Below are 115,343 nucleotides of genomic sequence, written 5' to 3'. Positions count from 1 at the left end.
AAGCCCTTGTGGATCAGTTGCCGGAACACCGATAGCCAGTGTTCGTGGCTGCGCTCCTTGCCAATGGCAAAGGTCGATAGCTTGTCATGACCCTGTTCGCGGATCCGCTGATTCAGGGAGCCGCGCAACACCTCGATGACATAGCCGATGCCAAAACGCTGGCCGACCCGATAGACGCAGGAGAGCGCCTTGCGGGCATCCTCGCTGCCATCATAGGTTCGCGGCGGATCCAGGCAGACGTCGCAGTTACCGCAAGGCTGGCTCTGGTACTCGCCAAAGTAGTTGAGCAACACCTGACGGCGACAGGTCTGGGCTTCGGCAAAAGCCGCCATCAGGTTGAGCTTGTACTGCTCCACTTTCTGCTGCTCGGGATTGGCGTGTTCGCCGCTTTCCAGCATGCGCCGCAGGCGCTCGGTATCGGCCGGGTCGAACAGCAGCAAGGCTTCGGCAGGCAAACCGTCGCGCCCGGCCCGTCCGGTCTCCTGATAGTAGGATTCGATATTCTTCGGCGTGTCATAGTGCACCACGAAGCGCACATTGGGCTTGTCGATGCCCATGCCGAACGCCACGGTCGCCACTACGACCTCGATATCGTCACGCAGGAAGGCCTCCTGCACACTGGCTCGCTCCTGCACCGGTAACCCGGCGTGATAGCAGGCCGCGCGCACGCCGCGACCACGCAGAAACTTGGCCACTTCCTCGGTCCGGCTGCGGCTGGTGCAATAGACGATGCCGCACTGGCCGCTCTGCTTGTCGATATAACTGGCCAGTTGCTCGTTCGGCTTGTACTTGTCCAGCAGGCTGTAGCGAATGTTCGGCCGATCGAAGCTGGCCAGATGCACCAGCGGATCACTCTGCCCCAATCGCGCCAGAATATCCTGCCGCGTCGCCTCATCGGCGGTCGCGGTCAGGGCCAGCAGTGGAATATGGGGGAACCGCTGTTTCAGACACCCGAGCTGGGCATATTCCGGACGGAAGTCATGGCCCCACTGCGAGATGCAGTGCGCCTCGTCGATGGCAAACAGCGACAGCCGCAACTCGGCGAGCTGATCGAGAAAATCAGGCAGCATCAGGCGCTCTGGCGCCACATACAACAACTTGAGTTCGCCCTGACGCAAGGCGGAGTAGATGCCGAGCAGCTCCTCCCGAGGCACCGAGGAGTTGAGACAGGCCGCGGCCACGCCGTTGGCGCGCAGAGTATCGACCTGATCCTTCATTAAGGCGATCAACGGGGAAACTATTACCGCCAGACCCGGTCTAACTAGTGCGGGGATCTGAAAGCAGAGCGACTTGCCACCGCCGGTTGGCATGATGACCAGCGCATCGCGGCCTGCCACCACTTGCTCGACAATCTGCGCCTGGCCGGGACGAAATTCCTGATAGCCAAACACCTCCCGTAGCACCTGCAGCGGTGAGGGTGTCGAGGGAGGCAGAACGCCGGAAGCGAGTTCGAGAGATGGCAGTTGCATAGGGCCGCCATTGTAGAACAGCCGGGAGCTGGGGAAAACCGCTGTCGCATGCCGCGACGCAACGAATCGAAGAAGGGATGTCGAATGGTCTAGATTGCGACCCATTGCCGTGCCAATGCGGAAAATAACACCGTCGTTCCCCACCGACGGTGTCTATTTCTGGCTAGAATTTGACCACTATCAATGGGCCTCAACACCTCACTCAGGATGAAGAGCCATACTTGTATCAACAGGAGGATCGAACTCATGGGTACTGTGTCGACTGTTCAATGTAGTGGCCTGGTGGAACGTCTCAAATGCCTCCATCAAACCACCGATGAGATGGGCCTGAAGCAATGGCTGCAACGGGAGCTGGAAGGCTATGAGGACGCGTCGGCCCTGCCCTGGTATCGCATCATCGAATGTCGGCAACGGGGTCTGTTCCAGCATGCCCACAGTGGTCGCCAACAGACTTGCCAAATCAATGAACAAGCCCTGAGCCAGCGGGACTTGGCGCAGGTACGTTTCCTGTTATTGCGCGGACCTCTGGTGGCCTATCTGGATTGTCACGCTCTGGTGCTGGAGCGCTGGCCGAACGAGCTGCTGCAGGAGTATCGGCAGATCCTGATCCCGGAACACACCTGCATGCACGCCTGGAAAGAACCCGTGGTCTCCATCAAGGACAAACTGGTTCTCGGCGTCGATCAGATGCTGCAAGAGTATGTCCCCACCATGAGTCGGGAGATGGACTGCTGTAACTTGTCATTACGGGCCATTCAGCATCGCCGCTGGCAGATCTGAGTGATGCAGGCACCACGGGCATCCCGGCGATGCCCACTTTTATGCTGTTGTCCCCCACACCCTGACCAGGCTTTACTATTTACCACCGCAATCATGACCATCTAGTGTGCTGATCCACTATTTTTCCTGTCACCCTCAGAAGATGCGTTTTGCTCGCTCGACGGTCGCGTTACACTGCTCTGCTGCCAATTTGTGAGATCTATCATGCCTGCACACACCAAAGGGGTCATTTACGCCCTCTGCGCCTTTCTGATTTGGGGCATCTGCCCGCTCTACTTCAAATTACTGACCGAAGTCCCGGCCAGCGAGATCCTCACCCACCGCATCATCTGGTCCTGTGTCTTGCTGCTGGCCCTGCTACTGGGTAGCCGCCAACTCTATCGGGTGCAGGCGGTGCTCCGCTCGCCACGACAATTGCTCAACCTGACGCTATCGGCGCTCCTGGTCGCCGGTAACTGGCTGCTGTTTATCTGGGCGGTGAACCATAACCACCTGCTGGAAGCCAGCCTCGGCTACTACATCAATCCGCTGTTCAATATCCTGCTGGGGATGCTGTTCCTCGGTGAACGCCTGCGGCGTTTGCAGTGGACGGCGGTGCTCTTGGCGGCGATCGGGGTGGTGATCCAGGTGGTTCTGATCGGCCATCTGCCGTGGATTGCGCTGACCTTGGCCAGCAGCTTCGGCATCTATGGCCTGATCCGCAAGAAGATCCCGGTGGATGCCCAGACGGGATTGTTCGTCGAGACCCTGCTACTGCTGCCGCTGGCACTCATCTATCTATTCGGCATCGCCGATTCAGCCACCAGTGACCTGAGCCACAATGCCGCCTCGCTCAACCTGTTGCTGCTGGCGGCGGGCGTGGTCACCACGGTGCCGCTGCTGCTGTTTACCGCCGGCGCCCGTCTGATCCCGCTGTCGACCCTGGGTTTCATTCAATACTTAGGCCCCAGCATCATGTTCCTGCTGGCGCTGTTTTATTACGGCGAACCGGTACAGATGGCCAAGCTGGTGACCTTCGGCTTCATCTGGTCGGCACTGGCGCTGTTCAGCTGGGACGGCTGGCGACGCAGTAAGCAGCAGCGTGCCGCCTCCGTCTGAACAACTATTCCTATTAGCGGTCGGATAGCGAGCCCCGACCGCAGCTTAAGCCGGGCCCAGAGCCCAGTTCACCGCGGCCTGGGCATGCAGCACTGTGGTATCGAACACCGGAACCTCGCTATCCTGCGGCGACACCAGCAGGCCGATCTCGGTACAGCCAAAGATGATGCCCTCGGCGCCGCGAGCCACAAGGTCGGTCATAATGTCGCGATAGATCTGGCGTGAGCCGGCGTGGATCCGTCCCAGGCAAAGCTCGTCATAAATGATGCGGTGCACCTGCTCCCGCCCGGCCTCTTCCGGCGTCAGCACCTGCAAGCCATAGCGGGCCAGACGGCCGGCATAAAAGCTCTGCTCCATGGTAAAACGGGTGCCGAGCAGGCCAATGCGCTGGATACCCTGGGCCTTCACCACCTGGGCGGTGGCATCGGCAATATGGATCAGCGGCAGGCCGACCCCCTCGATGGCGGACGCCACCTTGTGCATGGTATTGGTACAGAGCACCAATCCTTCGGCTCCCGCCGCCTTGAGGGAGCGAGCGGCATCGCTCAGGATCATGCCGGCACGCACCCAGTCCCCTTGCGCCTGCAAGGCCTCGATTTCGGCAAAATCCACCGAGAACAGAATAAGCCGCGCCGAATGCAGGCCGCCCAAGCGGGCTTTTACCCCTTCATTGATCAGCCGGTAGTAACTCTGTGTCGACTCCCAACTCATGCCGCCGATGAGTCCCAAGGTGCGCATAGCTCTCTCCATCCTCTTGCTGCCTGATACCTGTCACCATGGCAACTTCCTGCGATGAAGACAAGGGGCTCGGAAACCAATACCAGTCAGCCAGCGAAGGCGAGATAGCCTATTGAGCTAACCGTTGGCGGCAGGGATGCCGCCATCGAGCCCCCACGGATGGGTTTACGGCGAGTTGGCGAGAGAGGTTGTCTCGCCTGAACCTCTTAACTGACAAACATTAGGGCTGAGCCACTCTTGTGCCCGGGTTTTGCTATCCGAATTGGCAGCAAACCCTGGCTCATCTCCGGCGCACCCGTCGACCGCTGCAGTTCGAAATGGAAACCGATTTCCAATTTTCAGTGCAAGGTGGATAACTAATCCGCCGTTACAGGTTCAGATTCCTGCTGCAACAACATCTTCTCGTGGATGACAAAGAAGGGACGGTAGATCATCCAGCTGTTGAAGATACAGAACAGGCTCATCAGCAGGTTATGCCAACTGCCATTCGCCGCCCAGGAGGCTCCCAGCGGGGCCGGAACCGACCAGGGCAGCAAGGCCACAAACCGATCCAGAAACCCCCACTGGGTCAACTGCCAGGCCAGGATGGCGTTCAGCAGCGGCACGGCGATAAACGGCAAAAAGAACAGGGGATTCATGATGATCGGGAAACCGAACAATATGGGTTCGTTGATATTGAACAGCGATGGCATCAGCCCCAACTTACCCACCGATTTCAGCGTCCGGCTGCGGCTGCGCAGCGCCATCCACACCAGAGGCAGGGTGCTACCAATGCCGCCAATCAGCAGGAAATAGTCCCAGAAGCCTTGCAGGAAAATATGTGGCAGCGGCTCTCCGACCACCAGGGACGACTGGTTGGCGGCCAGGTTAGCCATCCAGAAGGGCGAGAGCACACCAGACATAATCAGCGCACCGTGAATGCCCATGAACCACAGCAGATGGGCAATCAACAACGCCAGCAGTAGTGCAGGCAGAGTATCGGCTCCGCTGATCAGCGGGCGAAACAGCTCGGCCATCAAGTGCGGCAGCGTGATATCAAATTGCGTCTGCAACCAGACCTTCAACAGGCTCAGGGAGAGCATGATAAACAGCAGCGGCATGATGAGCTGGAACCCGCGCCGGGTCATCAGCGGCACCTCTTCGGGCATATGGATGCACCAGCCACGCCGATAGAAGAGTCGTATGATTTCAACGGCGTAAATTGCGGTACATAAGGCCGTGAAGATGCCGAGCCCACCGAGATAGCCAAAAATACCCGGTTGCAACGAGCTGAAATCGATGAGCATCAGGAAGGCCAGACAGCCGGTGAGTCCGGATAGCCGCTCCGGTAACTGATATGCCTTGGCCAGACTGGCCGCCGTGCCGTAGGCGATGATCAGTGAAATCAGCCCCAGGGTGTGGGCATACACGGGATAGAGCAGCGGCGATACCAGACGGGAAACCGCCAGCAGCCACTGCGCCAGCGGGTGGACGCTATCCGCCAGCACCGGCGGATACAAAAATGGCACCAGCAGGCTACCGATGATGATGAAGGGAATCGCCAACTGAAAGCCATCCCGCAGCGCCAGCACATGCTGGCTGCGCGTCAACCAGTTGGCCACGGGCACCATGCGTTGTTCGATGATGCTGACCAAAATGCCCATGGCCTGCAGGTTCATCCCACTCTGTTTGCTCACCCTGCCACTCCTGTGCTGTGGTTATCCAATCCACGCCGATCCCGTCCAGGAGACGGGAAACTATTTTTCGCCCCTATTCTCGCCATTTCAGCGCTTTGTTTCCGTCATTTCCCGAGCCGACTTTGTCATTTTTTCGTCACGATCACACTTTTGAGAGCGGTTTCATCGTGACTGGCGATCCGGATCACAAACAGGGACAAATCGAACGGAAACCGGTTTCCATTTATTATCCAAACGATCAAGAATCTGCGCCATCAGCTTATTGAAACCGGAGAAATGGAAATGAAAAAAATCATGCTGTGCTGCTCGTCAGGCATGTCCACCAGCTTGCTGGTGAAGAAGATGCAGGAAGAAGCGCTCAAGCGCGGACTGGAAACCGAGATCCGTGCCTATGGGGCTTCGGAGTTTGATGTCCAGATGCCGAACTACCAGGTGGTCCTGCTCGGACCCCAGGTCAAGTACATGCAGCAGGATCTGCAGCACAAGGCCTCCCAGCACGGCGTTCCGGTCGATGTGATCAACATGATGGATTACGGCATGCAGCGGGGAGATCGGGTCCTGGACCACGCCCTCTCCCTGATCCGTTAACTGTCAGTCGCCAACACTGTGTCAGTGACTACCACAAGGAAATGCCATGAGTACCCTATATAACCAGTTTGTCAGCGTCATCGAGCGCCAGATCAGCCCGCTGGCCGGACGTCTCGGCCAGCAAAAGTATGTGCAAGCCATCCGGGACGGTTTCATCGCCGCCCTGCCCTTCATGATCATCGGCAGCTTCATGCTGGTGTTCATCTTCCCGCCCTTCTCGCCGGAGACCCAGTGGGGCTTCGCCCGCGCCTGGCTCGACTTTTCAGCCAAGTACCAACCGCAACTGCTGCTGCCCTTCCAGCTCAGCATGGGCCTGATGACCCTGTTTATCTCGGTGGGGATCGGCGCCAGTCTGGCGCGCCAGAATAATCTGGACCCGGTGACCACAGGCCTGCTCTGCCTGATGTCCTTCCTGCTGGTCGCGGCTCCGCTCAAGGATGGCGCCATCTCGATGCAGTATCTCTCCGGTCAGGGGATCTTCACCGCCCTGCTGACGGCGATTTATGCCGCCGAGGTCTATGCCTGGCTCAAACGCAACAACATCACCATCAAGTTGCCGCCCCAGGTGCCGACCGGCGTTGCCCGCTCCTTCGAGGTGCTGATCCCGGTACTGGTCATCATCCTGACCCTGCACCCGCTGAACCTGCTGATTGAGAGCGCCACCGGTATGATTCTGCCGGAAGCCATCATGTCACTGGTCAAGCCGCTGGTCGCCGCCTCGGACTCCTTACCGGCCATGCTGCTGGCGGTTTTGCTGTGCCAGGTGCTGTGGTTTGCCGGTATTCACGGTGCCCTCATCGTTACCGGGATCATGAACCCGTTCTGGATGGCCAACCTGGCTGCCAACCAGGCCGCCATGGCCGCCGGTCAACCCTTACCCCATATCTTCCTGCAGGGTTTCTGGGATCACTACCTGCTCATCGGTGGCGTCGGCTCGACCCTGCCGCTGGCCTTCCTGCTGCTGCGCAGTAAAGCCGCCCACCTGCGCTCCATCGGCAAGATGGGCATAGTCCCCGGCCTGTTCAACATCAACGAACCTATCCTGTTCGGCGCGCCGATTGTCATGAACCCGGTGTTCTTCCTGCCCTTCCTGCTGGTGCCGATGATCAACGCCACTCTGGCCTGGTTCGCCGTGGATATGGGTCTGGTGGCACGCGTCATGTCACTGACCCCCTGGACCACCCCGGGCCCCATCGGTGCCTCCTGGGCCGCCAACTGGGCGATCAGCCCGCTGTTACTGAGCCTGTTCTGCATGTTCACCGCCGCGGCCATGTATTACCCCTTCCTCAAGGCCTATGAACGCACCCTGCTGAAGCAGGAAGTGGCCGACGAGCAAGAAAGCCCGACTCTGGCCGCCGTACCGGCGCGCTGATCCCGACTGACGTTGCAACCCGGGCTGCTGTACCCAGCGGCCCTCATTGGAGAGTTCATCATGCAGTACCGTTTTCCGGACCATTTCTGGTGGGGTAGCGCCTCCTCTGCGGCGCAAGCCGAAGGGGCCAGCCTGCAGGGCGGCAAGGCCGCGACCATCTGGGATCACTGGTTTGCCACCCAGCCCCACCGTTTCCACCAGCAGGTCGGCCCGGAGCACACCTCAGGGTTTTACCAGCATTTTCGTGACGATATCGCTCTGATGCAGCAGCTGGGCCACAACAGCTTCCGCACCTCCATCGCCTGGGCCCGACTGATCCCCCAGGGCCGTGGCGCGGTCAATCCGGAGGCCGTTGCCTTCTACCATGCCATGATCGACGAGCTGCTGGCCAAGGGCATACAGCCGTTTATCTGCCTGTTCCACTTCGACATGCCGCTGGCGATGCAGGAGCTGGGCGGCTGGGAGAGTCGCGAGGTCATCGACGCCTATGCCGAATTTGCCGACACCTGCTTCCGCTTGTTCGGCCACAAGGTCAAACACTGGTTCACCTTCAATGAGCCGATAGTGCCGGTGGAAGGTGGCTATCTGTACGACTTCCACTACCCGAACGTGGTGGATTTCCGCCGCGCCGCCACGGTCGCCTACCACACCATGCTGGCCCATGCCCAGGCGGTGGTGCGCTACCGGGCCCGGCAGCTGGAGGGCCAGATTGGCATCATCCTCAACCTGACCCCCTCCTATCCGCGCTCCCAGCATCCGGCGGATCTGAAGGCGTCACAGATCGCCGACCTGTTCTTCAATCGCAGCTTCCTCGACCCGGCAGTCAAGGGCAGCTATCCGGCGGAACTGGTGGCGCTGCTGCAGGAGTATGACCAGCTCCCCGCCTGCGAACCCGGGGATCGGGAACTGCTGGCCGCCGGCACCATCGATCTGCTGGGCGTCAACTACTACCAGCCGCGCCGGGTCAAGGCGCTCAGCCATGCCATCAACCCCGCCAGCCCCTTCATGCCGGAGTGGTTCTTCGACTACTACGAGATGCCGGGTCGCAAGATGAACCCGCACCGCGGCTGGGAGATCTACGAGCAGGGCATCTACGACATCCTGACCAACCTGCGGGACAACTACGGCAACCTGCCCAGTTACATCTCGGAAAATGGCATGGGCGTCGAGGGCGAGGAGAAGTTCAAGGGCGGCGATGGCCAGATCCAGGACGAGTACCGGATCGGCTTCATCCGCGACCACCTGACCTGGCTGCACAAGGCACTGCAAGAAGGCTGCGCCTGTCAGGGCTATCACCTCTGGACCTTCATCGATAACTGGTCCTGGAGCAACGCCTACAAGAATCGCTATGGCTTCATTCGCCTGGAGCTGGCAACCGGTGAGCGGCGCATCAAAAAGAGTGGCGAATGGTTCGCCGATGTATCACGACGCGGCGGTTTCTAACCCCGGCGCCAATCCGGAGGTGGCCCCTTAGGTCGCCTCCTCAGGAAGAGGAACACAGCATGTTTGATTTAGAAGAAACCGTGATGGGCATCATCATCAACGCCGGACAATCCCGCAGCCTCTGTTACGAGGCGTTGCGCCAGGCCAAGCAAGGGCAATTTGCCGAGGCCGACGATCTGCTGCGCCAGGCGACCGAGTCCGCCAATGCCGCCCATGCGGTACAGACCCGGCTCATCGAGGCCGATCAGGGCGAGGGCAAGATCCCGGTGACCTTGGTGCTGGTGCACGCCCAGGACCATCTGATGACCTCGATGCTGGCCAAGGAGCTGGTCACCGAACTCATCGAACTCTATCGCCGTCAGGCCGCCTGAGCCCTGGCCCTCGAGGAATTGCAGATGTTACGACTGGGACTGGACATTGGCGGCACCAAGATTGAAGGCCTGCTGCTGGATGGGCAGGGCGAAGTCCTGTGCCGACGCCGCATCGCCACACCGACACAGAGCTATCCGGAGTTCCTGCACGCGCTGCTGGACTTCATTGTCAGCTTTGGCGAGGAGGCGACGCCGCCGTTTTCCATCGGTATCGGCTTGCCCGGTGCCGTGCGCGCCGATAATGGCCGCATCAAGAACTCCAACTGTCTGATCCTCAATGACCAGCCGCTGCGTGACGATCTGCAGGCGGCGCTGGGCCACCCGATCTGGCTGGCCAACGATGCCGACTGCTTCACCCTGTCGGAGGCCATCGACGGTGCCGCCCAGGGCAGTGCCGTGGTGTTCGGCGTCATTCTCGGCACCGGCTGTGGCGGCGGTCTGGTGGTGCACCAGCAACTGCTGGTCGGCCCCAACGCCATCACCGGCGAGTGGGGCCACAACCCGCTGCCCGGCTATCTGCCGGAGTGGGATGGCCCGGGCCAACCCTGCTACTGCGGGCGCAACAACTGCATCGAGCGCTTTGTCTCCGGCACCGGCTTTGCCGCCCGCTTTGCCCAGAACCATGGCCAGCCGCTGAGCGCCCCGGAAATCCTCGGCGCCGCCGCCGGTGGCCTGCAAGCCGCCCGGGATCACTACCGTCACTTCATCGATGCCCTGGCGCGCAGCCTGGGCAGCGTCATCAATCTGCTGGATCCGGACGTCATCGTCTTCGGCGGTGGCCTGTCGAATGTGCTGAGCCTGTATCAGGATCTGCCCACCGCCCTGCTGCCCTACCTGTTTACCGACAGCTGTCGCACCCGGCTGGTTCCGGCGCGCCATGGCGATAGCAGCGGCGTGCGCGGCGCGGCCTGGTTACCTGCCCTGAACGGAGGAGTCGCGTCATGATGCCTGCCGCACTGCGCACGCCGCAGATCCTGCGCGGCCACGTCCAGCACTACGCCTGGGGTGGACGCCATCTGATCCCCTCGCTGCTGCAGCAACCCGGGGGCGATCAGCCCTGGGCCGAGCTGTGGTTTGGCAGCCATGAACAGGGGCCGACCCGGGTACCCGGTCTGCAGACCACGTTGCGCCAGTTGCTGGCGGACCAGCCGCTGCCTTACCTGCTCAAGGTGCTGGAAGTCGCCGAGTGCCTGTCGATCCAGGTACATCCCGATCGCCAGCAGGCCATCGAAGGCTTTGCCCGCGAGGAGGCCGCCGGCATTCCCCGTGAGGCGGCAGAGCGCAACTACCGGGATGCGAACCACAAACCGGAGGTGATGGTGGCGCTGACCCATTGCCATCTACTGTATGGCTTCAGTGAGCCGGCGCGGATCCTGGCGCGGCTGGCCCCTTACCCCAGCCTCGCCTCCCTGGCCCACCTGCTGCGGCGCACGGGTCTGGAGACCCTCTACCGGCGGGTGCTGCAACTGAGCCTGGCCGAGCGCGATACCCTGCTCGGGCCGCTGCTGGCCCAGGTGATCCCCGCCTACGAGCAGGATTTCTGGGGTCAGGAGAGCCACGAATTCTGGCTGGCCAAGGCGGCGCAGCAGCAGGGTGGCCGCGAGTGCCGGGATCCCGGACTGCTGCTGATGCTGCTGATGGAGCTGCTCGAAGTCGCGCCCGGCGAGGCGATCTTTCAACCGGCACGGCTGCCCCATGCCTATCTCCATGGCTGCAACCTGGAGTTGATGGCCAATTCGGACAATGTGCTGCGGGCGGGATTGACCGGCAAACACGTCGACAGCCAGGCGCTGCTGGAGGTAGTCGATATCGCGGTGCGGCCAGCGTTACGCATCCAGCCGTTGCAGCTGGAAGCCGGATGCACCAGCTACCCGCTGCCCAGCGCCGAGTTTCACCTATTCCATCTCCACGGCCAGCAGTCGCAATGGTTACCGGTACATACCGGCCCCGGACTGTTGCTCAATCTGGGAGATGCCATCCATCTGGCCTGGCCTGGCGGCGAGATCCGCTGCGCCCGGGGCGAAGCCCTGCTGATCCCGCCCGACTGCCGATGTCGGCTCGATGGCAGCGGCGAGCGGCACCTCTACTTCGCCTGCTGACATCGTAGACCCGGTTTTAACGCACCCGATCCAGACCTCACCATCCTGAACCGATGGCGGTCAGTTTCACCCTTGAAACGTCAAAAAGGCGTCAAAGGAAACCGACTTGTTCGCAAGTCACTTCAACATCACAAGGAATGATAACAATGAACCTCAAGACCCCTACACGTCTGATCCCCACCCTGCTGGCACTCACCATGGCCTCGGCGGCCCATGCCGTCGTCGAGACCAATGGCGACTTTGGCAAGTTGAGCCTGGGCGGTGACGCCGAACTCAACCTCAATGCGGCCAACACCAGCCCGGGCACCCTGATGGGCCAGAGCCATCAGCAGGATCGCTGGGATATGGACGGCCGCCTGCTGCTGAACTTTGCCGCCATCAAGGAGTTGCCCAGCGGCGCCTATGGGCAGGTGGTGATCCAGCCCACCGTCTCGGTCAACGCCGGTGCCAGTGCCGATGATGCCTGGCTGGGCTTTGGCAAGAAGGCCGGTTGGGGCATGAAGGTCGGTCGTTTCGAAGCCTACGACCTGTTCCCGCTCGGGCAGGACATCTTCGTCGAACACTCCGGGGATAGCGCCAATGACCTCTACAACGATGGCCACGGCTACATCTATATGCTCAAAGAGGGCCGTGGTCGTGCCGGTAAGGGCGGTCAGGTGCTGCTGAATCAGCAAGCCGGCAACTGGTATCTGGAACTCTCCACCCTGATTGGCGACCGCACCAACCTGTTCGCCAACCAGCAATACCATGGTTACCAGGTGACCAAGGAGAAGGATTCGCTGATCGCCCGGCCGGTGGTGGCCTGGAAGAACGAGAACTTCAAGCTGGCCCTCGGTGCGGAGAGCAACCTGATCTCCGATGCCATGCTGGCCAACGGCGAATCCGTCTCCAAGCGCAATGGTTACGGCCTCACCTCGACCTGGAGCCAGGAGAACCTGACGGTGAATGCCAACCTGGCGCAGATGTCGGCGGTGGAAGAAACCGACAGCACCGCTGGCGTCAACCTGGTATGGCAACAACTGGGTCTGGGCTACATCTATGCCATCAACGACATCGAGAGTGCCAATACCGCCAGCAATGCCGATTATGGCGATCTGGTCGGCAAGCATAAGATCCACACCACCTATGCCTCCTACAAGATCCCCAGCGTGCTGGAGCTGCAGAACTTTGACATCTACCTGGGTGCCTACTGGTCACAGCTGCAACCGGATTCCGAAACCGTGTCCAATATGGACCGTTACGGTGGCCGCGTGCGCTTCAAATACTTCTTCTAAGACCCGACCTCAGGGTGGCGAAAGCCACCCTGTTCTCTTTGCTATGCCGCCAAAACCGCCATTTCACGGTAGTTTTTGCGGATTTTTTCTGCCAATAGGCTAACAGTTTGGCCATTGGCGCTGCCGGGAAGCAGCAGGTTATGGTATGCTTTATGGACTAAAAACCGGTTACCGAGTATGCAGCCATGGCCAATATCACCGATGTCTCCCGACTTGCGAATGTCTCCAAGGCGACCGTCTCGCGGGTATTGAGTGGTACCCGCGGCGTGCGTGAAGAGAGCCGGCTGGCGGTGTTGCAGGCGGTGGAGCAACTCAACTACCGGCCCAACGCCATGGCCCGCTCGTTGGCCAACCAGAGTACCGACTGCATCGGCGTGATCCTCTCGGCCCGGGAAACCGGCCGCATCACCAGCCTGCTGCCATTACTGGAGCGCGAGCTGAGCCAGGTCAACCGCCACCTGCTGATCCGCTTCGCCGAAGGGCAAGCCCAGCAACAAGCCGCCGCCGATGAACTGCTCGGTGGCCGTTGCGATGCCATTGTGGTGATCGGGGCCAGCGCGCCGCTGGAACGGGACGAACGGCTGATCCAGCTCGATGGCGTCGCCGAAGCCAGTGATATCAACCTCAGTTACGATTTCGTATTTGCCTGTGAAAGCGCCTGCCGCTTTCTGCTCGGCAAGTCCCACCGCCAGATCGCCCTGCTGGTCGAAAGCCTGACCACACCGAGCGGCCTGCAGATGGTGCAGGGCTATCAGCAAGCGCTGCAGCATCAATCCCTGCCCTATAACCGCCAGTTGGTGATCGAAGCCGGTGACAATCAGCAGGCGCTGCTCGGCCTGTTGAACCGTTATCTGCCCTTTACCGCCCTGGTGGTGCAGCACGATGCCCAGGCCGCCGAAGCCATGCGCCTGCTGCGGGAGTTCAATTTGCAGGTGCCGCAGGATGTCTCCATCGTCAGTCTGGAAGGCTCGACCCTGGCCAGCCAGCTCAATCCGGCCCTCACCTGTATCGAGTACCCCAGCGAACGTCTGGCCCAGGAGGCAGTGCGTCTGACCCTGCAAGTCCTCGGCGGCCACGCCCTGCCCTCGGCGGAGCAGCAGAAGTTCACCGGCCGTCTGGTGACCCGGGATTCGGTGCAGAATCGCTGAGGGTGTTGGCGTACACCCGTTGCCCGCGCTCGCTCATCCTGAGCGGCCATGGTCACGGCTCTCAGCGAGCCTGAGCCTCGGCCTATGCGTTTGAGCCGACGCCAACTGGCTCTACTGTAGGAGCAAGCAAAGCTCGCGATGCTGTTGCTTTGCTCCCTCCCCTTTTTTTCCAAGGGGAGGGTCGGGGTGGGGTTTGCTCTGGCTGATTCCGATGATTGCTGATCTTGGCTAGTCCGTTTCCGCCCTGGTCGGCCATGGCGATTTGCCAACCTGCCGTTGGCGGGGGCGGACCAAGGGGGAAAAGGCCTCCCCCTTGGCAATCCCGGGCCCAGGTTTATGCCGACTGTCGGGAAAGCCCCTCGCTCCGGGCCGCTCTCCACCGGCCGGGAGCCACACGCCATCCCTGGCGTGACGCTCCCTCTCCCGGTCATCCTGACCGCTCACCGCCTCCGATCCCCCTCCCCTCGGCCCGACAGACGGCGCCAGGTTTTGGTGAGCTGGTCAAGGCAGCCTCTTATATAGCCACGGTCGAGATATTAAAACTGGCGCGAATATTCAAATCAAAATTCATATTAATCAGTTTAATTAGCAATTGATTAACCATAATGGCGATATCGTCATCAATAATTCTCTTATCGTTATGCGCAATATCATTCCGCTCTTTGCGACATTTACCGAGACAGTCAAAATCATACTTTTCTAATAGACCAACCGCATGTAGTCCATTTATCTTATTAAAAACAGTGTACCTGTCCAAATCCTTTAGCTCACCTTTTTGGTTTTTATTTGAATTTAGGATATCTGTTTTTCTTTTTTCATATAAAGGCGAACCTTTGAGTGAACTCCACATTCTATTGATGATTTTTTCTATACCGAACCAGGCCATTATTAATGATGATATATTGTTAAATTGTTTGAATTCGGACAGGCTTTTGGCTAGCTCGGATAAAAGCTGGATCAATTCTTCGTTGCCGGACACCTGTTCAAATTGCTCAGCTGCACATGCCAATATATCTTCATGCAAACCTAGACTAGAAAACAATAAGGGGTGATTGGATGCGCTTATCTTCCGGTATATCTCTCTTCTTGAAACCCCAGCATGATAGACACTTGAAAGTCCAGGATTAGACTCTCGGTCATTCATTTGGAATGCGTCATTTCTTGTTATCTCACAAAAGTCGAGTATATCTACTGACTTATCTTCCCCCCATTTAAAGTGAAGAGTATATGAATATAAGATCACATGGAAGGCATTCAAAAAGTTAAGGTATTTACCCCACTTTTCCTGCCACTTAACTGACATGGTAAAGACCTTGGTTGAATCAATCGGATGATCAATCTCAATATTAGGGGCGTGAATCTTTATCAAGCCATCGCGACAAACTTGCAATATGAAGTTGGCGGATTGTTTTTCAAAAACCACTTGATCAAGTTTTTCCAAGAATGACTGTATGTCGGCCCGACTCTGAGGGAAATCATCTTCCGTAATAGGATACATAGCAGCCACCGGCTTACTAGTATAAAAACACATGAACTGCATATATATCTCCAGAACATCACAACCACTTGGGAAATAATAAGTTATCTACTCAGACCAAGATCGGCTCTATCAATAATCAACCCATATAAATCATCCAACAGTGTTACATTTTTCCCTGTCGCCAGGAGTGTTTCGTATTGCTGATACAAGTCGGGATCTTGCTCTTTGATGCGGCGAAGTGTTTTTACCGGCCCATCATAATAAATACCGGATAGATTGGCATATAGTTCGGGGACCTCATGGAGTAGCCAATTATATCGATAGTTCGCTTCTACGGTATTTTGCGTGGCTCGGTTAAGCATTTTCTTGATCCAGGATACTAACTGCTGATATTCGGCAGCCGAAAGGATCTTGGTGGCTTTTATTCGTTGTTCAAGAATACTTGCTTCGAGCTTTTCAGCAACACCCAGTTCATCCATCAGGATCCTGAAGGGGGAAATATGAGTAAAGGTTGATGGATCTTCCCAACGGTTGATTGGATAGATCCATGCATCCAGGATGTGGTTATCAATCTGGCTTGAATCATGGCCTTCAGCATCGGTATCAGCCAACACGATGAGATCAATATCGCTCTGATTATTCGCCGCCTGACTGGCAAAGGAACCATATAGCAGTATGGTTTTAGCCTTGTATTTGGACGTTAAGTAATCAACCGCTTTTTCGATTATATCCTGCATCTTCACCGCCCACCTTAATCCAATAAATGATTGCCTCGCTATTGCTGTGCAACGACCATTTCATAGTGTTCAACGGTGGGGAATGGATCATAGAAATGGTGCAGTAATTGTCGCCATTGCTGGTATTGGGTCGAACCGCGAAAACCCTGGGTGTGATGTTCAAGGGTTTGCCAATTCACCAGCAAAATATAACGGGATGGAGTTTCGAGACAACGCTGCAGTTGGTGTGACACATAACCGGGCATCGACGAAATAATCGAAGAGGCCACGGCAAACGCCTTTTCAAACTCGGGTTCTTGCCCGGAAATTACATTCAATACCGCCACTTCAAGAATCATCATTCAACCCCGCTCTTTCCCACTTACGGTTAAAACATCATCTTGCCCACGCTACCGCAAAGCAGCAGCCAAGGAAACGGCAAGGATCAGGCCGCACAGCCCCAATCACCCAAAGCCCGCAGCCGTCTGCCGGGCCGAGTGAAGGGATGAACGGAACCGGTGAACGGTCAGGATGACCGGGAGAGGGAGCTTCACGCCAGGGATGGCGTGTGGCTCCCGGCCGGTGGAGGGCAGCCCGCAGCTCGGGGCTTTCCCGGCAGCCGGCAAAAACCCGGGCCCGGGATTGCCAAGGGGGAGGCCTTTTCCCCCTTGGCCCGCCGCCGTCCACCGCAGGTGGGCAGATCGCCAGCGTCTGCAAGGCGGAACCGGATCAAGCCAAATCTATATGTGAATTCCGACCATCAACCCAATGGGCATGGGCCCAACGCCCCTATTCACCCAAGGCCCGAAGCCGTCTGCCGGGCCGAGATGAGGGGTGAATGAAGCCGGTGAACGGTCAGGATGACCGGGAGAGGGGCGTCAGCTCATCAAGCCCTGTGCCGCCCCGAGCGGGAGGCAGGGTGGAGGGAATGAGCCGCATGGATGCGGCGAGAGTCAGCGCTGGCACAGGGATGTGCCATCGCTGATGGTCACGGAAGCCTGCCGGTAAGCGAGGATCAGGCGGCAGTGGGCGCAAAGGCCCGGGATTGCCAAGGGGGAGGCCTTTTCCCCCTTGGCCCGCCGCCGTCCGCCGCAGGTGGACAGATCGCCAGCGTCGGCAAGGCGGAACCGGCACGACCGTTCCAGACCCCGGACGGCAAGCCGGGGCATCGGCTCACCCAGCGGGGGCCGCTGTCTTACAGCGGCTCCAGCCGGGCGTACGCCACTACCAGCCACTTGCTACCCTGATCATCGAAGTTGACCTGGATCCGGCTCTGCGGACCTATTCCCTCGTAGTTGAGGACTGTGCCTTCGCCGAACTTGCTGTGCCGCACCCGCTGGCCGAGACGGAAGCCGGTGCTGTCGAAGCTCTCCTGGGCAAACTCGTTGTTGAAGCGGTTGCTGGAGGCCACCGGTTGCGCCCAGCTCACCTGGGTGCGCAGCCGCACCTCCTCCAGACACTCGCTCGGCAGCTCCTTGAGGAAGCGGCTCGGTCTGTGGTGCATCTCCTGACCATACAGACGGCGGTTTTCGGCGTGGGTCATATACAGCTTCTGCATCGCCCGGGTCATGCCGACATAACAGAGTCGCCGCTCCTCCTGCAGCCGCCCACTCTCCTCGCTGGATTGCTGGCTGGGGAACATCCCCTCCTCGACACCGACCATGCACACCAGCGGGAACTCCAGCCCCTTGGCACTGTGCAGCGTCATCAACTGCACCGCCACCTCGAACTCATCGGCCTGAGATTCCCCCGCTTCCAGCGCGGCATGGGCGACGAAGGCGGTCAGCGGCGCCATGTCGCTCATCTCGTCGGAGGGCTGGAACACCCGGGTGGCGTTGACCAGCTCCTCGAGGTTTTCGATGCGCGACTGTCCCTTCTCGCTCTTCTCCGCCTGATACAGGCTCCAGAGGCCACTCTCGCGGATCACCCGATCGGTCTGCAGATGCAGCGGCAGCTCGCTGGTGTCGGTTTCCAGCCGGTTGATCAGTGCCAAAAACTGGCTGACCGCACTGGCGGCGCGTCCGGCCAGCACCCGCTCTTCACACAGCTGCCAGGCGGCCTGCCACAGGTTCAGCCCGCGATCCCGCGCCGCCTCGCGGATGAGGCCGAGAGTGCGATCGCCGATGCCGCGAGTCGGGGTGTTGACCACCCGCTCGAAGGAGGCGTCATCACCGCGGTTGCCCAGCAGGCGCAGATAGGCCATGGCATCCTTGATCTCCTGGCGCTCGAAGAAGCGCAAACCGCCGTAGATGCGATAGGGCAGGCGCTCCTGCAGCAACGCCTCTTCCAGCACCCGGGACTGGGCGTTGTTGCGATACAAGATGGCGCAATCGGAGAGCACACCGCCCTGCTCGCGCCAGGCCTTCAGGCGGCCGACCACGAAGCGCGCCTCATCGATTTCGTTATAGGCGGCATAGATGGAGATGGGTTCGCCCTCGCCGCCCTCGGTCCACAGCTCCTTGCCCAGCCGCTCGGCGTTGTTGGCAATCAGCTGGTTCGACGCCTTGAGGATGGTGGCGGTGGAGCGGTAGTTCTGCTCCAGGCGGATGGTACGCGCCCCCGGGTAGTCGCTGAGGAAACGGCTGATATTCTCCACCTTGGCGCCGCGCCAGCCGTAGATGGACTGGTCATCGTCGCCGACGATCATCACCTTGCTACGGTTACCCGCCAGAATGCGGATCCAGGCGTACTGGATGGCGTTGGTGTCCTGAAACTCGTCGACCAGAATATGCGCGAAGCGCTGCTGGTAGTGGTCGAGGATGTGCGGCTTGTGCAGCCACAACTCGTGGGCCCGCAGCAGCAGCTCGGCAAAATCGACGAGACCCGCACGATCACAGGTCTCCTGATAGACCTGATACAGCTTGTGGTAGGTACGCGAGGCAACATCACCAAACGGCTCTATATCCTTGGGGCGCAGGCCGTCGTCCTTCTTGCCGTTGATGTAGCCCATCACGGCGCGCGGCACCCACTGCTTCTCGTCCAGATTCAGCGAGCGCACCACCCGCTTGATGAGGCGCAGCTGATCGTCACTGTCGAGGATCTGGAAATCTTGCGGCAGACCGGCATCCAGATGATGGGCGCGCAACAGGCGGTGGGCGATGCCGTGGAAGGTGCCGACCCACATGCCGTGATGGCTGTGAGTACCGCCGATCCCGCCACCAAGCAGCTTCTCGATGCGGCCGCGCATCTCGGCGGCCGCCTTGTTGGTGAAGGTCACCGCCAGAATGGAAAAGGGGGAAGCCCGCTCGACGCCGAGCAGCCAGGCAATGCGATGGACCAGTACCCGGGTCTTGCCCGAACCGGCACCCGCCAGCACCAGCAGGTTCTCCAGCGGGGCGGCTACCGCCTCCCGTTGTCGGTCATTGAGACCATCGAGCAGGGTTTCTACGTCCATCACCACTCCTGAGAATTTGTACAGTAGTGGCGATTATACACAGACCCTTTGCCAGAGCCGAGCGGAAAGAGCCGCAGGCTAGGAGACCTTGCTGGCGGCGGTTTCCCCCCCCTCCAGCTGCAGATGATTCACCGCAAAGCTGTGAAACTTATCGATGGTCAGGGGACGGGCATAGAAATAACCCTGGATCTCATCCACCTCCATGGCGGTGACCATCTCCAGTTCAACCTGGGTCTCCACCCCTTCGGCCACCACGCTGACCCCCAATTTATGGGCCAGGGCGGTGATGGTTTCCACAAACACCGGCAATCGCGGATCCTCATCCATCTTCTGGATAAAGGATTTGTCGATCTTCAGCTTGTCGAAATCGAGCTCCTTGAGGTAGGCAAACGAGGACCAACCGGTACCGAAATCATCCAGTGCAATCCGGATCCCGGCCGCCCGCAGCTCGGCAAAGATGCGTTGGCTCAGAGTGAAATCATCCAGGGCTATGGTTTCGGTCAGCTCGAGCACCAACTGACCCGGCAGTATGGGGCCATCCAGTAACCAGCTCAGGGCATGTTCGGTCAGCTGCTTGTTGAACAGCGAGGCCGACAGATTGATCGCCAGATCCAGCCGCCGCACCAGCGGCTGGGGCAAACGATCCATATCCTGATTCATGCGCTGGAATACCCACTCGCCGAGACGCTCGCCGAGGCCGTTTTCCTCGGCCACTTCGACAATATCCAGCGGGTTGATAAACCCCAATTCGGCATGATTCCAGCGGATCAGTACTTCGGCGCCCAGCCGCTGCTGGTCATGGCGTTTGACGACTGGTTGATAGCACAAATAGAGCTGGCTATCGGCAATCCGTCCCAGTTGGTCACGCAATTCACCCGCCAGCTGCCGCTTGCGCTGGTAATGACTGAGCATCTTCAGGTTAAAGAGCTGATAGTGATGGACCTCATCATGGCGCGCCGCAGTCAGTGCCAGATCCGCAAACAGCAGCAACTCATCGGCGGTACGGGCATGTTGCGGAAATTGGCTGATGCCCATGCTGACGCTGACCCGGTGCGCCGGATCGGCCTTGTACAGCAGACTCCCCAGCCGGGCGCGCACCCGCTTGGTAAAACTGAACCAGCTGGAATCGGCCATGTTGCCACTCAACACCATGGCAAACTCGTCACCACCGATATGCGCCAGATAGACGCCTTCATCAGCCGATTTTCGTAAATTGTCGGCGACCGTCAGCAAGAGCTGATCCCCGGCGGCGTGACCCAGACTGTCATTCACCTCTTTGAAACGGTTCAAATCGAACAGGCAGAGCACCACCTGCTGCTGATTGGCACGCAACAGCTGACGCAGATGGAGTAAAAAAGCGGCCCGATTGGGCAGGCGGGTCAGCGGATTATTCCAGGCCAGATATTGCTGGCCACGGGCCTCGAGAAACAACACGACCAGCATCACCAGACCCACCAGCAACAGCACGCCGAGTACCGCATAGTTCTGGATGCTGGAGCGGGCCAGTTCAGCGTTCTCCCGCATCGCGGTCGGACCGGTAAAATTCAGCACCATCAGATTGCGAATAGCAGGCATCGCATCATGCAGATCCTGATCCAGCGGCTCCAGGTCGGATGGCTGCAAATGGGGTGAGGTCATCAGTGCCTCATAGCTCTGCAGTCGAACAAAAAATGGCCGCAAAATGCTCTCGGCATTAAAACGTTCGCGGACGTTTTTGGCTTCGCGGCCAGTGAGAAAGACATCCAGCCGGTTCCAGGCCAGATCATAGGCCTCATTGAGCTTTTCCTGACTCAGACGCCCGGCACGGTAATAATCCACAGCCCCTTCGAACTGATGAAGCTCCAATTCCAGCTGCGCCAGCGCCCAAGCCGAAAGATGGGTATGTCGGGTCACCTGAGTGAAGGCGCGGTCGTAATTCCAGGTCGACCAGATGGTCACCCCGAGAAAGGTGCACATGATAAGGGCGAGCAGCAGGAACTTGGCCCGGACCATAGCGATCACTCGACGCTCAGGGCATTCAGTTGCCAGACCATCTCGCTATGGGTCTTCTCCTGATCCAGACTCGGGTAGTCACTCAGCGGATAGACGATAAAGATCGGCCCCTTGTTACGCCGGGTCAGTACCTTGTCATCCTGGCGGGTTGCCAGGATCACCGGATATTGGCTGGCCTCGGCCGTGGGAACTGTCGCCCAGTAATCATTCAGGGCATGAGCCTTGATCTGACCGGCCTGAATGCCCAGATGCTTGAGCAATTCGCTGAGCCGTACCCCCTGGTAACTGTGCTTGCCCTCGGTCCAGGGCGTGGTAGTCACCACTGTGGTTTGCGGCAAGGCATCCAGTTGCGCCAGGGTAAAGGTCTGGCTCCCCGCCCCCGCACAACACCCCTTGGCCGTCACCGTCAGAATCACCCCATCCGCCGCACTCGCAGCCGACAAACCCGCCAGACAGAGTAGCGCCAGCACCACACGAAATAGTCCCATGATCCGCTCCTGAGAAGATGTACCGACAAGACACCATCTGAGCATAGCCAAGAGAGAACAGAACGCGACCAGGAGCTAGGGTTGGTGATCAGCACTGGGCGCCAATTAAAAAAACGGCCCGGAAAATCCGGGCCTAAGTCACGACAACAACTGGATATCAGATCGGGTTGCCAATAATGGCGAGCAGATCCTGATAAGCGGTTCCGTTCAACACTACTTCTACATCTGACGAGCCATCCTGCTCCAGCACGCCCTGAGCATTGGCCACCATCAGAGAGTGTGAATCGTCAGAGCGTTTGCATTTGTTGAGAAAAAACGGGCCCCGCTATCCGCGGGGCCCGGTTTTGATTTAGGCCATCAGCTTTTGCATGGCGCGGTTAAGGTCGACCGCGGTCTGATGCAGTTGCTCGCTGGCACCCTGGGTGCGGTGGGCGTTCTCTTCGTTCTCGGTGGCGATGGTTTTGATATCCACCAGGTTGCGGGCGATATCTTCCACCACCAGCGTCTGTTCTTCGGCGGCGGTGGCGATCTGCTGGTTCATGCCGTGGATCTGGCTGATGGAGCTCGTGATGCTCTGCAACTTGCGACCCGCGACCGTCACCTGTTCGATACTCTGCTGGCTGAGTTGCTGGCTACTACCAATCGCCTGTACCGCATCCTGGGTGCCACGCTGTACCTTGGCGATGATCTGGTTGATCTCCGCCGTAGAGTCCGCCGTGCGCTTGGCCAGGGTACGAACCTCGTCCGCGACCACGGCGAAGCCGCGTCCCTGCTCACCGGCCCGCGCCGCTTCAATCGCCGCATTCAAGGCCAGCAGGTTGGTCTGCTCGGCAATGGAGCGGATCACCTCCAGCACGGTACTGATGCGGCGGCTGTCTTCATCCAGTTGTTTGATAACGCCGGCCGTGTTGTCAATCTCTTTACCCATCTGGGCAATGCCGCCTATGGTGTCCTGCATCACTTGCTCGCCTTCGTGAGCCGTATGGTCCGCCTGATCCGCCGCCTGGGCGGCCGACGCGGCATTCTCCGCGACATTCTGCGCCGTCGCCGACATCTCGTGCATCGCGGTAGCCACCATATCGGTGCGGGAGAACTGATCCCGGGTGCCCTTGGTCATCAACCCGGAGATTTCCTTGAGTTCATGGCTGGCACTATCCAGCTGCTCGCCACTCAACTTGAGCTGGGAAAAGGTCGCCCCCAAGAAATCGCGCAGAGTATTGGCGGCCTTGGCCAGGGCACCCAGTTCATCCTGCCGTTGCAGCGCAAAGGGTCGATCAAACTTGCCATGGCTCAACTGGATAATGAAGTCGGTGAGCGCCTTGATCGGCACCAGCAGTTGGCGATTCACCAACCAGAGACTGAGCAAACCAACCAGAAAGGAAGCCACCAACAAACCAACCACCCCGACAATGGCATCGGAATGCGTATCCTCACTGATGGCTTGGGCCTGACGATTGCCTTCTTCATGCAGATGCTTGACCAGAGCCGCCATCTGCTCGCTGGTTGCCCGATCGATACCCTTCACCGCCTGATCCCCCGCAGTCGGGTCGCCCTGAGCGGCAACAAACTTCTCTTTGCCCTGACGATAGGCCTGCCCGAGTTTCTGATGTTCATCACTCAGGCTCCGCACCTGGGCAACCAACTCCTGATCCTGCCACTGCCCGGCCAACTGGCTCAGTTGTGCCAGCGTCTGATTGACCGCACGCTCCTGCTCTTCAAACTGGGTCCAATACTTGCTCAGAGCCTCCGGATCCTTGCCGCGCAGCAGGACATTTTTCCACTCCTGAACCTGGCTCTTGAACTCCAGATTGGCCCGATCAACCAGCGCCGACTCTTGCAGCGTGCTGTTAACCAGGGATTGATAATCTTCGACCCCTTGCGCCAACAGACGGAAACAGAACAACGAGATGATGACGAGGAGAAGAATACTTCCGCCCAACAACGCCAGTAACTGTGCTCTCAACGAACCTTGTATGGACATACTTTCCCCTTCATGACCTGAATCTGTACCTATATAGCGACCCATGGAGCCTGACACCGTAATGGTGTCGTCACATGAGTAGCATACACCGCCACCACCATTTTCAACGCATCTAGAGTTTAGCCGCCCTGACTCGCATATACCCCCTTCCCGGTGAAAGATGGATAGAAGGGGGACGAACAGCAATTGATTGCCGAAGAGAAGCCTCAACTTCACTGTGCTACGGCTCGGATCTTGGGTCTTGGGTCTTGGGTCTTGGGTCTTGGGTCTTGGGTCTTGGGTCTTGGGTCTTGGGTCTTGGGTCTTGGCACCCAGGGAACTGGAACAGAGCCATAAAAAAACAGGGCTGAGTCAGACTCAGCCCTGTCGCTTGGTGGATACCGGAACTTAGTGGGTCAGCGCTGGGGTGGTGAGCGGTGCCTGACGGGGATGCACGGCTTGTTGATAGCCATAGGCCAGCTTAATCAGCGTCGGCTCGGCAAATTCGCGGGCCATCAGCTCCATCCCCACTGGCAATGCGGGTGTGGTATTGGCCATTCCGGCGGGCAAGGTCAGCGCCGGAAAGCCGGAGAAGGGGCTCAGGCGGTTGTTGGTACCGGCGGTCGGAGATTGCCCCAGCTCGGGAGCCAGACCCAGGATGCTCGGGTAGAGGATGGCATCGTAGGGTGCTCCCAGCGGAATTCCATTGCTGTCCAGATTCTCCAGCGTCTGCTGCAGGGCTGCCCGGACCACGATCGGGCGTTCAATCAGGTTCAGCTGATAATCGACGTTAGCGCTTTGATCACCACAATAACTGCCGTAGAAGGTGAAGGTGCTCTGGTTGCGGGTCTCGTATTGCAGGCTGGCCGCCAGTGCCTGAAAACTGGTGTAGTGGTTATCCCCGGCATTCGACCAGGAGCTCAGATAGGCATCCAGGTTGTTACAGAACTCGTAGCGCGACACGCTCTTGTAACGGCTCATGATGAGCGCGAGGTTCGGGATTTCCACATCCTCGACGACAGCACCGGCAGCTTTCATCTTGGCCAGGGCCGCATCAATCACCGCCTGAACCTGCTGGTTCTCTTCCGTGCTGGCATCCCCGAACATGGCGCGCACCACCCCAATCCGAGCACCCTTCAGACCATCGGCCTGCAAGGCGGCGGTATAAGTGGCTGGAACCGATGTGACTTGTTGATAGGCATAGGCCGAGTTCACCAGGCTGGCGTTATGTTCATAGCTGCTGCGTTGGCCGCTATCATCATCCGGGTCATAACCGACCATGGCATCCAGCACCCGAGCACAATCCTCGACGGTTCGGCACATGGGGCCCGCGGTATCCTGAGTGTGGGCCAGCGGAACTATGCCGTCCTGACTGATGAGGCGCAGGCTGGGACGGATGCCGACCAGACCTTCCAGGGAGGAAGGCACGCGGATCGAGCCACCGGTATCGGTGCCCAGTCCGACCATGGCAAAGCTGGCCGCAATGGCCGCACCGGTCCCGGCAGAAGAGCCACCCGGTCCCTTGGTCGGGTCATAGGCATTCTTCACCTGCCCACCGACCGAGCTACTGCCTTGATAGCCAAAGGCAAATTCATCCAGATTCGCCTTGCCCAGGATCACGGCGCCCTGAGCGCGCAGACGAGCCACCGTAAAAGCATCATCATCCGGCTGGCTGAATTGCAGAGCCAGGCCACCGGCGGTTGTCGGCATATCGGCGGTATCAAAATTGTCCTTGAGCAGCACGGTCACACAGTGCAGCGGCTCCATGGTGCCACTGGCCGCGTAGTTGGCATCCAGGGTGCGCGCATAATCGAGCGCCTTGGCGTTCACCGCAATCACACTATGCAATGCCGGGCCCGTCGCATCATAGGCGTTGATCCGATCGATATAGCTCTGCACCACTTGCTCACAGGTGGTGGTTCCGGCGGCCAGTGCGGCGTGCAGTTCACTGATGGTTCCTTCTACCGGTTCGAAGGTCGGCTTGGCCGTCTCCGTGGTGTCACTGGATGAGTCGTTACAGGCGCTGAGCAGTGATGCCATCAGTAGCGTGGTCGCCACCGTTTTAGTCCGATCAAACATGCTGTTTCTCCAAAATTCAGGCAAAGGCCGTCCTTGGCTGGCGATCAACACCAACCCTGAGGGGCAACATCGAGGAAAAAACTACGGGTTCAGATCCCGTTCGTGACCTGCTGCCGCGGGCTTACTGGCTTTGGAAGCAAGCGGGGGGCTCGCAGGTACGGAACCTCAACAGCAAGAGGCAGGCCAAGATGACCGGAATTTAGAATAAACACTCTGAGTGCCGATGATTTGTACAAACAGCCCGGCCATCACTCCCCAATAGAGGACATGATGCAGATCTCATTGCATCGTTCACCGCATCAAATGTCTGACCCCGAGTTACATGGTCCCCAAGACGGATCGGCCGCGCCAATAACTGGCCCAGATAAAGCGCCCCCATTGTGTAGGGAATTAACCGGAGGGCCGTGACCGTTCGCCGGATGCCGAACCGCTCGACAAGCCAGGCGCAGCGCAGATCCACACAAGAGGCACAGCATGCAGGTGCAACCCTCGACTCGTTTAGCTTTCGTTTAGGTTATCAGCCTTTATTTTTATTGTTTAATTTCAATTATTTAATTCAATTATGTCGATGAGTTCGCTTTTCTCGAATTCAAACACTGGAATAACCATCGGCAGGCATACGTCCGAGCCGTTACAACTGTCGCTGCGTGGAGGGCACTTCCGCAGCAAGCTACAGTTTTTCCGTCGGGCCTTGAGCCCGACTTTTTTTTATTCATCTACCTCTGTTATCCTTAGCCGCCTTATCCCTGATTCCACGACCGTGATGCCAGCCCGCGCCCTGCCGCAGGCGGCGTCCGTTATGACATAGGTTCTGATATGGCGCATCTTGGCACCCTATATATCGTCTCCTCGCCCAGCGGCGCAGGAAAATCCAGCCTGCTCTCGGCCCTGCTGGCCCGGCACAACGACGATCAGCGGATGCAGATCTCCGTGTCCCATACCACCCGCGCCATGCGTCCAGGCGAAGCCGATGGTGTGCACTACCACTTTGTCGACGTGGCTGAATTCCAGCGCCAGATCGACCGCGGGGCCTTCTTCGAATGGGCTCAGGTGTTTGGCAATTTTTATGGCACCTCCCGCGAAACCATAGAGCGCTGCCTGGAACAGGGTATCGACGTGTTCCTGGATATCGATTGGCAGGGTGCCCGTCAGGTGCGGGATCAACTACCCGAGGCTCGATCCATCTTCATTCTGCCGCCCAGTCTGCCGATCCTCGAGCAACGTCTCCGTGGACGCGGCCAGGACAGCGACGACGTGATCCGGGGCCGGATGGCGGAGGCAGTGGCCGAAATGAGTCACTATGCCGAATATGATTATCTGATCGTCAATGATGACTTCGAGACCTCATTGCAACAGCTGGCCAGTATCATCCAGGCCGAACGGGCCCGTCTGCCCGCCCAACGCTTGCGGCACGCCGACTTGCTGGATCGCCTACTGGCGGGATGAGCTAAAAACAAGTACAATTTCGCGTCATTTTTTATCTCTGGAGTTCCCATGGCACGCGTTACCGTTGAAGATGCAGTAAAACAGGTTGGCAACCGCTTTGATCTGGTATTGATCGCCGCTCGCCGTGCGCGTCAGATTGCCGTTCAAGGCCGTGATCCCCTGGTCGATGAAGAAAATGACAAGCCGACTGTGATCGCGCTGCGCGAGATCGAAGAGGGACTGATCTCTACCGCCTTTATGGATGCCCAGGATCGTCAGGATCTGCAAGAGCAGGAAGCCGCCGAAATGGCCGCCGTCTCCGCCCTGACCGAAGGCCGTGGTCTGAGCCTCTGATCCCCTCGAGAACGGCACCTTTAGGTGCCGTCTCCCCTTCGCCCCGATTTACAATCACTACATTTGGCAGCAAACTCAGGATCACATCCCGATCGGGAGCATCTGCTGTATCTCGCAGTCGTTGAAGTGAGCCGGAGTTAGGCCTTGTATCTGTTTCAAAGTCTTAAAGATCTGATTAGTACCTATCTGCCTGCAGAGCAGGTCGCACTGGTACAACACGCCTATCTGACGGCTCGAGATGCCCACGAGGGGCAATCCCGTTCCAGTGGCGAACCCTACATCACCCATCCGGTGGCGGTCGCCCGCATTCTGGCGGATATGCACCTCGATCATGAAACCCTGATGGCCGCCCTGCTGCACGATGTCATTGAAGACACACCGGTCACCAAGGATCAGTTGGCAGAGATGTATGGCTCCGCCGTGGCCGAGCTGGTGTCCGGCGTCTCCAAGCTCGACAAGCTGAAATTCCGCGATCATAAAGAGGCTCAGGCCGAGAACTTCCGCAAGATGGTGATGGCCATGGTGCAGGATATCCGCGTCATCCTGATCAAGCTGGCCGACCGCACGCACAACATGCGCACTCTGGGCTCACTGCGCCCGGACAAGCGCCGTCGCATCGCCCGGGAAACCCTGGAAATCTTCGCCCCGATCGCCAACCGCCTGGGTATTCACAGCATCAAGACCGAGCTGGAAGAACTGGGCTTCGAAGCCCTCTACCCCATGCGCTCACGGGTGCTGCGTGAATCGGTCAAACGCGCCCGCGGCAATCGCAAGGAGATCATCGACTCCATCAAGGAGGAAATCGGCGGCCGGCTGGAAGAGGTGCAGATCGGCGCCGAAATCAAGGGCCGGGAAAAGCACCTCTACTCCATCTATACCAAGATGGTGAAGAAAGAGGTGCAGTTTCACGAGGTGATGGATATCTATGCCTTCCGGGTCATAGTCCGGGACATCGACACCTGCTACCGGGTGCTGGGTCAGATGCACAGCCTGTATAAACCGCGTCCCGGTCGCTTCAAGGATTACATCGCCATCCCGAAGACCAACGGCTACCAGTCGTTGCACACCTCGCTGGTTGGCCCCCATGGCGTGCCGGTCGAAGTGCAGATCCGCACCGAATATATGGATCAGATGGCCGATAAGGGCGTCGCGGCGCACTGGGCCTATAAACAGGATGGCGACACCTCGGGTACCACGGCACAACGACGTGCCCAACGCTGGATGAAGAGTCTGCTCGAGCTACAACAGAGCGCGGGCAGCTCGTTCGAGTTTATCGAAAGCGTCAAGACCGACCTGTTTCCCGACGAGATTTACGTCTTCACCCCCGAGGGGCGCATTCTCGAATTGCCCGCCGGCGCTACGCCAGTGGATTTTGCCTATGCCGTGCATACCGATATCGGTCACGCCTGCGTCGGCGCCCGGGTGGATCGCCAACCCTATCCGCTGAGCCGACCGCTCAACTCTGGCCAGACCATCGAGATCATCACGGCGCCGAGTGCGCGCCCCAACGCCGCCTGGTTGAACTTCGTGGTCACCTCCCGGGCGCGGACCAAGATCCGCCAGTTCCTGAAAAATCTGCGCAGCGAGGAATCCATCGTGCTCGGGCGCCGCCTGCTCGGCCATGCCTTAGGCGGCAAGCGGCTGGAGGAGATAGCGCCGGACAACATCAAGAAGGTGTTGCTGGATACCAAACACGAAACCCTCGACGGCTTGCTGGCCGACATTGGTCTGGGTAACGCCATGAGCGTGGTGATCGCCCGCCGCCTGCTGGGCAACGTGGAAGAGTTGAACCTGGAACACACACTGCCGCAGCATGTGCGCAAGCTACCGATCAAGGGCGCCGATGGTATGCTGGTCACCTTCGCCAACTGTTGTCGCCCCATTCCGGGAGACCCGATCATCGCCCATATCAGCCCGGGTAAGGGGCTGGTGATCCATCTGGAGAGTTGTCGCAACATTCGCGGCTACAGCAAAGAGCCGGATAAGTACCTGCCGGTACAGTGGGATCCGGAAGTCACGGGGGATCACGAGTTCCGCACCGGTATCCAGATCGAGGTGATCAACCACCAGGGCGTGTTGGCCCAGTTGGCCAATACCATAGCCGCTACCGGCGCCAACATTCAGGGCATCAGCACCGAAGAGAAGGATGCCCGGGTCTATCAGGTCAACCTGCTGATCACCACCAAGAGCCGGATCCATCTGGCCGATGTGATGCGCAAGATCCGGGTGATGCCGGATGTGCTGCGGGTCAGCCGTAGCCGCCAGTAAATCCAAACGAGAATCTCATGAATCCTGAACGTTTTGCGCGTATTCGCCGCATGCTGGCCATGCGCCAGCCCGACCTGACCGTCTGTCTGGAAGAGGTGCATAAACCCCATAACCTGGCGGCCATGATCCGCACCTGCGATGCGGTGGGCATCCATGATGTGCATGCGGTCTGGCCCGAGAGTATGCGCATGAATAACCATGCCGCCAAAGGTAGTCATTACTGGGTCAAGGTGAATCGCCACGAGACGATCGCCGAGGCAGTCACCACTCTGCGCGACCAAGGCATGCAGGTACTGGCCACCCATCTGTCGGACCGGGCGGTCGATTTTCGCGCCATTGACTACACGCGCCCGACTGCCATCCTGTTTGGCGCCGAGAAGCGCGGCATCACCCCTGAAGCGCTGGCGCTGGCCGATCAGGACATCATCATCCCCATGGTGGGCATGGCCCAATCGCTGAATGTCTCGGTCGCCAGCGCCCTCATCCTCTACGAGGCCCAGCGTCAGCGACAAAACGCCGACCTCTATCAGCAGGAGTGCCGCCTGCCGCGCAGCGAGCAGGATCGTCTGTTATTCGAGCGCGGATTTCCCTTGCTGGCTCGCGTCTGTCGGCAAAAACAGCTGCCCTATCCCGCCATCAGCGATGAGGGCGAGGTGATCGCCGACGAAAGCTGGTGGCAGCGGATGCAATTGAGCAAACGCGGATGGCAAGCGCTGGAGCAACGGGAGCAGGAGGAATTCGATCAGGATGAATCCTGATCGTGACCCTTGCGGCTGGTGAGAACGGTTTCATTTGGCTAAACTGATTTCAGCCGGGAAAATTGCCGCCGACAGGACAAGAATTCTGATCTGGCTCGCAATTTTCTTTTATACTCGACAGCCTCTCTCTGTCCCTCTCGAGACATATTGCATGCTAGTTCGCGCCCTGATGGGCTTGCTGTTTCTCTTCTCACTGACCGGTAGTGCCCAGGCCATGGATAACCCGTATCGATTGCTGACTTCAGCCGAATTGCCCGCGTTCTTCACCTCGACGCTGCCGGCGTTCTGGCAGCAACATGCCCAGCCCGGTGAGTTCAGTGGCGTCGATGACGTACCGATCCGCTACGTGGCGCTGCGCAACCCGGCGAGCCACAGAGCCATACTGTTGGTGAATGGTCGTCTCGAGAGTTACATCAAATATCAGGAACTGGCCTTCAATCTGTACCAGCAGGGGTACAGCGTCTATCTCTACGACCATAGAGGACAAGGCTTCTCTGGGCGTATGCTCAGCGATCCGCACAAGGGATATGTGCAGCACTTTGCCGACTACGTCACCGACCTCAAGACCTTCCACGATCGGGTGGTGCTGGCCGATCAGCCGAACCAGCTCTATCTGCTGTCCCACTCCATGGGGGGCGCCATTGCCGCCCACTATCTGCAGCAATACCCGCAGGATTTCAAAGCCGCCGTACTGGCCTCGCCGATGTTCGGCATCGAGCTGGGCGCCCTGCCAACCTGGTTGGCGCGGTTCATTACCTGGCTGATGGAGTGGACCACCCAGTTGCTGGGTATCGAGTCCCCCTATGCACCGAGTCAGGGTCCTTACGAGGCTCGTCCCTTCGTGGACAACGAGCTGACTCATGACGCCACCCGCTATGGCCAATTCCGTGCCGTCTACCAGAGCTACCCCGAAGTGCAGCTCGGTGGCCCCACCAGCAGCTGGATCCACCAGGCACTGGATTTTGCCGAGCAGGCCGTCGTGGCGGGCAGCGATATCCGCACGCCGGTACTGATCCTGCAATCCGGTGCCGATACCGTGGTGCGCAACGACCAGCAGGAGCTGTTTTGCCAGCAGATGAGCGCAGCGAACCACCCATGTGCCGGCGAGCGTCCGCTGATCATCGCCGGTGCCCGGCATGAATTGTTCAACGAGAGTGACGAATACCGGATCCCGGCGCTGAATGCCGCCCTGGATTTCTTCAAACAAAACCCGTAACTTCCGAATGAAGAATGCGTTTTCAGATGGCGGCCCGATTAGGTAAACTGTCCGCCCATCCCGCTCCCCAGAGGTCCGTATGTTTAAAGTGGTCGTTTCCGATCTCGATGGCACCCTGCTGAATAACCAGCACCAGATTTCCCCCCATACCCGCCGCACCCTGCATCGCCTGACCGAACGAGGCATTCGCTTCATCGTCGCCACCGGCCGCCATCACATCGATGTGCAGAGCATTCGTGACACCCTGGGGTTGGACATTTTCCTCATCACCGCCAATGGCGCCGTGGTCCATGACAAGCAGGACAACTGCATCTACAACCAGACCATACCGCCACAACTGGCGCAGGAGTTGGTGGAGATCGAACGGCTGCCAGATATCGATCTGCATCTGTATCAGGGCGATGAATGGCTGGTCGAGGCGGAGAGCCCGGAACTGCTGGCCTACCACAAGGACTCCGGTTTTACCTACCGGGTGGTGGATCCCGTCGCCCTGGATAAACAGGGGATCAACAAGATTTTCTACACCGGCGAGCACCCGGATCTGGTGGAGCTGGAAAACCGCCTGCTGACCTACTTTGGGGATCGCCTCAGCATCGCTTTTTCAACTCCAACCTGTCTGGAAGCCATGCCCAAAGGCGTCAACAAGGGCAATGCGGTCAAGGCCGTGCTGGAGCTCAACGGTTACCGGCTGCAGGATGCCATCGCCTTCGGTGACGGCATGAACGACTTCGAGATGCTCTCCATGGCCGGTCGTGGTGTGGTGATGGGCAATGCTCACTCCCGACTCAAGGATGCGCTACCCGGCCATCCACAAGCGCTGACCAATGATGAAGACGGCGTCGCCGAATACCTGACCCAACTCTTCTCCTGATCCAGGCGCTTGACCCCGTTATCCCAACGCCACCCATCGGGGTGGCGTTTTCTTAGGCATCAGGCAGACTATCCTGACTGGAGTGCCTCCTCCCGAGGTCCGAATCGACTCACAGCAAGGACATGTCATGACTGCACGTCTCTTTATCCTGTTTTTGATGCTAACGGGTTCCCTGCTCCTCACAGCCTGCAGCCAAAGCACCCCACCTGCCCCCGAGGGGAGTGACGCCACCACAGCACCTCCGCTACCGACTGCTGCCCTGTTCCGCGGTCAGCTAAGCCGACTGGGTAACGGCGAAGCCACCTTTACCCCGTGCAGCAGCCAACAACAGTGGCGCTTCAACGCCGACCCGGCCTTTTGGCAACGCTGGCAGCAGATGGGCAATCCGACCGAGCTGTATACCGAACTCGAAGGCACACTGGCATTGAGCACCCAGCGCGGGGGAGCCATTGAATTGACCCTGCAGCGCGTCGACCACTTGAGCCCCGACACCCAAGGCTGCCAGCGGGATACCGACTTTGCCTTCCATGCCGTCGGTCAGCAACCGGCCTGGACCCTGACACTGCAGGGCAGCTCCGGATTATTCAGCTCACCATCCGGCAGCAGCAGTTATCGCTTTACCGGCAGCCAACTGCAGGAGTCCGGGGAGTTGATCCTGCAATTGAGTACGCTAGATGGCGAAGCCGCCAGTCTCAGCTATGTGCCGACCCTGTGCCAACAACCGGAGATCAACCAAATCTGGGGCTACAAGGTCACGCTCGTGCAAGGAGAAACCCGGCTGGAAGGCTGCGGCGAACGGGGACGCCCGCTAGCAGCGGTCTTGCCTGCGCCCAGCTGGTATGGCCTCGCCAGCAGCATGAAGGCCCAGGTGGGGCTGACGTTGAGCCCGGAGCATCTGGCCGAGCTGAATTACTACCGGGATAGCGGCCCGCAGATTACCTATCAGGGCGCTTGGGAGTACACGGAGCAGGGCATCATCTTGCTGTTCAACGCGCGCAATGGCCGTGCCGCCAGCGAAAGCATCCCTCTGCAACGTCACGGTGAGACCCTGAGCGCCGACTACCGGTTGCTCAATGGCGGCAAAGCCTACTTCGACGAGCCGCTGGTACTGCAACCCGGGACTCCGGCGCTGCCCCTGCCGCCCCAGGCCCAAACCAGTGCCCATGGCGATCTTCCGACCCCGACTCAGGCGGCATTCACGCCCGTGGTGCTGCAGCCCATGTCGCAGCCGGATAGCGCTATCCAGCTCGCACTGCAGGAGTACTTCCGCATCAACCAGAGCAGTGCTACCGGCGTGCAATATCGCCCGCTGAGTTACGATTTGAATGCCGATGGCTATCCGGATGCCATCCTGCAGATGAACTGGTGCGACAAGACCGGCTGTGTCTGGCTGCTGTTTCAAGGCTCACTGGACGGCTATCGCTTCCTGAGTCGACTGGAGGGGATCCAGAGTCCATTGCTGATCGCCCCCGAGCGCAGTCAGGGCTGGCACGATCTGGTCGTCCAGTCCGGCTTCCAGCAATGGGCGACCCTCGCCTTTGATGGCGTCAGCTACCCCACCACACTGGCCGCCGCCAAGCCGGTCGACCCACCAGCCAGCAACAGCCACAGCGAATTACGCTTCGACGGCAGCAACTGGCTGACCCTGCCCTAACCCGCAAGAGGGGAACGAAATGGGCGTCGCGAGCGGCTAGAACATGGTTCGGAAAAGGCGAGGAGTCAGGCTAATGCTTGTCAGTTAAAAGGTTCGGGAGCGACACCCTCTCTCGCCAACTCGCCGTGAACCCATCCGTGGGGGCTCGATGGCGGCATCCCTGCCGCCAACGGTTGGCTCAAAAGGCTATCTCTCCTTCGCTAACGGAACTGACATTCCGGGGTCCGGGCCTCCTCGATCCTCACCCAGGCCACCGATTCATGCTTAACCGGGCAGGCCCACCTCGCTACTTGGCAGGGTGGGCTCCTCCTGGGCGGCGACCGCCCAATCCAGCAACGCCGGATCGGACAAGGCTGTCACCAGATACTCGGCTGCCAGCACCGGCAGCGACACGCCATAGGTGCGAAAACGCGCCGCGACCGGCGCATACATGGCATCGGCAATACTCCAGCGTCCAAACAACCAGGGGCCCTGACGCAGATGCTCGCGACGGCAAGTCTCCCAGATGTCCACGATGCGGGCGATGTCGGCCTCCAGCGCCGGGGTGGAGGGCACAGTGCGCCCCACAGCGCGCACATTCATCGGCATCTGCTGACGCAGCGCCTGAAATCCCGAATGCATCTCGGCACTGATGGCGCGCGCCTTGGCCCGATCCAGCAGCGAGCTGGGCCACAGTCCGGGCTCCAGCTCGGCCAGATATTCCGCTATGGCCAGCGAATCCCAGATTGCCGTTTCGCCCACCAGCAGCACGGGAACCCGCCCGGCTGGCGAGAAACGCGCGACCTGTTGTTTGAAATCCGCCGCCTGCAAGGCCAGCTGCTGTTCATTGAACGCCAGGCCGCTGTGGCTGGCCACCAGCCAACCGCGCAGAGACCAGGATGAGTAATTTTTATTGCCTATCACCAGCGTGAGTGCCGACATCCGTATTCCCTCGAGCAAGATGAATCGATCCCATCCAGAACAGGCCGCTGATGACGAGGAGTCCGCGCGATCGAGTCACACCCGACATCCTCACTCCAACACCTATCCGAAAAAAACAGGGCAACGCGATGCGTTGCCCTGGCAGCATGGATCAAGCGCCGCATCTGCGCAATATCAGACCGGATCAACCCGCACCTGCACGCCGGTGCTGGGCGCATCCCGGGTCAACACGTCATAGCGTTCGGTGCTGATAAACAGCAAGGTGTCGCCGAGCAGAATTTTGGCCTGCAGGGCATAGCTATGAGCGGGCTGGATCTGCGCCGCATCGTAGTGCAGGGTAAAGGCGATGGGGACTTGCGTGGTCGGCACTATCTGCGTCTGCGCCAACACAGTGGCAGGAGCATCCGCCCGCGAGACATCCAGCAAACGGACCTCCACCACAGCGCCTTCCGGCAAGGCGCTGCGCTGGCGATACCAAACGGAGCCCTCCAGCGTGGCCTGCCCCGCAGGCGCAACCGCCGCCGAGGCAACCGCAGCGGGGTCAGCCGCCTGCTGGCTGGCATCCAGAGGCGGGATCGCCTCAGGTGTTGCCGCGGGCTGACAAGCGGTCAGCAGCCCGATGCTCAGGGCCGCGAGCAAGATCCACAATCGAGTAGCCATGTGACCTCCTTATGGGTCAGTCGAATCAGATGAAGCAACCCATAGCATAACCCCAAGCCACTGAACCTCGCCTCAACCAGTGTCTGGTTCGGAACATAGTCCTCCTCGACGTCAGTGGCTCAGCTGCACTCGGGCTGCCGGGCCCACTGCGTCAACAGCGTCACCACCTCATCCAGTGAGTCCACGCTGTACGGCACAAACCCCTGCACCGCCTGGTACTGTACTTGGTCAAAAATGGCGTTGCGCACATGCAGGGTGCGGATCCCCAGCTGCTGCGCGGTCAGCAAGGCCAACGGGCAATCATCCAGATACAGCACCTCATCCGCCGCAACCCCCAGCCGACTCAGCAGATCGGCAAAGTCCAGAGGATTGACCTTGGAGAAGCGCCCATCGGCCAGTAGCCGCTCACCGCCGAGTTCAGCGCGCAGGGCGGCGAACTTGGGATCCTCTCCATAGGAGGAAGAGAGCACCCGAAAATCAATCCCCTGCTGCTGGCAATGTCGCAGCAATGGCTGATGGACCAGAGGTCCATGCCCCACCCCCAATAGAGCATGCAACAGCTCTGCGCGGTGGGTTCCCAGCCCCATAGACTCCAGCAGAAAATGCAGGGAGTGCTGCAGCGGGAACGGCACCAGAGTCCGGAACAGCTGCCGGAACACAGGCTCCGGCAGCGGCCGGTACTGACGGATGACCCGATAACAGGCATCGCACAGCGCTTCGGTACTGCCGGGGCTGATCACGCCATCGAAATCACACAGCAGCAGACGGATCTCAGAGTGCGGCATGGGCCACCTCGATAAAACTGCTGCGCACATCCTGATCCAGCTGCTGCAACATCGGTAGGTCAATGTTCTTGACGCCGTCGACCAGAAAGCGGACGCCGGTCAGCTGCATATCCAGATATTGCCAGCCCCAGGCATTGCGCGCCGGCACACCGATAAACGGGCAACCCAACCGTTTCGCCTCTTCGGCCACCGTATTGACATCATCGATGAACAACACCTGCTCGAACTGCAGATGCGCATGGTCGCGCACTATCTCCCGCAGGCCAGGACGGAAGTCGTTGGTGCAGACATAGCGGGAAAAATAGGGCCGACACAGGGCGTAATCGGGATGGATCTGCTGCTCTTGCAAGCCGCCGTAGCAGATCAGCTGGACGGGTAACCCGGCCATGCGCTGCAAGAAATTCAGTGCCCCCGGGATCAGGCCGCCCTCGTGATGCTGCAGATACTGTTCCCGCAAGCGGAAATAGTCGTCGATGATGTCACGGGGCGACAAGGTCAAACCCAGCTCGCTCTGGACATAGGCAGCGGCACTGAGTTGATTGCGAGAAAATACATTTCGCTCCAACTCGCGCGTATATTCACCGCCATACAGGGTGACCAGTTGATGTAACACCGGGCTGAAGGTGTCTTGCAATAAGACCCCATCAATATCCACTGCAATCAGCTTAATGGTATTCATGTTATTCCTCATGATTCAGATCGGCATCAATGCAGGGTCTGGGAGACAATGGTGCCGCCATCCTGCGGAAAATAAGGCCCGAAGTAGGGCTCACGCGCCAATCGCACCACATACAACATGCTGAAGGTATTCGGAGCTATCCAGCGACACAGACCCTTGCGGTACGGTTGCTCATTATTCAAGAAGCCACCGATCAGTCGGACCGTGCCACCGAATAAGGCAGCTTTCTGGTGAAACAACTGCCCGACTTGGGCAAACTCTTCCGGCGTCGTGGTGCTGGGAATTACATCCTTGTCGGTATGCCACAGGATCACTTCTTGGTAGGCGTTCATCTGGATCGGATATTTGTTCTGATAACTGCGGAATGCCGCGGCGACATCCTGCTCGCTGAAGTTGTAATCCAGCCAGAGCTGATCCAGATCCTTGACCTCTTCCTGATTAAAACTCTCCTTGGCAAACAAGCTGAATAAAATCTTCTTGGCGGGTTTTCCTGACAACTCATCGTACAGCTCACCGGCATAGAGGCCATGACAAAAAGACAGGATCAGCACACACCACAGACCACGAATATAATTACGCATATTTCACTCCTTGAGGGTTTAAAGATCCGGATTCCATCAGCTCGGAAAAATAACGATTGACGCACTGGGCGCTGGTTTCAGTTTCCAGATCCAGATCCCGAATCGAGGCCGAAACATCAAAGTTCTCTTTGCATTGATAATAAAAATGGACCTGGCTGCGCAGCAGTTGCGGTTCGATGCCGAACCCCTTGGCCAACCATTCGCTCATCAGCCCCACCGCCAACAGCACCGACTTGCCGACGCGCAGGGGTTTGCGCACCTTGTGGTTATACTGGTGGGCGATGGCGGCAATATCCCGGATCGCGATGCCGTGGGGGTTGGCGAGAATGTAGCGCTGCCCGGCCTGCCCCCGCTGCGCGGCGGCGACCATGGCGCGCGCCACGCGACGGACATCGACCAGATTGATCTCGAAATCCAGATCCAGCGGCAATTCACCGCGCACAATGGCTTCCATAAACGTCAGGGTTGGGGTATGCCAGAACTGGCCGCTGCCGATCATGGCGGCAGGGAGCAAGCAAATCAGCTCCAGCCCCAACTCGTGCGCCAACTGGTGCGCCCGCTGCTCCGCCGCCAGTTTCGAGGCAAAATAGGGGTTACCGCAGGTATCCTGACACCAAGTGTCCGGCCCCTGAGCACAGCCGCTCTGGTCCCGACCTAGCGTGCCGGTGGAACTGACATACACCACCCGTCGCACCCCGGCCTGATGGGCCGCGCGCAGGATATTTTCCGTCATCTGCACGTTGGCTTGCTCGATATCCCGCTCCGGCGCCCGGCTCCAGTGGGCAAAATGCGCCGCCGCGTGGTACAGCACGCCGACGCCGGATAAGGCCTGTACCAGCCCCTCCGGCTGCAGCAAGTCCACCTCGATCAACTCGCCGGAGATGGCGCCCAGGGAGCGGGCCTTGCCCAGATCCCGAACCCCGGCCCTAACCTGATACCCGGCGGCAACCAGTGCCTGGGTCAAATGGCTACCTAAATGACCGGTTGCACCGGTAACGAACACGGTTTGTTGCATCTGCTGCTCCTGTTGTGCTGGCATGGTTAGCCCCCGACCACAGAGCTTAATACCGGTGCCGGTTGCAGTTTTTTCTGCAGGGTACGGATACTTTTCTGGATGGTGATATGGGCCAGTCGTTGCTCTTTTTGAATAATTTTCTGTTTATCGGTTGCGGTAAAACTGCCACCCGTAACCACTATTTTTTTACCGTTCTGCATAAACTCGACACTGACGACAAATATTTCCTCGCCCTCGTCGTTGAATCGATTTTCCGTAATCTTTAATACGACCCGCGTTTCAATCGGAAAGGCGAAATTATGATATTCAGCATAGATATCATGCATAACATAATATTTACCAATCGAGGGGCGAATCATATCGGTTACGGCAGAAGCTATTTGCCGGGTGGCTTCGAGAAACACCATACCCTGAATATGATATCCGGTAGTATGGTCCAGTAATAATTCATTATCGGCGTGTAATAACAAATCAGACTGATAGGTGTTATGGGCTATTTCTTTCGGGGTAGTGATAAGGATATTCTCACAACGATATTTATGGGTTTGTTTATTGGTGGCTAATTTTTTTTCATCACTCCACTGCTCACTCACATCGATATATTGATGATTTATTTTATCGATATAGGCCTGTTGCTCGAAGGTCAATCCCTGACCAGGGCACGCCACTACCGGATAAGCGTAATTATTCTTGCGAACTGAATCGGCCCACTCCGAATAATGCACGGCACCTTCAATCTCTTTGAAGTTCTCAAATACATCACCTATAACGTAAATAAATTTATTCATAACAATCTCCTGTTTTGAAAAAATACGCTTGGCAAAATTAGCCAGAGGAATGTATGAGCCGACGTTTTATATGATTCAACCAACTAACTTGCCAGGCGCTCACTCGCGGCACCGGTTAATTAAACACTTTAATTACCATTGGTAAATTAACTTTTTATTAACCTGTCTCATCTGACAAGTGCTATGAATTTAATGAAAACTTGGCACGAAAATAAAATACAGACCAAGAAAGTCCGCGAAGGGATTAACAATGAAATGATGTTCTGTCGTGGGTGCTTAATATTTCAGGAAAAAGACACAGCGACCGCAAAAGACGCCGTTGCCCAAGGCAAAATTTCAGCCAGGTGATAGGCAATAGCGCGGCAGATGGCGCTGAATATGCTGCGAGCAGAGAAAGATAAAGGCGCTAGCATCAGACGCAAACAGACGATAGTCGCCATGAAATAGTGACTATCGAATGAGCCATTGGGGCTGGAATTATGGCAGTGAACAGCTCGCTGGGGCTTGCTACAACAGGGTCAGCAGTTGCTCCAGGCGGGTGAGCATGACATCGGGGAGGATGCGCAGGGTGCGCCAATCCTGGCCGACATCGTTGAGCCAGGCGCTGCGGTAGCCGTTGTGCACGGCGCCGGCGACGTCTGTGGTCACATCGTCACCGACATGCAGGATCTGTTGGGGAGCAAGTTGCAGACGGCGGGCCATATCGGTGAACAGATCCGGCGCCGGTTTCATGCGGAAGCCGCCACCGGCCTTGAGCACGTGCTGGAACTGGCCTTCCAGACCCAGACGTTCCAGCAGCACATTGCCATTGGTGATCACCACCAGCGGATACTTCTGCGCCAGCGCCGACAGGATGCGGCGGGTGGTATCCGGCACCGCAATCTGCGAGCGCACCTCGAGGAACTGGGCAAACACCGACTCCGCCTCCTGACGCGCCAGGGCCTCGGCCATGCCGCCCTCCATCAAGCCGCGCTGCAACAGCACGCGGCGACAGAGAGAGACATCATCGACCAGCGCCGGTTGCTGCCGTTGCAGATCCAGCTTCAGACGATACCACCAACTGCGATCGTACATGGCCGTTTCCAGATAGCGATCCCGCATATGGGCCACCATCCACTGCTCGGCATGCTCGATCACCGGCCGGTTGTCATACAGGGTGTCATCGAGATCAAAACTGATGGCGCGCACCGCCCCAAGACGACGAAAAAACTCCATAACCACTCCTGATGATCACAACACAGCACCACCATGCTAGCGCGTTTACTTCGTGAGGTCACATGCCGGATCGACGGAGGAGCGGCAGCGAGACCCGGTTCGCAGGGGACAGATCGGCATCGGGTGCGTTAGCATACCGCTCCGTTCCCTTGCTCAGGTTGCGATACTCTCTGCCATGTTCCAACGCTCGTTGTTCTGGTTGCTCTGTCTTTCACTCTGGCTCGCGCTGCTGATCTGGCGGCTGGTCGACTTCTTCGATGAGGAGAACCGCAGCGACTACCACGTGACGCGGGTGGGTCTGAACATTGGCGGGGGATATGCCGAGATCCTGCAATTGGTGCTGATTGCACTGTGCGCTCTGTTCAGCGGTTACTGCCTGTGGCGGTTATGGCGAGTCGTAAAGCGAGCTATCTAAATAGCCGTGCGCCATCGACAAGGAAGCACAGGCTAACACACCGTAAACTCTTCCATGGGGGCTCCACCGCGCCAACCGTTGGCGGCGAAACAGTTGATGGGGTTAATCGGCCTTGTGGCGTTTTTTGGCCCGGGGATGGGACTGGTCATAGACATCCGCCAGCCGTTGAAAATCCAGATGGGTGTAGATCTGGGTGGTGGCCAGATTGGCGTGCCCCAGCAGCTCCTGCACCGCGCGCAAGTCGGCAGAGGATTCCAGCAGATGGGTGGCAAAGCTGTGACGCAACTTGTGCGGATTGACGTGAGGAGCCAGATCCTGCTTGATGCCCCACTGCTCCAGCCGTAGCTGCACCGAGCGGGTGGAGATGCGCCGCTTCTGCTTACTCAGGAACAGCGCCGGCTCATCGGCGACCGCAAAGAGCGGGCGCACGGCCAGCCACTTGTTCAACCACTCCAGCGCCATGCGGCCGAAGGGCACGATCCGCTCCTTGTTGCCCTTGCCCAACACGCGCAGCTGGCGATCATCCCGTCCCAGATCGGCGACGTTCAGCGCCACCAGTTCGGCCAGTCGCAAACCAGCCGAATAAAACAGCTCCATCATGGCCCGATCGCGAATCGCCAGCGGATCCCCTTCATCGGTGATGTTCAGCAGTTGATAGACCTGATCCACATCCAGGTTCTTCGGCAGTGGCCGCCCCTGTTTCGGCGTCACCACTCCCCGCGCCGGATTGGCCTTGAGCTCTTGCTTGCGCACCAGATAGTCACAGAAGCTTCGCAGCGATGACATCTTGGTGGCGATGCTGCGCGCCGAGAGCTGGCCGCAGCGGTGCAAGCGCACCACCAGGCCACGCACCAGTGGTGCCTTGAGTTCAGACCAATGGGCCAGGCCCAGTTGATGGGCCAGATCCCCCAGTTCGGTCAGATGCAGACGGTAGTTGTTGAGGGTGTGGGGGCTTAACTGTCGCTCGACCCGCATGTCTTCGAGGAAACGGTCAATCCAGTCGCGGAGGGCGGCGGACATACCACAACCCGCCTCTGGCCGCCGGGTCCCGGAAGCGCCCGCTTTAGCCACGCAGGGTCACCAGAGTCGGCACCAGTAGGCTGATAAAGCGGCCGAGCTGCTCCAGCAGCAGGCTGTCCATGCCGGGGTGATAGTACTCGGGATTGGCGTGGCCAAAGGCGAGAAAACCCAGCTCGCCCTGTTCACCCAGCCGCAGGATCGCCGCCGAATGCACGAGCGCCTCTTCCCCGAACAGGGACTGACGTTCACTGTCGTACAGGCGGCCAAAGTAGATCCCCTGCCCGGCCATCGGTTGCACGCACAGCTGATTGAAGCGGGCAGGCTCCAGCACAAAGCCCTGATCGCTGCGCTTGGCCTTCACCGCCCCGGCATTCAGCCACAGGGCACTGACGGGAATGCGCAACCGATCGCGGAAGGTGGTGTGCAGTCGCTTCCACAGCTGACGCAGTGTGGTGCAGGCAAACAGCTCGGGATAGACATCGGCATAGACCCGGAAGATATGCTCGTTGCGGCTGGCGGTGGCCATCAAGGCTCGCAGCTCCTGCTCCTGCGCTTCGATACGCTCGCGCTGGCGCTCCTGCTGCAACTCCACCAGCGACACAGCCCCGCGGACCGGGTGCGGGATCTGTAGCTGATCGAGCAGCGCCTTGTGGCGCAGGAAAAACTCTGGGTGTTTGCCCAGATAGGCCACCACTTGCTCTTCCCGCAACAGGCCTTCCAGCAGCGAGGTCTCACTCACAGATCCATCTCTCCATCAAAGACATGCTCGGCAGGCCCGGTCATGAAGACCGGCGTCCCCGGCCCTTTCCAGGCGATCTGCAGGGTACCGCCCGGCAGGTGCACCTTGACCCGATCCCGCAGCTTGCCCTGATAGATACCGACCACGGCGGCGGCACAGGCTCCGGTGCCACAGGCCATGGTCTCACCGGCGCCGCGCTCGAAGACCCGCAGGCGGATTTCGTTGGCCGACACCAGTTCCATAAAGCCGACATTCACCCGCTCGGGGAAGCGGTCAAAGCTCTCCAGCTGGGCACCCAGCGTCTCGACCGGCGCCGTCTTGATATTGTCGACTTCCAGCACGCAGTGCGGATTGCCCATGGAGACCACGCCGCACATCACCGTCTGTTCAGCCACCCGCAGCAGATAGGTCTTTTCGGCCTTCTGGGCGCGGAACGGCACCTTGGCCGGCTCGAACTCGGGCACGCCCATGTTCACCGTCACTAGGTTGTCATGCTCCAATTGCAGCACGATACGGCCACTCATGGTGCTGACCGCGATGCGATCCTTGTTGGTCAGCCCCTTGAGGCGCACGAAGCGGGCGAAGCAACGCGCCCCATTGCCACACTGCTGCACTTCGGAGCCGTCGGCATTGAAGATGCGGTAATGAAAATCCTGCTCCGGATCATAGGGCGGCTCCACCAGCAGCAACTGGTCGAAGCCGACACCGAAATGACGATCCGCCAGGCGGCGGATCATCTCGGGACTGAAAAAAATCTTCTGGGTGATGCCGTCCACCACCATGAAGTCATTCCCCAGACCGTGCATCTTGGAAAATTGAATCAGCATGCTCTCGCCTCAGGGCAGGGTGTTTTCAAGACGCCACAGCTCGGCCAGCGGTTCCCGCTGCCGCACCAGATGGGCATCCGCGCCATCCACCAGCACTTCGGCTGCGCGGGGACGGGTGTTGTAATTGGAGGACATGGCAAAGCCATAGGCGCCAGCCGAGCGCACCACCAGCAGATCGCCGGATGCCAGTCCCAGCTCCCGATCCTTGCCTAGGAAGTCGCCGGTTTCGCACACCGGGCCCACCACGTCATAACGACGGGCCGGGCGCTCGAGGCTGCGATCGGCGGGGATGATGTTCATCCAGGCGCCATACAGGGAGGGACGGATCAGATCGTTCATGGCGGCATCGACGATGGCGAAGTGGCGGTCTTCCCCTTCTTTCAGATATTCGACCCGTGTCAGCAGCACACCGGCGTTGGCGACGATGGCACGACCCGGTTCGAAAATCAGCTGCAGGTCGCGCTCGGCCAACTTGGCCTTCAGAGCCGCAGCATATTGCTCCGGATGGGGCGGGTTCTCGTCACTGTAGTTAACGCCCAGACCACCACCGACATCCAGGTGATGGACATGGATACCTTCGGACGCCAGACGGTCAATCAAGGCCAGCAGACGATCCATGGCCTCGAGGAAGGGCTCCAGCTCGGTGAGTTGGGAGCCGATATGGCAGTCGATACCAACGATCTCGATATTCGGCAGTTGGGCCGCCTGACGATACAACAGCAGGGCGCGCTCGATCGGCACACCGAACTTGTTCTCTTTGAGCCCGGTGGAGATATAGGGATGGGTGCCGGCATCGATATCCGGATTCACCCGCACGGAAATACGTGCCCTCTTGCCCATCTCGCCCGCCACCCGGTTCAGTCGTTCCAGCTCGGGTTCGGACTCCAGGTTGAAGCAGAGGATCTCCTGACGCAAGGCTTCCTGCATCTCGGCTTCGGTCTTGGCCACACCGGAAAACACCACCTTGGCCGGATCACCGCCTGCTGCTATGACGCGCGCCAGTTCACCACCAGAAACGATGTCAAAACCGGAGCCCAGACGCGCCAGCAGGTTCAGCACCGCCAGATTGCTGTTGGCTTTCACCGCATAGCAGATCAGATGGGGCACATCTCCGGCCGCCTTGTCGAAGGCGTGCCAATGGCGCTCTATGGTCGCCCGTGAATAGACATACAGCGGAGTGCCATGTTCGGCCGCCAGTTCACTGAGGTTGCACTCTTCGGCGAAGAGCTGGCCATTTTCCCGGTAGTTAAAATAATCCATTTATCCTGGTGTTCCTTACGTTTGGTACGGCATCCGCAGCCTTGAGCCGCGCCGATCAGGGCTGGGTGGCAGCCGGTTGTTCCGTGTCCGGTTGCGCCGCAGGTTGCGATGATTGCTGGGAAGAAGCCGCTTTTGACTCCTCTTCTGGCATTTTTAGGGGCCCTTTGAGGCCGCAAGCCGTCAACTGAGTCAACGCCAACAGCACCCCTGTCCAGACAAGCATGGGTTTCTTCATGGATCTCGTGCTAAAAATCAAATTGGGCCCCTATAATCGCACTCATCTTCTTAAATGCAATAGGACCGACCCAGATGAAAGAAAGCGATTTTCACGCCCTGGCGGAACAGCAGTTTCAAGCCATTGAAGAGGCTATCGAAGCCAGCGGGGTCGATATCGATGCCGATACCAGCGGTGGCATTCTGACGCTGACCTTCGAAGATAAATCGAAGATCATCATCAACAAGCAGGCGCCGTTATGCCAAATCTGGGTGGCAACCCGTTTCAACGGCTACCACTTCGAGTACCGGGATGAGCAGTGGATCGACAACCGGGAAGGTCATGAACTGATGGCGCTGCTGTCGGCCGCCAGCTCGGCTCAGTCCGGCCAGGAAGTGGAACTCGGCTAGTGTTCCCCCCAGCGAGCGCTCACTCTCCCCATCGGGCGCACAGGCGCCCGATTTGCCATGCATTCAGCCATAACCTCAAGGAGCCAACGTGTCCAAACCGGTGATCGACATCTACTACTGCCGTCAGTGCAACTGGCTGTTACGCTCGGCCTGGATGGCCCAGGAGCTGCTCTCCACCTTCAGCGAGGAGCTGGGCTCGGTGAATCTGCATCCGGATACCGGCGGCCATTTTGAAATTCTGATCGATGGCGTGACTATCTGGGAACGCAAACGCGATGGCGGCTTCCCCGAGATCAAGATCCTCAAGCAGAAGGTGCGCGATGTTATCGATCCCGAGCGGGATCTAGGGCATGTGGATCGGCAGATGCCATCGGAGTAACAACCTCAAGCCCGGGTAATGGCTTAGCCGTTATCCCGGCTATTGGAGCGGTAGGGGTGGACCTGTTGCTGGCCGTCTTGCCAGACCAGCTCGTAGAATTGCGGCAGGTTGAAGTTGATAAACTGGTTGTCGTAATTGAAGCGTTCGTGGGTCAGGGTGTAGTAGCGATTGACGCTCTGCACCAAATCATCCCGACTGCCGGAGTAGTCGCGATAGATTTCGATCTGGTTGTTCTCATCCAGCACATAGACGTTAAAGCCGGTGTCGTTCTCCTCGAAGAAGAACTGGATCAGGCCATCGCTGGCGTAAGAGTCCACCACCGACGGCACGCACTGGCTCAGGTCATCCCCTTCCGGTAGCGGCTGGCGCTCCAGCTTGTTGCTGGATACCTGGCGATAGAAATCGATGGCGCTCTCCAGTTTCTTCACCGAAACCCCGCGCCGCTCCAGGAACAGCGCGTAGCGATCGTGTCCCAGATAGAGCATTTTCACCAAACGCTGCTTATCGCGAGCCAGGCGCAGATCGATGCACTCCTGCACCAACTGGCTGAACTGGTTGCGGATCAGGCCGCGGAAGTGGCGGCTGTAACAGAACACATCCACCGCCTCCGGTGCCAGCGCATCCTGATGCATCTTGCCCAGAATGGTCGACAAGGCCTCCACCACAGCTTCGGGGCCATTGAAGTGCAGGGTACGGATCTCGTTCCACGAGTTGCGGTACACCAGATCCACGGTACCGACCAGACACTCCTGTTCGCGGCCAAAACTCAGCACATCGGAGTTGTCGGCATCGAACTCCAACTCGCGATCATCCCAGTGCGAGGTCGGATCCAGCTCCAGATTGAGGAAGATCCCCAGATGGCGGATCTCGCACGGACGGCTGAGCGCCAGATTGCTGACGGCATTGAGCCGCACCGGGAAGGTGGCGGCCAGATCGCGACTGAACTGTCGCAGATTCTCCAGATCCAGATCCGCGCCCTTGGTACGCAGGTGCAGTGCGGTTCCCGTCGTCAAAAGGCCATTGAAATAAGCCCAGGCCACCAGCTTGCTCAGATAGCCGTTGTAGTCGAGAGGGGCCTGACCAATGATATCCACTGGCTTGAGCGAGCGGTTGTAGAGATACCAGCCCGCACGGTTCAGCCGTCCCGGCGGCACCTGGATCAGGCTCAAATCCGCTTCGTGCAGATCCGGCGCTATCTTCAGATTGATGCGCTGCACCTTGCCCGGCAGGGCTTCAAACGCCGCATAAAGCTTGCGCGACAGTATGCCGATATCTTCCGGGTTGATGGATTCACTGATGTTGTTGCGGCGGGCAAACTGGATCAGCTGGCTGTAGCTCTGCATCAAGGCTTCCAGCAGTTCGCCGTAGGCCTGTTTGACCTCGGCTACTTTCCAGTCGTTGCGGTTATCCAGATGACGGAGCTGCTGGGCATCCCAGCCCCACTCGGTCACCAGGGCGGTGATCACATCCCGCCGCCACTGGCCATGTCGCGGCTCATGGTCCCGGCTCAGATCATCACACACCTTGAGATAGAAGCAGCGACGCGCCAGATCCAGCCGCTTGTGATCGCCCTGGGCGCTCAGATACTGGGTCACCTTGTCGAGCATCAGGTAATAGGTATCCAGCCGCAGACTGTAGTCGTCATGATGCTGGAACCAGTCACGGGTCTCGACCGACAACAGACGGGTATGGGGAAATTCGGCGGAATAGGCCTCCATCAGCAGGATCTTCAGTACCGCCTTGTAAGGAGAGTCGAGACCCTTATACAGCAGCCAAAGGGCTGAGCCGAAATACTCCTCGGCCGGGATCCGCTGCAAGCTGCCCAGATCCAGCCACTCGTGCTGCTGCAGTTGGCCAGAGCGGAATAGCGCGGCGACCTGCTCGTCGTAGGTCTCATCCCAATCACCGGGCAGGATCGGCCACAGCAGACGTTGGCCGGCGATGCGCAAGGCACTGCGGTAGAACTCGTCCAGCAACAACAGATGCTGGGCACTGCCGCAGTTATCACCGCCCAGTTCGGCGCGATTATGCAGACGGAATTTGTTATCCGGGATCAGGAAGAAGTTGAGCTCGACGCCGCGATTTTCGGCCAGTTTGGAGATCAGCAGGCACTTGTGTTCCAGCAGTTCGAGACGCTCGGCTTCCAGTTCGTGAGAATGGCAGACCCAGATGTCCAGATCGGAGCGGCAACACTGACCGATGGATGAGGTACTGCCCATGGAATAGAGGCCCAGAATCGAGCGCTCATGAGCCTGGATGCCGGCGTGGCAGTTGGTGGCGATACAGATGTCTTCGATGAAGTCGCGCTGACTGGCGGACAGCTCGAAGCTGGCGATGCCGTGCGGCACTTCGCCGGAGACATAGCCTGGCAGGAGCGGATGGTTGAAATGAAACAAGACCGGCAACAACTCGAAGAGCTGCTGGCCATGTTGACTCATTGCTTCCAATGCACGCTCAGTCCTGGTCTGATTCATCGCATCATAGCGGGCTATGAGCGTTGCGAATTCATGTGGCAACCGACTGACCTTAATCCCACGAACATCCAGACCCGAATCGCACCGAATTCGGGCAAAAGTGTGAGCATGGTAACAACAGGTAACAGCCCGGTAAACCTTTTCTCCTCACCTAAAACCACCCCTCGTTAGTGAATCGATTAATCATGATATGGGCCGCAAATGTAACCGCCCTCAAGGAACCATTGCACGGATTCATGCGAACCAGATCACGTTATGCATCCCAAGCCAGCCACTCGGTCAGCATCCGCTGCACGCAGCTCTGTAGCCCCCCATGCAGCTGACTGGCAAGAGTGGTACTATTCGGCCACTCCTCCCCCTGCCATTGTGACCATGAGAACAAGCATTCGCATCGCCACCCGCAAGAGCCCGCTGGCTCTGTGGCAAGCCAACCATGTCAAATCACGCCTCGAAGCCCTCTATCCGGCATTACGGATCGAACTGGTGCCGATGAGCACCAAGGGCGACAAGATCCTGGATAGTCCGCTGGCCAAAGTCGGCGGCAAGGGACTGTTCGTCAAGGAGCTGGAGCAGTCCATCCTGGCCGGGGAAGCCGATATCGCCGTGCATTCGATGAAGGATGTGCCGGTGGAATTTCCAACCGGTTTGGGGTTATGCATCATCTGCGAGCGGGAAGATCCCCGCGATGCCTTCGTCAGCACCCGCTTCGCCTCTCTCGCCGAACTGCCTGCCGGCAGTCGGGTCGGCACCTCCAGCCTGCGACGGCAATGCCAGCTGCGCGCCCAGCGCCCGGATCTGCAGATCCTGGATCTGCGCGGCAACGTCAACAGTCGGTTGGCCAAACTCGATGCCGGCGATTACGACGCCATCATTCTGGCGGCGGCCGGCCTCAAACGCCTCGGTATGCCGGAGCGCATCACAGCCCTGCTGTCCCCGGAGCAGAGTCTGCCCGCCAACGGCCAGGGGGCGGTCGGCATCGAGTGCCGACTGGATGACCAGGAGCTGCTGGCGCTGCTGGCGCCGCTGGAGCACGCGCCAACCCGGCAACGGGTGCTGGCCGAGCGTGCCATGAACCGCGCCTTGCAAGGTGGCTGCCAGGTTCCTATCGGCGCCTATGCCGAACAGGAGGGCGACGAGCTGTGGTTACGGGGACTGGTGGGACGCCCCGACGGCAGCCTGGTGCTGCGCGCCGAACAACGGGGACCGGCCGCTGCAGCCGAAGCCTTGGGCTCCGCTCTGGCGGAGCAGTTGCTCGCTATGGGTGCGGCCGAAATCCTGAGTGGAGTCTATGGTTCATGACCCCGCTCATCCTGCGCCCGGAACCTCAGGCCAGTGAGTTAGCCCGCTTGTTGCGGCAGGCGGGTCACCAGCCCCAGCTCTGCCCCTTGTTGCAGATTGTGCCCGGCCGTGACTTGCCCGCCTTGCCGGAATTACTGCGCAGCCATGACCTGCTGATTGCCATCAGTGCCCATGCGGTGGAACAAGCCGATCTCTGGCTGCAACAACAGGCCAAGTCCTGGCCCCGGATCCCCACCTTTGCCGTCGGCAGTGCCACTGCGGCCAGCTGGCAGGCCTGCCACATCGACGCCATAACCCCGGTCGATGCCCGCAGTGAAGGCTTGCTGGCACTGCCCGAGTTGATGACGGTGCAGGGCCAACGGGTGCTGATCCTGCGCGGCGATGGCGGACGGGAGTTCCTGGCCGAGCAGTTACGGCAGCGTGGCGCCGAGGTTCACTATGGCGAATGCTACCAGCGACAATGGCCCGAACTCGATGGCCCGGCGCTGTGCACACAGTGGCGTACAGTCGGAGTCGACAGTGTTATCATCAGTAGCGGCGAAATATTGCGCCGCCTTTTACAGCTGATCCCCGACCAGGACCGCCACTGGCTCGACAGCTTGCAGATCATTGTACCCAGCCACCGGGTTGCCACCTTGGTGGCTGAAGCCGGTCTACCTGCAGCCCGCGTGGCGCAGGGGGCTACTCATGCTGCCATGGTGGCGGCTCTCGGCAAGAGGAATTAAGGCATGACAGAACAAGTACCAGCCACCCAGCTTCCGGACAACGACGCCTCGGTGAACCCACCCGTAGCCGCTGCGGTTGCTCCGGCACAGCCGAATCACAGTGGCGGCTGGCGCAACCACTGGCTGGGCGCTCTGGCGATCGTGCTGCTCCTTGCCGCCTGCGCGGCTGCCTACCTGTACGACACCTGGCGCAGCCAGCAACAGACGGCGGCCCTGCACCAGTTGGAACTGCAATTGGTGGCGTTGCAACAGCAGCAACCGGCGCTGCAAGAAAATGACCTGCAGCGCCAACAACAGCTGCAAAACCTGAGCACCAGCCAGCAGCAGCTGAGTGACAAACAGACCCAGCTGGAAAAACAACTGCTGCGTCTGGAGAGCCGTCGCCCCAACGACTGGTTGCTGGCCGAAGCCGACTATCTGGTGCGCATGGCCGGACGCAAACTGTGGCTGGAGCGGGACGCCACCGCCGCCCAGATGTTGTTGGTCGAGGCCGATAACCGCTTGCGGGATCTCAACGATGCCAGCCTGTTGCCGTTGCGGCAGGCGCTGACCAGCGATCTGGTCAAACTCAAGGAGCTGCCGTTACTCGATCGGGAAGGTCTGGTACTGCGTCTCGGCGCCCTCATCGACAACGTGGATCAGCTGACGTTGCTCGGCATCAATCCACCACCGGCCCCCGAAGGGGAAGCGGATGCCGCACTCAGTAATGACCCGGGAGACTGGCAGAGCAATCTGAAGAAGAGCTGGACCGCCTTCACCGAGAATTTCATCACCATACGGCGTCGCAATGGCGATACCGAAGCGCTGATCTCCCCGCAACAAACCTGGTATCTGAAGGAGAATCTGAAGACTCGCTTGCTGCAGGCTCAGCTGGCCATCTACCGCGAACAGCAAGCCGTCTACGAAGACAATCTGACCAAGGCGGATAGCTGGCTGGAGCAGTACTTCGACCCCAATGACAGCACCAGCCAATACATGCATGGCGAGATTGCCAAACTGCTGGAACAACCCGTGGTGCTGGATTATCCCAAGCAATTCCAGAGTCAGCACCAGCTCGAGGAGTTGGTCCATCAACGGCTGCAACACCTGATGGCCCAGTGAGGAGACGACCATGATTCGGATACTGTTACTGCTCGGGATCCTGGGCGCGGCCTTGTTGTGCGGTCCGTTACTGGCGGGCAACAAAGGTTATGTCCTGATTGCCATCGGCGAGTACACCATCGAGATGACGGTGATCAGCGCTGCCATTCTGGCCTTTATCCTCTACGGGACCCTATTGCTGCTGGAGCGGGTGGCGGTGCGACTGTTTGGCATCAAGGGCTCGACTCGGCTCTGGCTGGGGAATCGCCGTCGCCGGAAAGCCCGGGAGCGCACCCTCGCGGGCACCCTGGCCCTGGCCGAAGGTCAATTTCGGCAGGCTGAAACTCTGATGCGCAAGAGCGCCCCGGACAGTGAACAAGCCTTGCTGAACTATCTCAGTGCCGCAGAGGCGGCTCAGGCTCAGGGCGAACATGCCCGTCGCGACGAATATCTGGAACAGGCGGCCGCCCAGCATCCTCGCGCCTCGCTGGCCGTCAGCCTGATCCGGGCCCGGCTGTTGCTGCGCCAGCAGCAATATGCCGAGGCCGAAACCCTGCTGGAAAACCTCAATCAGGCCCACCCGCAACATGCCGTGATCCAGCAACTGCTCAAGGAGTGCTATCAGGCGCTGGGACACTGGGCCCCCCTGTTGGCCCTGCTGCCACAGTTGCAAAAGCGCAAACAGCTGAGCGGCGAAGAGCAGCGGCAGTTGCAGCAGCAGATCTATCCGGCACTGTTCGAGGAGCAGGCCCGTACCGGTGGCGCCAGCGGTGTACAAACCTTGTGGCGCGAGTTGCCGAAGAGTCTGAAGCAGGATCCGGCGCTGCAGGCCGCCGCGGCAGGAGCCCTGATCCGCCAGGGCGAAGAGGCTCAAGCCCTCGAGCTGCTGCAAGAGGGTCTGAAACGGCATGCTGAGCCGGCACTGTTGCTGGTAATCCCGTTGCTGAGGCAGTCCGCCCCCCGTCTGCTCGCCCAACTGCAAAAATGGGAACAGCAGGAGTCACAACCATCCGCCTCACTGCTGCAGGCCATCGGCTCCTTGCTGTTGCGGCAGCGGGATTTTGAAGCGGCCCAGGCGTATCTGGAACGCGCCCTGGCTCTGGAGCCTGATGCGACCACCTACCGCGCACTCGCCGAGCTGATGGAGCAACTACGGCTGTTCGAGAAAGCCAGTACCTACTATCGCCTCAGCCTAGCCGCCACCGCATAGGCCTCGAGTTTGTTATTGCCCGACCGTATTTGCGCTGGTCGAACCTCGACTTCTGTCGACCAGCGCCGGATATTGCACTGCCGGAATTGACAGGTCAGCGATAGCTCTCCACCATCGGTCGATCCGGCAAGAGACTTGCTTAGCAATCTATTGCCTCCCGCGACCGGCTTGAGAGAAACCGCACATGCGTCACCGTTTCATATTCCGTCATCCTGATGCCAGAACGGCCTCTCCGCTCGAGCGTATGCTGCTCGGTCTACTGGGGCTCTTGCTGTTGCTGGTCTTATTGCTGCCGGTGGTTCGGGACGAGGGACTGCTCTATCCGGCCTATCATCTGCAATTCGGCGACGTCGCCGAACTGCAGAATATGGGCATGATCTACAAGAATGATGATCGCGGCACCTATGCGGTGCTGGATGCCAATTGGCGTTTCACCCAGCCCCTGAAACCGGGGGATCACATCGTCTACCGCTTGAGTCGGCCCGATAGCCAGGAAGCCAGCCATATTGATCTGGCGGTCGGTCCCCGCGAAGGACTGAGCTCCGAGTGTCTGCATCAAGGTGGTTGTGAAGTGTCGCTCGCAGCCAGCATCCGGGTGTTGAAAGAATCGCTCGCCGAACAGTATCAATTGACGGTAGAAATCGCCCGCTCCGGGGTCGAGCCCTCAGCCGCATTCAATACGCCCCAGCTGATCCGCTCTTTGCCCCAGAGCGGTTTTAGTCTGCAGCGCATGCTGCTGAGCCTGAGCGCAACCCTGCTACTGTGCTGGGGATTACTGCGAGTATTGGCGCCCGTGCTGCGCCAGGGACTGCGCTGGCGGATCACCGGCACCATCTTGCTGGCCAACCTCTGTTTTCTACTGCTCCATGCCACCTTCTGTTTCCGCGTCAGTGAGTTTCTGGTCTGGTCCGAATACCGGATCAACCACTATTACCTCTCCTGGAGCCTGATGACCCTCGGCTGGCTCGTCAGTGTGCTGGTCGGTCGTCATCTGTATATGGGTCTGATCTTCACCCTGCTGTTCGCCATCGGCCTACTCGCCAACTTTGCAAAAATCAGCATCTATGGTACCTCGCTGGGTGGGGATGACCTGAACAATCTGGTCAGCCTGTTGCAGATCCTGATCGGCGACCACGGGCTTTGGGTCGGCGGGATCGGTGCTTCGTTGCTGATCCTGCTCTGGCGCCTGCGCTGGTTCAACTGGCTGCTGCGTTTCGTCGCCGTCCTCGTCACCTTCTTCGGCTTCAGTGTGTTCGCCATTCAGGCCAGCAATACGGTGCTCGGCCCGAATATCAACTATTTCAATAACGAAACCAGTTACCACAGGGATATGGTGCGCCGAGGCCCATCCCTCTATCTGTTCGATCTGATCAACGGCCTGGTCTCCGGCAGCTCCATCTATAGCTACCCGGCTGCAGCCTCCCCGTTGCAACAACCCTTGATGAGCCCTGATACCAACGCCACAGACCAACCGGCCTGGGATCTGGTCATCGTCATGCAATATGAGGCGCTCTGGCTGGGCTGGGAAGGCGGCATCTGCAAACCGGCACCGGTGCTCAGGCTGCCGGCAACGGTGCAGGCGGTGCAGCAACAGATCCACTCCCCGACCACGGGCGGCATGACAGTGCTGGCCGAGTTCGAGATGAATACCGGTTTACCGGTAGGTCTGCTGAAACAGGGCATAGTGCCCTACTACTATCTGGCCGATCAGGCGGCGGGTTTGGCTCGCAGTGCGGGAGCCATGGGATACAGCACTCACTTCTATCATCCCTACAAACAGAATTTCTGGGGACGGGATAAGGCTATACCGGCGCTGGGTTACCAGCACGGTCATTTCGACAGCGAATTCAATACCCTGGATCAGAAAGGTTTTTATACCAGCGACCGGGCGCTGGTGCAGCGGATTCTGGAACAGAGCCAAGCCGACTCGGCTCCTCAACTCCTCTATGCCGTCACCATGCAGGGACATGGCCCATTCAACCAGAGTCGTTACGGTCAGCAAGAGCTGGAGGCGGCTTGCCCTGGCGAAAGTGAAAGTGACCGCCAGACTCTGAATACCTACTACACCGGTGTGGTAGATGCCATGGCCTCGCTGCAAAGTCTGATCGATGGCCTGGATGCCAGTGGCAAACGCTATCTGTTGCTGGCATTTGGTGATCACCAACCCTATCTGATGAGCGCCGGAACCCGGGTATTACCCCCTCATGCCAAGACGGAGCTGACGTTCCGGATCCCGTTCATGGCCTTCAGCCGTGCAGGCAGCGGTCCGCTGAACCAGCAATACCGGAACGTACGCCAGCTATTCCAGGCCGGGCAAGTTACGCGGGCACTGCTCGGGAACAGCCAGTTTATTCCCGATCTGCCACAGCCAGTGCTGCACCCCCTGCTGGGCAAGGAGCCCACATTCGAGCCTGCCAGCTACCAGCAAGCCCTCGAGGCGACCTTTCGCGCCGATACCTTCTCTCATTAATGCGGGCCCTGCGGCATCCAGCCGCAGGACTCACTCTCCTACTGTTGGTGCTTTGCACTGTTTTGATGCTCCATTTTAGTGCTTGATGCTGGCGAACACCGGAGGGGAAGTCGCCGTGGTTCTGTCTCTATTTATCCTTTTTCATCATAAGGTTATCCATAAAGCCTCCGACCGCTGATCCAGTTGGTACGCTTTGTGTATATGCACTGCGCCGCGCACCAGAAGAACTCCCCCAGTTGGTTCGATTGCGCGAAAAATGTGCTTAACAAAAACAATACAACCCGGAACAAGGCGAACCCAGGATGCCGGTTGCGCCATTTTGTAGCGATGGAGGTCAGTTGTGGTGGATGTAAACAATGCAGTGGCAACACTGGTTACCAGCTCGGATACCCTGTTTATTTTGCTGGGTGCCATCATGGTGCTGGCCATGCATGCAGGTTTTGCGTTTCTGGAGCTCGGCACCGTCCGCGGCAAGAACCAGGTCAACGCCCTGGTCAAGATCATCACCGATTTCGCCGTGTCCACGCTGGCCTACTTCTTCTTCGGCTATTGTCTGGCTTACGGCCAAACCTTTATGAGCGGCGCCCACACCCTGGTTGCCAACCATGGTTTTGATCTGACTAAGTTCTTCTTCCTGCTGACCTTTGCGGCGGCAATCCCGGCGATTGTCAGCGGTGGTATTGCCGAGCGAGCTCGTTTCTATCCCATGCTCACCTGCTCCTTCCTGATTGTCGGCCTGGTCTATCCGCTGTTCGAAGGGATCGCCTGGAACGGCCGGTTCGGGGTGCAGGAGTGGCTGCAGGGCCAGTTCGGCGCGGCGTTCCATGACTTTGCCGGCTCCGTGGTGGTTCACGCGGTGGGCGGCTGGATTGGTCTGGTCGCCGTGATCCTGCTCGGCACCCGACGTGGACGAGTCCGCAATGGCCAGACTGTCGGCTTCGCTCCGTCCAATATTCCCATGCTGGCGCTGGGCGCCTGGATCCTGATCGTCGGCTGGTTTGGTTTCAATGTGATGTCGGCGCAGAAGCTGTCGGCGATCAGTGGTCTGGTGGCGGTGAACTCGCTGATGGCCATGGTCGGTGGCACCCTGGTCGCGCTGCTGCTGGGCCGTAATGATCCCGGCTTCATCCATAACGGCCCACTCGCCGGTCTGGTCGCGGTCTGTGCCGGTTCCGACCTGATGCATCCGGTGGGCGCTCTGGTGGTCGGTGGTGTTGCCAGCGCCATCTTCATCCTGGTGTTCACCTGGTTGCAACGCAAACCGAAGATCGACGATGTACTCGGGGTCTGGCCGCTGCATGGCCTGTGTGGTGCCTGGGGTGGTATCGCTGCCGGTATCTTCGGCAGCGAAGCCCTGGGCGGTATGGGCGGCGTCAGCTTCATGAGCCAGCTGATCGGCACCCTGATGGGCGTTGCCATTGCGGTGATCGGGGCCCTGGTGATCTACGGCATCATGGCCAAGGTCGTCGGCCTGCGGTTGAGCCAGGAAGAAGAACACGAAGGGGCTGACTTGGCGATCCACAAGATCAGCGCCACCGCTCACGAGGTACAACTGTAAATCCCGTGCTGGATATCAGAGATAAACACGGCTCCCGATGGGAGCCGTTTTGTTGTGAGGCCCCAGAGAAAGTCCAGGGCAATGCTGGAACAACCGCTTATTGCGTGACGCTCTGATTCACCCGGGCCCAGGCTAACTTGCCCTTGCCACTCAAGGTGTAGCCCGCACCACCGGCAGGCAGCAGCAACGCATCGGCGGGTCCCAACGACCAGGTTTCACCCTCGGCCGAGGTGAGCGTCATCTGGCCGCGTAACCCGTACAACAATTCAATCTCTCCCTGTCCGCCAACCGGGAAGGGCGTCGGACCATCCGGCCGCAAAAAGCTGAGCCGGAAGTCGTCCACCGGTATCGGAATAACCTGCTCGATACCCACATAGTCCGGTCGCAATACTTCCGGATACATGATGCTGAACTCGACCGTAGCCAGCAGCTCAGGTTTGTCCACATGCTTGTCGGTCAGGCCGGCGCGCAGCACGTTATCCGAGCAGGCCATCACCTCCACTCCGGTCCCGCGCAAGTAGGCATGAGGCGTCCGCGCCGGCAGGAACAGCGACTCGCCCGGATTGAGATAGACCAGGTTCAGCAACAGGGGCGCAAAGGCACCGCTGTCACCGGGATAAGCACGGGCCAGACGGGCCATCTCCAGCAAGGCCGGTTGCTTGTGGTACTTGATGCTGGGGGCAGCCGCAGCCAGGGTGCGGCGCACCTCCTCGGCCGGGAGCTCCAGGACCCATTGGTAAAAAGGCTCCAGAGCCTCGACGCCCTTGGCCTCCAGTTCCAGGATCCAGTTGTTGAACAACTTGACGCCCAGCAGTTGCAGCAGGTGAATCATCTCGGGGATCGGCCGAAAGCCGACCATGGCGGCAAACGGCGTCAAGGCCGAGATCAACTCGGGCTTGTGATTCGGGTCCTTGTAGTTGCGATGCCCGGCGGCCAGCGGAATACCGGCCAGCTCCTCGCGCAAAAATCCCTGTTGCGCCTGCTGTTTGTTCGGATGCACCTGGATCGACAGGGGGGAGCCGGCCGAGAGGATCTTGAACAGGAAGGGCAGCTCATGACCAAAATGCGCCACCACCGATTGCCCCAGCAACAGCTGGGGCTCGGCCTGAATCACCCGATCCAGTGGCACACTGCCGCTGGGCAGATTCACCCAGGAGGGAGCCTTGGGATGGGCTCCGACCCAGATCTCGGCCTGGGGCTGCCCGGAGGGGTTGGCGACACCCAGCAGCCAGGGCAGGACATCCGTAGTCCCCCAGGCATAAGGCTGGACGCTATTTTGCAGTTTCAACGGCCGCTGCAATTGCTGGGCAGACAGACCGGGCAACAATTCGGAAGCGGGTTCTTCGGCGATCCGGGTTCCGGCTAGTTCCGGACTCAGTGGTGATAATGACAACATGGTTAACCCTCCTGGCGTAGCAGCGTCAACACTTCATGGGTCTTGTGATCCATCAAGTGGATATCAGCGCGGGACTCGACGTTCAAGCGCACCACAGGCTCGGTATTCGAGCTGCGCAGATTAAAACGCCAAGCCTCGAACTCCAGACTGATGCCATCGGTGTGGTCAATCAGGGTGGCGTGCGGTTGATAGTGGGCCAGCACCCGGGCAATGGCAGCCTGCGGGTCGGGCAACACACTGTTGATCTCCCCGGATGAGGGGTAAGCGGCGATGCGCTCGGCCACCAGCGTCGAGAGCGGCTGACGGCGCCGGGAGAGCAGCTCGATCACCAGCAGCCAGGGGATCATGCCACTGTCGCAATACGCAAAATCCCGGAAGTAATGGTGTGCACTCATCTCGCCGCCATACAGGGCATCCTCGGCGCGCATCCGCTCCTTGATAAAGGCGTGACCGGTCTTGGATTGCACCGCCACACCGCCGCTTTGGGTGACAATGCTCTGGGTATTCCACACCAGTCGCGGGTCATGGATGATGCGGCTGCCGGGCTGCTTGACTAGGAAGGATTCCGCCAGCAGGCCAACGATGTAATAGCCCTCGATAAAAGCGCCCTTCTCGTCGAACAGGAAGCAGCGATCGAAGTCCCCATCCCAGGCAATGCCCATATCGGCGCCATAGGCCTTGACCGCTGCCGTGGTGTCTTCCCGACACTCGGGCAGCAAGGGATTGGGAATACCATGGGGAAAATGCCCATCCGGCTCATGATGCAGCTTGATGAAACTGATCGGCACGCCCAGCACCTTGAAGCGCTTCTCCAGCGCGTCGATGACATGCCCGGCGGCACCATTGCCCACATTGGTCACCAGCTTGAGTGGGCGCAACTGGGCCAAGTCCAGATAGGTCAGCAGGTGAGCGACATAGGCCTCTTCCACACTCTGCTGCAGATAATGGCCGGGTAACTTGGCTTCCGGACCATAGTCCCGGGTTTCGGCCAGCCGCTTGATCTCGTTCAGGCCGGTATCGCCACTGATCGGCTTGCTGCCCTCGCGCACCAGTTTCATGCCGTTGTAGTCAGCCGGGTTGTGGGAGGCGGTCACCTCGATGCCACCATCCACCCCCAGATGCCAGGTGGCAAAGTAGATCTCCTCGGTGCCGGTCAATCCCAGATCGATCACATCGGCACCGCTATCCATCAGCCCGCGGGCTAACGCCTGTTTCAGGGCCGGAGTCGACAACCGCACATCGCCACCGATCACCACCCGTTTGGCCCCCAGATAGTAGGCAAACGCGCGGCCAATCCGGTAGGCGATCTCCTCATTCAACTCATCACCCAGTCGGCCTCGAATGTCATAAGCCTTGAAGCAGCTCAGTTGTTCCATCTCCAGATCCCTCTTGTGCTGTGTTGATTAGTTAGCCGGCAGAATGCGAATGCCGGAGGCCATCAGCAGATTGCTGGCTGGCAAGGGGTCATGAGGATCGACCCGGCCATAGACATCGGCCACCCGTTCAATATCTTCGTCACCGAGAAAGGTGCCGGTCTGGACTTCGATGATTTCCAGCGGCACCTTGCCCGGGTTGGCCAGGCGGTGAAATTCACCTTGCGGAATATATGTGGACTGATTTTCGGTGATCAGGAAGGACTGCTCGCCAATGGTCACCTCACCGACACCGTGGACTACCACCCAGTGTTCGGCGCGGTGCAGATGCCGATGCAAGGAGAGACTCTGCCCCGGTTGCACCGTAATGTGCTTGACCCCGAAGCGTTGGCCCTGATCGATGGCGTCATAGCTGCCCCAGGGGCGATACACCTCGCGATGATGCTGCGCCTCTTGCCGACCGGCCTGCTCCAGCTTCTTCACCACATTTTTGACGTCCTGCACCTGATCCAGATCCGCCACCAGCACCGCATCCTTGGTCTCGATGACGACTGTGTTCTTCATGCCGATCAGACTGACCATGCGATGGGTGGTGTGGACGTAGCAATTCTCGCTCTGCTGGAGTTCGACGTTGCCCTTGAGGAAGTTGCTCTGCTCATCTTTTTCCTGCTCTTCCCACAGCGCCGACCAGCTGCCGACGTCGCTCCAGCCCGCCTGCAGCGGCACCAGCACAGCATCCTGGGTCCGCTCCATAATGGCGTAATCGATGGAGTCATCCGGGCAAAAAGCAAAGCTGTCGGCATCCAGACGCCAGAAGTCCAGATCCCGGTACTTGCGCTCCAGCGACAACTGGCAGGTATCGTAGATATCCGGTTGCAGGGCTTTGACCTCGTCTAGGAAGCGGCTGGCCTTGAACATGAACATGCCGCTGTTCCAGAAGTAGTCGCCACTGGCCAGAAAACTCATCGCCGTCTGCTGATCTGGCTTCTCAACGAAGCGTTCTACCGGTACCGCCTCCAGACCATTGACCTGGGAGCTCTTCACATAGCCATAGCCGGTTTCCGGTGCCGTCGGCACAATGCCGAACAGCACCAGCTTGCCCTTCTCGGCCTCGACCCGCGCCCGCTCCAGCGCGGCATGGAAAGCCGGTACGTCACGGATTACATGGTCCGCGGGCAACACCAGCATCAGATCATCGACGGTTTCTTCCTCCTGGATCAGCATGGCCGCCAGGGTCACCGCCGGGGCCGTGTTACGGCCAAAGGGCTCCAGCAACACGTTACTGGGTTCGCGCTTGATCTCCTGCAACTGCTCCCGCACCACGAAACGATGCAGGTGGTTGCAGACCAGAAAGGGTTTACCGAATGGTTTTTCCGGCAAGCGCATAACCGTCTGCTGTAACAGGGTGTGTTCACCCAGCAGATTCAAAAACTGCTTCGGGTGTTGCTTGCGGGACAGAGGCCAGAGGCGAGAGCCGCTACCACCAGAGAGAATAACTGGAATCATGGGAACACTCCTTGTACCGGGTCTATTGGGTCTTGCGCCGCTCGGGATAGAGCTCCGGGCGGTCACGAAGGTAGATAAAACTTTGATCGCCGCCGAGACGACTGGTCCGCAACGGCATCAGCTGCTTAATTAACGACAGAGAACGATCGTCGTGAGAAATAGAGACATAAGAGGCCATCCAAGAGAGACGCCCGCCTGTGCGCAGATCCTCCTGAACTTGTTGAGCGCCGGCGGCTTGTTCGATAAGCGCCGGATTATCCATGCTGGTCAGCACGCTGTTCACCAGTCGGTCAAGAGCGTGCTGCCCCAACACTAACGGTTGTTGCTGATTGGCTTGGGCAAAGGCCGCCAACACCACCAGAGGCTGTAAGGCAAAGTTATGGTAAGAGGCGGCTCTCGTTTTACGTCTGAGCTCATTGGGCAAGAAACCATCGGTCGTAATTTGCGCCATGGCGGTTTGATAAATACCGTAGGACCAATCGAACAAATCCTGACGTTGCAGAACAATGGCACTGGCCATGACGCCCCAGGCCGCCCAGTAATCGTGGTTGTTGGTCTGTTTCTCGCTCCGGTTGCTGTAATCCTTCTGGACCTGGGTTGCCAGGGCACCAATCCAGCCCTCTATCAGTTGCCGATCCGCGGACGGGATTTGAGCACCAAGGTTCAGCTGTACCTTTAAATAGTTCACCGCAATAGCGCTCAGTGTCCATTTCCGAACCGCACGACCAACAGGGCTCGGGGTCTCATCTTCCAGCGCATGCTCCTGCGCCCAGCTCCGCCACAGCGACAGCAGGCACTGCAAATCCTGGACACTCCCCTTGCCCTTGAACAGGCGATCACTCAGGCTGGCCGATTGTTGCTGCAGATCGCTCATCGGCTTGGTCAAGCGCTCAAATTCCCGTTGAGAATCCGGGTTGATGGTGTCGCGAGCAGGCCCTGACCCCTCGTATTTACTCGGAAAGGTCAATGACCCCCGATAAACGGCGACTTTGGAACAAGTCACGCTCTTGGCCGAGGCTCGCAGCTGCAAGCCTGGATTATAGAATCCAGATGGCGCAGACAACTGCGCAGCGTCAGCTGTTACTGCACAGAGCAAACCGGACATCGAGAGCCATAACCACCAACGCATCCGTTATCTCCTCGCCGTTTGCAGACCAGGCTGCTCATTCTGACGGCACACCTTGGTCGCGATAGACACCTTGCTTTCAGTGGATTTCACCTTGGTCAAATCCAGAGAAATAAAGGACTGGTCATGGCGCGACTCATCTTGTGCCAGCAAAAAGACAAAGCGACCTCCGGTATTCGCCCGGGAGTTCTGCTTCACCTTGAACGCTTCAGAAGTCCCGTTGCCGTACCAGGCAGTGACTTCGAGCTCATGCACGGTCGGATCACTCACCGTCATATCCATCACCAGCTCGCCGGCTTTTTCCTTGAGCAACTCCTGACTGAACACCAACTCGTTCTGCCCCGCAGTGGGCTGGATCTCCTGTTTCCCTTCCATGATGGGAGTACTGTTGGCGCAGCCGTTATCAACCAGAGGAATTAACTGCCGAAACAGTGACTTATCTGAAAGACTGTAATGGGATGGTGTTTCCCAGATGATCAATTTGGGCGGAGCTTTCTGAAACCCGTCCGAGGGGAGATATTCCAACCAGGCTCCACGATCCTCCCCCCCGGTCATCGCCACATTCATGACATCCTTGCCCAATGCTTCACGCAAAAAGCCATCGAAGTTGAATTTGGGCAGAGCCGTGAAGCTGGTGCCCAGCAAGACGATCTGGGGGCTGCTCTCCTCGGCTAGCAGATCATCGGCACCGGAGGTTTCAGTGGTCTGGTACTCATTCCAGTACTGCATCGGATAGCCCTGCTGGCAGAGCTGCTTGGCCGCCCGGTGCATGGATCCATCAATCGGTGAGTAACCGCTGACCTGGGTGCTGTACTGCTTATCCGGAAGCTGGCTGTAGAATGGCTCCTGCTTGATCAATTGCGCTGACAGCTTGGCCGTCGCCTTTGAACCTGCCGGAGTCCAGTGAATATCCCGCTTGAAGTAATAATCCTCCGCCATCTGGCCAATCAGTTGATCCAGAGGTGGGGTTATGACTCCCATCTTGCGGTAATCGGCCAACGTCTGCCGGTAGTTTTTCAACGCTAACGGGTAATTAAAGGGCGTGGCACTCTTGTCGCGTTCCATCAAACCGCGACTGGGGGTATAGATCATCATCAAGCGGGAGCCGCGACGATCCAATGCCTCCACAAACTGTTTCAGCATCGCCATCACCGCCGGTTTAGGACCAAACTCGGTCGCAAAATCACTGCGAGCGCGGAACAGCCAACCGTCTTTCCCCTCAACGACTGGCCACATGGACTCCAGCTCACTGCCCTTGTAATTGCTCTGCTCCAGTGCCGCCGGGCAGAGCTGGCAGCAAGGCTCCGGTTTATAAATCGGTTCCACGGCAATCGGCTCAGGTGCGGCGGTAGCCGACGTGGCCACAGCCAGCAGAGCTCCCGATACCGAGTAACGCAGCATCGGTAACGAGATCAGGCCGTTCATTGCGGAGTCTCCACAACACTGATCTTGGTTTGCCCGCTCACGGTCAGCGCAAACAAGCTGGTGGCCTGCCCACGTTTGAGCATGATCGGCGCCGTACTGGCTAGAACTTGGCCCTCTTTACCCACACTGAACGGCATTTTGACCGCATTGACATCCCGGCTGGCAAACGCAGCAGACTGTACCGGTCCGATGATGGACTTGCCTGCAGCCGTTTGTAGTGAGAGAGCATCGGTCGTCAAGTTGTATAAGGCTAGTCGCGCCTTGGCCTTGTCTTTGAACGGTTGCTCAGTGACCGGTGTGGCTTTGCCGGATTGCCACAGGAATGTTTGCTGACTGCCTTTACTTAAAGTAAGAGGCAATGCTTGTCCGTTCAGTTTCAGGGTGTAATTTCCAGCCACCGCAAAGGCATAGGGGCTGCAATTGCCACCAGCCAGAGTGAAGGACTTGCCGTTAAACTCGACACTCAGCGGCGTGGAGTCGGCATTCATGACGCGAAAGAACCCCGCATTGGCCGGAGCTATTGCGCCATAGAGTGCGGCATCACCCGCGTACGCTGGGTGGGTCAGAAACAGAGCAACACCCATCACGACACTCATCATCCATTTTTTCATTGTCATTACTCCTTGAATGGAACCAGTTGACCTTAAAATCATCGAACACTCGTATCTCAGGACTCGGGTTTCGGTAACGGCTGCACCAGATAACGAACCGGGATTTCCCAGATCACCTGGCGAATCTCGGTTTTAGCTAACGGGTTATCAGCTAACCAGGTGCGCATTGGCTGGAATGGCCCCTTGCCCTGTTCGGCATAGTTGACCCAGTCCGCTCCCGTGGCCTGCTTGATGGCTCCAGCAAAGTTCCAGGCTTCGTTGGCGCTGTAGCTGGTACCAATCAGCAGGCGAGTAATGGCAGGAACGTCAGCCAGCAGGTCGTCGCCACCGCCGTTATCCAGCGTCACCGGCGTCACTAATAGATCCGCTTCTGGCCCCCAGTCGGCAAAATATGGCGCCACCGGAATGTAGTTAAGTAGATCACCGCGATAGGATTTGGCCTCGCCCTGCTCGGTGCTGAACCGTTGACCATCCCCCTCCTGACCAAGCTGTTGCGCCGTCCACTGGGCCACCTGACTGGCACCAAACGGCGTCCAGTGGGTATCGCTTTTCAGGAATACTTCCTGCTGCTTAGCGGCGCGCCATAGCAGAGGGCGCAAATCAACAACAGAAACCCCACGATCTGCCAGTCCGTGCAGAGCTTGCTCATACAAACGCGCTTGCAGCTGCGGGTTGACCTGCTGCAACTGCTCGCTGTAGATCTCGCTCTTGGCTGGCAGCAACACTGGTAATAACTGGATATTGGCCGCCGAGAATTGGCGAGCCACAGTGGCGATTTCATCCAGTGCCACCTGTAAATGGGCCGCTTCCCGGGGGGACCAGACAAACTCTTCCTTACTGAACAACCACCCCTGCTTGCCGACGACCACACCCGGACGCCCCTCGTTAAACAGCTGATAATCCAGTGCAGCCCAGGCGTTGGTAGCCCAGTCTTTCATGACAAATTTTTCGTCATACAAACTTTCAATTTGCCGGGCATTCCGGCCATCCAGCCAGGCGCGACCACCGTCTGCGGGCCAACTGAGTTCCTTCCAGGAGATCAGCGCCAGCGGTACCATCAGCACCAGCCAGAGTCCCCCGTTGATGTAGCGGATATGCTTTCTCATCGTGAGCACCTCAGAATTGGAAGTAGAGGAATGGGGAATAGCTGGATGCCACCAGCTTCACCATCGCCAGAGCAAACAGCGGCACTTGCACCACCAGCTGCAATGCCATGGCATGCCGCAAGACGGCTTGCCGCAACAGGGATGGCACCCGATTGGGCAGCAGGCTCCACAGCACCACCAGAATGCCGACCACCAGCAACGCCAGAGACATGCGGGTGATGGAGAAACTCAGATCCGGACTCAGCTCCAGGCTGGGCCAGGAGAACATGGCCCCGTACATGACGAAGGCTTCGCCGACGCTGTGAGCGCGAAACAACACCCAGCCGACCATCACTAACAGCAGGGTGAACAACCAGCTCAGGGGTTGGAAGCGGGTTTGCTTGCCCCAGCCCAGCGCACGTTCGATTGCCAGCCACAAGCCATGCCATCCACCCCACAGCACAAAGGTCCAGTTGGCGCCGTGCCACAACCCACCCAGCAACATGGTCAGGATCAGGTTGCGATAGGTCATCCAGGTGCCTCCCCGACTTCCGCCCAACGGAATGTAGAGATAGTCCCGCAGCCAGGTAGAAAGACTGATATGCCAACGACGCCAGAATTCGGTGATGCTCTGGCTGATATAGGGGTGGTTGAAGTTTTCGTTGAGCCGAAAGCCGATCATCATCCCGAGGCCAATTGCCATATCGCTGTAGCCGGAGAAATCGAAGTAGAGCTGTATGGTGTAGGCCAGTATGCCCAGCCAGGCATCGGCAAATGTCGGATCGCTCAACCCAAACGAGGCATCGGCGATAGTGGCCACCGAGTCGGCGATCACCACCTTCTTGATAAAGCCCTGCATGAAGCGGGCAACCCCGGCCGCAAACAGCTGCGGCGTATGCTCGCGATGAGCAAACTGTGCCGCCAGATCACGAAAACGGATCACGGGCCCGGCAATCAGGTGGGGATAGAGCGCCAGGAAAGCCGCGAAATCATCCAGACGACGGGTCGCCGGTATCTCCTTGCGGTAGACATCCACCAGGTAGCTGATGGACTCGAAGACATAGAAGGAGATGCCGATCGGCAACAGCAGATGCATCAAGGGCAGCGGTTCGGAACCCAAAGTGGTCAGCAAGCTATTCAGGGAACCGATGCCGAAATCGGCATATTTGAAATACGCCAACACGCCCAGATCGACACCGATACCCAACGCCAGCCAACGTTTGGCCTGCGGTGTGCCCAGTGCCGCTTCCAGGCGGATACCCACCCAGTAGTTCCAGAGCGTTGCGGCGATGAACAGGCCGAGAAAATCGACCCGCCACCAGGCATAGAAGGCATAGCTGCCCAGCAGTATGACCATGGAGCGGCCACGGAACGGCGTCAGGTAATAGATCGCCAGAAACAACGGCAGAAACACCAGCAGGAAAAAAGTGGATGAAAAGACCATATCAGTACTCCTTCCAGACCGAGGTATAGAGCAGGGTTAATTCAGACCCTATGAGAGAGCGCATCCTTGCCATATCGCACCTCAGGGCTCGGGAGTTGCAGGTGTCTGGGTTAACTTCACCTGAGCATTCTGCTGTCGTAGCGCCAGCAATATTTCGGCTGCCTGCGGCCGCAAATCACCCCGTAACGGCACACTTCCGCCGTTCTCTTCCAAGCGCAAATTACTGAATGCCATCTGCTCGGTCTCATCGACAAAGACAGCGCCGCTCTTGTTCAATCCGATCACACCACCCTGTAGCGATGCAGATGAACGAGGCTCGTAAGGGTCCAGCTTGAAGTCGCGGTAGGTTTGATAGGAGAGATCCTTGATATGGCCATAGACGCCATAGCGACCATTTTTCAGGATCACATTGTCGACGATGCGAATGTTGCGGCTATTACGGAAACGTATACCGTGGTGTGCGTTCTCAAAGACTTGATTGGCATACAGCAGATTGTCGTGGCTTTCATACATGGCAATACCATCACTGCCATTGCCATAGGTGACATTGTGGGCAACCAGATTTCGGTTACTCAAACGATCGAGCATGATTCCGGATAAGTGGTTGTTAAAGCTGATATTGCGGAAGATAAAGCTGTCATCCACTTCACGCGATCCGATAATCCCGTGGCGCACCTTGGTGCCCCAGACGCGATTCTCGGCAATAATCAAGCGACGAGAGCGGTCATGCGGGTCAATCCCGTAGTAGTAGTTGTCTTCGTAACGATTACGCAGGATCACCACATCATCGGCTTCATAGGAGTAAAAGCCATAAAACATGTCAAAGAAATGGTTCTCAACCAGCCATCCGGTTGGGCGCTGGGACAGGTTCATCCCCTTAGGCGCATAGATTTCATCACTTTTACTGAAAGCCGAGAGCGAAATTCCATAGGCCTTGGTGGTAGCAGATCCTAAATGAGAGATCTCACTGCCATACATATAGGTTTCCGAACCACTCCACGCGGTATAGAAGGGACGGAATTTATGCTTGTCGCCACTAAAAAGTGCCGGTTTATTGCCCTGTTCCCGCCAAGCTAACAGGCTAGCTTTTAAAACAAAGCAGTCTCCCGCATTAACCAGGAAAGAGCCTCGCTCCTCACTCATGCGCAATGTTTCGCCTGGTGCAATCAACAAAGCACCATCAGCACCGACAATCAGCGGCAAACGTAACAAATAATCCGACTTGCCTCGTAACTGGATGGCGGCAGGGAAAGCAGCCGCCAATTTGGGCAACGTCATCAGACCGCCACGGACAAAGAGTACCTGCGGGAACTGCCCCTGCATCTGGGCCCACATGCTTAAGCGGCCACCCATGAAAAACTTACGGGTCTCGACGTTGGTACTCATCCGCTCGACATTGGCATTCCCTGGTCGCTTTAACCAGGGAGCCAGCTTTGCTTGAATTGCCGCCTCGGTGTAACCGGAGACATCCGGCAAAGCGACTTCCGCCGGCTCTACACCGGTTGCAGCTAACGTCTTGAGTTCATAGGGTGTCGCTGTGGCCGCCAGGCTACAGAGCAGCGCTGTAGCGCTGAGCACCCCTCTCCATCTCATGGTCAATTTCATCCCTGTACTCCTGCGCTATAAGTTGAACGTCGCATCCAGCACCCAACGCTGATCCCAACCGCTGTGTGCCGTGAAGGCGCTTCCGCTATCAAATCCGGAGCCACGTAGACGCAAACGCCCCTCAAGGGGGTTGTCCAGAACCGAGTGGAAATACCAGGAGGCCACCAGATCGATACCCTGGCCGAGATCAGAGCTGCCATTGAGCTCGACCGGCAAGGCACGACCTCCGCTGAAAATCGGCAAACTGTCGTCATTTCGTTGGTACCAGGACCAGGACAGGCCCATTTCGAGATCGGCTGATGGCTCCATGGCGGTGAACAGAGACCATTGCTGCAGGTTCCCCAGATCGGCACGCAACACATCGTTGAACCGACTCAATGATTGGCGATTACCTAGGAAGCTCTGACGGTTGTTATTCAACCCGGTTTGTACAAACACCTCGGAGCTATCAGCATCGGCACCACCACTGCCATAGGCATACTGCAACCCGACCGCCAGCCGTTGCGGTAACTTGAAGTCGTAACGCACACCCCCATCTAACGACCAGGCTTGAATATCGTAGGAGCGCGCAGCCGTGCCACTCAGGGGCAAGAAGTCGGACTTCCCTTGCAGGGCGGTCCATTCAAGGTGATAAGCTAAAGGCTGCTCTTCCTGGCGACGCACAAACCATTCGGACGCCGTCCCCAAACCCAGCCACAACCAGTTGCCGTTTACACCTTGCGGATCACCGGTGCTGAACTCAGCAGCCTCCTGACCATGTTGGGTGGCATACATAAAGCGAGCTGTCAGCGCCTGATAGGGCCTCCAGTCCTGACTGATTTCACCAAAGAGGCGTAACTTGTTGTCATCGTAAGCATCCAGCTGACTATCCCCACTCCGGTAGGTGTCAAAACGCTGGCCCAGACTCAGCATGGCGCGAGTGGTTGTGGTATCCAGACGCCAGCTCAAAGATTCAATGTTGGCATCCCACCAGTTGCCATCCTCACTTTGCTGGCGCTGCAGCCCTATGGTCATGGATTCACCGGGAAACGGGGTCAACCCGAGCGGTTGATAGCGCCACCACAGTTGGCGCAACGCCAGATAGCGATCGGTTTGGCTGCTAGCGGTTCGCCCGACCTCTTCATCACGCAGATCAAGCTCCTGATCGGAGAGAAACCCCCGAACATCCATGTGCGCACTCTGCTGTTGGGTCAATTGCCCATCCCACCGCAGTTGTCCCTCCACGTAATAGGCATCACGACCTTCATCGGGATGGGTATTGTCACTTTGCAACGAATCAGCGCTCAGCCGCACAATCGGCTGCCATTGAGCGTGAGCCAATCCGGCCCATGCTCCAACAAATAGGGCTAATAGACGTAGTTTCATCCTTGCTCCTCATCCTGGCGGACGATATCACTGGTGGTTTTCGGACCAGCCAGTTCGAGAGTCAATCCAGTCTCCCGGCTTTGGGCTTCCTGCCGAAGCAATTGTTCAGCCGCACTCTTTTGCGCCGCATTCAACGTCAATGATTGCTGGAGTTTGGTCATCTTGTTCGACTCCGAACGCGACAAGGCCAACTCGCTGAAGACGTAGGCATATACCGGGTTGCGCACCACACCATCGCCCTTGGCAAACAACTCGGCCAGATAGGCATCGGCCTTCCGATGCCCCCCACGCGCCGCATCCACCATCAAGCTCACACCGCGCTGAACATGTTCTGCGGTGGCATCCCCCAGCTGGCCACTGAGATAAATCTGCGCCAGCCAGTAAGCACCCTCCGGCGTACTGGCACCCTGCTCCAGATACGCTTTGGCTTTTGAAATATCGATCACGCGACGCGGAGAGTTCAGATACAGGCGTCCCAGCTGGGAATACGCCAGCAGGTGCCCCTCCTGAGCCAGTTGCTGCAAACGGCTTTCCATCGCTTGAGTCTCGCTTTCCTCCCCTGGCTGCCCCAATTGCAGGTCATAAACCCGTAACGCAATATCCGGATCTGCCATGGCCAACTTGCCCAACTCGATGGCCGTCGGAATCTGGGGACCATTCGGCTGGGAGCTGCCGAGATCATCCATCAGGGCTGCCAGCCCCACGGCCTGCAAGTGCCCCGCTTCATAGGCCTGCTTCACCTGCTCTTGCCAATCCGGCAGCGCCAGGGAACTACCATGGCGTGAGGCTGCCAGCTTGGCGGCCAAGCAATGTTGCAATGCCTCGCCCTGGGCACCGGCGTGCTCACATGCCATTTGCAGCCGCGGCTCCTGCGCCGGAAGCTGCAGGGCCGGAAGCCGCAACTGCGCCTGCAACCACAGATCGGCCTTTACCGGATCGGTTAAATCCAGCGCATCGAAAGCCGGGCGCAAGGTTTCAGGATCCAATTGATCCGGATGGAGTGCATACAAGCGAGCTTGTAAGGCAAACGCATCACCACGCCGCTGCTGCCGCTCGGCCAAGCGTTGCTGCGCCTCCGGAGTCCATTGCGGCATGGAAACCGAAGCGGGCACCAGCCACTGCAAATAACGCCATTCCGCAATGGCACTCCCGCTGTGATCCATTTCCTGCATCAACCATGTTTTGACCTGCAGCAAGCCATCCGGATCACCCTGCTTGGCCTGCCATTCCGCCAGCGCAAAACGTGCATCCTGATAGCCTGCCGCAGCCATGGTGGTCAACATGGACTCACTCTGCGGGCTCTGACCCTGCATCAATTGTTGACGCGCCAGATCCACATCCATGACGCTGCAACCAGCCACAAGTCCGGCCAATAGCGTAATTGCTCTCCCTGCTTGCATGGACATGATGCTTCTCCCTTATCGAGCCAGTTCACCAGGCAAACGCAGTTCACCGAGCGCGACCTGAACCGGCTTGTGCAGCCATTGGCTATCCAGAGTCTCTTGCGGACGAATGGTTGCCAGCAAAGCTCCCTGAACCGGAGCGGCTCCAGTGCTCAGATCACCCACCACGCTCACCTGTTCAATCACTCCATTCAGGGCTTTGTCTTGCCCTGGTAACGTCAGGCTGACGGTCCCGCCGACCAGCACCTTGTCACCATCCGCATAATCAAAACGAGCCTGCACGAAGGGTTGACTGCCTTGTGGGACCAACACAGCCACACTGGCCCCCTTGTCAGCAAACTGTCCATTGTCCACCACCAGGCTTTGCACCTGACAATCACAAGGGCTAGTCACCACACTGTTCAGCTCACCGGCCAGCAGACTCTTGAGCTGAGAGGCATCCATTCCGGTTTTGGTGATCATTCCGGGCAAGATATTGGCTAATGGTGAACTGACGTTCGCTAAAGGCGTTCCCTTGACGACCTGATCACCCGGTTTCACCAGATAATCCACTGTGCCATCACGGGACATCAGTACGCTTACGGACGGCTGTGACACCACGGCGCTGCGCGCCACGGTGACGAAGTAGGTCTGGTAGAGTTGAAAAGCGATATAACTGAACGCACTGAGCCCAATCGCCAATGACACTAGACTCACGGCCACGGCGCGGATCCGCTGCCATCCGGTCAAGCCTGCGCTGGTCTGTGCCTTGCGCGGCTTGGTGAAATTCTCCCGGTTCATAGTCGACAATACGTCGGCCACCTGAGTGATTTCACCGCCCAGAAATTTGGTGATCAGTAGACGCAGGGTCGATATTTCATGGCTGCCCAGATCGTGAAATTCACAGCCGAAGCGTTGCTGATCGGCGATATGGTTAGCCACCTGGAACTGCACATTGAGTACAAACTCCACCGCCTCGAAGTTGAATAACAGGCGGCCCTGATAGCGCCCTTGCAACTTCAGCAGCGACTTGGTATCGACCACGCTAAAACCGCTGGCCGACAGGTCATTCACCTCGAGGGCAAATTGGCCACCGTGGCCATCGTTGACGATAATTCGTGCCGGCATCCGGACCCGCGCATGGCGCCGCTGCGCCTCGTTTTCATGAACCAGATTCAAATTGGGAGTAGCCATTTTGTTTGTCCTTCCATAGTCGGAATCATTCCTGCCAGGGTTCCGGAAGCCTGTTCGCCAGGACTTCCGGCACCCACTGTTCACACCATGTGCAACACGATTGCCACAAAAACACTGACTGCCGAAAAGGTCATCGTCAGAGTCGACCAACGGTTAAACCAGGCCTGAAATGCCCCGTGATCGTGACTGAGCTTGGTGCTCTGCCGGGTCCAGGACTGGCGATCCAGTCGAAACACCACGTAGATCTTCACCATGGAACCCACGATCTGGTTGAAATAGAGCATCAGCGGAAACGCCGGCCCGATGCGGTGGCCAGAGGCCAGTAACATCAGGGTGACGAAAGTGCGCGTCAGCCCAATCCACAGCAAATAAATCGCCAGATAGACAGGGGAGTATTTGAAGCTGGCAATCACAGCAGCCGTCAGCCCCAATATGCTTGTCCACATGGATATCCGCTGATCCAGAAGTACGTAGTAGGTAAAGACCCCCAGCCGCCCCAACCCCAGTCGTGTCGCCCGGGAGTTTTGCCGCAGCGAGTTGCCATACCAGCGGAACATCAACTGTCGGGCGGCACGGAAGAAGTTGCGATCAGGCGGATGCTCCACCGTGGTGATCGCCGCATCCGGGACGTAATAGGTATCCCAACCTTGGCGCATCAGGCTGAACCAGCTGGACTTGTCATCTCCAGTCAGGAACTTGAACCGTCCCAAGCGCCAGTGATCCAGATGGTCGTTTTCCACATCATCGATAAATTCTGCCGAGGTCACGACACTGGCCCGGAACAGCGACATACGCCCCGTCAGCGTTAGCACCCGCTTGGACAACGCCATCGAACACATGTTGATGTGCCGCTGGGCGAAGCGCAGCTTGTGCCATTCACTCATCCAGTAACTACCAAGCACATCGCAGTATTCATTGGTGGTCAGGGCACCAACCTGGGGAAACAGCGAAAAGTAGGGCACCGTCAGGCCGATGATTCCGGACTCCAGCACCGTATCGCCGTCCACCACAGCCACCAGAGCACTGTCATCCGGCAGGTCGCGGGCAATGGCACGGAAGCCATTGGCCAACCCATCACGCTTACCCGTTCCCGGGATCCGCACGAAGGTCAGCTTTACCCGCTCTTCCGGTGGCATCGCCTGCTGCCATAGCGCCTTGACCAGCAACTCATCGGAGAGCTCGACAATGGAGGCCACCACGGTCGCGGGATACCCGCAATCGATGGCCTCACGGATCACCGACTGATAGACCATGGCCGTTGTCAGCGCATCGATACGGAAACTGGTCACCATCAGATAGATATGAGATGGCGGCTGTTCCTTGAGCGCGACCAGGGCTTGCCGCTTGTGACGCGGAAAAATCACATAGCGAAACCAGAGGCCGCGAACGTAGTGGGTCAACCCGACGCTGTAACGCCAAAGCCCCACGGCACCGACCAGCAGGAGGAACTGGGCGTGATGTACCTCAAACACCTGAGGTGGGACCAGCAAAGCCAGTCCCATCAAGGCGCCTATCAGCAACATCCAGCCATTGAACCGTTGCATCCATGTCATGGCGCACCTCGCTTACCAGCAAATACCCTGCTTGTTCGCATCGGACGGATGAGTCATGAAACCGGTCAGATCCACCAGGTACTTATCATCCGGCCAGGACTCCAGCATCGACAGGAAGCTTTTGTCCTGATTTCCCAGCACCAGCACATCCGATTCGGCCATCAGCTGATGTTCATCCTGGGCCAACAGGGAGGAGACGTGGGGGATCTTGCCGTGGATGTAATCCTTGTTCGCGCCATGCACACTGGCGAAGGAGACGTTGCGGTCATAGATGGACAGCTTGTAGCCCTTACCAATCAGCATTTCGGCCAGCTCAACCAGAGGACTCTCCCGCAGATCGTCGGTTTCAGCCTTGAAGCTCAGCCCCAGCATGCCGATGTTGCGCTTGCCCAGCCCTTCGATGATGTCAAACGCACGACGCACCTGATTTTCATTGCTCGGCATGATCGATGAAATGAGGGGGGTTTTGACATCCAGCTTGCCCGCCCGGTAGCTCAGCGCGCGCACATCCTTGGGTAAGCAAGATCCACCGAAGGCAAAACCGGGTTTCATGTAGTAGCGGGACAAGTTGAGTTTATGATCCTGACAAACCACATCCATCACCTCGCGACCATCAACGCCCACGGCCTTGGCGATACTGCCAATTTCATTGGCAAACGCGACCTTGGTGGCATGCCAGACGTTGCAGGTGTATTTGATCATCTCGGCGATTTCGATCGGCTTGCAGATGAACGGCGCGCTGAGGTCACTGTACAGCTGCGCCATGACACGGGCGGTTTCGTCATCGAAAGCTCCGACCACTGTCATCGGTGGCTCGTCGTAGTCGCGGATCGCCGTGCTCTCGCGCAAAAACTCCGGGTTGATACCGAGGCCAAAATCGACTCCCGCTTTCTTCTGGGAGCAATCTTCCAGGATCGGTTTAACCACCTTGAGCACAGTCCCCGGCAAAACTGTGCTACGCACAATCACGGTATGGCGCTCTTTCTTATCGCGCAGGGCATAACCGATTTCCCGGGATACCGCCTCGATGTAATCCAGGCTCAAATCACCATTTTTCATGCTGGGAGTAGGGACAGCGATGAAGGTGATATCACTGTTGTAGATGGCATCCATGTAATTGGTGGTAGCCGAAATGCGACCAGCAGCTTTACCGGCAGCCAGTAACTCATCCAGTCCTGGCTCGACGATCGGTGACTTGCCCGCGTTGACCATGGCAACCTTCTCTTGCGAGACGTCAACGCCGATAATGGTGTGGCCCCGTTGAGCCATGCAGGCGGCGCACACGGCACCAACATACCCCATACCAAAAATACTGATCCGCATGATGCTTCTCCTTAGCCTCTTCGAACGAAAGACAGCGAAAGATGTTAAATCCAGGTATTCGCCGCCGTGATCTGGAACTGGGCTAACCGCTGCCCACCCCTGTTATGAAGCAATAAAGTGACCAATTTGTGATCTATTCACAAACAAATAATTTCGAATTGCTTATTTATCGGGCATTTTGAGGTGTTTTGGTGTTGCACTAATGTTAATGGATTGTATTTAATGGGATTTATTGCTGATGTGCCGAGCGGAGGGGGATTACTGATTTTTTAGCAATAGTTCTATTTTTTCCGATTGACTTGTCGGCTTTCCCGCAAAACAAGGGCAATCGAAATAGCCATTCAGAAGCTGTTGGAATTCGAATAAAGAATTTGTTTTTCGGATGATTAAATAGTGCGCACCAAAAATGTGCCGCCGCACCAGCTTGATAACCACCCCACTGTGGTTGCAGGAGAGAAAGAAGGGGGAGCAGCAGCATCCGAAACGCCAGAAAACACACCGGCTCCAGCGCTAAATTCAGCCGCTGGAGCCGTGGTTAAGAAGCAGGACAATGGTCAAACGAAGCCTATTTTAGCCATCCATCAGGCCACTAGAGGCTCACCATTGACGGTGACTTGTACCTCGATATTGCCACGCACAGCATTAGAGTAGGGGCAAACCTGATGAGCGGCAGCAACCAGTGCCTGTGCCGATTCCCGGGGTAAATCCAGCGTGACGGCGAGCTTGACGCTCAAGGCAAAGCCGCTAGCGCCCTGATGCAAACCGACCTCAGCTGCAACCGGTGCCGCACTCAACTCCTGCTTCTGCTGCTTGGCGACAAACAGAATGGCGTTGGAAAAACAGGCCGCATAACCCCCTGCAAACATCTGTTCCGGGTTGGTTGCCAGGCCGTTACCTCCCAACTCTTTGGGGTATCCCAACTCCAGGGAGAGCAAACCATCTGAGCTCTCGACATGGCCATTACGACCAGATGTGGCAGTGGCGCGGGCAGTATAAAGTGCAGTCATGGCGGTCTTCCTCTGTGAATACGATAGTTTGATTACACAATTCAATTGTGTGCAACTTATTTCCTTTTCTTTGTACACCTGAGCTACAATGAACGCAACTAAATTGTGTGCAATATTATTTCCCGGAGTGGCCATGTCGAATAACCCCCAGCAGTTGCGGCTGGAAAACCAGCTCTGCTTTGCGCTGTATAGCGCGACTAACGCCATGATCCGCGCCTATCGCCCCTGGCTGGAGCAGCTGGATCTGACCTACCCGCAATATCTGGCGCTGCTGGTGCTGTGGCAAGAGGATGGGGTGAGTGTCAAGCAACTGGGTGAACAGTTGCATCTGGATTCAGGTACTTTGACGCCCCTGCTCAAACGCCTGGAAGCCAAAGGTTTAGTGACCCGAGGACGTCGGGAAAATGATGAGCGCGTTCGCGTGCTAGTGCTCACTGAAGCAGGACAGGCGCTACGACAACAGGCCTCCGGGATCCCGGAAGCCATGCGCTGCCAACTCAGCCTGACGGATGATGCCTTACTGCAACTCAAACTCGGTTGCGAGACCCTGAGCCGCGAATTGGATCGTTCCTAAACGGGCACGAAAAAGGCGGCGCAATGCGCCGCCTGATTAGAGACTCATCCGCCTCAGAACTTGTAGAGCAGACCAGCACTGACTCGGGTCATGTCGCTGTCGAAGAAGTCGACATTAGCATCCGACTCGCCATAACTGGCCGAGAAGACGGCGCTGAGCTTGTCGACACCCGCCAGCTTGTTCCAGAAGAAATTGGCATTCAGGCCCCATTCGGTCGCATCAACCTTCTCGCCAAACACCGGATTAACCTCATCGTACTGCAGCTGATTCACCACCAGGTTGGTCACCAAACTGTATTTCGGCTGCATCCACGCATAGGAGAGCTGGCCACTGAAACGGTCATAGCTGGCAGCGCCACCGTCTGCATTATTGCGAGTGTAGGTTATCGAGGGAGACAAGATACCGCCCTGCTTACCCATCCAGTAGTAGGATAGGTAGAGCGCCTGAGTCTCACCATTCCGATCCAGTAGCGCTCGCTCCTCCAGGGTCAACCCGGGTAATCCAGCACCACTCTGCTCATTCTCGATCTCAACCTTGCGATAGGTGTAGTTCGCGGCAAACTTGGTCCCCCAAATCTCATCCCAGCCCAGTCGTACCCCTTGCGAATCCCGATCTGTCTCTTCACGATTACTGCCCGTCTGGTAAGGGTTGCTCCACACCTGGCCCGGGATCCCGGAGAAGACATAGGCGATGGAGCCAATGCCCTTGTCGGCCATCTCGGTGCGCACCCCCAGCTGCTGGGTAAAATCGAGCGTCACCGCATCCTGGATCAGATTCCCCAGATAAACCTGGGTGCGACTGTCGGCGAAGGTGTAGCGCAGGTCCAGATTCAAATCCGGAGTGACCCCATCACTGCTGGCCTGAGAATCCAGAGAACTCAAGCGCTGGCTTTCGCTCTTCTTCGGTCCCACCAGCACATTGGAATTTACCTCGGTATAACTGCCACCCAATAAGCCGTAACCAGAGAAACCGCTCTCCTTGGGGATCGGATTGAACTCGGCATGGGCATAACTACCCATCAGGGTCAGCAGAATGGCAAGGGCAGATCGGTTCATAAGTTATCAACTCCTCGGAAACAGAATGATCAGGTGTTATTGACTCCACACGGGAGGGGCGCGAATCATAACAGCCCGATGGCTCACGTCAGCCAGTAATGAACGCTTCATTAGGTTGCAGTTAAGCTAAGTCCGCAACAAGGGCGTTGATGCTCAACTGCCCCCATATTGGCTCAGTTGACGCTAATCAGCAAAATAAAAAGAGGCCCGCAGGCCTCTTCGATATCCGTACTCTGCCAGTCTCAGGGCGCCAGAAACAGTCGATAGGCAGGATCGGTGGACACATCGTGCCACACATAGCCCAACTCCTGCAGATGCTGGTGAAACTCCGGCAGACGCTCCGACGTCAGCTCGAAGGCGCACAGCACACGACCATAATCGGCGCCGTGATTACGGTAGTGGAACAGGGTAATGTTCCAATGGCTGCCCAAAGTCTCCAGAAAACGCATCAGCGCACCCGGTTGTTCGGGAAATTCAAAGCTCAACAGATGCTCGGTGAGCGAAGAGCAGGGACGGCCACCGACCATATAGCGCACATGGTTCTTGGCCAGATCGTTATCGGTCATATTGATGACCGGATAGGCGGCAGCCTGCAACTCATCGATGATCTGCTTGAGCTCCTCACTGCCGCGAGACAGGCGAACCCCGACAAACAGCGTCGCCTTGTCGCTGGAGGAGTAGCGGTAGTTAAATTCAGTCACAACTCGCTTGCCCAGCCGCTGGCAAAACTCGAGGAATGCACCCTTGCGCTCGGGTATGGTCACCGCCAGCATGCCCTCGCGTTTTTCCCCCACCTCACAGCGTTCGGAGACATAGCGCAGGCTGTGGAAGTTGACGTTGGCCCCAGAGAGGATGGCCGCCATACGCCCTCCCACCACCTGGCGCTCCTCGGCGAACTTTTTCAGCCCGGCCAATGACAAAGCCCCGGAGGGTTCGGCAATGGCGCGGGTATCCTCGAAGATATCCTTGAGCGCAGCACAGATTTCGTCATTACTGACGGTAATCACCTCATCCAGATAGTCCCGGCACAGACGGAAGGTCTCTTCGCCGATACGCTTGACGGCGACACCATCGGCAAACAGCGAGACACGCTCCAGATTCACCGGTGTATCCGCGGCGAGTGCGGCGACCAGACAGGCCGAGCCCTCCGCCTCGACGCCGATCACCTTGACCTCAGGCAACAGTTGCTTGATATAGACTGCAACCCCGGCCGCCAGACCGCCACCGCCCACCGGCACGAAGACATGGGTCAAGCGGGTATCCTGCTCCAGCAGCTCGCGGCCAATGGTGCCTTGCCCGGCGATGACATCGGCATCGTCGAACGGCGGGATCAAGGTATAACCGTGCAACTCGGCCAATCGACGGCTCTCGGCGTAAGCCTCATCGAAGCTGTTGCCGAACAGCACTACATTGCCGCCCATGCGCCGCACCGCATCGATCTTGATATCCGGCGTAGTCGTCGGCATGACGATGATCGCCTTGATATTCAACTTGGCGCCAGAGAGCGCGACGCCCTGGGCATGATTGCCAGCCGAGGCGGCGATTACCCCACGGGCCCGCTGCTCCTCATTCAAGCCGGCGATCTTGTTATAAGCCCCGCGCAACTTGAACGAATGCACCGGCTGCATGTCCTCACGTTTGAGCACCACGTGATTACCCAGGCGGTCTGACAGCTTCTTCAATATCTGTAACGGGGTGACTTTCGCCACCTCGTATACAGGAGATAACAGGATTTTGCGCAAATATTCACCGGCATCCGGTTGGGAACTGGACATCATTACTCCTCCAGCTTACTGCGATCCCGCACCGCACCTTTGTCGGCACTGGTCGCCAGCATGGCATACGCCTTCAGGGCGTAAGAGACCGCACGCTCACGGGACACAGGCTTCCAGGCCGCTTTGCCCTTGACCTCCATAGCGGCACGGCGACTTGCCAACTCAGCCTCTGTGATGGCAATTTCGATCCGGCGCTCAGGGATATGAATGTTGATGATGTCGCCATTCTCCACCAACCCGATATTGCCCCCGGCTGCCGCTTCCGGCGAAACGTGGCCAATGGAAAGACCGGAAGTACCACCGGAGAAACGACCATCGGTGATCAAGGCACAGGCCTTACCGAGGCCCATGGACTTCAGATAGGAGGTTGGATAGAGCATTTCCTGCATCCCTGGCCCACCCTTGGGACCTTCGTAGCGGATCACCACCACATCTCCGGCCTTGACCTCACCACCGAGGATCCCGGCAACGGCATCATCCTGACTCTCGTATACCCGGGCCGGGCCGGAGAAGATCAGGTTGGACTCATCGACCCCGGCGGTCTTGACGATACAGCCATTGAGGGCCAAATTGCCGGAGAGTACCGCCAACCCCCCGTCCTGACTGTAGGCGTGAGCCTTGGAACGGATACACCCTTCCTGACGATCCACATCCAGATCCGGCCAGCGACAATCCTGGCTGAAGGCTTTGGTGGTACGGATACCAGCCGGACCGGCGCGATAAAAGTCCTTCACCAGCGCCGAAGCACCGCGGGTCACATCATAGGCTTCCAGCAATTCAGCCAGGCTCATGCCCAGGACGTTGCGCACCTCGGTATGCAGCAGACCGGCCCGCTCCAGCTCACCAAGAATGCCGACGACACCACCGGCGCGATGCACGTCTTCCATATGGTACTTCTGGGTCGATGGCGCCACCTTGCACAAATGCGGAACGCGACGGGAGAGGCGATCGATATCTTCCATGGTGAAGTCGACACCGCCTTCCTGAGCGGAGGCCAGCAGGTGCAGCACGGTATTGGTGGAGCCTCCCATGGCGATATCCAGGGTCATGGCATTTTCGAATGCTTGCTTGTTGGCGATGGACCGCGGCAAGACGGAGGCATCATCCTGTTCGTAGTAACGCTTGGCCAGCTCGACGATGCGGCGACCAGCGCTCTTGAACAGCTGTTCCCGATCGGCGTGAGTCGCCAGCAGGGAGCCATTCCCCGGCTGGGAAAGGCCCAAGGCTTCGGTCAGACAGTTCATAGAGTTGGCAGTGAACATGCCGGAGCAAGAGCCGCAGGTCGGGCAGGCACTGCGCTCGACGGCAGCGGTATCTTCATCACTGACCTTGCTGTCAGCGGCCATCACCATGGCATCCACCAGATCCAGCTTGATCAATTGATCCGAGAGCTTGGTTTTACCCGCCTCCATCGGACCACCGGAAACGAAGATCGCCGGGATGTTCAGCCGCATCGCCGCCATCATCATACCCGGGGTGATCTTGTCGCAGTTGGAGATACAGACCAGAGCATCGGCACAGTGAGCGTTGGCCATATATTCGACAGAATCGGCGATCAATTCACGGCTCGGCAGGGAATAGAGCATGCCACCATGGCCCATGGCGATACCGTCGTCCACGGCAATGGTATTGAATTCCTTGGCGACCCCACCGGCCGCTTCGATCTCCCGCGCCACCAGCTGCCCCAAATCCTTGAGGTGCACATGACCCGGCACGAACTGAGTGAAGGAGTTGACCACGGCGATGATCGGCTTGTTGAAGTCATCATCAGTCATGCCGGTGGCACGCCACAGGGCGCGGGCTCCGGCCATATTACGGCCCTGGGTGGTGGTAGCGGAACGGTACTTAGGCATGAAACTCTCCCTGAATGCGGCAATGTGATCCATAAAAGCGGCTCGAAAAACTGGCCTCTTCGCGCACCCTGCAGCGGGAAAACGAAGAGAGCTTATGGAGACACTCTCGAACAACAAAAACAGTGGAGGCGCCAGGCGCCTCCACACAGATTAATCGTGAACCGGGGTCAACCAACCCCACTTATCGGCAGTCTCACCATTGAACAGGCCAAAGAACGCCTTCTGCAGCTGCTCGGTGATCGGCCCCCGGCAACCGGCGCCGACCTGGATCTTGTCGACGGAACGCACCGGCGTCACTTCGGCAGCGGTGCCGGTCATAAAGATCTCGTCGGCCAGGTAGAGCGCCTCGCGCGGCAAAGCTTCTTCCTTGACCGTATAGCCCAATTCGCGAGCCAGAGTGATGATGGTGTCGCGGGTGATGCCCGGCAGGATTGCCGAAGTCGCAGGCGTAGTATGAACGACACCATTCTTGATGAGGAACAGGTTCTCGCCCGCCCCCTCACTCAGGTAACCATTCACATCCAGCGCAATCCCTTCGGCATAACCGTGACGCTTGGCTTCACGGGAGATGAGTTGGGAGGAGAGGTAGTTACCGCCCGCCTTGGCGCCGGTCGGAATGGTATTTGGTGCCAGTCGATTCCAGGAAGAAACCGCCACATCAACCCCGTTCTTTAACCCCTCTTCGCCCAGATAGGCTCCCCAGGGCAAAGCACCGATCATCACATCGGTATGGGCATCCTTGGGCGGATGCAGACCCAGACCCACGTTGCCAACGAAAGCCAACGGACGCAGGTAGCCGGACTTCAGGCCGTTGGCCCGCACGATTTCGCGGCACGCCTCGCAGATGGCATCCTTGCTATAGGGCATATCCATCCAGTAGATCTTGGCCGAATCAAACAACCGCTGGATGTGCTCCTTCAGGCGAAAAATAGCCGGACCATTCGGCGTATCGTAGGCACGGATGCCTTCGAACACGGAAGATCCGTAGTGCAATGCGTGTGTCATCACATGCACTTGAGCCTTGTCCCATTCAACCAGCTCGCCGTTAAACCAGATATATTTAGTGGTCTGTGCCATTGCTATGTCTTCCTTTCATTAAGCCCGGATCTGAAAAGCTTCCTGCGGCGCTACATCCAGCGCCTGAGTATCAACCTGCAACACATCGATCAACTTGGCCAGTTGCGACAGCAACAGCTGGATCGGTCGTTCGCTTGCGACAGTAACCGTTATCCGCAGCTCTTGGCAATCGGGCTGCGGCGCCATATTGATGGCCGACAGCTGGAAGCCACGATGCCGCACCACACGCAACACGCGCTCCAGCAATTCAGGACGCGGCTGAGCGAAAATAGTGACTTGGTGCTGTTTCATGGTTTGGCCTCCAACATGTGTTCATTTGCGACCCCAGGTGGTACCAGAGGCCAGACATTGTCATCTGCAGAAATCGAGACGTGCAACAGATAGGCGGTAGGGCTAGCCAGCAAACGCGCCAGCGCCGGTGCTACCTCCTCTTTGCGACTGATGGTTTCTCCCGGAATACCGAAGGCTGAGGCCATGCAAACAAAATCCGGATTATCGGTGAGTATGGTTTCGCTAAAGCGGCCGTCGAAAAACAACTCCTGCCACTGACGGACCATCCCGAGACGCTGATTATCGAGCAGCACCATCTTCACCGGTAACTGGGCACGACGCAGGGTACCCAGCTCCTGCACATTCATCATGAAAGAGCCATCCCCGCTCACCAACACCACCTCATCCTGAGGGCGAGCCACCTTGGCCCCCACCGCAGCCGGCAGGCCGAAGCCCATGGTGCCCAAACCCGCGCTGGAGATGTGGTTGCGCGGACTCTGGAACTGCATATGCTGAGCGACCCACATCTGATGCTGCCCCACATCGCACGTCACCACGCTATTCTCCGGCAAGGCATCACTCAACTGCTTCAGCAGTAAGGGAGCATAAATGGTCTCTCCAGGATGGTCGTAACGCCACGCAAACTGCTCGCGCATGGTCAGGCAGTGATCTTTCCATGCAGCCACGTGCAGAGGCATAGCCAGCGCCGGTAATACCAGCTTCAGATCCGCCTGCAGACTCACCTGCACGGCGCGTCGCTTACCCAATTCAGCGGCGTCCACATCAAGATGGATCACCTTGGCATGGGGCGCAAAGGCAGCCAGCTTGCCGGTTACCCGATCATCGAAGCGAGCACCAACCACCAGCAACAGATCCGACCCCTGTACCGCCAGGTTCGCCACCTTGGTGCCATGCATACCCAGCATACCCAGGAATCCAGGACTATCCGGATCCAGAGTGCCTATCCCCTTCAAGGTCGTGACAGAGGGCATACCCGTGATCGCGGCAAACGAGCGCAGTTCATCCACCGCATCGGCCAGCACGACACCACCACCCACATACAACACCGGTTTACTGGCTGCGGCCAGCAAACGGCGAGCTTCGGCCAAGGCCAGGTCGCACAAAGGAGTCGTTTCATCCACCAGATGCATTACCGGCTTCGCCTCGACCAACGCCATCTGCACATCCTTCGGCACATCGATGAGCACGGGGCCTGGACGACCGGAGCGGGCGATCTGGAATGCCTCGGCGATCACGGCCCCCAGCTCTTCCGGATTGGTGACCATGAAGGAGTGTTTGGTACAGGAGAGCGACATCCCCAGCACATCAATCTCCTGAAACGCATCGGTACCGATAAAGTCACGGCCGACCTGACCGGTGATAGCCACCACAGGTACCGAATCCAGCATGGCATCCGCCAGCCCGGTGATCAGATTGGTCGCCCCCGGTCCCGAAGTAGCGATACAGACACCAACTTCACGGGTACTGCGGGCATAACCGATGGCCGCCATGGCCGCACCCTGTTCATGACGACACAATAGATGCGGAATCCCGCCGTCGTACAGGGCGTCGTACACCGGCATGATGGCGCCACCTGGATACCCGAATACCTGGGTGACTCCCTGCTGGTGCAATGCGTTGACTATGTACTGAGCCCCATTCATCGTTTACGTCCTTGTGCTGAGCGCCATCGCGTGGCTGAAAAAAAACCCCCGAGCTTTTGAGCCTCGGGGGTCGTTTGCTGCGTTTCTGGATGTCTGGAACCTACCTGACGTCAGCCAATCTCGCCCCGAGCGGTGGAATAATCACCACCACTAGGTCCACGATAATAATGCTGACGACGACGATAAGGCTGCGCATGAGATATCCAAAAACCTTGATTCTTGCCGCTCCCAGCGGCATCCGGCCTCTACAACTAGCACATGATTTTTTTTAACACAACTCTTTTTGCTGTGACATACCACTGAAAACCGCCAGCTGACAGCCATCAAAACAACACTAAACTCTATATATGAATAACCTGTCAGAGTTTTATTTCGAGGAGCGACCATTTCATGTCATTAGCTGTTGTTTTTAGCCGTGCCAGCCTGGGCATCCAGGCCCCGCTGGTCAGCGTCGAAGTTCATATCAGCAATGGCCTTCCAGCGCTCAGCATCGTCGGACTCCCCGAAACCTCGGTGAAGGAAGCTCGAGACCGGGTACGTAGCGCCATCATCAATGGTAACTTCACCTTTCCCGCAGCCCACATCACGGTGAATTTGGCTCCTGCCGATCTCCCCAAAGAGGGAGGACGTTTCGATCTGGCCATCGCCATCGGCATTCTGGTGGCCTCCGGTCAACTTCCTGGACAGAAGCTCGCTAGCTGCGAATTTCTCGGTGAACTGGCACTCACCGGAGCCGTCCGCCCGATCCTCGGTGCTATTCCGGCCATTCTTGCTGCCCAGCGCGCCCAGCGCATGCTGGTTCTGCCAGCCGCCAATAATCAGGAGGCCGGACTCATCACTTCGGCGCAGGTGTATACCTGTGACAACCTGTTGCACCTCAGCGCCTGGCTTGCCGGCCAGAGCGAGCTGCCACAGGCACAGATGCCCGATCTCAGTCACACGAAGGCACACTGTGCCGATTTGCAAGACGTGATCGGTCAGCAAACCGGCAAGCGGGCGCTGGAGATCGCCGCCAGTGGCCAGCATCACCTATTGTTTCTCGGCCCGCCTTGCTACCCAATACAAATCCCAAAGTTGACACATGAAAAATAATTCAAAACATAAGCTTAATATAATTACATTTGTCAACCACCAATAAGCATATAGTTGACATCTCTGGAGGGCTTTGATTTTTGGTTGACACGCGTTTGTCAACCAAAGAAAAAGATTAGTGCTTGGTTATTTTGTCAGCTGATTCAATCGGCATACATCAGGATTGATTACCAATAGTCAGAGGATAACAATGAGAAGTCTAAATATGCAGACGATGAGCTAAAAACCAATATTGGCCATGGGAATACAACTTAATTCCATCTGGTAGAATTACTGACAGAGGATAACAGCAAGCTACTCCCCTAGGCTATGTAGAAGATGAACAAGCGAGGAGAATCCATGACCCCCGACCATTTCTGCACATTGACCTCTTCCGAGTTACTCCAACCAATATGGAGAGAAATCGATTCTCTTAATGAGCGAGAGTATTACAAGGAGGCTTATCAATACCTCCGCATCGTAACCAATGAGCTCTCTTTGCTTCACGAATCAACTCTCGCTGTTAACTCTCTTTTGAACGTGAATCCTCATAATTCCTGGAGCCTTCGGCGACTTCAAATGTTGCTAGAGAGGCAATTAAAACCCATCAGAGATTTTAGTTTACTCCGATACATTGAAAGCCTTCGCATCGTTCTTCAGGGCATTCACCAGACCTTTCATTATCAAGGATGCTGTCCCGAATTAGAAAAAGTTACAGTCGAACTCTGCGATTATCAATGTGAACGACTAGAAAATGAAGACCTAGACCAAACAACGGACCGGGGGTTTGAACTAAACCTTCCGCCCACGAAATTGCATTGAACATGCGGGGATATAGCCATATCTTTTTACTTCGCGCCCTGCAAATTTGCCGCCATTGTTAATAAGTGGCAAGGATCTGCTCACGGAACTTGCCGAATAGCTGGATGAAAGGCGAATCGATAGTTGTCGCGATATCGTGAGCCTTATGTAATGCCAATTGTTTATGGGTTAGTGGATCCCAAACTAGTCGAGGAAAGTTGCTAGGCGTGTTTAAGTCACGACTGGGCAATGTGCGGTCTGATGAACTAGTACCTGTGTTGTGATATTCCTGTATAACCACTTGCTGCTCTGGTATCTCTTCAGAAATCCGTTCTGCGAACGCGATCAATTCAGGCTCTGCAAAGGTGTACAACCACCCATCCTGGGAACCAGTATTCGTCATTCGTAGCACCCGACCGAGAACTTGCCGATAGTGCAGTTCAGTTCGAGTCAGAGAAAGATGGCAACAGATCTGAAGACGTGGAATATCAGTGCCTTCACTAATCATTCCGACGCTGATGATCCAGGCCGTATCGCTCGAACGGAACTTGTCGATCTGTGCAGCCGCATCCGGTGTTTTATAGGTAACTAGAACCGTTTGCTGGTTCATTTCAGTTGCCAATATTTGGGTGATCAAAGCAGCATGTTCAACCGACGCTGCGACCACTAGGCCTGCTGCATTGGGTACCTCTTCTCGCATTTTTCTGAGTCGTTGATTGGCAGTGCAGAGCATGTGGCGAATAGCGACAGGATGCGAAATCAACTCCCCGTAGCCGATATCTTGCTGGTTAAACAACTCTGCAAGAGATGAGTAAGTTTTTGGATCTGATGAGGAGGAGTGAACGGAGATCAGATCGTTATCAATCAGGACGATTTTAGGTCGCCGGCAGACCCGATCCGCAATTGCCTCTCTGAGGCCATACCTGTAGTCGCATTGAATACGGTTGTCTGGATCCGCATAACGGGCCAATACAATCGGGGCTTGATCTGAACGCCATGGCGTTCCTGTTAAGGCCAACGTATAAGACGCTTGATTCTGAATATTGAGCAGGATCTCCTCACCCCAGGCATTCGCATTATCGGGTTCACTGCCCGAACAGTGATGGATCTCATCAAAGATGACCATCACGTTGTGAGATGCAAATAGCTGCCAGAAATCTTCTTTGAAGAACAACAAGTTTTGATAGGTGTAGCTACAGCCAGCTGCACCAATGATCCCATCAAAACGTCGCTCCAGCACCTTACTCATAGCTAAGCGCATCCCCTCGGCTACTGCGATGGAAGGAGAGAAACAAAGAATGAAGTCGATCTTGCCATCCACTAGCAAACGGCGGCTTAGTTCTGCTGCCATTGTGGTTTTTCCCGCACCTGGCGTGGCTAAACACAGAAAATGGCGAGAGGTCTCATAGTGTCTGAGGGCTTGATCTACACAAGTTGCCTGCCAGCTGCGTAAATGTATCATCAGGCCCCTGGCGAGTGCTGCATGATGACGGTTTGGATTGCCTTTAGTTGCCCTAACAGTTTTGAGCTCTTCTCTCTAGCCTCTCGATAGTCCGCATCGAACAAGGGCTGAATGGATGGGAATTCTTTAGCAAGCCGTTGATATTCTTCGGTCTCGCCGATAGCGGTCAACAAATCGACTTGATAATTTTGGGCTTTGAGGTGCAGTTCAGATAAGACATGGCTGTTAGCCATGGCATTGGGGGACAAGACTCCATCCATTGACTCTTCGTCGCATACCTCTTCGTGTCGCTTTTCGACGAACATCGTTTCATGAAACTTCGGCGTTTTTCGGTACTTCATGGCGCCGCCAGTATTCGACACTTTCTCAATAAGACCATTGCGTTGCAGTCGCACTAATTGTCGGTAGACCTTTCGATATGTATCCCGCCTTTCGTCGTCTCCCTCGGCAACCCCCATAAATTTGATATAGGAATCCCTAAGCGCTCCGACTGTGAAGTGATCAAGACTCTGCACTACAAGAATTTGATAGAACGGCGGCGAAAGAGTCTTCTTCTTTGGGGACATCGTATAGTCTCGTTGTCGGGGTGAAAGAACATCACAGGTTTGAACAGATGCGGATTATAGTCCGTGGTCATGTTCGCGACAACTCTGGATAGTTCTCGTCTTTATGAGAGACGAGAAATGAAAGACTTAGCGATCAAATTCGGTGAACGCATTCGCCAGAAAAGGATACAAATCGGGATTTCGCAAGATAAGCTGGCTCTGCTGTCAGAGATTGACAGAAGCTATGTCGGTAGGATTGAGCGGGGTGAGGTCAACATCACCCTGGAGAAGGCGTATCAGCTTGCAGAGATACTCAATTGCGACATTCGTGATCTGTTGCCCTAACCTGTAAGTGACTTCACTTGGCTAGAACTATGGTGACCACGACCCCTAGCAATCCCACGATTATGCCCAACAATGAAAGCCTGTTGTTTAAGATCCAGTGGGACGGCCTTACATGGCTTTTGGAGTAAGCTCGGAAATCTTCGAATTTAAGAGTATCTTGCGCGGCAACAGATAAGTGCAATTTGCCAACAATTACATACCTAGAACCACGCCCAGTATTGTTGATGATGTACGGATTTTTAGACCGTGAGTGAAAAATCCCTCTTTCCAACATTTCAAGTGCCAGCGCACATGAATAGTCAAATTCGTCATCGTTAGAAAAATCTTCATTCTTTATAAATGGGGTATCTTTCACTTTTCGAATGAGCCCGAACTCCTGTTCTGTAAACATACGTATGCACTCTTTTTGGACGGAACCACTGAATAAACGACAAGCTGTTACAGCCGAATCGGAATGATGAACGTCTGAGTAAAACAAGCAACGATTAGAATGACCGACCGCGATGGGGTTCATCGAATTATGACAATCCCAGTGTTAGTTATGTCTTGCGTTACTCATCCTCCCCGCCTTTATGATCATAAATTATTCGGTCAGCCTCACGGTCGTAGCTCTCTGCTATATCTCTCATAGTAGCGGCAAATCGTTGGAATCCGGCATTCTCTACTTCCTCTGCTTTAATTCGGAATTGTATCGCTAGTTCTTTTTCCGGTTTTCCTGTTGGGTCAACCCAATGAACGCCTCGTGAGTTGTATGTCCCAGTCCTGAAGCCGGCTCGCATATCTTCAGCTTCACGGTTATTCAATGCGGCAGCGACAGCTCGGTGCATCCATAGGCCGTCTGGATCTGGTGGTGTGTAAATCAATACTTCGCCAATATTGATGAGAGCAACTTCCAAATGGCCGGATTTCGTGCAGATCTCCTTGGCACTTCGGAGCCATTCAGTGAAGCGTTCTTCGCTGAACGTCCCATCCTCTCGTGTTCCTGGGGGGGTTTTCCACTCATGCAACAGTCGCCACGCATTTTTTGCGATTGCCTTTGCATCCTCGGTGAGTTCTCTCGACGGCTGATCTTCTTTCTTGGAACGGTAGATTAGTCGAATGACCTCGCAAAAGAACTCGGGATCATTGGCTAGTCTGCTTTCAAGGAGTTGGGGCGCGGCACCTCTGTGACGGTCTAGCAGGGGAATATATGCCCACTCAATCCTAAAGAGATCGTCCTGGTTCACCATGGGCCCTGCCTGAAGAAACTTAATCAGTTCGACGATGTGATACCCGTCCATAGCGTAGCTGGGCTCGCTGGAGGAAAGCGCTGCAAGCAACGCTCGGACACATTGGTTACTATCGATTGGCTGCTTGGCATGGCGCATCCTGTCCAGACAGTTGATTGCCGCGTGTGGCCTGCCATGCTCAATCAGTTTCTCAATCGCAATGGCAAGATCACCATCGGCCTGGTAGGCATTGGCACTCGCGCGGGACCAATATTCACCATCGTTGGCCTGAAGCCAATAAGAAGCGCGATCCCATGTTTCCTTGGTAAACGGCAAACAAGCCAGGAATTGACCTTTCTGCTCGAGCGTCCAAGCAGATTTATCTAGGTCCTCGCACCACTCCCAGCCTTTGAGATAGTAACGCCTCCAAATAAAACCGCTCACCAAGGCCTTGCGCTTGTTGTCCGCTGAATCCAGAAAATGCGGCAAAAGAGCACTTTCAAACACATCATCGGCAATAACGCCAAGCGCGCGCCCTACTTGACCGGGTGAAGAAACGGATTCGGCAAATCGGATAACACCCCCGACACCATCTTGCTGAAAGATTTCCGAAATAACCGTTTCGCGTCGGTTGTCGAGTTTCTTTTGCTGCTCCTCCCAGTCGCCGTCCTCTTCGTAGAGATCAAAGTCACGATCTGTAAAAAGGTGCTGATATAAATTGAAAGGGTTGGTGGGTGCGAGTTGCCCGGCAACGAGTTCAATGCGGGTAATCATTTCGTCGGGCAATGCCCACTTCGCATCGGCGAACCGACGGTGTTTGTTTGTGAATTTCGTGAGATGGTCCCAAATCGAAAGTCGTTGCTCTTCGGGGAGCTCTGAAATGGGTTGGGAGGCAAGAACCTGGAGAAGTTGATCAAAAACAGGTTCAGGCAGGTTTTCAAAATGATCAATCAATGTGGAAAGCCGAGCGGTGTCTTGACCAGCGGCGGCGACCGCAAGTTCCGCATAAAAAGATGCTTGCTGCCAGTATTCCTGATGCGTCACGCCTTTTTCCCAGTCATCGGGGATGGTCTTGCGCCAGCTTGGTTTGTGAGATCCGAAAGAGGTCCGTTGCTGGCCGGGTAGAAGTTGAATGATCAGATTCCAAGCAATTTCCGGCCATTCCTGAAGGATCGTTCGCACCGCCACCTTGCGCTTGTCAACAGATGCCAGCGTTTGCGGCAGCCAGGGCAGCAAAATGGTTGCAAGCGAATTGGATGGTCGATTGGCCCATTGGCCGCCGGGGTCATGGCTGGCAAGTTCAGCAAGCGCAGCACAGACTCGAACCATATATTGTTCATCCCAGGCTAGCCCTTCCAACGCCCAGAGCAGGCCGGTTAGATAATTGCCGCCGGTGATGGCGTTGCCTTCCTGGGAAAAAAGCTCATCAAAAGGACATGGCTTCAAACGCATCGCCTTCTCGACTGCATCAAGAAATTCACCCGGGGCAGCTTCGGCCATGGTGGGCAGCTGTCCATTCAGGCTGCCCCACAAAACCCAGTCAGCATCGGTCAGAAGTTCGCGTATCACCAATACGCAGGTTGCTTCAGCTTTCCCTTGTGAGCAGTTAGCGCACGCCTCCGGTTGGCTGCCCAGATTGGCCAAGCCCTCGGCAATGCCTTTTCGCAACACTTGTGAACATTTCAGCACTTTGCCGTGAATACTTGCCGCGTATCGCTCTTCGGCGGGCAGTTCAAAAGCAGGGTCTGGCTCCTTCAGAACGGAAACAGCAAGCGACCTAAACGTATCGAGGTTCTGATCAAGGATGCGCGATCCCAGCAGGCTCCAAAGCTCGGTTCGATTAACAACTTTCCAGATTCCGTTTTTGAGAGACAACGGGCTGTCAGGGCAGTGCAATATTTCCCGTGCCTTCTTTAACCATTCGTCATAACTGATGCCGAGCAGTTGGGTTATCGCCTCAAGATCACATTGACTTTTGTCTTGCCAAGAGCCGATCAGAATCGCCAAAGCCAGATAGGTGGCGTCCGGGTGCTGGGTCCAATCGATTTTAGGTTTCACCTGTGCAGCCTTGAACTCCTCGGGCATTTCCACCACGGCCTTTTGTTTAAAGGCATCCAGCAGATCCTCCGGCAGCTTGCCGGGTGTGATCGTACCGGCATCCTGATTCCAGGTTTGTACAATATCGACAACCCGTGACCAAACCCACTGCGGATACTGCTGCTGGAATTGGGAAATGTGGGAATGCAGTAGAGACAGGACAACACCGAACTCGTTACCAAGATCATAACCGAGCAGATGGAAGTGGTTCAGGAAGTCATAGAGTTCGTCCCTTGAAACATCGTTGCCGCCGTTTGCTGCCTTCAGGTGGTGCTGAATGACCTCCAGCTTCTCGGTACTCTTGGGTGGACTGAAATTCGTCTGCTGGACGTTTCTGAAAAACTCATCAACGTTCTTGGTGTGCCTCGCCTGATTCAGCAACCATTGCACATTGTGTGCATCGGTCGCGCTGAGCGGCCCTGTGATCAGTGCAATAATATCCTTATGCCTAGTGAACACTTTGGGATTGTTGAAATCATTCCAGGCTGCCTGCATCACCTCCCCAAACAGGGAGCTGCCCTGCGTGATAGCAATGGAATGCTTTACCTGCCCGAGAAGTTTCCGCCGCTCCTTGCTGTTCACGTTTTCTATGACAACAACGAGGTCGTCTGTATCAAAGCCGTCGATCTTGCCTTGAAGTTTGATTTCCGCAATGGGCCAGCAGGGAAGACAGGGAGCGTGACCTCCAGTAAGCATCAGTGCGACAAATGATGCTTGGACATGCGCTTCAAAATGAACACCGCCACCGCCTGTAGAAAAGGGATTGCTTAGATTTTTCTTCTTCACCATCTATAGCCGCTACTTATCGTGGGTGATTTGGATGCCGAACACCTGGGCTTAGCCACTGGTTTAGAGCGCAGCGAAAGCCTGTCGGCTGGCGCCCTTGGTTATGTGTTGATTTTTTCAACATTTTCACCAATCTCGTGGATTGCCGCCTTCAGAACCTGCAAGCATATCTTGGCAGTGTGTTGCCTCGGATTGAACCCAGAACTCATCTGCTGAAACGGATGAATATAGTTCCGAAAATCTCTCAGCGTGTGGCTAAACTTTTGAATATCTTGCTGTACGAGCCGAAGTTCGTACGCAACATCAATGAATGCACTAAGTGACCATTCATGAAACTGCCGGACTTTTCCAGAACTATCCTTTGGCGAGGAGGCTGATGTATTGAAGTGTTTGGGATGCTTAATCGCTAAGCCGAGTAAAATCCCCTCTAACGTGCTACCTGCAATAATAATAACCGATAGATACGCGCCTGAGGTGTAGCACTTTTCGATCTCTTCTATCCTCAGTTCAAGAACCGTAGAGACCATTCCGTCCAATCCGACTTTATAAAGTGATACGTTAGCAAATTCCCTGCTCAAGAACTCATCTTCTGTATCAGCTTGAACAGTCTGAGAAGGCTCCTCGATTTCAACTTTTTCAAGTTTCTTAAACTGAATATCGGCTCCCTCGCGTACGACTCTCCACTTGTCGAAGGCAAGGTATTTATTAAAATCGGAAATGCAATTATCGAGCTTTGCAAGCTGATCTATAAAATTTGCCGGATTGAGCAAATTTCTGATGCATTGATCTAGCTCCGGGGTGCCATTGATTCGTCCCAGCTTTTCGTCAGTGTACATCCACCGTGATGGGAATCCTTGCCCGTACGAATCATCGAACCCCAGACTATTGAAGAAACGAACAAGCTGAGGACCAGATCGGTACTCAGTATCTTCATTGATCAATGAGCGCAATTTTTCAAGCGATTTTGGATTAAGAATCATTGGGAGCTTTCAGTTTCCTTGTTCACATAACGTAGAGCTAACCGGTTCGCCACACAGCTTTGGCGAGTCCAAGCGACAGAAGAACGCGGGGTTCAGCGTCGTATTCCATAATCACCCGGATGCTCGTTGTAGACTCTACAAAACATTTCGGGTGTGATTCTTTCAATCCCTCCCGCTTGCTCGACAATGTCTCTATTTGGTCGAGAAGAGCATCCCTCGGAGGATCGGAATGACCATTGCAAACCGGGCGCAAATTGGCTCGGTAACGAAATTTTTTTGAACTTCGAGCGTATATTTCATTGGGTCCCAAAATATGTATGCCTAACGTTGAAGCTCAGGGACGCTGCGCGGCCTTATCGCTCAGCGTCCCTTGGAGCGTAGTGTTAGACCTAGAACGTACAAGTAATGGTGCCTGACCCGCTCGTTCCGTTAGGCCCGCCGGTTACCGTGCCGCTTACGGAACAAGCCTTGGATTTTGGAGCACTGATTGTGTTGAATATCTCTTGGGCCATGATAGGCATGATGCTCTTACAGAAATCGTCAATTTTCTGACGATCAGACAAGTCGATGTCTTTGATTTGGATGCTGACAAGACCTTGAGCCATGACTTACTCCTTTGGTGATGGTGGGACAACAATTACAGCGCGAAAGGTTGCTGAGCCTCAAACGCTGGGTTCGAGACACCTGCAACAAAAAAATTCGGGGACTGCGATGGTGGCATTAACCCAACGATTGTTTGATGAAACTTTCGGTACCCGGAGCTAAATTGGCCGCCATTCCATGCCTTTTTTACTGTGGCCGTAAATAGGCTATTTGGGAATCCATCGGCAGAAAGCTGGTTATCTTGGCAACCCGAAATAAGAACTACGCTTGCGCCAATTGCAGCCTTTTCACCAGCACCGCTCAGGTACTGAACAGTGTCGTATGTGACTTTGTTGTCCTGATATATGGCCCAGGACTTATCGAATGGAATTGACTTAAATCGAACAGGCTCTTTGTTGTCGTAATATTGGATTAGTGAAGGATTGCTAACGAATTCGCTATACAGAAGAGTTTTTGTAACTGTGCCACTGTGACAGCTGTCGGACATGACAAAGACTTTGACCCCGTGTGAAAATTTCGACCACATTGAATACAGCTCGTCGTCCACTAGCATTCGATCATAGAGACACCAAGTCTCGTCAATTTGGTCTTCTTCATCTCCATTGATGTCTCCAACTTGACCGCCGTGACCCGAGTAGAAGAGTAATAGAGTGTCGCCGGAAGATAGTGCCTTCGCAGCACGTTGCAGTTCAGCTAGGACAGCGCCTGTTGTTGCTTCCTTTGTGAGCAATAGCTTGTTCTCATAACCTTTTGATGCAGCGATCGCGGCAATATCTCTGGCGTCGTTTTCGCAGCCTCGCAGAGCGCCATCCCAACCGCCATAGGTGCTAGGATTGACTGCGTTCAAGCCGATACTGATGCATATTCCTTTGGGCATTGCGTTCTCCTTGTTGATTGAGAGAGGCACGGAATATCTAGGTCTTACTATTACTTACGTGGTGGTACGGAGCAAGGTCCAACTTTAAGTTTTGGTTAGTCTTTTCTTATGCTGAGGCGCGAGCTTTAGAGGTCGGATTCAGAATACAAGGATGTGTCCATATTCTGTTGTCGAATGGCGCTACCAGCTGAGTGCTGAACTGTTTTTCCTGCGCTAGAGGAGACAGCGGCAAACCGCATTGCATTTTTGTTTTTTTTCTTGTGATTCATTCAGTTATCGAGAACGGCTGGGAAGTGTCTAGATCACTGGTGGCGATTCACACTGAATTATCGTCAGTGCTTCCCAATCATTTCGGCACGACACCGTTCGCCGATGGCACCTTACGTGAGTTCGGGTTTGAGTAGCTGTGAAAGCGCACCGCTCCTACTAACGAGCTTCGCGTCTGAAGGCGGGTGTGGTTAGCGCATTTTTTCGTTTTCTGAGGCGGCTACGTCTAAGCTGCCCCAGCACGTCGCTTGGTCAAACCTTCACGCCAAGCCTTGAGTTCTTCCAAATCCTTACGCAGTTCTGGCTCCTCAGGTATAAATATCGGGGCTTCTCTAGATTGGCTGTGCTCGTAGCAGCTGTACTTGGTCATCAATGTATCAATCAGTACACAGTCCTGCGCCTCGATGCTCGGAATAGCATGCAGACGGTTTTCGGTGGTAATGCTACGCCGATGCCGGAGCACGACCTTGTTAAGCAAATCATCTTCAACCGACCGTTCAATCAGTTTGCGAAACTCACTGCAAATTCCCTGGGCAAGCATCCGGTAGGCTGGCGCCCCCCCAGTCTCACCTGCCTTACGAGCAGCATCCAGCTTGGTGATCAATAGGTTGTTGGCCTTTTTTGTATTGGCGTTCCAAACTTCCTGGTCAGCCGGGTGGCCAGCTACACCAGCGTAGGCCTCGATGCACATAGGTTGGTAGTGAGAGGCTTTCCATATATCGCCTTCTTTTTTGGCCAGCTCCTCCAATATTCCGTAAAGGGACAAACGGTGAGTGAGTACAATCACCTGCCTGGTTTTAGCAAGCTCAACGAGGCGACATGCCACAAACCACTCGAAGTCATGGTCGAGCGAGGAGATAGGGTCATCAAAGAGGAAAGGAGCGGCTCCCGGCTTCTCACAGACATCGGCTAGAAATGCCGCAAGGGAAATGATGCGACGCTCCCCATCACTCAATACACTGTCGGGCATGGCGTTACCCTCTTGAACGCCTTTGAGTTTGAGCCGATGCAGAACATTGGCGTTGCGAGTTCTGGTCTTAACCAGCTCGACTTGTATGCGGGTTGCTCCGAGCGCGAGAAGCTCACGATTGAAGCGTTCAACGTACGCCTCGGTGACGGCTGCCTGGGTCACTTCTGCTGATTTCATCGATATCGCCCTGGTGCCAGTCATCCCCTTCCATCGCTCATAGTCTTTAACCTTGTGTAAACGATCTAACTCTATACGAATAGCCGCAGCTTGCTCTGTAATCCACTTCTTGGCTTCTAGCGCGAGCTTTGTATTCGTCGCCATCTGTCTATCAAAACCTAGGGCATCCTGATCGTATTGGACCGCGCTCGCCTCAAGATCATCTTTATAAACTGTCAACTTGGCGATGCCTTCTTCGACTGAGTGAACTGGGATTGCAGGCTGCCCGACCTCATGAGCAAGCAGAGCGTTTTTTGCTGAAAGTGCTTGTTGCCAAAATCCATTTAGGTAATTCCACCGAGCCTCATCTGTCACGCCGGCAGCTTGGCACTGGGTCTGAATATCTTGTTCAAAGAGGATATCTGGCAGTCGTTCAAGACCCTCTTTGTACATTTCTTCCGCGGACTTGGCATCTGATTCAAGCTTGCCTTGCACGAAGGATTCAAAGTCCTTTAAGCGCTGCTGCGCATCTTCCGATAGTTCTTGGTGGCATAACACGCACCGTGCATCCACTGTTGCAGGAAAGACAGCCTCCGGATATGGCGTCGCGGAATAGAGCCGCGCAGCCTCCCACATCGCACGCCATGTGGCGGTACCGACCCCCTCAAGAACGGCTAACTTTACTTTGGCGCCCTCTAAAGCAATTTGTCGTTTGGTGAACGCCTCCTGTCTTAGAAGGCGCAAAGCCTGGATGTTATCGCCCCCAAAAGCAGTCGATGCATACTGGAGTGCACTGATGATTTTTTGTAACTCAGCCTTGGTGCGGCGTTTCTGTTGTGCTTGCGCGGATGGATCTTCGGTTTTGAGGCGCTCCACTAGCGCTAACAGCTGATGCTCGTCTTCAATGGGCCAGCGTAAGACCGTTTCAAGCTCAGCCGCAGGCAACTTGTCGAGTCCGCGGTATAGAATTTGGGATGGGGTTGTGCTGTAAATCTGTGGGAGAACGGGTAATGCGCTGATAAGTTTGTCTTGCTCTGACTCCAGAGTATTCCTAACCATATCGGCAGCAGAAGCCAGTTTCCCAAAGATACTGACGACTGGAGGGATGTATGTCGCAGCGCTTTCAGTTGTCAGATAATGGCTGGCCTCGTCACTGTCGAATATGTCTATGCTTCGCAATGTGTCTATGGCGTCGCCTTGCACGCTCCACTCATGCAAGTGCTCTACACCGTTGAACTTAGAGGTGATACTGCATTTGCTGTGTATCGGAGGGGCCTTGAACACGTTGGTTTTTAGGTCAACGGCCCTTGGCTTGCCAGACACTTTTTTTAGCAGCCTGGTATAGCTGGATTTGCCTGAACCGTTGTGGCCGTAGATCACGGTGAGGTTCGAGCTGCCAAATTCAAGTGGAATGCGGGGCGCTAGATTTTCGATCCCAACAACCTCGGCGATTTGAACCAGCCGCAGCTCATCTCCTTCCTTTGGATTATTGTTCAACTCTGCGAAAACGCGGTGATTGGTAGGTTTTTGGCCTGCTGGAGTCTTGAGGTAGGCCACCAAGGCTGTGATATCCGCCGGACTCAGCTCTCCATTTTTCAGAAGCCTGTCGGCGGCCTCTTGTAGCCAGTCATTTTGTTTTAGTAGCCATCTACGAATCTCCGCCTGAACGTTCATTGTGTTCCTCCCTGATGGTCGAGCATAAGTAGAAAGCTATCAGAACCAACGATGGCGGTGAAAGAGACATTTTAAAATGTAGGGTTATTCGTACTTGCTTGAGTTTCTCGTGGACGCGAAATGAGAGTTTATTACTGAATCGGTCATTGATTAGCAAACTCCTTCGAGCGGTTGCTTTTCCTGACGCATCCAAAAGGACAGGTTAGGAGGAAGCTGTTGTCAGTCATTTCGAGCTGGTGCGACGATGGTGGCTGGCATATCCGCAATCGTGGCATAGGCGACTAGGGGAACGATGATTAGGCTGAACACTATCACCCAGCACGGGGAGGATGATCGTCAGCGGCAAGGCAAATAACGCAGTGCAAAGCGTTGCCACGACAATCGCCCGGCCGAACAGATGGCGCGGCAAGCGCTTCGCCAGAGAGTGAGCGTGAAGTCCGGCCTCATTCATCATCTGGCCATCTGCGAGTGCCTTTCGGATGAAATGGGTGCCTAGCAGCACCGACAATAGGCCTATCCAGATCGGCGTCATCGCGAGATCACCACCGATAAGCTCAAGCGGTAGCACAGGGGCCGCCCGCCAGAGATAGGCGGTATAGGTCGCATTGCACAGAGCATTGAATGCAGCAACGCCAAGCGTCTGAGCAATAAGATAAGTTTTCCAGGTCATGATCGTTCTCCTTTCGATACGTTTCAGCGAAGGGCAAGGCGAGCGTCCTGCCGTGAGGGATTCAGGCAGCCCATATCGACCAAAGTCGCCGTGATGGCTGCCTCTAGCGGGGTGTGCGGTTCAGCGCCGAGCAGGTCCACCAAACGCCTATTGTCGAGACGCACGGGATGCTTCCAGACCGGCTCGATCTCCAGTGCTTCCTTCGGAAAGCCTCCAAAGGGCGCTGCAAGTCGCATCACCCACCAGGGGAATGCGCGCTCGGGCAGATCAAGGCCAACAACTTTGCTGACTGCCTCCCTGATTTGCGAACCGGTTGCATCCCAATGCCCGGCGAACTGAAGCCGCTCGTGAGCGTGCAATCGCTCGGGAATCGCCAGCAGCTCGGCAATGGCTGCGGCAAGATCAGGCAGATAGGCATAGGCGTGCGCAACGCCGGGGGCCATGCTGGTGAACTTCCGCACGGGCTGCCCCTGCTGCACCATGGCCTGTGCGAACCAACTTGCTCGTGTTGCCGGCCCGAAGAAATCGCCTGCACGTACGATCAGCGATGGCACCTCGGGAGCCGCTTCTGCCAGCATCCGTTCGAGTGCTATGCGGATCTGGCCTTTTAGGGTGCGTGAATTCTGCGGCGTGTGCTCGTCGATCACAGGAGTAAGCGCCGGATCGTAGTTATAAACCGTACCCGGCAGAACAACTCGCGCGCCCCCTGCCGCCCGGGCTGCGGCCAGTGTATTGGCGAGCATCGGCAGTACGAGTAAAGACCAGTTTCGATAGCCTGGGGGATTGACCGCATGAACGATGACCGCCACGTCGCCCCCGGTCGTCGCAGCGCGCACCACATCGGCTTCGCTCATCGCGTCGCCCATTACAAATTGCGGAGGTGGGCACTCAGTTCGCCAGCTGGCAACTGCTGCCTCGGAATTGCGGCACAAGGCACGAACCTGCCATCCATCCAGAATGAGTCGGGTCGCGATTGCTCGGCCAATGCCACCAGTGGCACCCAGTACAAGCGCCGTCCGTTTGTTTGAAGTCTTGATTGATGTCTGAACCATTTGTCATCTCCTTTTCCTTTCAGAATGTGATGACAGGTTAGGGCGGATTTGCTAATGAATAAATTACCAATAAACCTTCATTAGACTATAAAAATTTTATGAACAAAAACGTCGCATGGGATGATCAGCGCGCCTTTCTGGCGGTGATGGAAACCGGCAGCCTGTCGGCGGGAGCGCGGCGTCTGGGTCTGTCGCAGCCAACGGTACGCGCACGCATCGAAGCACTGGAAGCAAGCTTGGGTACCACCCTGTTCACGCGGTCGGTGCATGGTCTGATTCCCACATCAACAGCCGAAGCGATGGCTGAACCCGCCCGGGCCATGGCGCATGCATCGGAAGCAATGTTGCGCGCTGCCTCTGCCGATGCTGGGGCTGCAGCGGGTAGGGTCCGGCTGAGCGTCTCAGAATTTGTCGGGCTCGAAGTGCTGCCCCCCATGCTTCGCAGCCTGCGCGACAAGCACCCGCAACTCACGGTTGAGTATGAATCAAGCGACGTCAGCGCCAACCTGCTGGACCAGCAAGTCGACGTCGCGGTGCGTATGCATCCACCTGAGCAAGCTGCCCTTGTTGCGAAAAAAGTGCCTTCGATTCCGCTCGGTCTGTTCGCTCACCGTGACTACCTTGAGGCCTATGGTCACCCCGCTTCCAAGGCCGATCTCGGCGGACATCTCTTCATCGGCCCCGACCGCAATCGGAGTGATCTCGCTGTAGCAGCGCGGCTGGCTGAGCCTGCCAGCATCCGCTGGATTACGCGGACGGACAGTCATCCAGCGCAACTTGCGCTCGCACGTGCCGGCCTTGGCATTGCCGTTGTGCAGATCCCGGCAGCGGCGCGATATCCTGAACTAGAACGTATCCTCCCCGAGATAGAGCTCCCCCTGTTACCGACCTGGATCGTGACGCACGAGAATCTGCGCCGTCTGCCACGCGTGAGCGCCCTGTTTGATCATCTCGTCATCGCGTTCGAAGCCTATGGCAACTGCCAGCACGTTCTATCTAGGGATGGGGGTTAGGGAAGCAAACAGCATTCGACAAGGAACCCAGGACTGCGTCGGCAGAAAAATCCAAAGCGGCCGTAGGCGGTTGTTGCAGAGTGACGGCTTCGGCTCAGGGATCGGCCTTATAATGATCGATACTGTCAAATGACCGTAACGGGTTGAACGATGCCGACACAAGTCCAGCGGCAGGCTCAAGTCATGCCATCGCAGTGAAAATGTGTGCCAAAATGGGGGGCGATAAGGACTAAATTCAGCACATTGGCAGGACTGAGGCATCCGCTACTTAGGGAAAGTACGAACAAGTTCCTGATATGAGATCATGTTCGTCATATGGAGCCATGAAACATGGGTTCATCACGACTCATCAACTCAGCTTCGCCGTCAGTGAATTCAGAAGTAAGCGCCGTCAGACCCGCGAAGAGATTTTCCCCTCCCGTATGGATCAGATTCTGCCATGGCAGGACATGATCGCAGTCATCGAGCCGTTTATTCTAAGGTGGCAATAGTTGACAACCTCATCCCCGCGGTGTCAGTTGATTACTAGATCTGTACAAATATCCCGCGTCAAGTGGCCATCTTACTCTTTTTTTATCACTTAATTTATTAAACTTTCTTCGATAACTGATCACGTCCGCGCGCTTTAAGTTCAAAATTTTCTTTGACAACGTTTAAATATTTTTCGAGAAGTAATTCATAATTACTTCTTAGAGATCTATATTTAGCACTAATTGATTTTTTCTTTTCCTCGTCAGATTTTACATGTCGAGTGATTGATGTTGACAATGACGACTGCCTATCATGATCAGCAGCCTTTATTGCATCGCATAATTCAGGGTAGCGCTGTGGCCTAATATAACCTTTGGGATTATTCTTGCCAGCTTCTAAAGCAACGGTGAGATTACTAATTCTGAATCCAACATCGTGAACATTAACAATTTCAGTATTTCTATCCTGGATTCGCTTCAGAGCATCCCAATATTTTTTCTCTGCTTTTGAATTAATTATCACGGTTCTTTTCCTCAAGAGATTTGATATGATTTGCAAGAACACTTTCAATTGCATTAACTTCTTTTTTTAGTTGAAGAGCGAAAGGACTGTTTGAGTCAAACTTTGACAATTTAACCTTCATGTTATGCAGAGTCTTTTCTAGTTTTAATGCTGAAAGAGTGTTAAATACAGCATTCTCACAAAGAACACATGCAGTTATTGAGGTAAAGGTTGATTTCTCACATGGGGCCACCGCACAACATCCTCCAAGAGGTGTCTTTGTATAGGCCAACTTACCCTTTCGTACCGCCTTATCAATACTTTCTCGACTCTCGAAGATGACAGGCAAGTCGCCTGAAGATTTCCGCCTCTGTAAAAATGAACCGAAAGAACCGAAAAGAACGTCGTTGGAATTAACCAAATCATTCCAAATATAATCAATTTCTACCTCTCTCTCCTCATTTCTAAAATCATTGACAAAACTTTTAATAGATTTCATTGCGCTTGAGTCAGAATCCCCGATTAAAATAAAGTTATCTGCATATGAAGCGCCAGTTGCATAATAAGCTGTCATCGTTTGGGTAAGATGCTGGAGATTACTTTGTAATGATGGAAGCGAGACGAGGCCACTCCGTGCTGCATAAACAACAAGAGAACGACGAAACTGATGCGATGTAAAAGGGAACAACTTGCCAACACAGAAACCTTCACCTTGCCAGTCACGCCAGCTTACCTGCTGTCTCAGTTCGGCCATATCGGTCTCAGTTATAGAAAAACGTTCAGGATCCAACGTTAAGGATTTGTGTGGACGCCACCCAGAGTTTGTATTGAACTTCCGAAATGAAGGATAATTAAAATATGGATTAACTTGGGTTCGGCCTGAAATAGCAGGGAATAGCGGGTACATTGACTGATCAACAGTATCTATATTAATACCCTTGTATTTCGAATAAAATAACCTAACAAGCACCTGTATTGATCTATTGAAATCAACAAATAGTTCAGAGGTGAACCAGCGAGCGAATCTTGCAGATTCACTCTCAAGTTTCGTTGTCCATGAACGAATAAAAAAAACTCGCTCCCCCTCGAGAGATATAGTCTCAAACCCATTGTAAGGAACGTTAGATGACTCTTCGAAACGCATTCCGGTGAATATCTGCACAAGTGTTCTTCCGCATGAAAAGAAATATGAAAAAAACACTCTCAGCTCATTGAAATTTGATATTCCAAATGGTTTCAATGCATTCCAGTATCTCGATTGGCCATTCAAGATATGCAACGTCTCATATCTAGAGTGGATGACGACAGAAGGGATTAAATCAATGCATGACACAGCGTTCTCATTTTCCTTTCCAGTAGCATCGTCACATATTCTAATTGTTTTATCCAATAACTCACTAATAACCTCGTGTAATAACATATTGTGTTTGTCAGACATAAGTCCTGTCTCGGAAAAAACAGAACAAAGAGTACGTGAACATTCAGTTATTACTTCCGAAAGCAACCTAGTTGGTATTACTGGGGTTTGATTTATTTTTCTATCTCTTTTAAACAGGCGCGAGTATTTAAGTGCAAAACTATACGCATCTTTGTCTGGGGAGAAGTCAAATATTGGAAATAGTGCTGACAATCGACCAAGTCTATTATAGGCGGATAGAATTTTCGCTAGCTTTAAATATTTTTCCGAACTTGACAAAGCATTGCTTGCCTCTATTTCCTTAAGAGTGGAAATATCATTCAAGGATTGACGGAATGATATGTTTTTCTCAATTGCATTATCCGCGAAAAAAAACAACTCCTCCGATGCACAAACAACGGCCCTGATGGCCTTGAAAGCTGGAAAATATAAAAGGTAAAAACAACACAACTTCAGGTCGTGATAAATAACTTTTCCATTTGTTACATCCGCTTCATATATTCTTTTGAAGTTAATCTTGACCTCGCGACTTGCGTAATATGAGAAGTTCCATCTAACATCTTGAAACCTACTGATAACATCACCATTTTTATCCCTACTAATAACATGGCATTCATCAATTGAGAGGAAATTAGGATCAATACCATCAGGGCACGTGTTTTCAGGAAAGCCCAAATCAAATAAGAATGTGCGAATAACACTGCTCATACTTGCGCCCCTAGTTCATTCAAAAAGTCATAATGTTCCTTCCAGAATGGACACAATATACCTAGTTCAACTTCAGTCTGAACCTCAGCGATAATCGATTCTGTTTGTGGATGTGTGCAGATAAGAATCTCTAATATTTCATTGATGCGGTGAAATACTGGCGCAAGAATTTTTACATATTTATCAGCAGTACCACAATTTATCTTAACCAGATTAATCAACTCTTTAAGGCCAATTATTTTTTCAATATCTTGCTTGTCCGGAATTATAGAATAATACTTACAAAACAGACATGTTTCAGGCCTGGAACAATCTGGCTTCGGTGCAACTTCAGTGAATGCATCAATTCGATGTGGGGCTTCATTTTTGAAATTTGAACAATGTCCTGCTGGTATATTTAAGTCATTGGAATTTGCATTTAAAACACCTATCAAGCCTCCATGAGACCTTGATCGTGCAAGCGCTGAGAGGAACATTTTTTGGTAAAATTCAGAAAACTCTCGACTCTGCTCTAAAGGATCGTTAGCCGTATAATTTGATGCAACGGTGTTTATTGTATTTCCAAGCTTTTGGGATGTGATGAATAGATCTCCATTTGATAATTTCAAAAAATCAATAGAGACACCCTTCCTAATCTGAGTCGGACTTAATATTTTAACATCTAACTCATGCTCGTTAATAAACGATTTCAATGGAATTAATGTAGCGTCCGCATAAAGGTTGCCACTATGACCTATAGGCCGAAAAAACCATAAATCCCTGTCTCCAAAATATTGGACAACATAAGAACGCAACTCGCGAAACCTATTAAAAACCTTTAAAAAATCCGATCCGAACTCAGGATAAATAATAATATTTCCAGCTCTTGCTTTCAGCCCACTAAATCGCATTCCACGAAGAGTCTTTGGCACATCAGACGTTATTTTAAGATTAACCAAAGGAGTAGGATTAATGCCAGTGGCTGCATAAAAGCAAGCTATGAAGGCACTTTGCGCGAGCACGTATGCTTTATGCAATGCATGCGAAGGCGTTATGAATGAACGATATACCATAGCCTGAATTGTCGATTTTCTGATTATATCGCGCTGATGGATATCGGCATTAGTCCAACGCTCATGTATAATCTCATCGCTGCTGGAAAATGATGGCCAGCTTAGATCTTGATTTAAAATAACTGATTTATTAGCAGTTGGATCTGAATAAATGCAACTTGCTACTCCGCCCCTAACGGGAAGTGTTAATTTAATCGGAGCATAGTCTTGATTTATGATCCCGTCAGCAAGCCCATAAAATAGTTCAACTGCGAACCTGATAAACAAATCCCTATTATCTAACGAGGGAGCAGCCACAATACTGTTTTTATCAGCCCCTCGTTTTATAGATGGAACGTGTCTAATAATATCTATTTCAGCTTTATTGAAAAAATTCTGAATAAATCTTCGCACGACCCTTTGCGATGATGCTGACGAAGCTCTAAGCATATAATTTGGGTTGTTAGGTGCAAGTTTATTTCTATGACTTAAATAATCTGTATAGTCTCTATAAATTGAAACAAAACCTTCGAATGTTTGTGATCGCCGATTAAAATCAGTATATTTTTCGCAAAATTCAATAAAATGATACAATACTTTTATGATATTCAATATTGTATCTAATGACTTAGTGATCACTTGTGTTCTAATGTGTTCAATAAGAGCGATGATGATAGTTACTCTCCATTCCTCTTTTGAACTTAAAACAACTTTTACAAATCTATCTTGTAATGGATTATTGCTATTTATCTTCCCTGGAAACTTTTTAAGCCTCATTCTGTAACATAGCGATCCAATATCAATGTAACTATCACCAGCTCTGCTGGCCGTCTTCATTTTAAGCACAACACTCTCTGGCTTTATTATTTCAACATCATGGTCAAGTACATTTATGATGGTGACAGGCCTGTCTTGATAAATATAATCTGACGTAGTCATTTAATCACCACCAAAAAGCCTGTGTTCATAAACTGCAGTAATGACCTCCATTTCGTTGAGGATCTCATCAAAATCGAGATACCTTTGAGTAACTGCAATATTTCGATGGCCCATTCGGTCTCTAACAGCAATAAGAAGTTTCAACCCTGACAACCCGGAAGATGATAGGCTTCTTACTAAATTCATGCCAAACGTCGCTCGTAGGTCATGAAATCTAAAACACTTAACCTCAGAATTATGCTTCTGCATCGAATTAACTAAATCTTTAAATATCTTTTCAACGGCGCCGCCAGATTTTATTCCAAATGAATTCCCTTCGGCTCTCGGATAATAGTCATTAGCTTGACGCTCAAAAATTTCTTTCTTCGACGTATAGAATGGGTTACCTTCTCTAGTCAAAAACAAATAGTTATTCCGAGTGCTACCATAATACGATATTTGCATTCTATTTTCATGATCCTCACTCTCCGAGTAAATCTTGAGTTCCTCGACAAGCCTTGGATGAAATAGCAATCGCTGGGCAGAACCATTTTTTGTGTCAACGTCTCTAAATTTACCTGTACTAAGTTCTACGCCAATATCCAATCTACCAAGGTTATTATTCTTCTCCAACTCAGAGTACAAATAATCAATGTGATAATTACGGAGCGTACAAATGGTCTGCAACCTAGCTCCCGTCGAAACGGCTATTTTAATCATTAAACTTAATGCGGAGTTTACATTTGGCGCATCGATATGTTTTTTTAGAGCTGCTTGTTCAACTACACTCAGAGGCCGAAGCAAACCACCATCTTTAATATGATCTACTGGAGTTTGAGATTTTGGCGTTTTTATTGAAATATCAGCAGTTTCTACTTTTTTTATTCTACCAAAACCATGACTGCTCATGTAATTAATAAGAACTTCAATTTTCTTGTACGGTTCGTTGGCTAGCAGTTCCTCATGGATTAAACCCCATTTTACTATTTTTGCATAAAAGTCGACTACCGATCTAATGCAATTAGACGCGTATGAAATACTTAAACCATCATGAATTAGTTCATTTAATCTAGATCTAAAACGATACGGGGCTTTTAGTCTGCTATTTTCAGGTAGATGTAAGAAATCTAATCCCGCATCCTCTAAAAACCTCAAATAAGCCAGCAACCCCTTTGCTCGAGTATTTATAGATTCAATTTCCCAAGAATGCTTTTGCTCAGCAAGCATCACAAGATAAGTATTTGCTATATCCCATGGGAGACCGTTACTCTGTATTATCACTGGAAACTTAGGATAAAAGTCATTCGCTCTGTGATATTTATAATTCTCCCACGACCCCAATAAATCATCAAATGTGATATTGCCTATTCTGAATTGATATAAGTAAGTAATGCGAGCACTTGAACGAAAATGTTCGGCAAATTGGAAAGCCATATGATTCCCCGAACAATATCCTTATCAACAATCGTAGTAGGTATAGGTGAGGTGTCAACCTACTGAGTGATGTTGTGGATATGCATCACTCTGACTTGGTAGTGGGTGCCAGGGACTGGAAAAAGCATGCTGGCCAGTCGACTACCAGGCATCCTTCCGCCGTTGGCCGATGAGGAGGCGCAGCAAACCGCCGCCATTCACTCCATCGGTGGCCTGGCTCGAGGTTGCCAGGATTGGCGTACCCGACCATTTCGCTCCCCGCACCACAGCGCATCGGCGGTAGCGCTGGTGGGTGGCGGCAGCCAACCGAGGCCCGGTGAAATATCCCTCGCCCATAACGGTGTACTGTTTTTGGATGAGCTGCCGGAATTTGATCGCCGTGTCCTGGACTCGTTACGCGAGCCGCTGGAAACCGGCGCCATCAGCATCTGTCGGGCCGCGCGACAGGTTGACTATCCAGCACGTTTCCAGCTGATCGGTGCCATGAATCCCAGCCCCTGTGGCCATGTCGATGATGCACAGCAACGCTCCAGCCCCCAGCAGGTTTTGCGTTATCTGGGTAAATTATCCGGCCCCTTCCTCGACCGCTTCGATCTGACCGTCGAGATCCCTCTGCTACCCAAAGGGGCTCTAAGCGGCCCCAGCGAACGCGGTGAGAGCAGCGAGTCGATACGGCAACGGGTGGTCCACACTCGTCAATTGCAACTACAACGGGCAGGTAAGCTCAATGCCCTGCTCGATAGTCGGGAGCTCGAGCAGTATTGCGCACTCAGCAGTCGAGATGCTCAGTTTCTCGAAGAGGTGATCCATCAGCTCGGCCTGTCTTTGCGGGCATGGCACAAGATCCTGCGAGTTGCCAGAACATTGGCCGACATGGCGCAGGAGACTGCCATCCAGCGTCATCATCTGGCCGAAGCATTGGGTTATAGAGCCATGGATCGCTTGCTCAAGCGCTTACGTGCCTCCTGATCTCTGCCTGCCGCCGTCGTCTCAACACCAGGGATCTATGTGGTCGGAGTGGACAAATCATCGGAAAAAGCATGCTATATGCCGCCGCGTTCTGCCTGAGCGTTTCAGGAGAGCAACTTCAGACAACAAACGGCCGAGCAGGGCAAAGACTTATACATTCACTCGTTGGCCGGGTTCCGGCGTAGCTGCATCTGGGCGCCATCGGCCAAGAAGTGCGCTCTGCCCCGGCGTTTGGCTTGAAGATCAAAAGTTATGTTGGCATTTCTTCCCGGATTTGTAGTGGCTGCTATCAGCCTGACCCTGACCATACTGAACACGGCAATTAATTCCGTCTTGATCGTGTTCTTCTCGCTGCTCAAGCTGCTCATCCCCATTCCCATCATTAGTCGATGCATGGGGCGTCAGGCGAACCGCTTCATGCGGAGCTGGTTGCTAGGCAATGCCTTAATACTGCGATTGGCAAACCGAATCGACTGGCACATTGAAGATCATAGCCAGCTGAATGCCGAAGGCTGGCATTTGATCATCAGTAACCATCTGAGCTGGACCGATATTGTCATCATCGGCGACCTATTTCGCACCCGGCTGCCGGTACCTAAATTCTTTCTCAAGTATGAACTGCTGTACGTCCCCTTTGTAGGTCTTGCCTGTTGGGGCCTGGATATGCCCTTCATGCGCCGGTACAGCCGTGAATATCTGCTCAAGCATCCAGAGCTTCGCGGTAAAGATGTTGCCAGTACCCGGGCAGCCTGCGCCAAATTTGTCCACGAGCCGACAACAGTGATTAACTTTGTGGAAGGTACGCGTTTTACTGCCGCCAAGGCCCGCGCCAATCGCTCTCCCTTTCGGTATCTGATGCCACCCAAGGCCGCTGGACTGTCCCTGGCTCTTGCCGGGCTGGGGGAACAATTCGAGAAGATCATCAATGTAACCCTGGATTATCCGGACAATCGCGAACACCCATTCCGCGATTTGCTATGCGGCCGCATGAAACGCATTCAGGTACACATCGAGGAAATCGCCATCACGCCAGAGCTACGCGGCGACTACGTGAACGACAAGCCCTTCAAACGCGACTTTCAGCTGTGGTTAAATCAGCTCTGGCAGGAAAAAGATCGGCGACTCGCGCAACTAAAAGAACAGACGCCGCAACCCCAAACGGCAGTTAAAACTTCAGCAGAGCCTCTGTATAAGCAATAAATTCAGGCAGTTGCTGCTCCGAAAAAACACGGATCCCGTGCTGGCGGAGCAGCTCTGTCGTCAGTCCCTCTCCATCCACCAGAGTGCCATCGAAACGACCATTATAGATATGCCGGCTCCCGCATGATGGGCTGCGCTCTTTGAGCAACGCACAACGCACATCATGCTGGACACAGAGTGCCAGCGTCGCTTCAGCCCCTCGGATAAAAGCTGCAGTCACATCCGTACCGCCTGCGGTGCGGATGGAGCCGTCCACCTGCCGCTCGGCCGCAGGGCGCGGAACCGGCAGACCACCCGCGACTTCGGGACAACAGCCGAGAATCAATCCCTGCTGCTTCCAGATCGTCAGTTGAGCCTGCTCCACCGCTTGCGCCTGACCATCATAACGAACAGGCTCACCCAGCAGACAGGCACTCACCAACAGTTTCATCCCCCCTCCTCCTGCATCGAGCAGCCACTTTTCCAGCAATGAAAAAGGGAGCCTCAGCTCCCTCTCCCAGACATCAGAACTCAGTCTTTCTTGTTCAGCAAAAATTGCACCAGCGCCTTGTATTCATCGGCACTTTTTACTGACTCGGTTTTGAGCAGGTAACGGCCATTGACCACAGTGGCCGGCACACCGCGGATTTGCATCTCGGCAGTGTTACGATCGTATTGTGACACCAGACCGGTGACCGCAAAGCTATCTACTGCCCCATCATACTCATTACCCGCAACCCCGATACTTTCAAACAGCGCCTTGATATCGGCACGGGTTTGCGGTGGCTTACGGTCGACCTGGATCTGTTTGAAGGCTACCGGGCTGAACTTGGCTTCAACGTCCAGCAAAGTGGCAACGGCGTAAGCTCGTTGTAATTCGGGACCCATCTCGCGACCGAGGAAGGCAACCGGATTGCGTTTGAATTCCACACCTTGCGGCAGGCCCTTCTTAACTTCAGCCACAATCGGTTCAAAGGAATAGCAATGCGGACAGAAGTAGGAGAAAAACTCCAGCACCTCCGGCTTGGTGGTGGCAGTCTGCTTAACCACATCGTAATGCACCCCTTCCTTGAACAGAGGTGCAGCCTGAACCAGAGAGGTCATCATCAGACCCGCCAACAGCATAATGATCTTTTTCATGAAATTTCCTGTCGTTGATGTTGTTCAGGGTCAGCATGACCCTCTATCCGCAGCACAGACTATTCACTCAATGGAACGGCGTCAATGATAGGGGTGGCGCTTTGAGCCGCACCAACTGCTGCCCAAGCTGCTGACGTTGATTCAACCAGAACTCCTCTTCTGCAAACCAGGGAAAGGCCCTGGGAAAAGCTGGATCAGGCCAACGACGATTGAGCCATGCCAGATGATGAATCATCCGCGCCGTACGCAATGGTTCGATGAGCCGCAACTGGCCGAGATCAAAGGCACAAAACTCTTCGTACCCACTCAGCAAAGCATCCAGCTGCATCCGCTGCTCCGCCTCGTCCCCGGATAGTAACATCCAGAGATCCTGCACCGCCGGTCCCATCAGGCAATCATCCAGATCCACCAACATGGGACCATCACGCCACAAAATATTGCCAATATGGCAATCCCCGTGCAGCGGAATATGAGGACAAGTCAGCGTCAACGGCGGCAACAAAGCAGCGGACAACGTCGTTAGCAACTCGGTAAATTCACGATTCAGCTTCTGGGGCCAAGGAGAATGTTGGAATAACTGCGCCAACGGTTCGGCTACAAAACGCTCATGGCTGTATGTGCCGCGCGCCAACAACGGCATGGCCGGACTCAAGCTGTGCCACAATCCCAACTGATGCCCCACCATCTCCAGTTGATCCAGATTATCAGGCTCGAGGTGTCTACCGCCGACACTGGGCCAAACCGCAAACAAATAACCGGCATGCTCATGTAAGGTTGACCCACCCAGTTCCAAAGGCGGTACCACGTTGACCTCATTATCACTCAAGTAATGAGTCAGACGATGCTCCTCGAGGATCTGCTGTGCGCTCCAGCGTTCAGGACGATAAAACTTGACCACATAACGTCGCCGATCTTCACACAAAAACTGATAGACCCGGTTTTCATAGCTATTTAATGGAGTAAGTCCTGACTCCAGAGATAGGCCAACGGACGCCAAGGCATCCAGGATCAAGTCGGGAGTCAGGTTGGCAAAATGAAACGCGCTCATCATGGAGCTCCTTATTCAGAATCCAGCCAGCGCCTAAGTTAGATGTCTTATGGAGCGAGAACACCGTCGGTCGACACGGAATATGTTGTCATCATAAGGGGAAACGGTTCGAAGAACACCGCCAGATTGCAGTGTCGAACAAAGAGTAAGGATCCCTCGTCAGTAGGCAAAATAGCGAGGGAATGGGTTTCTCCACATCAAGGCCGTGGAGAAACGCCAGGTCTAGAGCTTACGTCTGAAAGCCTGTGCTATTTGGTGATGCCTCGAGCACGCAGCAGCGCTTCCTTAAAATCGGGAACACAATCCTTAGCCAGGCCGGGGATCATCTCTTGTTGGCCCTTGTCTCGCATTTTGAGCTGATAAATCAACATATCATCACTTAGCTCGCTCAAAGGGCCGACAAATCCTGCCTCTGCGGCGATCTTGCCGACAAATTGCACCAGACTCAGATCTTGATCTGCCAACCAGGCGGTTTGTAATAATTCCAGCAACTCTTCAATACGATGACACTGCATGCTCAACTTCTCCTACTCATCAATCCGCGATTTCAATGCGATTCCGGCCATTCTTCTTGGCTCGATACAGAGCGACATCCGCCATTTCTATCAACTCACTGCTTGCGATATCCGGTTGCGGGATAAGGCAAGCGCAGCCAAGGCTACAGGTTACCCGTTCCGCGACCATTGATTGCTGATGAGGGATGGCCAAATCTTGAAGCTGCTGACTCACCGCTTCGGCCACAGTTTTGGCCCCCATCACATCAGTAAACGGCAGTAGTAGTACAAACTCTTCACCACCATACCGGGCCGCCAAATCATCGTCTCGACGCAAGACATTCCGTAACACCAGGGCTAGTTGCCTCAGGCAATCATCACCGGCCTGATGCCCATACCGATCATTAAATTGTTTAAAATAATCAACATCCAACAAGATCAGTGCCAGTGGAGCCGCCGCTCGACTACAACGCCGCCATTGCAGCTCTAACTGCTCGTCAAACTTGCCCCTGTTAGCGATAGCAGTCAACCCATCCTGCTGGGAAGCAGCACGTAACGACTCCGTTCGCTTACGAAGCTGTTTCGCCATATCAGCGCTCAAAAATCGATTATAGAGACCAGCAATCTGCCAGCGCAGCAGTTGTCGACGGGTAAGCTCAGAAAACAAAAGGCTGAATAACACCACCAGAATAATTATCTGGTTGATGGCACCTTCACGGGCGAGCAATTCCAGACACAAAGCGGCACTCACAGGAATAATTGCCCCATAGAAGCAACGCACACTATTCAGTAACAGCACCGAACAGGCCGCCATATACAGACAAGAGAGCAGAACCAGTAACATTCTCTGGATTTCTGGCGAATAGCTCATAAAAAACAGTAATCCCATGGCCCACATAATCGCACTACAGGTGGAGCCGATGAAATACTCATACTCCAGCCGTAATCGTGAGGCCGACCTATGGTAGCGTCGCCAGTACAAATGGAGAGTCCGCCATAGCAGGGTTGCCGAGCTTCCCAGCAACCAACTCCACCATAATGCAACGGGAGCATAGGAGTGTACGAGCCAGGCAATGAACGACATCACAACGGCTTGCGCAGGAAGGGCATATGAGCCACTGGCGTATAGGAAACCAATCAGCTCCCGCTTGACTCGATAATTGAGTCGCTCGCTAACCATCGAACCTCCCTCGCAGCAAAGATAACCTCACTGCCAAGCCGAAACACGCTGATGAAGCTCGTTAACATCCCGATGCATGAGGGGCAATCCACGGCCCAGCCAGTGAAAATAAGCGCGTAATAAGGCATTGTTCCATCCTGCAAACCGACAGCTCACAATAACCCCCTTGACCTGCCGCCGTGAAATCTTGACTGGAGCTACCTTGCTAGATAACGAATGGGCGGACACGCGTTGCAGGGTTAAAATTGCCATACCAACAGCCCACAAACAAAACTGACGGATACCCGGCTCCTGCTTGGGTAGCTTCAACGTAAACGCCAGCGCATCCTGCAAATGTCCGTGCGCCAAGGCGATATAGTCGGCAATCTGCTGCCGATCATAATGAGCAGAACATTCAGCTGCAGCTAGAGGCGGGCTAGGCAACCAGCGAACCCCCCTGGCCGCATCCTCCTGGATGTCTTTGAGAATATTGGTCAGTTGCAAACCTTCACCGAACGAAACGGCCAAGGGAAGCAGGTGCGCCTTTTGCTGTCCGATGACTGGGGCATAGACGCTGAATAGTTCCGTGAGCAATTCGCCAACGACCCCAGCGACATGATAACAATAATGGTCTAGCGCATTGCCATCCGAGATGCTGGACTGCTGCTGTTGAGCCGACATGCCGCGACTCATAATAGAAACCCCTTGTATCAGTATCTGCTGAACAGCGGTAGGGAAGGAAAATAAGCGAGCCAGTACCGCAGGAATATCCGCGATCAACGCCAGCTCACCCGCTGGGGTTTCAATACTCAAGCATTCCGCGAGCTGGCGACTCCAGGCTTCAACGCTAATGCTGCCGCCTTGTAGTGACGTTAGAAACCAATCCATGTGCTGCTGCTTAATGGAACAAGATAACGCAGGATCATCCTCGATCGTATCGACAATGCGGCACAACAAATAAGCATTACCGACCCAATCGGCCAACGGCATAGGGAGCACTGGGATTGTCAGTGCAAATGTGCGGGATACTCGTTGTAAATGAACCGCTTGCTGCTCAAGCGTTAACATGCAGCCAGGCCTCGGCAATAAGAATGAACCCGCAGTCTACCATCCTCAAACGAGCGGGCATAATCGAGACAATAAAAGCGAGACGAAACACCATGGATCTAGATTAAAAATTAAACACCCAACAAGTTTCA

The 115,343-nt window shown here is 55.8% G+C and carries 97 protein-coding genes and 2 pseudogenes (1 of these 99 running past the window's edge); 32 read left to right on the top strand and 67 right to left on the bottom strand.

All coding sequences use genetic code 11. The features are described 5' to 3' along the window. Positions 1-1,469: the 5' portion of an ATP-dependent DNA helicase RecQ gene (recQ, locus tag ACZYUB_RS05990; RefSeq protein WP_463946343.1), read on the bottom strand. The gene continues 394 nt to the left of window position 1, outside the view; only the first 1,469 of its 1,863 coding nucleotides appear in the window; it begins with the start codon at positions 1,467-1,469; the stop codon falls past the left edge of the window. 246 nt (positions 1,470-1,715) lie between these two features. On the opposite strand from recQ, the gene ACZYUB_RS05985 reads away from it, so the two are divergent. After that, positions 1,716-2,249: an AbiTii domain-containing protein gene (locus tag ACZYUB_RS05985; protein WP_463946341.1), complete on the top strand. Its 534-nt coding sequence runs from the start codon at positions 1,716-1,718 to the stop codon at positions 2,247-2,249. 204 nt (positions 2,250-2,453) lie between these two features. Further along, a complete protein-coding gene (gene rarD, locus ACZYUB_RS05980; RefSeq protein WP_463946339.1) occupies positions 2,454-3,347 on the top strand; it encodes an EamA family transporter RarD in 894 nt (297 codons plus the stop codon). 45 nt (positions 3,348-3,392) lie between these two features. On the opposite strand, the gene ACZYUB_RS05975 is transcribed toward rarD, so the two are convergent. Further along, positions 3,393-4,085, bottom strand: a complete 693-nt coding sequence (locus ACZYUB_RS05975) for an aspartate/glutamate racemase family protein (RefSeq protein ID WP_463946337.1) — start codon at positions 4,083-4,085, stop codon at positions 3,393-3,395. Positions 4,086-4,441: 356 nt separating this feature from the next. After that, on the bottom strand, positions 4,442-5,761 hold the full coding sequence (locus ACZYUB_RS05970; RefSeq protein ID WP_463946335.1) for a PTS sugar transporter subunit IIC: 1,320 nt from the start codon (positions 5,759-5,761) through the stop codon (positions 4,442-4,444). 282 nt (positions 5,762-6,043) lie between these two features. On the opposite strand from ACZYUB_RS05970, the gene ACZYUB_RS05965 reads away from it, so the two are divergent. From ACZYUB_RS05965 to ACZYUB_RS05930, 8 genes are all read left to right on the top strand, one after another. Further along, positions 6,044-6,349 (top strand): PTS sugar transporter subunit IIB, encoded by a 306-nt coding sequence (locus ACZYUB_RS05965; RefSeq protein ID WP_463946333.1) that lies wholly within the window; start codon positions 6,044-6,046, stop codon positions 6,347-6,349. Positions 6,350-6,395: 46 nt separating this feature from the next. Continuing rightward, a complete protein-coding gene (locus ACZYUB_RS05960) occupies positions 6,396-7,721 on the top strand; it encodes a PTS sugar transporter subunit IIC (RefSeq protein WP_463946331.1) in 1,326 nt (441 codons plus the stop codon). 60 nt (positions 7,722-7,781) lie between these two features. Further along, positions 7,782-9,164, top strand: a complete 1,383-nt coding sequence (locus ACZYUB_RS05955; RefSeq protein ID WP_463946330.1) for a glycoside hydrolase family 1 protein — start codon at positions 7,782-7,784, stop codon at positions 9,162-9,164. A gap of 59 nt (positions 9,165-9,223) precedes the next feature. Continuing rightward, positions 9,224-9,535 (top strand): PTS N,N'-diacetylchitobiose transporter subunit IIA, encoded by a 312-nt coding sequence (gene chbA / locus ACZYUB_RS05950; protein WP_460881713.1) that lies wholly within the window; start codon positions 9,224-9,226, stop codon positions 9,533-9,535. Positions 9,536-9,559: 24 nt separating this feature from the next. Continuing rightward, positions 9,560-10,480 carry an ROK family protein gene (locus ACZYUB_RS05945; protein ID WP_463946328.1) on the top strand — a complete coding sequence of 307 codons (921 nt, stop codon included), beginning with the start codon at positions 9,560-9,562 and terminating at the stop codon, positions 10,478-10,480. Further along, positions 10,477-11,634, top strand: coding sequence for a mannose-6-phosphate isomerase, class I (manA, locus tag ACZYUB_RS05940; protein ID WP_463946327.1), 1,158 nt, complete (start codon positions 10,477-10,479; stop codon positions 11,632-11,634). Before ACZYUB_RS05945 ends, manA (ACZYUB_RS05940) begins: the two co-directional genes overlap by 4 nt. 146 nt (positions 11,635-11,780) lie before the next feature. Continuing rightward, the gene (locus ACZYUB_RS05935) at positions 11,781-12,908 is read left to right on the top strand and encodes a carbohydrate porin (RefSeq protein WP_463946325.1); all 1,128 of its coding nucleotides are present in this window, start codon (positions 11,781-11,783) and stop codon (positions 12,906-12,908) included. Between the two features lie 185 nt (positions 12,909-13,093). Further along, on the top strand, positions 13,094-14,056 hold the full coding sequence (locus ACZYUB_RS05930; protein ID WP_463946323.1) for a LacI family DNA-binding transcriptional regulator: 963 nt from the start codon (positions 13,094-13,096) through the stop codon (positions 14,054-14,056). Between the two features lie 514 nt (positions 14,057-14,570). Here the strand turns inward: ACZYUB_RS05930 and ACZYUB_RS05925 are convergent. The 8 genes from ACZYUB_RS05925 to ACZYUB_RS05890 all read right to left on the bottom strand — a co-directional run bounded on the left by ACZYUB_RS05925 (position 14,571) and on the right by ACZYUB_RS05890 (position 26,165). After that, positions 14,571-15,596, bottom strand: coding sequence for a hypothetical protein (locus tag ACZYUB_RS05925; RefSeq protein ID WP_463946321.1), 1,026 nt, complete (start codon positions 15,594-15,596; stop codon positions 14,571-14,573). 41 nt (positions 15,597-15,637) lie between these two features. Continuing rightward, positions 15,638-16,273 (bottom strand): nucleotidyltransferase domain-containing protein, encoded by a 636-nt coding sequence (locus ACZYUB_RS05920; protein ID WP_463946490.1) that lies wholly within the window; start codon positions 16,271-16,273, stop codon positions 15,638-15,640. 38 nt (positions 16,274-16,311) lie between these two features. After that, the gene (locus tag ACZYUB_RS05915) at positions 16,312-16,611 is read right to left on the bottom strand and encodes an antibiotic biosynthesis monooxygenase family protein (RefSeq protein WP_463946489.1); all 300 of its coding nucleotides are present in this window, start codon (positions 16,609-16,611) and stop codon (positions 16,312-16,314) included. An 836-nt stretch (positions 16,612-17,447) separates the two neighbouring features. Beyond that, positions 17,448-19,646: a DNA helicase II gene (gene uvrD / locus ACZYUB_RS05910; protein ID WP_463946320.1), complete on the bottom strand. Its 2,199-nt coding sequence runs from the start codon at positions 19,644-19,646 to the stop codon at positions 17,448-17,450. Between the two features lie 78 nt (positions 19,647-19,724). Next, positions 19,725-21,638 (bottom strand): putative bifunctional diguanylate cyclase/phosphodiesterase, encoded by a 1,914-nt coding sequence (locus ACZYUB_RS05905; RefSeq protein WP_463946487.1) that lies wholly within the window; start codon positions 21,636-21,638, stop codon positions 19,725-19,727. A gap of 5 nt (positions 21,639-21,643) precedes the next feature. Then, positions 21,644-22,126 carry a putative pterin-binding protein gene (locus ACZYUB_RS05900; RefSeq protein ID WP_463946318.1) on the bottom strand — a complete coding sequence of 161 codons (483 nt, stop codon included), beginning with the start codon at positions 22,124-22,126 and terminating at the stop codon, positions 21,644-21,646. 349 nt (positions 22,127-22,475) lie between these two features. Further along, the gene (locus ACZYUB_RS05895) at positions 22,476-24,107 is read right to left on the bottom strand and encodes a methyl-accepting chemotaxis protein (protein ID WP_463946317.1); all 1,632 of its coding nucleotides are present in this window, start codon (positions 24,105-24,107) and stop codon (positions 22,476-22,478) included. Positions 24,108-24,494: 387 nt separating this feature from the next. Continuing rightward, a complete protein-coding gene (locus ACZYUB_RS05890) occupies positions 24,495-26,165 on the bottom strand; it encodes an amidase (RefSeq protein ID WP_463946315.1) in 1,671 nt (556 codons plus the stop codon). A gap of 816 nt (positions 26,166-26,981) precedes the next feature. Here ACZYUB_RS05890 and gmk point away from each other — a divergent pair. From gmk to ACZYUB_RS05855, 7 genes are all read left to right on the top strand, one after another. Beyond that, positions 26,982-27,611 (top strand): guanylate kinase, encoded by a 630-nt coding sequence (gene gmk, locus ACZYUB_RS05885; RefSeq protein ID WP_463946313.1) that lies wholly within the window; start codon positions 26,982-26,984, stop codon positions 27,609-27,611. A 48-nt stretch (positions 27,612-27,659) separates the two neighbouring features. Further along, on the top strand, positions 27,660-27,944 hold the full coding sequence (gene rpoZ, locus ACZYUB_RS05880) for a DNA-directed RNA polymerase subunit omega (RefSeq protein ID WP_463946312.1): 285 nt from the start codon (positions 27,660-27,662) through the stop codon (positions 27,942-27,944). Positions 27,945-28,088: 144 nt separating this feature from the next. Then, the gene (gene spoT, locus ACZYUB_RS05875) at positions 28,089-30,212 is read left to right on the top strand and encodes a bifunctional GTP diphosphokinase/guanosine-3',5'-bis pyrophosphate 3'-pyrophosphohydrolase (protein WP_463946310.1); all 2,124 of its coding nucleotides are present in this window, start codon (positions 28,089-28,091) and stop codon (positions 30,210-30,212) included. A 17-nt stretch (positions 30,213-30,229) separates the two neighbouring features. Further along, on the top strand, positions 30,230-30,970 hold the full coding sequence (gene trmH, locus ACZYUB_RS05870) for a tRNA (guanosine(18)-2'-O)-methyltransferase TrmH (RefSeq protein ID WP_463946308.1): 741 nt from the start codon (positions 30,230-30,232) through the stop codon (positions 30,968-30,970). A 151-nt stretch (positions 30,971-31,121) separates the two neighbouring features. After that, complete coding sequence (locus tag ACZYUB_RS05865; RefSeq protein WP_463946306.1) at positions 31,122-32,186, top strand: alpha/beta fold hydrolase; 1,065 nt, start codon at positions 31,122-31,124, stop codon at positions 32,184-32,186. Between the two features lie 79 nt (positions 32,187-32,265). Continuing rightward, a complete protein-coding gene (locus ACZYUB_RS05860; RefSeq protein WP_463946305.1) occupies positions 32,266-33,057 on the top strand; it encodes a Cof-type HAD-IIB family hydrolase in 792 nt (263 codons plus the stop codon). Positions 33,058-33,184: 127 nt separating this feature from the next. Further along, a complete protein-coding gene (locus ACZYUB_RS05855) occupies positions 33,185-34,711 on the top strand; it encodes a hypothetical protein (protein WP_463946303.1) in 1,527 nt (508 codons plus the stop codon). 264 nt (positions 34,712-34,975) lie between these two features. On the opposite strand, the gene ACZYUB_RS05850 is transcribed toward ACZYUB_RS05855, so the two are convergent. The 8 genes from ACZYUB_RS05850 to ACZYUB_RS05815 form a co-directional block, all read right to left on the bottom strand. Next, a complete protein-coding gene (locus ACZYUB_RS05850; RefSeq protein ID WP_463946301.1) occupies positions 34,976-35,632 on the bottom strand; it encodes a glutathione S-transferase family protein in 657 nt (218 codons plus the stop codon). A gap of 174 nt (positions 35,633-35,806) precedes the next feature. Continuing rightward, positions 35,807-36,292 carry a YbaY family lipoprotein gene (locus tag ACZYUB_RS05845; protein WP_463946300.1) on the bottom strand — a complete coding sequence of 162 codons (486 nt, stop codon included), beginning with the start codon at positions 36,290-36,292 and terminating at the stop codon, positions 35,807-35,809. Positions 36,293-36,411: 119 nt separating this feature from the next. Next, a complete protein-coding gene (locus tag ACZYUB_RS05840; RefSeq protein WP_463946298.1) occupies positions 36,412-37,077 on the bottom strand; it encodes an HAD family hydrolase in 666 nt (221 codons plus the stop codon). Continuing rightward, positions 37,064-37,756 (bottom strand): HAD family hydrolase, encoded by a 693-nt coding sequence (locus ACZYUB_RS05835; RefSeq protein WP_463946296.1) that lies wholly within the window; start codon positions 37,754-37,756, stop codon positions 37,064-37,066. The genes ACZYUB_RS05840 and ACZYUB_RS05835 overlap by 14 nt, the downstream gene beginning before the upstream one ends. Before the next feature lie 26 nt (positions 37,757-37,782). Beyond that, the gene (locus tag ACZYUB_RS05830; protein ID WP_463946294.1) at positions 37,783-38,337 is read right to left on the bottom strand and encodes a hypothetical protein; all 555 of its coding nucleotides are present in this window, start codon (positions 38,335-38,337) and stop codon (positions 37,783-37,785) included. Then, positions 38,330-39,376, bottom strand: coding sequence for an NAD-dependent epimerase/dehydratase family protein (locus ACZYUB_RS05825; protein ID WP_463946293.1), 1,047 nt, complete (start codon positions 39,374-39,376; stop codon positions 38,330-38,332). Before ACZYUB_RS05825 ends, ACZYUB_RS05830 begins: the two co-directional genes overlap by 8 nt. Positions 39,377-39,378: 2 nt before the next feature. Then, positions 39,379-40,140, bottom strand: a complete 762-nt coding sequence (locus tag ACZYUB_RS05820; RefSeq protein ID WP_463946292.1) for an AfsA-related hotdog domain-containing protein — start codon at positions 40,138-40,140, stop codon at positions 39,379-39,381. A gap of 507 nt (positions 40,141-40,647) precedes the next feature. Then, positions 40,648-41,355 (bottom strand): HAD-IA family hydrolase, encoded by a 708-nt coding sequence (locus ACZYUB_RS05815; protein WP_463946290.1) that lies wholly within the window; start codon positions 41,353-41,355, stop codon positions 40,648-40,650. Between the two features lie 175 nt (positions 41,356-41,530). Here ACZYUB_RS05815 and ACZYUB_RS05810 point away from each other — a divergent pair, with 175 nt between their 5' ends. Then, complete coding sequence (locus ACZYUB_RS05810) at positions 41,531-41,770, top strand: hypothetical protein (protein ID WP_463946288.1); 240 nt, start codon at positions 41,531-41,533, stop codon at positions 41,768-41,770. A 102-nt stretch (positions 41,771-41,872) separates the two neighbouring features. On the opposite strand, the gene xerC is transcribed toward ACZYUB_RS05810, so the two are convergent. From xerC to lptM, 5 genes are read right to left on the bottom strand one after another with little or no spacing between them, the layout of a single operon-like run. Then, a complete protein-coding gene (gene xerC, locus ACZYUB_RS05805) occupies positions 41,873-42,841 on the bottom strand; it encodes a tyrosine recombinase XerC (RefSeq protein WP_463946287.1) in 969 nt (322 codons plus the stop codon). Next, entirely contained in the window at positions 42,834-43,529 is a 696-nt protein-coding gene (locus ACZYUB_RS05800; protein ID WP_463946286.1) for a DUF484 family protein, read from the bottom strand. The genes xerC and ACZYUB_RS05800 overlap by 8 nt, the downstream gene beginning before the upstream one ends. Further along, positions 43,526-44,356: a diaminopimelate epimerase gene (gene dapF / locus ACZYUB_RS05795; protein ID WP_460884524.1), complete on the bottom strand. Its 831-nt coding sequence runs from the start codon at positions 44,354-44,356 to the stop codon at positions 43,526-43,528. Before dapF ends, ACZYUB_RS05800 begins: the two co-directional genes overlap by 4 nt. A gap of 9 nt (positions 44,357-44,365) precedes the next feature. Next, positions 44,366-45,616, bottom strand: coding sequence for a diaminopimelate decarboxylase (lysA, locus tag ACZYUB_RS05790; RefSeq protein ID WP_463946284.1), 1,251 nt, complete (start codon positions 45,614-45,616; stop codon positions 44,366-44,368). 55 nt (positions 45,617-45,671) lie between these two features. Continuing rightward, positions 45,672-45,839 carry an LPS translocon maturation chaperone LptM gene (gene lptM, locus ACZYUB_RS05785; RefSeq protein WP_463946282.1) on the bottom strand — a complete coding sequence of 56 codons (168 nt, stop codon included), beginning with the start codon at positions 45,837-45,839 and terminating at the stop codon, positions 45,672-45,674. A gap of 86 nt (positions 45,840-45,925) precedes the next feature. Between lptM and cyaY the strand changes: the two genes are divergently transcribed. Both cyaY and ACZYUB_RS05775 read left to right on the top strand, forming a co-directional pair. Then, on the top strand, positions 45,926-46,240 hold the full coding sequence (gene cyaY, locus ACZYUB_RS05780; protein ID WP_463946281.1) for an iron donor protein CyaY: 315 nt from the start codon (positions 45,926-45,928) through the stop codon (positions 46,238-46,240). A gap of 88 nt (positions 46,241-46,328) precedes the next feature. Continuing rightward, positions 46,329-46,619, top strand: coding sequence for an Rdx family protein (locus ACZYUB_RS05775; protein ID WP_463946280.1), 291 nt, complete (start codon positions 46,329-46,331; stop codon positions 46,617-46,619). A gap of 23 nt (positions 46,620-46,642) precedes the next feature. Here the strand turns inward: ACZYUB_RS05775 and ACZYUB_RS05770 are convergent, their stop codons facing one another. Then, positions 46,643-49,135 carry a class I adenylate cyclase gene (locus ACZYUB_RS05770; RefSeq protein ID WP_463946278.1) on the bottom strand — a complete coding sequence of 831 codons (2,493 nt, stop codon included), beginning with the start codon at positions 49,133-49,135 and terminating at the stop codon, positions 46,643-46,645. A gap of 330 nt (positions 49,136-49,465) precedes the next feature. Between ACZYUB_RS05770 and hemC the strand changes: the two genes are divergently transcribed. The 6 genes from hemC to ACZYUB_RS05740 all read left to right on the top strand — a co-directional run bounded on the left by hemC (position 49,466) and on the right by ACZYUB_RS05740 (position 57,435). Continuing rightward, positions 49,466-50,392 (top strand): hydroxymethylbilane synthase, encoded by a 927-nt coding sequence (gene hemC, locus ACZYUB_RS05765; RefSeq protein WP_463946276.1) that lies wholly within the window; start codon positions 49,466-49,468, stop codon positions 50,390-50,392. Continuing rightward, positions 50,389-51,117, top strand: a complete 729-nt coding sequence (locus ACZYUB_RS05760) for a uroporphyrinogen-III synthase (protein WP_463946274.1) — start codon at positions 50,389-50,391, stop codon at positions 51,115-51,117. Before hemC ends, ACZYUB_RS05760 begins: the two co-directional genes overlap by 4 nt. 3 nt (positions 51,118-51,120) lie before the next feature. Beyond that, complete coding sequence (locus ACZYUB_RS05755) at positions 51,121-52,218, top strand: uroporphyrinogen-III C-methyltransferase (protein ID WP_463946272.1); 1,098 nt, start codon at positions 51,121-51,123, stop codon at positions 52,216-52,218. A 10-nt stretch (positions 52,219-52,228) separates the two neighbouring features. Beyond that, complete coding sequence (locus tag ACZYUB_RS05750; protein ID WP_463946270.1) at positions 52,229-53,407, top strand: heme biosynthesis HemY N-terminal domain-containing protein; 1,179 nt, start codon at positions 52,229-52,231, stop codon at positions 53,405-53,407. A 184-nt stretch (positions 53,408-53,591) separates the two neighbouring features. Further along, positions 53,592-55,877, top strand: a complete 2,286-nt coding sequence (locus ACZYUB_RS05745) for an LTA synthase family protein (RefSeq protein ID WP_463946268.1) — start codon at positions 53,592-53,594, stop codon at positions 55,875-55,877. Between the two features lie 340 nt (positions 55,878-56,217). Then, positions 56,218-57,435 (top strand): ammonium transporter, encoded by a 1,218-nt coding sequence (locus tag ACZYUB_RS05740; RefSeq protein ID WP_463946267.1) that lies wholly within the window; start codon positions 56,218-56,220, stop codon positions 57,433-57,435. A 97-nt stretch (positions 57,436-57,532) separates the two neighbouring features. Here ACZYUB_RS05740 and manA (ACZYUB_RS05735) read toward each other — a convergent pair whose 3' ends face one another. From manA (ACZYUB_RS05735) to ACZYUB_RS05660, 16 genes are all read right to left on the bottom strand, one after another. Then, positions 57,533-58,831: a mannose-6-phosphate isomerase, class I gene (gene manA, locus ACZYUB_RS05735; RefSeq protein ID WP_463946265.1), complete on the bottom strand. Its 1,299-nt coding sequence runs from the start codon at positions 58,829-58,831 to the stop codon at positions 57,533-57,535. Between the two features lie 2 nt (positions 58,832-58,833). Beyond that, positions 58,834-60,207: a phosphohexomutase domain-containing protein gene (locus ACZYUB_RS05730; protein ID WP_463946264.1), complete on the bottom strand. Its 1,374-nt coding sequence runs from the start codon at positions 60,205-60,207 to the stop codon at positions 58,834-58,836. A gap of 27 nt (positions 60,208-60,234) precedes the next feature. Further along, a complete protein-coding gene (locus tag ACZYUB_RS05725) occupies positions 60,235-61,710 on the bottom strand; it encodes a mannose-1-phosphate guanylyltransferase/mannose-6-phosphate isomerase (RefSeq protein WP_463946262.1) in 1,476 nt (491 codons plus the stop codon). A gap of 22 nt (positions 61,711-61,732) precedes the next feature. Beyond that, positions 61,733-62,839, bottom strand: coding sequence for an alginate lyase family protein (locus ACZYUB_RS05720; RefSeq protein ID WP_463946261.1), 1,107 nt, complete (start codon positions 62,837-62,839; stop codon positions 61,733-61,735). Between the two features lie 3 nt (positions 62,840-62,842). After that, entirely contained in the window at positions 62,843-64,261 is a 1,419-nt protein-coding gene (locus tag ACZYUB_RS05715; protein WP_463946260.1) for an alginate O-acetyltransferase AlgX-related protein, read from the bottom strand. Continuing rightward, entirely contained in the window at positions 64,258-64,872 is a 615-nt protein-coding gene (locus ACZYUB_RS05710; protein WP_463946259.1) for an alginate O-acetyltransferase AlgF, read from the bottom strand. Before ACZYUB_RS05710 ends, ACZYUB_RS05715 begins: the two co-directional genes overlap by 4 nt. Before the next feature lie 56 nt (positions 64,873-64,928). Continuing rightward, on the bottom strand, positions 64,929-65,978 hold the full coding sequence (locus ACZYUB_RS05705; protein WP_463946258.1) for an alginate O-acetyltransferase AlgX-related protein: 1,050 nt from the start codon (positions 65,976-65,978) through the stop codon (positions 64,929-64,931). A gap of 10 nt (positions 65,979-65,988) precedes the next feature. Then, the gene (locus tag ACZYUB_RS05700; RefSeq protein ID WP_463946256.1) at positions 65,989-67,401 is read right to left on the bottom strand and encodes an MBOAT family O-acyltransferase; all 1,413 of its coding nucleotides are present in this window, start codon (positions 67,399-67,401) and stop codon (positions 65,989-65,991) included. An 81-nt stretch (positions 67,402-67,482) separates the two neighbouring features. Continuing rightward, positions 67,483-69,006: a right-handed parallel beta-helix repeat-containing protein gene (locus ACZYUB_RS05695; protein ID WP_463946254.1), complete on the bottom strand. Its 1,524-nt coding sequence runs from the start codon at positions 69,004-69,006 to the stop codon at positions 67,483-67,485. Positions 69,007-69,021: 15 nt separating this feature from the next. Continuing rightward, positions 69,022-70,371, bottom strand: coding sequence for an alginate export family protein (locus ACZYUB_RS05690; protein WP_463946253.1), 1,350 nt, complete (start codon positions 70,369-70,371; stop codon positions 69,022-69,024). Continuing rightward, positions 70,368-71,777 carry an SEL1-like repeat protein gene (locus tag ACZYUB_RS05685; RefSeq protein WP_463946251.1) on the bottom strand — a complete coding sequence of 470 codons (1,410 nt, stop codon included), beginning with the start codon at positions 71,775-71,777 and terminating at the stop codon, positions 70,368-70,370. The genes ACZYUB_RS05690 and ACZYUB_RS05685 overlap by 4 nt, the downstream gene beginning before the upstream one ends. A gap of 12 nt (positions 71,778-71,789) precedes the next feature. Next, entirely contained in the window at positions 71,790-72,947 is a 1,158-nt protein-coding gene (locus ACZYUB_RS05680; RefSeq protein WP_463946249.1) for a PilZ domain-containing protein, read from the bottom strand. A gap of 80 nt (positions 72,948-73,027) precedes the next feature. Then, positions 73,028-74,500: a glycosyltransferase family 2 protein gene (locus ACZYUB_RS05675; protein WP_463946247.1), complete on the bottom strand. Its 1,473-nt coding sequence runs from the start codon at positions 74,498-74,500 to the stop codon at positions 73,028-73,030. Positions 74,501-74,512: 12 nt separating this feature from the next. Beyond that, positions 74,513-75,823 carry a nucleotide sugar dehydrogenase gene (locus tag ACZYUB_RS05670; protein ID WP_463946245.1) on the bottom strand — a complete coding sequence of 437 codons (1,311 nt, stop codon included), beginning with the start codon at positions 75,821-75,823 and terminating at the stop codon, positions 74,513-74,515. 229 nt (positions 75,824-76,052) lie between these two features. Beyond that, entirely contained in the window at positions 76,053-76,301 is a 249-nt protein-coding gene (locus tag ACZYUB_RS05665; protein ID WP_463946243.1) for a hypothetical protein, read from the bottom strand. Between the two features lie 103 nt (positions 76,302-76,404). Continuing rightward, entirely contained in the window at positions 76,405-76,830 is a 426-nt protein-coding gene (locus ACZYUB_RS05660; protein ID WP_463946241.1) for an organic hydroperoxide resistance protein, read from the bottom strand. A gap of 133 nt (positions 76,831-76,963) precedes the next feature. On the opposite strand from ACZYUB_RS05660, the gene ohrR reads away from it, so the two are divergent. Beyond that, the gene (gene ohrR / locus ACZYUB_RS05655) at positions 76,964-77,404 is read left to right on the top strand and encodes a transcriptional regulator OhrR (RefSeq protein ID WP_463946240.1); all 441 of its coding nucleotides are present in this window, start codon (positions 76,964-76,966) and stop codon (positions 77,402-77,404) included. A gap of 53 nt (positions 77,405-77,457) precedes the next feature. On the opposite strand, the gene ACZYUB_RS05650 is transcribed toward ohrR, so the two are convergent. The 6 genes from ACZYUB_RS05650 to ilvG all read right to left on the bottom strand — a co-directional run bounded on the left by ACZYUB_RS05650 (position 77,458) and on the right by ilvG (position 85,098). Next, entirely contained in the window at positions 77,458-78,459 is a 1,002-nt protein-coding gene (locus tag ACZYUB_RS05650) for a DUF2860 family protein (RefSeq protein WP_463946238.1), read from the bottom strand. Positions 78,460-78,701: 242 nt separating this feature from the next. After that, complete coding sequence (gene ilvA / locus ACZYUB_RS05645) at positions 78,702-80,234, bottom strand: threonine ammonia-lyase, biosynthetic (RefSeq protein WP_463946236.1); 1,533 nt, start codon at positions 80,232-80,234, stop codon at positions 78,702-78,704. A gap of 2 nt (positions 80,235-80,236) precedes the next feature. Beyond that, positions 80,237-82,087 carry a dihydroxy-acid dehydratase gene (ilvD, locus tag ACZYUB_RS05640; RefSeq protein WP_463946234.1) on the bottom strand — a complete coding sequence of 617 codons (1,851 nt, stop codon included), beginning with the start codon at positions 82,085-82,087 and terminating at the stop codon, positions 80,237-80,239. A 150-nt stretch (positions 82,088-82,237) separates the two neighbouring features. Next, the gene (locus ACZYUB_RS05635) at positions 82,238-83,164 is read right to left on the bottom strand and encodes a branched-chain amino acid transaminase (RefSeq protein ID WP_463946232.1); all 927 of its coding nucleotides are present in this window, start codon (positions 83,162-83,164) and stop codon (positions 82,238-82,240) included. A gap of 18 nt (positions 83,165-83,182) precedes the next feature. Then, entirely contained in the window at positions 83,183-83,455 is a 273-nt protein-coding gene (gene ilvM / locus ACZYUB_RS05630; protein ID WP_463946231.1) for an acetolactate synthase 2 small subunit, read from the bottom strand. Beyond that, positions 83,452-85,098: an acetolactate synthase 2 catalytic subunit gene (gene ilvG, locus ACZYUB_RS05625; protein WP_463946229.1), complete on the bottom strand. Its 1,647-nt coding sequence runs from the start codon at positions 85,096-85,098 to the stop codon at positions 83,452-83,454. Before ilvG ends, ilvM begins: the two co-directional genes overlap by 4 nt. 390 nt (positions 85,099-85,488) lie before the next feature. Here ilvG and ACZYUB_RS05620 point away from each other — a divergent pair. Further along, positions 85,489-86,148 (top strand): annotated as a pseudogene (locus ACZYUB_RS05620) (magnesium chelatase domain-containing protein); the annotation flags it as partial. A gap of 901 nt (positions 86,149-87,049) precedes the next feature. Here ACZYUB_RS05620 and ACZYUB_RS05615 read toward each other — a convergent pair. Next, on the bottom strand, positions 87,050-88,432 hold the full coding sequence (locus ACZYUB_RS05615) for a DEAD/DEAH box helicase (RefSeq protein WP_463946228.1): 1,383 nt from the start codon (positions 88,430-88,432) through the stop codon (positions 87,050-87,052). After that, on the bottom strand, positions 88,432-88,998 hold the full coding sequence (locus tag ACZYUB_RS05610) for a hypothetical protein (protein ID WP_463946227.1): 567 nt from the start codon (positions 88,996-88,998) through the stop codon (positions 88,432-88,434). The genes ACZYUB_RS05615 and ACZYUB_RS05610 overlap by 1 nt, the downstream gene beginning before the upstream one ends. A gap of 117 nt (positions 88,999-89,115) precedes the next feature. Here ACZYUB_RS05610 and ACZYUB_RS05605 point away from each other — a divergent pair, with 117 nt between their 5' ends. Then, positions 89,116-89,322: a helix-turn-helix domain-containing protein gene (locus ACZYUB_RS05605; protein WP_463946226.1), complete on the top strand. Its 207-nt coding sequence runs from the start codon at positions 89,116-89,118 to the stop codon at positions 89,320-89,322. Positions 89,323-89,335: 13 nt separating this feature from the next. Here ACZYUB_RS05605 and ACZYUB_RS05600 read toward each other — a convergent pair whose 3' ends face one another. The 8 genes from ACZYUB_RS05600 to ACZYUB_RS05565 form a co-directional block, all read right to left on the bottom strand. Then, on the bottom strand, positions 89,336-89,713 hold the full coding sequence (locus tag ACZYUB_RS05600) for a hypothetical protein (RefSeq protein ID WP_463946224.1): 378 nt from the start codon (positions 89,711-89,713) through the stop codon (positions 89,336-89,338). 160 nt (positions 89,714-89,873) lie between these two features. After that, positions 89,874-93,416, bottom strand: a complete 3,543-nt coding sequence (locus ACZYUB_RS05595) for a hypothetical protein (RefSeq protein ID WP_463946223.1) — start codon at positions 93,414-93,416, stop codon at positions 89,874-89,876. 98 nt (positions 93,417-93,514) lie between these two features. After that, positions 93,515-94,393, bottom strand: a complete 879-nt coding sequence (locus tag ACZYUB_RS05590; RefSeq protein WP_463946221.1) for a hypothetical protein — start codon at positions 94,391-94,393, stop codon at positions 93,515-93,517. A gap of 389 nt (positions 94,394-94,782) precedes the next feature. Continuing rightward, complete coding sequence (locus ACZYUB_RS05585; protein WP_463946220.1) at positions 94,783-94,998, bottom strand: hypothetical protein; 216 nt, start codon at positions 94,996-94,998, stop codon at positions 94,783-94,785. Positions 94,999-95,030: 32 nt separating this feature from the next. Then, positions 95,031-95,873, bottom strand: a complete 843-nt coding sequence (locus ACZYUB_RS05580; RefSeq protein WP_463946219.1) for a caspase family protein — start codon at positions 95,871-95,873, stop codon at positions 95,031-95,033. Positions 95,874-96,366: 493 nt separating this feature from the next. Next, the gene (locus ACZYUB_RS05575) at positions 96,367-98,940 is read right to left on the bottom strand and encodes an AAA family ATPase (protein ID WP_463946218.1); all 2,574 of its coding nucleotides are present in this window, start codon (positions 98,938-98,940) and stop codon (positions 96,367-96,369) included. Positions 98,941-99,163: 223 nt separating this feature from the next. Beyond that, positions 99,164-99,610, bottom strand: coding sequence for a hypothetical protein (locus ACZYUB_RS05570; RefSeq protein ID WP_463946217.1), 447 nt, complete (start codon positions 99,608-99,610; stop codon positions 99,164-99,166). 23 nt (positions 99,611-99,633) lie between these two features. Further along, positions 99,634-100,662, bottom strand: coding sequence for an SDR family NAD(P)-dependent oxidoreductase (locus ACZYUB_RS05565; RefSeq protein WP_463946216.1), 1,029 nt, complete (start codon positions 100,660-100,662; stop codon positions 99,634-99,636). A 98-nt stretch (positions 100,663-100,760) separates the two neighbouring features. Here ACZYUB_RS05565 and ACZYUB_RS05560 point away from each other — a divergent pair, with 98 nt between their 5' ends. Then, entirely contained in the window at positions 100,761-101,675 is a 915-nt protein-coding gene (locus ACZYUB_RS05560; RefSeq protein ID WP_463946215.1) for a LysR family transcriptional regulator, read from the top strand. A gap of 588 nt (positions 101,676-102,263) precedes the next feature. On the opposite strand, the gene ACZYUB_RS05555 is transcribed toward ACZYUB_RS05560, so the two are convergent. The 4 genes from ACZYUB_RS05555 to ACZYUB_RS05540 are packed head-to-tail and all read right to left on the bottom strand — an operon-like array spanning position 102,264 to position 108,155. Beyond that, the gene (locus ACZYUB_RS05555) at positions 102,264-102,668 is read right to left on the bottom strand and encodes a hypothetical protein (RefSeq protein WP_463946213.1); all 405 of its coding nucleotides are present in this window, start codon (positions 102,666-102,668) and stop codon (positions 102,264-102,266) included. Beyond that, entirely contained in the window at positions 102,658-104,772 is a 2,115-nt protein-coding gene (locus ACZYUB_RS05550; RefSeq protein ID WP_463946211.1) for a hypothetical protein, read from the bottom strand. Before ACZYUB_RS05550 ends, ACZYUB_RS05555 begins: the two co-directional genes overlap by 11 nt. Further along, positions 104,769-106,742, bottom strand: a complete 1,974-nt coding sequence (locus ACZYUB_RS05545) for a hypothetical protein (protein ID WP_463946210.1) — start codon at positions 106,740-106,742, stop codon at positions 104,769-104,771. The genes ACZYUB_RS05550 and ACZYUB_RS05545 overlap by 4 nt, the downstream gene beginning before the upstream one ends. Further along, positions 106,743-108,155: a hypothetical protein gene (locus tag ACZYUB_RS05540; protein WP_463946208.1), complete on the bottom strand. Its 1,413-nt coding sequence runs from the start codon at positions 108,153-108,155 to the stop codon at positions 106,743-106,745. 108 nt (positions 108,156-108,263) lie between these two features. Between ACZYUB_RS05540 and ACZYUB_RS05535 the strand changes: the two are divergent. After that, positions 108,264-109,124 (top strand): annotated as a pseudogene (locus ACZYUB_RS05535) (YifB family Mg chelatase-like AAA ATPase); the annotation flags it as partial. Between the two features lie 252 nt (positions 109,125-109,376). Next, positions 109,377-110,324 (top strand): acyltransferase, encoded by a 948-nt coding sequence (locus tag ACZYUB_RS05530; protein ID WP_463946207.1) that lies wholly within the window; start codon positions 109,377-109,379, stop codon positions 110,322-110,324. On the opposite strand, the gene ACZYUB_RS05525 is transcribed toward ACZYUB_RS05530, so the two are convergent. The 6 genes from ACZYUB_RS05525 to ACZYUB_RS05500 all read right to left on the bottom strand — a co-directional run bounded on the left by ACZYUB_RS05525 (position 110,290) and on the right by ACZYUB_RS05500 (position 115,212). After that, on the bottom strand, positions 110,290-110,754 hold the full coding sequence (locus tag ACZYUB_RS05525) for a 2-thiouracil desulfurase family protein (RefSeq protein ID WP_463946205.1): 465 nt from the start codon (positions 110,752-110,754) through the stop codon (positions 110,290-110,292). The two genes, ACZYUB_RS05530 and ACZYUB_RS05525, sit on opposite strands and share 35 nt — an antisense overlap. 80 nt (positions 110,755-110,834) lie before the next feature. Then, positions 110,835-111,443 (bottom strand): thiol:disulfide interchange protein DsbA/DsbL, encoded by a 609-nt coding sequence (locus tag ACZYUB_RS05520; protein WP_463946204.1) that lies wholly within the window; start codon positions 111,441-111,443, stop codon positions 110,835-110,837. Between the two features lie 67 nt (positions 111,444-111,510). Beyond that, entirely contained in the window at positions 111,511-112,494 is a 984-nt protein-coding gene (locus ACZYUB_RS05515) for a serine/threonine protein kinase (RefSeq protein ID WP_463946203.1), read from the bottom strand. 245 nt (positions 112,495-112,739) lie between these two features. Next, positions 112,740-113,006: a YihD family protein gene (locus ACZYUB_RS05510; protein ID WP_463946201.1), complete on the bottom strand. Its 267-nt coding sequence runs from the start codon at positions 113,004-113,006 to the stop codon at positions 112,740-112,742. Positions 113,007-113,025: 19 nt separating this feature from the next. Beyond that, positions 113,026-114,165 (bottom strand): GGDEF domain-containing protein, encoded by a 1,140-nt coding sequence (locus ACZYUB_RS05505; RefSeq protein ID WP_463946200.1) that lies wholly within the window; start codon positions 114,163-114,165, stop codon positions 113,026-113,028. A gap of 27 nt (positions 114,166-114,192) precedes the next feature. Further along, complete coding sequence (locus tag ACZYUB_RS05500; protein WP_463946198.1) at positions 114,193-115,212, bottom strand: squalene/phytoene synthase family protein; 1,020 nt, start codon at positions 115,210-115,212, stop codon at positions 114,193-114,195. Between the last annotated feature and the right edge of the window lie 131 nt (positions 115,213-115,343).

Source organism: Pseudaeromonas sp. HNCC25DJ182 (assembly GCF_055413365.1).
Note: the sequence above shows the minus strand (reverse complement) of the source record. Positions and strands in the feature narration are given on the sequence as shown.

What these genes read in the sequence shown, in the direction of transcription:
- chbA (WP_460881713.1), top strand. Translation starts at nt 9,224, where the DNA reads ATGTTTGATTTAGAAGAAACCGTGATGGGCATCATCATCAACGCCGGA.
- ACZYUB_RS05915 (WP_463946489.1), bottom strand. Translation starts at nt 16,611, where the DNA reads ATGATTCTTGAAGTGGCGGTATTGAATGTAATTTCCGGGCAAGAACCC.
- ACZYUB_RS05635 (WP_463946232.1), bottom strand. Translation starts at nt 83,164, where the DNA reads ATGGCACAGACCACTAAATATATCTGGTTTAACGGCGAGCTGGTTGAA.
- ACZYUB_RS05920 (WP_463946490.1), bottom strand. Translation starts at nt 16,273, where the DNA reads ATGCAGGATATAATCGAAAAAGCGGTTGATTACTTAACGTCCAAATAC.
- ACZYUB_RS05755 (WP_463946272.1), top strand. Translation starts at nt 51,121, where the DNA reads ATGACAGAACAAGTACCAGCCACCCAGCTTCCGGACAACGACGCCTCG.
- ACZYUB_RS05530 (WP_463946207.1), top strand. Translation starts at nt 109,377, where the DNA reads ATGTTGGCATTTCTTCCCGGATTTGTAGTGGCTGCTATCAGCCTGACC.
- ACZYUB_RS05585 (WP_463946220.1), bottom strand. Translation starts at nt 94,998, where the DNA reads ATGGCTCAAGGTCTTGTCAGCATCCAAATCAAAGACATCGACTTGTCT.
- uvrD (WP_463946320.1), bottom strand. Translation starts at nt 19,646, where the DNA reads ATGGACGTAGAAACCCTGCTCGATGGTCTCAATGACCGACAACGGGAG.
- ACZYUB_RS05590 (WP_463946221.1), bottom strand. Translation starts at nt 94,393, where the DNA reads ATGATTCTTAATCCAAAATCGCTTGAAAAATTGCGCTCATTGATCAAT.
- ACZYUB_RS05570 (WP_463946217.1), bottom strand. Translation starts at nt 99,610, where the DNA reads ATGACCTGGAAAACTTATCTTATTGCTCAGACGCTTGGCGTTGCTGCA.
- dapF (WP_460884524.1), bottom strand. Translation starts at nt 44,356, where the DNA reads ATGCTGATTCAATTTTCCAAGATGCACGGTCTGGGGAATGACTTCATG.
- lysA (WP_463946284.1), bottom strand. Translation starts at nt 45,616, where the DNA reads ATGGATTATTTTAACTACCGGGAAAATGGCCAGCTCTTCGCCGAAGAG.
- ACZYUB_RS05540 (WP_463946208.1), bottom strand. Translation starts at nt 108,155, where the DNA reads ATGGCTTTCCAATTTGCCGAACATTTTCGTTCAAGTGCTCGCATTACT.
- ACZYUB_RS05515 (WP_463946203.1), bottom strand. Translation starts at nt 112,494, where the DNA reads ATGATGAGCGCGTTTCATTTTGCCAACCTGACTCCCGACTTGATCCTG.
- ACZYUB_RS05935 (WP_463946325.1), top strand. Translation starts at nt 11,781, where the DNA reads ATGAACCTCAAGACCCCTACACGTCTGATCCCCACCCTGCTGGCACTC.
- ACZYUB_RS05725 (WP_463946262.1), bottom strand. Translation starts at nt 61,710, where the DNA reads ATGATTCCAGTTATTCTCTCTGGTGGTAGCGGCTCTCGCCTCTGGCCT.
- ACZYUB_RS05510 (WP_463946201.1), bottom strand. Translation starts at nt 113,006, where the DNA reads ATGCAGTGTCATCGTATTGAAGAGTTGCTGGAATTATTACAAACCGCC.
- hemC (WP_463946276.1), top strand. Translation starts at nt 49,466, where the DNA reads ATGAGAACAAGCATTCGCATCGCCACCCGCAAGAGCCCGCTGGCTCTG.
- ohrR (WP_463946240.1), top strand. Translation starts at nt 76,964, where the DNA reads ATGTCGAATAACCCCCAGCAGTTGCGGCTGGAAAACCAGCTCTGCTTT.
- ACZYUB_RS05670 (WP_463946245.1), bottom strand. Translation starts at nt 75,823, where the DNA reads ATGCGGATCAGTATTTTTGGTATGGGGTATGTTGGTGCCGTGTGCGCC.
- ACZYUB_RS05955 (WP_463946330.1), top strand. Translation starts at nt 7,782, where the DNA reads ATGCAGTACCGTTTTCCGGACCATTTCTGGTGGGGTAGCGCCTCCTCT.
- ACZYUB_RS05840 (WP_463946298.1), bottom strand. Translation starts at nt 37,077, where the DNA reads ATGCCGCACTCTGAGATCCGTCTGCTGCTGTGTGATTTCGATGGCGTG.
- ACZYUB_RS05710 (WP_463946259.1), bottom strand. Translation starts at nt 64,872, where the DNA reads ATGAAAAAATGGATGATGAGTGTCGTGATGGGTGTTGCTCTGTTTCTG.
- ACZYUB_RS05665 (WP_463946243.1), bottom strand. Translation starts at nt 76,301, where the DNA reads ATGCTGCTGCTCCCCCTTCTTTCTCTCCTGCAACCACAGTGGGGTGGT.
- ACZYUB_RS05505 (WP_463946200.1), bottom strand. Translation starts at nt 114,165, where the DNA reads ATGGTTAGCGAGCGACTCAATTATCGAGTCAAGCGGGAGCTGATTGGT.
- ACZYUB_RS05820 (WP_463946292.1), bottom strand. Translation starts at nt 40,140, where the DNA reads ATGAATAAATTTATTTACGTTATAGGTGATGTATTTGAGAACTTCAAA.
- ACZYUB_RS05500 (WP_463946198.1), bottom strand. Translation starts at nt 115,212, where the DNA reads ATGTTAACGCTTGAGCAGCAAGCGGTTCATTTACAACGAGTATCCCGC.
- ACZYUB_RS05835 (WP_463946296.1), bottom strand. Translation starts at nt 37,756, where the DNA reads ATGAATACCATTAAGCTGATTGCAGTGGATATTGATGGGGTCTTATTG.
- ACZYUB_RS05660 (WP_463946241.1), bottom strand. Translation starts at nt 76,830, where the DNA reads ATGACTGCACTTTATACTGCCCGCGCCACTGCCACATCTGGTCGTAAT.
- ACZYUB_RS05650 (WP_463946238.1), bottom strand. Translation starts at nt 78,459, where the DNA reads ATGAACCGATCTGCCCTTGCCATTCTGCTGACCCTGATGGGTAGTTAT.
- ACZYUB_RS05565 (WP_463946216.1), bottom strand. Translation starts at nt 100,662, where the DNA reads ATGGTTCAGACATCAATCAAGACTTCAAACAAACGGACGGCGCTTGTA.
- ACZYUB_RS05610 (WP_463946227.1), bottom strand. Translation starts at nt 88,998, where the DNA reads ATGTCCCCAAAGAAGAAGACTCTTTCGCCGCCGTTCTATCAAATTCTT.
- ACZYUB_RS05830 (WP_463946294.1), bottom strand. Translation starts at nt 38,337, where the DNA reads ATGCGTAATTATATTCGTGGTCTGTGGTGTGTGCTGATCCTGTCTTTT.
- ACZYUB_RS05705 (WP_463946258.1), bottom strand. Translation starts at nt 65,978, where the DNA reads ATGAGAAAGCATATCCGCTACATCAACGGGGGACTCTGGCTGGTGCTG.
- ACZYUB_RS05895 (WP_463946317.1), bottom strand. Translation starts at nt 24,107, where the DNA reads ATGTCCATACAAGGTTCGTTGAGAGCACAGTTACTGGCGTTGTTGGGC.
- ACZYUB_RS05720 (WP_463946261.1), bottom strand. Translation starts at nt 62,839, where the DNA reads ATGCGTTGGTGGTTATGGCTCTCGATGTCCGGTTTGCTCTGTGCAGTA.
- ACZYUB_RS05965 (WP_463946333.1), top strand. Translation starts at nt 6,044, where the DNA reads ATGAAAAAAATCATGCTGTGCTGCTCGTCAGGCATGTCCACCAGCTTG.
- ACZYUB_RS05825 (WP_463946293.1), bottom strand. Translation starts at nt 39,376, where the DNA reads ATGCCAGCACAACAGGAGCAGCAGATGCAACAAACCGTGTTCGTTACC.
- ACZYUB_RS05680 (WP_463946249.1), bottom strand. Translation starts at nt 72,947, where the DNA reads ATGGCTACTCCCAATTTGAATCTGGTTCATGAAAACGAGGCGCAGCGG.
- ACZYUB_RS05600 (WP_463946224.1), bottom strand. Translation starts at nt 89,713, where the DNA reads ATGTTTACAGAACAGGAGTTCGGGCTCATTCGAAAAGTGAAAGATACC.
- ACZYUB_RS05525 (WP_463946205.1), bottom strand. Translation starts at nt 110,754, where the DNA reads ATGAAACTGTTGGTGAGTGCCTGTCTGCTGGGTGAGCCTGTTCGTTAT.
- ACZYUB_RS05760 (WP_463946274.1), top strand. Translation starts at nt 50,389, where the DNA reads ATGACCCCGCTCATCCTGCGCCCGGAACCTCAGGCCAGTGAGTTAGCC.
- ilvG (WP_463946229.1), bottom strand. Translation starts at nt 85,098, where the DNA reads ATGAATGGGGCTCAGTACATAGTCAACGCATTGCACCAGCAGGGAGTC.
- ACZYUB_RS05685 (WP_463946251.1), bottom strand. Translation starts at nt 71,777, where the DNA reads ATGTCCATGCAAGCAGGGAGAGCAATTACGCTATTGGCCGGACTTGTG.
- ACZYUB_RS05850 (WP_463946301.1), bottom strand. Translation starts at nt 35,632, where the DNA reads ATGTCGGCACTCACGCTGGTGATAGGCAATAAAAATTACTCATCCTGG.
- ACZYUB_RS05750 (WP_463946270.1), top strand. Translation starts at nt 52,229, where the DNA reads ATGATTCGGATACTGTTACTGCTCGGGATCCTGGGCGCGGCCTTGTTG.
- ACZYUB_RS05730 (WP_463946264.1), bottom strand. Translation starts at nt 60,207, where the DNA reads ATGGAACAACTGAGCTGCTTCAAGGCTTATGACATTCGAGGCCGACTG.
- lptM (WP_463946282.1), bottom strand. Translation starts at nt 45,839, where the DNA reads ATGCTTGTCTGGACAGGGGTGCTGTTGGCGTTGACTCAGTTGACGGCT.
- ACZYUB_RS05605 (WP_463946226.1), top strand. Translation starts at nt 89,116, where the DNA reads ATGAAAGACTTAGCGATCAAATTCGGTGAACGCATTCGCCAGAAAAGG.
- ACZYUB_RS05975 (WP_463946337.1), bottom strand. Translation starts at nt 4,085, where the DNA reads ATGCGCACCTTGGGACTCATCGGCGGCATGAGTTGGGAGTCGACACAG.
- ACZYUB_RS05810 (WP_463946288.1), top strand. Translation starts at nt 41,531, where the DNA reads ATGTTCCAACGCTCGTTGTTCTGGTTGCTCTGTCTTTCACTCTGGCTC.
- ACZYUB_RS05520 (WP_463946204.1), bottom strand. Translation starts at nt 111,443, where the DNA reads ATGAAAAAGATCATTATGCTGTTGGCGGGTCTGATGATGACCTCTCTG.
- ACZYUB_RS05560 (WP_463946215.1), top strand. Translation starts at nt 100,761, where the DNA reads ATGAACAAAAACGTCGCATGGGATGATCAGCGCGCCTTTCTGGCGGTG.
- ACZYUB_RS05865 (WP_463946306.1), top strand. Translation starts at nt 31,122, where the DNA reads ATGCTAGTTCGCGCCCTGATGGGCTTGCTGTTTCTCTTCTCACTGACC.
- ACZYUB_RS05675 (WP_463946247.1), bottom strand. Translation starts at nt 74,500, where the DNA reads ATGACATGGATGCAACGGTTCAATGGCTGGATGTTGCTGATAGGCGCC.
- cyaY (WP_463946281.1), top strand. Translation starts at nt 45,926, where the DNA reads ATGAAAGAAAGCGATTTTCACGCCCTGGCGGAACAGCAGTTTCAAGCC.
- ACZYUB_RS05700 (WP_463946256.1), bottom strand. Translation starts at nt 67,401, where the DNA reads ATGGTCTTTTCATCCACTTTTTTCCTGCTGGTGTTTCTGCCGTTGTTT.
- manA (WP_463946265.1), bottom strand. Translation starts at nt 58,831, where the DNA reads ATGTTGTCATTATCACCACTGAGTCCGGAACTAGCCGGAACCCGGATC.
- gmk (WP_463946313.1), top strand. Translation starts at nt 26,982, where the DNA reads ATGGCGCATCTTGGCACCCTATATATCGTCTCCTCGCCCAGCGGCGCA.
- ACZYUB_RS05930 (WP_463946323.1), top strand. Translation starts at nt 13,094, where the DNA reads ATGGCCAATATCACCGATGTCTCCCGACTTGCGAATGTCTCCAAGGCG.
- ACZYUB_RS05575 (WP_463946218.1), bottom strand. Translation starts at nt 98,940, where the DNA reads ATGAACGTTCAGGCGGAGATTCGTAGATGGCTACTAAAACAAAATGAC.
- ACZYUB_RS05545 (WP_463946210.1), bottom strand. Translation starts at nt 106,742, where the DNA reads ATGACTACGTCAGATTATATTTATCAAGACAGGCCTGTCACCATCATA.
- ACZYUB_RS05615 (WP_463946228.1), bottom strand. Translation starts at nt 88,432, where the DNA reads ATGATACATTTACGCAGCTGGCAGGCAACTTGTGTAGATCAAGCCCTC.
- ACZYUB_RS05860 (WP_463946305.1), top strand. Translation starts at nt 32,266, where the DNA reads ATGTTTAAAGTGGTCGTTTCCGATCTCGATGGCACCCTGCTGAATAAC.
- ACZYUB_RS05745 (WP_463946268.1), top strand. Translation starts at nt 53,592, where the DNA reads ATGCGTCACCGTTTCATATTCCGTCATCCTGATGCCAGAACGGCCTCT.
- ACZYUB_RS05715 (WP_463946260.1), bottom strand. Translation starts at nt 64,261, where the DNA reads ATGAACGGCCTGATCTCGTTACCGATGCTGCGTTACTCGGTATCGGGA.
- ACZYUB_RS05945 (WP_463946328.1), top strand. Translation starts at nt 9,560, where the DNA reads ATGTTACGACTGGGACTGGACATTGGCGGCACCAAGATTGAAGGCCTG.
- rpoZ (WP_463946312.1), top strand. Translation starts at nt 27,660, where the DNA reads ATGGCACGCGTTACCGTTGAAGATGCAGTAAAACAGGTTGGCAACCGC.
- ACZYUB_RS05580 (WP_463946219.1), bottom strand. Translation starts at nt 95,873, where the DNA reads ATGCCCAAAGGAATATGCATCAGTATCGGCTTGAACGCAGTCAATCCT.
- trmH (WP_463946308.1), top strand. Translation starts at nt 30,230, where the DNA reads ATGAATCCTGAACGTTTTGCGCGTATTCGCCGCATGCTGGCCATGCGC.
- rarD (WP_463946339.1), top strand. Translation starts at nt 2,454, where the DNA reads ATGCCTGCACACACCAAAGGGGTCATTTACGCCCTCTGCGCCTTTCTG.
- ACZYUB_RS05900 (WP_463946318.1), bottom strand. Translation starts at nt 22,126, where the DNA reads ATGGGACTATTTCGTGTGGTGCTGGCGCTACTCTGTCTGGCGGGTTTG.
- ilvD (WP_463946234.1), bottom strand. Translation starts at nt 82,087, where the DNA reads ATGCCTAAGTACCGTTCCGCTACCACCACCCAGGGCCGTAATATGGCC.
- ACZYUB_RS05960 (WP_463946331.1), top strand. Translation starts at nt 6,396, where the DNA reads ATGAGTACCCTATATAACCAGTTTGTCAGCGTCATCGAGCGCCAGATC.
- ACZYUB_RS05855 (WP_463946303.1), top strand. Translation starts at nt 33,185, where the DNA reads ATGACTGCACGTCTCTTTATCCTGTTTTTGATGCTAACGGGTTCCCTG.
- ACZYUB_RS05550 (WP_463946211.1), bottom strand. Translation starts at nt 104,772, where the DNA reads ATGAGCAGTGTTATTCGCACATTCTTATTTGATTTGGGCTTTCCTGAA.
- ilvA (WP_463946236.1), bottom strand. Translation starts at nt 80,234, where the DNA reads ATGTCCAGTTCCCAACCGGATGCCGGTGAATATTTGCGCAAAATCCTG.
- ilvM (WP_463946231.1), bottom strand. Translation starts at nt 83,455, where the DNA reads ATGAAACAGCACCAAGTCACTATTTTCGCTCAGCCGCGTCCTGAATTG.
- ACZYUB_RS05890 (WP_463946315.1), bottom strand. Translation starts at nt 26,165, where the DNA reads ATGTTTGATCGGACTAAAACGGTGGCGACCACGCTACTGATGGCATCA.
- ACZYUB_RS05985 (WP_463946341.1), top strand. Translation starts at nt 1,716, where the DNA reads ATGGGTACTGTGTCGACTGTTCAATGTAGTGGCCTGGTGGAACGTCTC.
- ACZYUB_RS05905 (WP_463946487.1), bottom strand. Translation starts at nt 21,638, where the DNA reads ATGGTCCGGGCCAAGTTCCTGCTGCTCGCCCTTATCATGTGCACCTTT.
- ACZYUB_RS05695 (WP_463946254.1), bottom strand. Translation starts at nt 69,006, where the DNA reads ATGAAATTGACCATGAGATGGAGAGGGGTGCTCAGCGCTACAGCGCTG.
- ACZYUB_RS05595 (WP_463946223.1), bottom strand. Translation starts at nt 93,416, where the DNA reads ATGGTGAAGAAGAAAAATCTAAGCAATCCCTTTTCTACAGGCGGTGGC.
- ACZYUB_RS05925 (WP_463946321.1), bottom strand. Translation starts at nt 15,596, where the DNA reads ATGCAGTTCATGTGTTTTTATACTAGTAAGCCGGTGGCTGCTATGTAT.
- ACZYUB_RS05690 (WP_463946253.1), bottom strand. Translation starts at nt 70,371, where the DNA reads ATGAAACTACGTCTATTAGCCCTATTTGTTGGAGCATGGGCCGGATTG.
- ACZYUB_RS05845 (WP_463946300.1), bottom strand. Translation starts at nt 36,292, where the DNA reads ATGGCTACTCGATTGTGGATCTTGCTCGCGGCCCTGAGCATCGGGCTG.
- manA (WP_463946327.1), top strand. Translation starts at nt 10,477, where the DNA reads ATGATGCCTGCCGCACTGCGCACGCCGCAGATCCTGCGCGGCCACGTC.
- ACZYUB_RS05815 (WP_463946290.1), bottom strand. Translation starts at nt 41,355, where the DNA reads ATGGAGTTTTTTCGTCGTCTTGGGGCGGTGCGCGCCATCAGTTTTGAT.